Annotated in this window: 90 protein-coding genes and 3 tRNA genes (2 of these 93 cut by a window edge); 52 read left to right on the top strand and 41 right to left on the bottom strand. The window is 42.9% G+C overall.

The features are described from left to right. Together A4G17_RS08855 and A4G17_RS08850 are read left to right on the top strand one after the other, a co-directional pair. On the top strand, positions 1–938 hold the 3' portion of the coding sequence (locus A4G17_RS08855) for an ABC transporter substrate-binding protein (protein WP_123955951.1). It extends 22 nt beyond the left edge of the window; only the last 938 of its 960 coding nucleotides appear in the window; its start codon lies beyond the left edge, outside the window; it ends in the stop codon at positions 936–938. A 66-nt stretch (positions 939–1,004) separates the two neighbouring features. Beyond that, complete coding sequence (locus tag A4G17_RS08850) at positions 1,005–1,235, top strand: YceK/YidQ family lipoprotein (protein WP_123956687.1); 231 nt, start codon at positions 1,005–1,007, stop codon at positions 1,233–1,235. A 52-nt stretch (positions 1,236–1,287) separates the two neighbouring features. On the opposite strand, the gene ubiG is transcribed toward A4G17_RS08850, so the two are convergent. Next, positions 1,288–2,001: a bifunctional 2-polyprenyl-6-hydroxyphenol methylase/3-demethylubiquinol 3-O-methyltransferase UbiG gene (gene ubiG / locus A4G17_RS08845; RefSeq protein ID WP_123955952.1), complete on the bottom strand. Its 714-nt coding sequence runs from the start codon at positions 1,999–2,001 to the stop codon at positions 1,288–1,290. A 265-nt stretch (positions 2,002–2,266) separates the two neighbouring features. Here ubiG and gdhA point away from each other — a divergent pair, with 265 nt between their 5' ends. The 3 genes from gdhA (at position 2,267) to tsf (ending at position 5,584) form a co-directional block, all read left to right on the top strand. Next, positions 2,267–3,604 carry an NADP-specific glutamate dehydrogenase gene (gene gdhA / locus A4G17_RS08840; protein ID WP_123955953.1) on the top strand — a complete coding sequence of 446 codons (1,338 nt, stop codon included), beginning with the start codon at positions 2,267–2,269 and terminating at the stop codon, positions 3,602–3,604. A 304-nt stretch (positions 3,605–3,908) separates the two neighbouring features. Further along, positions 3,909–4,625: a 30S ribosomal protein S2 gene (gene rpsB, locus A4G17_RS08835; protein ID WP_123955954.1), complete on the top strand. Its 717-nt coding sequence runs from the start codon at positions 3,909–3,911 to the stop codon at positions 4,623–4,625. 107 nt (positions 4,626–4,732) lie between these two features. Continuing rightward, positions 4,733–5,584 (top strand): translation elongation factor Ts, encoded by an 852-nt coding sequence (tsf, locus tag A4G17_RS08830; protein WP_123955955.1) that lies wholly within the window; start codon positions 4,733–4,735, stop codon positions 5,582–5,584. 136 nt (positions 5,585–5,720) lie between these two features. Here the strand turns inward: tsf and A4G17_RS08825 are convergent, their stop codons facing one another. Continuing rightward, positions 5,721–7,253, bottom strand: a complete 1,533-nt coding sequence (locus tag A4G17_RS08825; protein ID WP_207948549.1) for a phosphoethanolamine transferase — start codon at positions 7,251–7,253, stop codon at positions 5,721–5,723. A 249-nt stretch (positions 7,254–7,502) separates the two neighbouring features. Between A4G17_RS08825 and A4G17_RS08820 the strand changes: the two genes are divergently transcribed. The 7 genes from A4G17_RS08820 to A4G17_RS08790 all read left to right on the top strand — a co-directional run bounded on the left by A4G17_RS08820 (position 7,503) and on the right by A4G17_RS08790 (position 14,934). After that, complete coding sequence (locus A4G17_RS08820) at positions 7,503–7,688, top strand: hypothetical protein (protein ID WP_165894273.1); 186 nt, start codon at positions 7,503–7,505, stop codon at positions 7,686–7,688. A 116-nt stretch (positions 7,689–7,804) separates the two neighbouring features. Next, positions 7,805–8,518, top strand: coding sequence for a UMP kinase (gene pyrH / locus A4G17_RS08815; RefSeq protein WP_123955957.1), 714 nt, complete (start codon positions 7,805–7,807; stop codon positions 8,516–8,518). Between the two features lie 814 nt (positions 8,519–9,332). Continuing rightward, on the top strand, positions 9,333–10,301 hold the full coding sequence (locus tag A4G17_RS10315) for a sigma 54-interacting transcriptional regulator (RefSeq protein WP_418886408.1): 969 nt from the start codon (positions 9,333–9,335) through the stop codon (positions 10,299–10,301). Next, the gene (locus tag A4G17_RS08805; protein WP_418886389.1) at positions 10,298–12,001 is read left to right on the top strand and encodes an ABC transporter substrate-binding protein; all 1,704 of its coding nucleotides are present in this window, start codon (positions 10,298–10,300) and stop codon (positions 11,999–12,001) included. The genes A4G17_RS10315 and A4G17_RS08805 overlap by 4 nt, the downstream gene beginning before the upstream one ends. After that, entirely contained in the window at positions 12,001–12,960 is a 960-nt protein-coding gene (locus A4G17_RS08800) for an ABC transporter permease (protein WP_123955959.1), read from the top strand. Before A4G17_RS08805 ends, A4G17_RS08800 begins: the two co-directional genes overlap by 1 nt. After that, positions 12,950–13,846, top strand: coding sequence for an ABC transporter permease subunit (locus A4G17_RS08795; protein WP_123955960.1), 897 nt, complete (start codon positions 12,950–12,952; stop codon positions 13,844–13,846). The genes A4G17_RS08800 and A4G17_RS08795 overlap by 11 nt, the downstream gene beginning before the upstream one ends. 41 nt (positions 13,847–13,887) lie before the next feature. Continuing rightward, positions 13,888–14,934, top strand: coding sequence for a peptide ABC transporter ATP-binding protein (locus A4G17_RS08790; protein WP_123955961.1), 1,047 nt, complete (start codon positions 13,888–13,890; stop codon positions 14,932–14,934). A 24-nt stretch (positions 14,935–14,958) separates the two neighbouring features. Here the strand turns inward: A4G17_RS08790 and A4G17_RS08785 are convergent, their stop codons facing one another. Together A4G17_RS08785 and A4G17_RS08780 are read right to left on the bottom strand one after the other, a co-directional pair. Further along, entirely contained in the window at positions 14,959–15,558 is a 600-nt protein-coding gene (locus A4G17_RS08785; RefSeq protein WP_123955962.1) for a response regulator, read from the bottom strand. Beyond that, positions 15,552–17,270, bottom strand: coding sequence for a sensor histidine kinase (locus tag A4G17_RS08780; protein WP_236941005.1), 1,719 nt, complete (start codon positions 17,268–17,270; stop codon positions 15,552–15,554). The genes A4G17_RS08785 and A4G17_RS08780 overlap by 7 nt, the downstream gene beginning before the upstream one ends. 148 nt (positions 17,271–17,418) lie before the next feature. Here A4G17_RS08780 and ttrB point away from each other — a divergent pair, with 148 nt between their 5' ends. The 3 genes from ttrB to A4G17_RS08765 are packed head-to-tail and all read left to right on the top strand — an operon-like array spanning position 17,419 to position 22,293. Beyond that, positions 17,419–18,153 (top strand): tetrathionate reductase subunit TtrB, encoded by a 735-nt coding sequence (gene ttrB, locus A4G17_RS08775; protein WP_123955963.1) that lies wholly within the window; start codon positions 17,419–17,421, stop codon positions 18,151–18,153. Beyond that, complete coding sequence (gene nrfD, locus A4G17_RS08770) at positions 18,150–19,202, top strand: NrfD/PsrC family molybdoenzyme membrane anchor subunit (protein WP_236941004.1); 1,053 nt, start codon at positions 18,150–18,152, stop codon at positions 19,200–19,202. Before ttrB ends, nrfD begins: the two co-directional genes overlap by 4 nt. Further along, entirely contained in the window at positions 19,195–22,293 is a 3,099-nt protein-coding gene (locus A4G17_RS08765; RefSeq protein WP_123955964.1) for a tetrathionate reductase subunit A, read from the top strand. The genes nrfD and A4G17_RS08765 overlap by 8 nt, the downstream gene beginning before the upstream one ends. A gap of 101 nt (positions 22,294–22,394) precedes the next feature. Here A4G17_RS08765 and A4G17_RS08760 read toward each other — a convergent pair whose 3' ends face one another. After that, on the bottom strand, positions 22,395–23,285 hold the full coding sequence (locus A4G17_RS08760; protein WP_123955965.1) for a LysR family transcriptional regulator: 891 nt from the start codon (positions 23,283–23,285) through the stop codon (positions 22,395–22,397). Positions 23,286–23,568: 283 nt separating this feature from the next. On the opposite strand from A4G17_RS08760, the gene topA reads away from it, so the two are divergent. Beyond that, entirely contained in the window at positions 23,569–26,178 is a 2,610-nt protein-coding gene (gene topA / locus A4G17_RS08755) for a type I DNA topoisomerase (RefSeq protein ID WP_123955966.1), read from the top strand. Between the two features lie 89 nt (positions 26,179–26,267). On the opposite strand, the gene nth is transcribed toward topA, so the two are convergent. Genes nth through proB form a run of 3 tightly spaced genes read right to left on the bottom strand, consistent with a single transcriptional unit; the run spans position 26,268 to position 28,837 of the window. Then, complete coding sequence (gene nth, locus A4G17_RS08750; protein WP_123955967.1) at positions 26,268–26,903, bottom strand: endonuclease III; 636 nt, start codon at positions 26,901–26,903, stop codon at positions 26,268–26,270. Between the two features lie 51 nt (positions 26,904–26,954). Continuing rightward, a complete protein-coding gene (locus A4G17_RS08745) occupies positions 26,955–27,722 on the bottom strand; it encodes a TSUP family transporter (protein WP_123955968.1) in 768 nt (255 codons plus the stop codon). Positions 27,723–27,733: 11 nt separating this feature from the next. Beyond that, on the bottom strand, positions 27,734–28,837 hold the full coding sequence (proB, locus tag A4G17_RS08740) for a glutamate 5-kinase (protein ID WP_123955969.1): 1,104 nt from the start codon (positions 28,835–28,837) through the stop codon (positions 27,734–27,736). 71 nt (positions 28,838–28,908) lie between these two features. Here proB and folA point away from each other — a divergent pair, with 71 nt between their 5' ends. From folA to A4G17_RS08715, 5 genes are all read left to right on the top strand, one after another. After that, entirely contained in the window at positions 28,909–29,394 is a 486-nt protein-coding gene (gene folA, locus A4G17_RS08735) for a type 3 dihydrofolate reductase (RefSeq protein WP_123955970.1), read from the top strand. A gap of 192 nt (positions 29,395–29,586) precedes the next feature. Then, positions 29,587–31,182 carry a lactate permease LctP family transporter gene (locus A4G17_RS08730; RefSeq protein WP_123955971.1) on the top strand — a complete coding sequence of 532 codons (1,596 nt, stop codon included), beginning with the start codon at positions 29,587–29,589 and terminating at the stop codon, positions 31,180–31,182. Between the two features lie 130 nt (positions 31,183–31,312). Then, on the top strand, positions 31,313–32,044 hold the full coding sequence (locus tag A4G17_RS08725) for a (Fe-S)-binding protein (protein ID WP_123955972.1): 732 nt from the start codon (positions 31,313–31,315) through the stop codon (positions 32,042–32,044). Position 32,045: 1 nt separating this feature from the next. After that, complete coding sequence (locus tag A4G17_RS08720) at positions 32,046–33,452, top strand: LutB/LldF family L-lactate oxidation iron-sulfur protein (RefSeq protein ID WP_123955973.1); 1,407 nt, start codon at positions 32,046–32,048, stop codon at positions 33,450–33,452. A gap of 5 nt (positions 33,453–33,457) precedes the next feature. Next, positions 33,458–34,156 (top strand): LutC/YkgG family protein, encoded by a 699-nt coding sequence (locus tag A4G17_RS08715; protein WP_123955974.1) that lies wholly within the window; start codon positions 33,458–33,460, stop codon positions 34,154–34,156. Between the two features lie 57 nt (positions 34,157–34,213). On the opposite strand, the gene pyrD is transcribed toward A4G17_RS08715, so the two are convergent. The 9 genes from pyrD to ftsB form a co-directional block, all read right to left on the bottom strand. Continuing rightward, entirely contained in the window at positions 34,214–35,185 is a 972-nt protein-coding gene (gene pyrD, locus A4G17_RS08710; protein WP_236941044.1) for a quinone-dependent dihydroorotate dehydrogenase, read from the bottom strand. A 154-nt stretch (positions 35,186–35,339) separates the two neighbouring features. Then, positions 35,340–36,290, bottom strand: coding sequence for a ribose-phosphate pyrophosphokinase (locus A4G17_RS08705; protein ID WP_123955976.1), 951 nt, complete (start codon positions 36,288–36,290; stop codon positions 35,340–35,342). A gap of 18 nt (positions 36,291–36,308) precedes the next feature. After that, positions 36,309–37,160, bottom strand: coding sequence for a 4-(cytidine 5'-diphospho)-2-C-methyl-D-erythritol kinase (ispE, locus tag A4G17_RS08700; RefSeq protein WP_123955977.1), 852 nt, complete (start codon positions 37,158–37,160; stop codon positions 36,309–36,311). Between the two features lie 80 nt (positions 37,161–37,240). Then, complete coding sequence (lolB, locus tag A4G17_RS08695) at positions 37,241–37,873, bottom strand: lipoprotein insertase outer membrane protein LolB (RefSeq protein WP_123955978.1); 633 nt, start codon at positions 37,871–37,873, stop codon at positions 37,241–37,243. Positions 37,874–37,968: 95 nt separating this feature from the next. Then, positions 37,969–40,536: a bifunctional uridylyltransferase/uridylyl-removing protein GlnD gene (gene glnD / locus A4G17_RS08690; RefSeq protein ID WP_418886388.1), complete on the bottom strand. Its 2,568-nt coding sequence runs from the start codon at positions 40,534–40,536 to the stop codon at positions 37,969–37,971. Positions 40,537–40,622: 86 nt separating this feature from the next. Next, positions 40,623–41,102, bottom strand: coding sequence for a hypothetical protein (locus tag A4G17_RS08685; protein WP_123955980.1), 480 nt, complete (start codon positions 41,100–41,102; stop codon positions 40,623–40,625). 379 nt (positions 41,103–41,481) lie between these two features. Next, positions 41,482–41,958, bottom strand: a complete 477-nt coding sequence (ispF, locus tag A4G17_RS08680) for a 2-C-methyl-D-erythritol 2,4-cyclodiphosphate synthase (RefSeq protein ID WP_123955981.1) — start codon at positions 41,956–41,958, stop codon at positions 41,482–41,484. A gap of 3 nt (positions 41,959–41,961) precedes the next feature. Beyond that, a complete protein-coding gene (ispD, locus tag A4G17_RS08675) occupies positions 41,962–42,642 on the bottom strand; it encodes a 2-C-methyl-D-erythritol 4-phosphate cytidylyltransferase (protein WP_123955982.1) in 681 nt (226 codons plus the stop codon). A 23-nt stretch (positions 42,643–42,665) separates the two neighbouring features. Then, positions 42,666–42,941: a cell division protein FtsB gene (gene ftsB, locus A4G17_RS08670; protein ID WP_123955983.1), complete on the bottom strand. Its 276-nt coding sequence runs from the start codon at positions 42,939–42,941 to the stop codon at positions 42,666–42,668. 227 nt (positions 42,942–43,168) lie between these two features. Between ftsB and pckA the strand changes: the two genes are divergently transcribed. The 3 genes from pckA (at position 43,169) to A4G17_RS08655 (ending at position 48,534) form a co-directional block, all read left to right on the top strand. Then, positions 43,169–44,779: a phosphoenolpyruvate carboxykinase (ATP) gene (gene pckA / locus A4G17_RS08665; RefSeq protein ID WP_123955984.1), complete on the top strand. Its 1,611-nt coding sequence runs from the start codon at positions 43,169–43,171 to the stop codon at positions 44,777–44,779. 181 nt (positions 44,780–44,960) lie between these two features. Next, complete coding sequence (polA, locus tag A4G17_RS08660) at positions 44,961–47,825, top strand: DNA polymerase I (protein ID WP_123955985.1); 2,865 nt, start codon at positions 44,961–44,963, stop codon at positions 47,823–47,825. A gap of 82 nt (positions 47,826–47,907) precedes the next feature. Further along, positions 47,908–48,534, top strand: a complete 627-nt coding sequence (locus A4G17_RS08655) for a LysE/ArgO family amino acid transporter (protein ID WP_123956696.1) — start codon at positions 47,908–47,910, stop codon at positions 48,532–48,534. A gap of 39 nt (positions 48,535–48,573) precedes the next feature. Here the strand turns inward: A4G17_RS08655 and fbpC are convergent, their stop codons facing one another. The 3 genes from fbpC to A4G17_RS08640 form a co-directional block, all read right to left on the bottom strand. Next, positions 48,574–49,629, bottom strand: coding sequence for a ferric ABC transporter ATP-binding protein (gene fbpC, locus A4G17_RS08650; protein WP_123955986.1), 1,056 nt, complete (start codon positions 49,627–49,629; stop codon positions 48,574–48,576). Between the two features lie 105 nt (positions 49,630–49,734). Beyond that, a complete protein-coding gene (locus tag A4G17_RS08645) occupies positions 49,735–51,771 on the bottom strand; it encodes an ABC transporter permease (protein WP_123955987.1) in 2,037 nt (678 codons plus the stop codon). 145 nt (positions 51,772–51,916) lie between these two features. Next, positions 51,917–52,951 carry an ABC transporter substrate-binding protein gene (locus A4G17_RS08640; RefSeq protein WP_123955988.1) on the bottom strand — a complete coding sequence of 345 codons (1,035 nt, stop codon included), beginning with the start codon at positions 52,949–52,951 and terminating at the stop codon, positions 51,917–51,919. Positions 52,952–53,171: 220 nt separating this feature from the next. On the opposite strand from A4G17_RS08640, the gene A4G17_RS08635 reads away from it, so the two are divergent. Beyond that, positions 53,172–53,528, top strand: coding sequence for a hypothetical protein (locus tag A4G17_RS08635; protein WP_123955989.1), 357 nt, complete (start codon positions 53,172–53,174; stop codon positions 53,526–53,528). Positions 53,529–53,659: 131 nt separating this feature from the next. On the opposite strand, the gene purH is transcribed toward A4G17_RS08635, so the two are convergent. After that, positions 53,660–55,261, bottom strand: coding sequence for a bifunctional phosphoribosylaminoimidazolecarboxamide formyltransferase/IMP cyclohydrolase (gene purH, locus A4G17_RS08630; protein WP_123955990.1), 1,602 nt, complete (start codon positions 55,259–55,261; stop codon positions 53,660–53,662). 252 nt (positions 55,262–55,513) lie between these two features. On the opposite strand from purH, the gene A4G17_RS08625 reads away from it, so the two are divergent. The 4 genes from A4G17_RS08625 to glmU all read left to right on the top strand — a co-directional run bounded on the left by A4G17_RS08625 (position 55,514) and on the right by glmU (position 61,917). Next, positions 55,514–56,098, top strand: coding sequence for a TetR/AcrR family transcriptional regulator (locus A4G17_RS08625; protein WP_236941003.1), 585 nt, complete (start codon positions 55,514–55,516; stop codon positions 56,096–56,098). Positions 56,099–56,119: 21 nt separating this feature from the next. Continuing rightward, complete coding sequence (locus A4G17_RS08620) at positions 56,120–57,307, top strand: efflux RND transporter periplasmic adaptor subunit (protein WP_123955991.1); 1,188 nt, start codon at positions 56,120–56,122, stop codon at positions 57,305–57,307. Between the two features lie 12 nt (positions 57,308–57,319). Next, on the top strand, positions 57,320–60,409 hold the full coding sequence (locus A4G17_RS08615; protein ID WP_123955992.1) for an efflux RND transporter permease subunit: 3,090 nt from the start codon (positions 57,320–57,322) through the stop codon (positions 60,407–60,409). A 143-nt stretch (positions 60,410–60,552) separates the two neighbouring features. After that, complete coding sequence (gene glmU, locus A4G17_RS08610) at positions 60,553–61,917, top strand: bifunctional UDP-N-acetylglucosamine diphosphorylase/glucosamine-1-phosphate N-acetyltransferase GlmU (RefSeq protein ID WP_123955993.1); 1,365 nt, start codon at positions 60,553–60,555, stop codon at positions 61,915–61,917. A 74-nt stretch (positions 61,918–61,991) separates the two neighbouring features. On the opposite strand, the gene A4G17_RS08605 is transcribed toward glmU, so the two are convergent. The 3 genes from A4G17_RS08605 to A4G17_RS08595 all read right to left on the bottom strand — a co-directional run bounded on the left by A4G17_RS08605 (position 61,992) and on the right by A4G17_RS08595 (position 66,276). Further along, positions 61,992–63,644: a putative transporter gene (locus tag A4G17_RS08605; protein WP_123955994.1), complete on the bottom strand. Its 1,653-nt coding sequence runs from the start codon at positions 63,642–63,644 to the stop codon at positions 61,992–61,994. 426 nt (positions 63,645–64,070) lie between these two features. Continuing rightward, complete coding sequence (ilvN, locus tag A4G17_RS08600) at positions 64,071–64,562, bottom strand: acetolactate synthase small subunit (RefSeq protein ID WP_123955995.1); 492 nt, start codon at positions 64,560–64,562, stop codon at positions 64,071–64,073. Continuing rightward, entirely contained in the window at positions 64,555–66,276 is a 1,722-nt protein-coding gene (locus tag A4G17_RS08595) for an acetolactate synthase 3 large subunit (RefSeq protein ID WP_123955996.1), read from the bottom strand. The genes ilvN and A4G17_RS08595 overlap by 8 nt, the downstream gene beginning before the upstream one ends. 389 nt (positions 66,277–66,665) lie before the next feature. Between A4G17_RS08595 and A4G17_RS08590 the strand changes: the two genes are divergently transcribed. After that, a complete protein-coding gene (locus A4G17_RS08590) occupies positions 66,666–68,933 on the top strand; it encodes an NADP-dependent malic enzyme (RefSeq protein ID WP_123955997.1) in 2,268 nt (755 codons plus the stop codon). A gap of 154 nt (positions 68,934–69,087) precedes the next feature. Here A4G17_RS08590 and guaA read toward each other — a convergent pair whose 3' ends face one another. The 12 genes from guaA to efeO form a co-directional block, all read right to left on the bottom strand. Next, positions 69,088–70,659, bottom strand: coding sequence for a glutamine-hydrolyzing GMP synthase (gene guaA / locus A4G17_RS08585; RefSeq protein WP_123955998.1), 1,572 nt, complete (start codon positions 70,657–70,659; stop codon positions 69,088–69,090). A 20-nt stretch (positions 70,660–70,679) separates the two neighbouring features. Beyond that, complete coding sequence (locus A4G17_RS08580; RefSeq protein WP_123955999.1) at positions 70,680–71,195, bottom strand: hypothetical protein; 516 nt, start codon at positions 71,193–71,195, stop codon at positions 70,680–70,682. A 94-nt stretch (positions 71,196–71,289) separates the two neighbouring features. Beyond that, the gene (locus A4G17_RS08575; RefSeq protein WP_123956000.1) at positions 71,290–72,105 is read right to left on the bottom strand and encodes a BRO-N domain-containing protein; all 816 of its coding nucleotides are present in this window, start codon (positions 72,103–72,105) and stop codon (positions 71,290–71,292) included. Positions 72,106–72,138: 33 nt separating this feature from the next. Next, positions 72,139–72,771, bottom strand: a complete 633-nt coding sequence (locus A4G17_RS08570) for a DUF1919 domain-containing protein (protein WP_123956001.1) — start codon at positions 72,769–72,771, stop codon at positions 72,139–72,141. Positions 72,772–72,847: 76 nt separating this feature from the next. Continuing rightward, the gene (gene guaB, locus A4G17_RS08565) at positions 72,848–74,311 is read right to left on the bottom strand and encodes an IMP dehydrogenase (protein ID WP_123956002.1); all 1,464 of its coding nucleotides are present in this window, start codon (positions 74,309–74,311) and stop codon (positions 72,848–72,850) included. 134 nt (positions 74,312–74,445) lie between these two features. Beyond that, positions 74,446–75,879: a glycogen synthase GlgA gene (glgA, locus tag A4G17_RS08560; protein ID WP_123956003.1), complete on the bottom strand. Its 1,434-nt coding sequence runs from the start codon at positions 75,877–75,879 to the stop codon at positions 74,446–74,448. A gap of 87 nt (positions 75,880–75,966) precedes the next feature. Continuing rightward, entirely contained in the window at positions 75,967–77,259 is a 1,293-nt protein-coding gene (gene glgC / locus A4G17_RS08555; protein WP_123956004.1) for a glucose-1-phosphate adenylyltransferase, read from the bottom strand. 23 nt (positions 77,260–77,282) lie between these two features. Then, on the bottom strand, positions 77,283–79,259 hold the full coding sequence (gene glgX, locus A4G17_RS08550; protein ID WP_123956005.1) for a glycogen debranching protein GlgX: 1,977 nt from the start codon (positions 79,257–79,259) through the stop codon (positions 77,283–77,285). A 174-nt stretch (positions 79,260–79,433) separates the two neighbouring features. Continuing rightward, positions 79,434–81,740 (bottom strand): 1,4-alpha-glucan branching protein GlgB, encoded by a 2,307-nt coding sequence (gene glgB, locus A4G17_RS08545; RefSeq protein WP_123956006.1) that lies wholly within the window; start codon positions 81,738–81,740, stop codon positions 79,434–79,436. A 283-nt stretch (positions 81,741–82,023) separates the two neighbouring features. Beyond that, positions 82,024–83,736, bottom strand: a complete 1,713-nt coding sequence (locus A4G17_RS08540; RefSeq protein WP_123956007.1) for an FTR1 family iron permease — start codon at positions 83,734–83,736, stop codon at positions 82,024–82,026. Further along, positions 83,693–84,889: an iron uptake transporter deferrochelatase/peroxidase subunit gene (gene efeB, locus A4G17_RS08535; protein WP_123956008.1), complete on the bottom strand. Its 1,197-nt coding sequence runs from the start codon at positions 84,887–84,889 to the stop codon at positions 83,693–83,695. The genes A4G17_RS08540 and efeB overlap by 44 nt, the downstream gene beginning before the upstream one ends. A 9-nt stretch (positions 84,890–84,898) precedes the next feature. After that, on the bottom strand, positions 84,899–85,711 hold the full coding sequence (efeO, locus tag A4G17_RS08530) for an iron uptake system protein EfeO (protein WP_123956009.1): 813 nt from the start codon (positions 85,709–85,711) through the stop codon (positions 84,899–84,901). Positions 85,712–85,911: 200 nt separating this feature from the next. Between efeO and A4G17_RS08525 the strand changes: the two genes are divergently transcribed. From A4G17_RS08525 to cydC, 8 genes are all read left to right on the top strand, one after another. Next, positions 85,912–85,987, top strand: a tRNA-Gly gene (locus tag A4G17_RS08525). A gap of 12 nt (positions 85,988–85,999) precedes the next feature. Then, positions 86,000–86,073: transfer RNA gene (locus A4G17_RS08520), tRNA-Cys, on the top strand. 263 nt (positions 86,074–86,336) lie between these two features. Then, positions 86,337–87,515, top strand: coding sequence for a murein hydrolase activator EnvC (envC, locus tag A4G17_RS08515; protein WP_123956010.1), 1,179 nt, complete (start codon positions 86,337–86,339; stop codon positions 87,513–87,515). A gap of 1 nt (position 87,516) precedes the next feature. Beyond that, positions 87,517–88,365: a divergent polysaccharide deacetylase family protein gene (locus A4G17_RS08510; protein ID WP_123956011.1), complete on the top strand. Its 849-nt coding sequence runs from the start codon at positions 87,517–87,519 to the stop codon at positions 88,363–88,365. A gap of 52 nt (positions 88,366–88,417) precedes the next feature. After that, on the top strand, positions 88,418–90,151 hold the full coding sequence (tamA, locus tag A4G17_RS08505) for an autotransporter assembly complex protein TamA (RefSeq protein ID WP_123956012.1): 1,734 nt from the start codon (positions 88,418–88,420) through the stop codon (positions 90,149–90,151). A gap of 37 nt (positions 90,152–90,188) precedes the next feature. Then, on the top strand, positions 90,189–94,133 hold the full coding sequence (gene tamB, locus A4G17_RS08500) for an autotransporter assembly complex protein TamB (RefSeq protein ID WP_123956013.1): 3,945 nt from the start codon (positions 90,189–90,191) through the stop codon (positions 94,131–94,133). A 160-nt stretch (positions 94,134–94,293) separates the two neighbouring features. Further along, positions 94,294–96,036 carry a heme ABC transporter permease/ATP-binding protein CydD gene (cydD, locus tag A4G17_RS08495; RefSeq protein ID WP_123956014.1) on the top strand — a complete coding sequence of 581 codons (1,743 nt, stop codon included), beginning with the start codon at positions 94,294–94,296 and terminating at the stop codon, positions 96,034–96,036. Further along, positions 96,036–97,703 (top strand): heme ABC transporter ATP-binding protein/permease CydC, encoded by a 1,668-nt coding sequence (gene cydC / locus A4G17_RS08490; protein ID WP_123956015.1) that lies wholly within the window; start codon positions 96,036–96,038, stop codon positions 97,701–97,703. Before cydD ends, cydC begins: the two co-directional genes overlap by 1 nt. 31 nt (positions 97,704–97,734) lie before the next feature. Here the strand turns inward: cydC and A4G17_RS08485 are convergent, their stop codons facing one another. Together A4G17_RS08485 and A4G17_RS08480 are read right to left on the bottom strand one after the other, a co-directional pair. Then, complete coding sequence (locus A4G17_RS08485; protein ID WP_123956016.1) at positions 97,735–98,163, bottom strand: PNPOx family protein; 429 nt, start codon at positions 98,161–98,163, stop codon at positions 97,735–97,737. Then, on the bottom strand, positions 98,156–98,728 hold the full coding sequence (locus tag A4G17_RS08480; protein WP_123956017.1) for a UbiX family flavin prenyltransferase: 573 nt from the start codon (positions 98,726–98,728) through the stop codon (positions 98,156–98,158). Before A4G17_RS08480 ends, A4G17_RS08485 begins: the two co-directional genes overlap by 8 nt. A 121-nt stretch (positions 98,729–98,849) precedes the next feature. Between A4G17_RS08480 and ttcA the strand changes: the two genes are divergently transcribed. Both ttcA and xthA read left to right on the top strand, forming a co-directional pair. After that, positions 98,850–99,800 (top strand): tRNA 2-thiocytidine(32) synthetase TtcA, encoded by a 951-nt coding sequence (gene ttcA, locus A4G17_RS08475; protein ID WP_123956018.1) that lies wholly within the window; start codon positions 98,850–98,852, stop codon positions 99,798–99,800. A 124-nt stretch (positions 99,801–99,924) separates the two neighbouring features. Continuing rightward, on the top strand, positions 99,925–100,728 hold the full coding sequence (gene xthA, locus A4G17_RS08470) for an exodeoxyribonuclease III (RefSeq protein ID WP_123956019.1): 804 nt from the start codon (positions 99,925–99,927) through the stop codon (positions 100,726–100,728). A 63-nt stretch (positions 100,729–100,791) separates the two neighbouring features. Here the strand turns inward: xthA and A4G17_RS08465 are convergent, their stop codons facing one another. Both A4G17_RS08465 and glnS read right to left on the bottom strand, forming a co-directional pair. After that, entirely contained in the window at positions 100,792–101,052 is a 261-nt protein-coding gene (locus A4G17_RS08465) for a GlsB/YeaQ/YmgE family stress response membrane protein (protein WP_123956020.1), read from the bottom strand. A 70-nt stretch (positions 101,053–101,122) separates the two neighbouring features. Continuing rightward, positions 101,123–102,799 carry a glutamine--tRNA ligase gene (gene glnS, locus A4G17_RS08460; RefSeq protein WP_123956021.1) on the bottom strand — a complete coding sequence of 559 codons (1,677 nt, stop codon included), beginning with the start codon at positions 102,797–102,799 and terminating at the stop codon, positions 101,123–101,125. A 247-nt stretch (positions 102,800–103,046) separates the two neighbouring features. Here glnS and glpX point away from each other — a divergent pair, with 247 nt between their 5' ends. The 9 genes from glpX to ppx all read left to right on the top strand — a co-directional run bounded on the left by glpX (position 103,047) and on the right by ppx (position 113,332). After that, on the top strand, positions 103,047–104,066 hold the full coding sequence (glpX, locus tag A4G17_RS08455; RefSeq protein WP_123956022.1) for a class II fructose-bisphosphatase: 1,020 nt from the start codon (positions 103,047–103,049) through the stop codon (positions 104,064–104,066). Positions 104,067–104,162: 96 nt separating this feature from the next. Beyond that, positions 104,163–104,239, top strand: a tRNA-Met gene (locus A4G17_RS08450). A gap of 384 nt (positions 104,240–104,623) precedes the next feature. Continuing rightward, the gene (rimP, locus tag A4G17_RS08445; protein ID WP_123956023.1) at positions 104,624–105,085 is read left to right on the top strand and encodes a ribosome maturation factor RimP; all 462 of its coding nucleotides are present in this window, start codon (positions 104,624–104,626) and stop codon (positions 105,083–105,085) included. Positions 105,086–105,094: 9 nt separating this feature from the next. After that, complete coding sequence (nusA, locus tag A4G17_RS08440) at positions 105,095–106,606, top strand: transcription termination factor NusA (RefSeq protein WP_123956024.1); 1,512 nt, start codon at positions 105,095–105,097, stop codon at positions 106,604–106,606. A 17-nt stretch (positions 106,607–106,623) separates the two neighbouring features. Continuing rightward, positions 106,624–109,164: a translation initiation factor IF-2 gene (gene infB / locus A4G17_RS08435; protein ID WP_123956025.1), complete on the top strand. Its 2,541-nt coding sequence runs from the start codon at positions 106,624–106,626 to the stop codon at positions 109,162–109,164. A gap of 200 nt (positions 109,165–109,364) precedes the next feature. After that, entirely contained in the window at positions 109,365–109,757 is a 393-nt protein-coding gene (rbfA, locus tag A4G17_RS08430) for a 30S ribosome-binding factor RbfA (protein ID WP_123956026.1), read from the top strand. After that, a complete protein-coding gene (gene truB, locus A4G17_RS08425; protein ID WP_123956027.1) occupies positions 109,757–110,686 on the top strand; it encodes a tRNA pseudouridine(55) synthase TruB in 930 nt (309 codons plus the stop codon). The genes rbfA and truB overlap by 1 nt, the downstream gene beginning before the upstream one ends. 11 nt (positions 110,687–110,697) lie before the next feature. Beyond that, the gene (locus tag A4G17_RS08420; protein ID WP_123956028.1) at positions 110,698–111,777 is read left to right on the top strand and encodes a lytic murein transglycosylase; all 1,080 of its coding nucleotides are present in this window, start codon (positions 110,698–110,700) and stop codon (positions 111,775–111,777) included. A gap of 49 nt (positions 111,778–111,826) precedes the next feature. Beyond that, positions 111,827–113,332 carry an exopolyphosphatase gene (gene ppx / locus A4G17_RS08415; protein ID WP_123956029.1) on the top strand — a complete coding sequence of 502 codons (1,506 nt, stop codon included), beginning with the start codon at positions 111,827–111,829 and terminating at the stop codon, positions 113,330–113,332. A gap of 25 nt (positions 113,333–113,357) precedes the next feature. Here ppx and yfbV read toward each other — a convergent pair whose 3' ends face one another. Continuing rightward, entirely contained in the window at positions 113,358–113,792 is a 435-nt protein-coding gene (yfbV, locus tag A4G17_RS08410) for a terminus macrodomain insulation protein YfbV (RefSeq protein ID WP_123956030.1), read from the bottom strand. Between the two features lie 122 nt (positions 113,793–113,914). On the opposite strand from yfbV, the gene A4G17_RS08405 reads away from it, so the two are divergent. The 3 genes in view from A4G17_RS08405 to yciA are tightly spaced (each overlapping or abutting the next) and all read left to right on the top strand, a layout consistent with a single transcriptional unit that may run on beyond the window. Then, a complete protein-coding gene (locus A4G17_RS08405; protein WP_123956031.1) occupies positions 113,915–114,667 on the top strand; it encodes a hypothetical protein in 753 nt (250 codons plus the stop codon). Next, positions 114,667–115,215 (top strand): septation protein A, encoded by a 549-nt coding sequence (locus tag A4G17_RS08400; protein WP_123956032.1) that lies wholly within the window; start codon positions 114,667–114,669, stop codon positions 115,213–115,215. The genes A4G17_RS08405 and A4G17_RS08400 overlap by 1 nt, the downstream gene beginning before the upstream one ends. Continuing rightward, positions 115,205–115,343, top strand: partial view of an acyl-CoA thioester hydrolase YciA gene (gene yciA, locus A4G17_RS08395; protein WP_123956033.1) — the 5' end (the start) only. 305 nt of this gene lie beyond the right edge of the window; 139 of the gene's 444 nt are visible here — the first part of the coding sequence; the start codon lies at positions 115,205–115,207; its stop codon lies beyond the right edge, outside the window. Before A4G17_RS08400 ends, yciA begins: the two co-directional genes overlap by 11 nt.

Genomic DNA, 115,343 nt, shown 5'->3' with positions numbered 1-115,343 from the left:
TGATTACGGTACTTTCCGCACTCTCTCTTTCTACATTTGCTCAAGATAAAATGCACAATGTCGCAATTACTGCTATTGTTGAGCATCCAGCGTTAGATACGATCCGCCAAGGTGTGGTGGAAGAATTGGCTCGGGAAGGGTTTGTGGAAGGTAAAAATATCAATATTAACTTCCAATCCGCACAAGGCAGTAACGCCACAGCAGCACAAATTGCTCGTAAATTTGTGGGCGATAAAGCAGATATTATTATTCCAATTACTACCCCGAGTGCTCAGCCCGTTGTCGCCGCAACACGGAGCGTGCCAATTGTTTTTTCTGGGGTCACAGATCCTGTTGCCGCAAAATTAGTGAAATCGTGGGAGCCAACAGGTACAAATGTGACGGGTATTTCTGATCATAAACCGATTGAGCCGCAATTGGCACTTATTCAAACACTTGTGCCAAACTTGAAAGCGGTTGGTTATGTTTATAGTGCTGGTGAAGTCAATTCAACCATTGTGCTAGACGAATTAAAAGCCGCAGCAAGTAAAGTGAATGTACAGGTTGTGCCTGTGGCAGTACAACGCAGTGCAGATATTGGGACAGCCGCACGTAGTTTGAATGGTAAAGTTCAAGCAATTTATATTTCTGAAGATAATGCCGTTGTGTCAGCGTATGAAGCGTTACATAAAGCCGCACTAGAAAGCAAAATTCCAGTGATTGCAGCAGATAAAGATACGGTTAAACGTGGGGCATTAGCGGCCTATGCAGTGAATCAATATGATATTGGTGTTGAAACGGGCAAAATTGCCGCTCGTATATTGCGTGGCGAGAAAGCTGGCACTATTGCTACTCATTCAGTGAGTAAAATGGAGCTTTCGGTTAATCAGAAAACGGCTCAAGAGTTGGGAATTTCATTACCTGAATCGGTAGTGAATCAAGCCAAGGACGTTTTCTAAGATTTTAGCGATAAATAAAGCGAGATAGCGTATAATCTCGCTTTATTTTTTATGGTAAATCATTTGATGAAACTGACCGCTTGTAAGTTATTTTTTCTCACTCTTTGCCTTTTTCATCTAACGGGGTGTGGAACCATCACGAGTTTGAGCAACGGTGATTATTCTATTTATGCAGGCGTGGGGCGAGACTTTGATGTCATTCGTGATGGGGGATTACTAAGCATATTGGCGGTGATTGATTTACCGTTGAGTTTCGTGTTGGATACACTCTTGCTTCCTATTACCCTAACGCAGTAAGTGGATTTGCCTTACAAGCGGTCAGATCCTGAGAGTTTTTTGCAAATGAGGTTTACTGGTGATGTTTAAACATCGCAATGTAATTGCAACTTACATCTTGGTTAAGCCAAAATTTTTCCGTGAGCGGATTAAAATGGTAGCCGACCATTTCTACACAGTGTAAAGCCGCTTGATCACCCCAGCCCAACAACTCCGCAGGCTTGATAAATTTCTCAAATTCGTGTGTGCCTTTTGGTAATAATTTCAGCACATATTCCGCACCAACAATGACTAACGCATAGGCTTTTAAGGTGCGGTTAATGGTCGAAAAAAACAGCACACCGTTTGGTTTGAGTAGCTGTTGGCAACTTTGCACAATCGACAGTGGATCAGGCACATGTTCCAACATTTCCATACAAGTAATCACATCGAATTTTTCGGCGTTGCAAGCGGTCTGATTTTGCAAAAAGTTTTCAATCGTAGTTTGTTGATAATCAATGGTTAAGCCGTTTTGTTCAGCATGTTGTTTGGCGATTTCAAGCGGTTCGGTCGTCATATCAATACCCGTTACCATCGCCCCTTGTTTTGCCATACTTTCACTTAAAATGCCGCCACCACAGCCCACATCCAGCACTTTTTTGCCAAATAATCCCCCTGATTTTTCTGCAATGTAGGCAAGTCGTAATGGATTTAAACGATGAATTGGCTTAAAACTGCCATTGGGATCCCACCACGTTTTTGCCATTTTTTCAAATTTAGAGAGTTCCTGTTGATCAACATTGTGCATAAATGCGTCCTTTGATAAGTTTTTTTAATGTGTTATACGCCGTATTTTACGCTAAATCGACTTACAAGCGGTCAGTTTCGCCCAATTTTTTACAAAACTAGTCGGTATTCTTTATGGAATTGTTCAAAAAAATAGCACTTGATATTAGTTTTTTTAATTTAATCTATAAATTTTTATAATTTTACTTTGCAGATAAAAATTTCACTGATAGACTTTAGCCATTCCAAAAATCACAACATTTTTACAAATTTACAGAGGTGAAACTATGAGCGACTTAAACGCCCTTTTCCAAAAAATCAAACAGCGTGATCCAAACCAAGCCCCATTCCACCAAGCAGTTGAAGAGGTTTTCGGCAGCCTTGCGCCGTTCTTAGCAAAAAATCCAAAATACACTCAACACGGCTTATTAGAGCGTATTGTTGAGCCTGAGCGTGTGATCAGCTTCCGTGTTACTTGGGTAGATGACAAAGGCCAAGTGCAAGTAAACCGTGGTTACCGTGTGCAAATGAACTCAGCGATCGGCCCATATAAAGGGGGTATCCGTTTCCACCCAACCGTTGATTTGGGCGTATTAAAATTCTTAGCCTTCGAACAAGTCTTCAAAAATGCCTTAACTACCTTGCCGATGGGTGGCGGTAAAGGCGGTTCAGACTTTGACCCGAAAGGTAAATCTGATGCGGAAGTAATGCGTTTCTGTCAAGCCTTTATGAGCGAATTATTCCGCCATATCGGTGCCGATACAGACGTGCCAGCAGGCGACATCGGCGTAGGTGGTCGTGAAATCGGCTATATGTTTGGTCAATACAAAAAACTCACCAATGAATTTACTTCCGTTTTAACAGGGAAAAGTTTGACGTGGGGTGGTAGTTTAATTCGTCCAGAAGCGACTGGTTACGGTACGGTTTACTTTGCGGAAAGTATGCTCAATACCCGAGGTCAACGTATTGAGGGCAAAGGCGTGGTGATTTCAGGTTCTGGTAATGTCGCACAATATGCAGCTGAAAAAGTGATCCAAAAAGGCGGTAAAGTGCTGACAGTTTCTGACTCAAACGGCTATGTATTATTCCCGAATGGTATGACTGATGCACAATTGGCTGCGTTGTTAGAACTTAAAAACGAACGTCGTGAGCGTTTATCTGTTTATGCTAAAGAACAAGGTATTCAATACTTTGAAGGTCAAAAACCTTGGGGCGTGGTGTGTGAAGTGGCACTCCCTTGTGCAACTCAAAACGAACTTGATACGGAAGATGCGAAAACGTTACTCAAAAACGGCTGTTTCTGCGTGGCAGAAGGAGCGAATATGCCTTCAACATTAGGGGCGGTAGAAGTATTCACTGAGGCGAAAATCCTGTATGCACCAGGTAAAGCGTCTAACGCTGGAGGTGTGGCAACTTCGGGTTTAGAAATGAGTCAAAACGCAATCCGCTTGTCTTGGAGCCGTGAAGAAGTAGATCAACGCTTATTCGGCATTATGGAAAATATCCACCAAAATTGTGTGGAAAACGGGACAGAAGCAGGTGGTTATGTGAACTATGTAAACGGTGCCAACATTGCAGGCTTCAAAAAAGTGGCAACTGCCATGTTAGAGCAAGGTGTGCTCTAATTTCTTTTTCGCGATGAAGGCTCTCAATATGGGTTGAGAGTCTTTTTATTTGCAATATTTTTCTCAGAACTTACCGCTTGTAGAAAAAAATTCTCGCTTTTTAAGTGGTTTTTCTGTAGAATCCGCCCGTTTTTTGTGCGTTCAAAAACGCCAGAGAACAACTGTTTATTTTTTATTAACCCAAAATCACACACATATCAGCAACTAATCATCGGGGTGCTATTGAAAAATGGTCGGTGAATTAGGATATGTGGAGGCTAAACCCTTCTCACAAAAGTGAGAACAACAAAAAGGAAAAATTCTTATGGCACAAGTATCTATGCGCGATATGCTTAACGCAGGCGTTCACTTCGGTCACCAAACTCGTTACTGGAACCCAAAAATGAAACCATTCATCTTTGGTGCACGTAACGGTGTTCACATCATCAACTTAGAAAAAACTTTACCATTATTCAACGACGCATTAGCAGAATTAACTCGCATTGCAAGCAACAACGGTAAAATTCTTTTCGTGGGTACCAAACGTGCAGCGTCTGATGCCGTTAAAGCAGCAGCAGTAGAAAGCCAACAATTCTATGTAAACCACCGTTGGTTAGGTGGTATGTTGACTAACTGGAAAACAGTTCGTCAATCAATCAAACGCTTAAAAGATTTAGAAGCTCAAACTCAAGACGGTACTTTCGACAAAATCACTAAGAAAGAAGCATTAATGCGTACTCGTGAGCTTGAGAAATTAGAATTAAGCTTAGGCGGTATTAAAGATATGGCTGGTCTTCCAGATGCAATTTTTGTTATCGGTGCAGACTATGAACATATCGCAATCAAAGAAGCAAATAACTTAGGTATCCCTGTATTTGCTATCGTTGATACTAACGCAAGCCCAGATGGCGTTAACTACGTTATCCCTGGTAACGACGACGCAGCTCGTGCGATCCAACTTTACTTAGATGCAGCAGTAGCGGCAGTTAAAGAAGGTCGTGGTCAAGAAGTTGAAGTGGTTGCTGAAGAAGCGGCTGAATAATCGTTTTAAGGCTCAAGCCCTTAACACACATTCATAAATTGTGAAGCAGGGGCGAACGATTTCCCCCTGCTTTCTTTTTTCATAATTACATTTAAGAGGAATAAAAAATGGCTGAAATTACAGCAGCACTTGTAAAAGAGCTTCGTGAGCGTACTGGCGCGGGCATGATGGAATGTAAAAAAGCGTTAGTTGAAGCAAATGGCGATATCGAATTAGCGATCGACAATATGCGTAAATCTGGTCAAGCAAAAGCGGCTAAAAAAGCAGGTCGTGTTGCGGCTGAAGGTGTTATCTTAGCTCGTATCGGCGCAGGTTTTGGCGTATTAGTTGAAATGAACTGTGAAACTGACTTCGTAGCAAAAGATGCTGGTTTCGTTGGTTTAGCAAACGAAGTTGCTGACTATGCAGTAGCAAACAAAGGTACAACCATTGAAGCGTTACAAGCACAATTCGAAGAAAAACGTGCGGCATTAGTAGCGAAAATCGGTGAGAACATGAACATTCGTCGTGTTCAATACTTAGATGGTCAAGTGATTGCACAATACTTACATGGTGCGAAAATCGGTGTATTAGTGGCTGGTGAAGGTTCTGAAGAAGAATTGAAGAAAGTTGCAATGCATGTTGCGGCATCTAAACCAGAATTCGTAAACCCAGAAGATGTTTCTGCTGAAGTAGTTGCGAAAGAGCGTGAAATCCAAATCGAAATCGCAATGAACTCAGGTAAACCAAAAGAAATCGCAGAGAAAATGGTTGAAGGCCGCATGGCGAAATTTACTGGCGAAGTATCATTAACTGGTCAGCCATTCGTCATGGACCCATCACAATCAGTAGGTAACTACTTGAAATCGGTTGGTGCTTCAGTGTCTGGCTTCATCCGCTTAGAAGTAGGTGAAGGTATCGAGAAAGTAGAAGAAGATTTTGCAGCAGAAGTAGCAAAAATCACTGGCGGTAACGCATAATTCTTCACGGAATTACATAGAAAAACCTCGCATAATGCGAGGTTTTTTGTCTTTAGGGGGATGAACAAGTGGTCAGATTCTTCATATTTTTGCAAATCATATTTGCAATATTTTTACAGGAACTGACCGCTTGTTGCTATTTTTTCTCAATGGTGATTGCAGGATCGGCTGGCGTCTCAATTTTTTCAATAAGCACTTTAAGACCATAATCACTTTTGTCCGCTTGGGGACTAAAAAGGTCGATTTCTGGATTAAGTTTCGGGTTTTGAATGCCTATCCAGTGTGCAATGCCGTCGGTAAAATTGAGTCCCGATTTCATCGTATGGTAGGTGTGACGTTCAGTATCATCGCTTGAAACTTTGAATAATGGGACATCAAAATGCAATTTGCTTTTACTGGTATTCAGTAAATCAATGCTTTTTTCAGTAATTTGGTGTGACAATCCATGATCAGAAAAATAGATCATCGAAAAATGGCGACCGGTCACTTGTTGATTTTGCCATAACGCCTGATACACATTTTGCAGCAACTCGTCAGTTTTTTTGATTGATGAAACATAGCAGTTCAAATTATGGTGTTTCGGATTTAACTCTTCATCGTTAAATATTTTCGGATAATCGGTTAAACGGTCACAGCTCAATGGGTGTGAACCATATAGATGTAGGACAATAAATCGCTTTCCTTTTGTGGCTTGTTGAATGACACTCTCAAATTTAGGTAATAGCGTGAAATCACTCACATTTTGATTAAAGGAATCCCCAGATTTTGTGAAGAATTTTTCATCACTTTTATTCGCAATTGAAGAAATGGGGGTATCAAAAGTACCGAGATAGCCTTGATTGGATATCCAATAGGTTCGGATCCCCGCAGATTTGATCAGATCAATTAGGCTCAAGCCGTAGTTTTCTTCCCATTTTTCCGTATTTCCTTTGGTGAGCATCAATTTGAGTGATGCAATAGTGTTGGTTCCCGCTGCGGTGAGACCGTTGATCAAAAGACCTTTGGAATGACTCATAAAAGGCGTATTTTCAATCGGATAACCATAGGCGTGGTGATAATCTTTGCGAGCACTTTCACCAATAATTAATACATAATCATCATAACGGGATGCTGAGGATAGTGTTGATTCTCCCCATTCGCTTTCAATCGCCATGCCATTGAGTCGTTCTAACTCATTTTTAACTTTTAAAATCGCCTGAGTTCCTTCAACTAAAAATGTCGCTGGTGGCGTTGCAAGAAAGATGACAATAAAGCTGGCAGCAAGAAAAAAACGGTTTCGATAAAACTGTAAACCGCAAGTTTGGGTAAGCCAGCGTATGGCAATTAGCGTACCCATAATACTCAAAGCAAAAATGAGATTAGCAAAAGGAAGTTGAGATAAGAATTCTTTGCCTTCTTGTAAATCTGTCGCGAAAATGGACGCAACATATTGGTATGATGGCGGACCAAATGTCATGCCTATCGGGGTATAAAAGGCATAAATTAAGCAGAAGGGGAATAATAAAAAGTAGAAGCTTTTGGTTGAGCTGCTTAACAGCAGAATAAACATACTAAAAATGAGAATAGCGTGCCAGTCAGGTTGAGAGAAAAAACCAGAACCACGCAACATCGCATAGCTTGAAAATAACGCCAAACAGATGGCTAAAAAAGCAGAAAAAAAGATTTTCATGAATAAAACGAAAAGCCGATTAAAGTTAAAATTTTACATAAAAAAAACATAAATGTATGCTTTTTATTCGGATGATCGCTGTGCTAAAATAATTGTGGTCTGACCATTGTCCCAACCAATAGTGATTGATAGTGGTAATCAGACCATTTTTTTGAGGTCATTTTCTACTTTAGATGAAGTAGATTTTTATAACTATTTTAATAATACAGGGATATTCAAGTGAAGTTTATCGCAGACTTATTTTCTGAGATGGCACTCTTTGTCATGATGTTAAGCCTTGCAGGAGCAAGTTTATACGGTTTAAATCATCTATTTTGTATCATGTTTGATGTTGAGCATGTTGGTTTATTATTTGAAATCGCACTTTATAGCATTTTTCCCGTGGGATCGATATTAGAGCATTTATACGGTAATCTATCTGATATGCTGAAGTAGTGACAAAAACAGCATCAGAAACATTGTAAAAATTCGCAATCGTCTATTTAGCCAGAGTGTCTGATGTTTTATAATATTGCGATTTTTCCCCTAATTTCCCAACAAAAGAGGTCAACATGAGCAATCCAATTTATAAACGTATTTTGTTAAAACTAAGCGGAGAAGCGTTACAAGGCGATGAAGGTTTTGGTATCGATCCATCTATTTTGGATAGAATGGCGATTGAAATCAAAGAGTTGCTTGAAATGGGCGTTGAAGTTGGCGTAGTGCTTGGGGGCGGAAACTTATTTCGTGGAGCGAAATTAGCAAAAGCAGGGATGAACCGTGTAGTCGGCGACCACATGGGAATGCTTGCTACTGTCATGAACGGCTTGGCAATGCGTGATGCGTTGCATCGTGCCGATGTCAATGCAAAATTGATGTCAGCTTTCCAATTAAATGGCATTTGCGACACTTACAACTGGTCGGAAGCGATCAAAATGTTGCGTGAAAAACGTGTGGTGATTTTCTCAGCAGGAACGGGTAGCCCATTCTTTACTACCGATTCTGCGGCATGTTTGCGTGGTATCGAAATCGAAGCGGACGTCGTATTAAAAGCGACTAAAGTGGATGGCGTTTACGACAAAGACCCAGCGAAAAATGCCGATGCCAAACTCTATAAAACACTCAGCTACGAAGAAGTTATCGACAAAGAGCTACAAGTGATGGACTTAGCCGCATTCACTTTAGCACGCGATCATGGAATGCCAATTCGTGTGTTCAACATGGGGAAAGCAGGTGCATTACGCCAAGTGGTAACGGGTACTGAAGAAGGTACAACGATTTCCTAAGTGCTAAAGAAGAATACTTTTAGGCTGACAAGCGGTCAGATCTGCAAAAAGTTTTGCAAATCTGACCGCTTGTTTTTTTGCAAAACGTAAACAAAAGTTTCCAAAAATGGTCATTAGGAGTATCATAACTGCCTTACAAGCGGTCAGTTTTCGCAAAGGTTTTGCAAAAGGATACGAAATGAGAGTAGCGGTAGATTGTGTGGAACGCATTGGGGTGGCGGAAGATATTTTGAGTCTTTTGGTTGCCCATGGGATCAATTTAGAAGGCATTGAATTGCAAAAATTGCCAGATGATAAAGGCATAGTCTATTTACGTACGGAAATGGTCGATGAAGCGGTACAAATGCAGCTGCAAAAAGCAATCCGCAAAATCGCTGGCGTCACCAAGGTGCAAACCATTCATCATTTGCCGCAAGAACGCAAAAATCTTGAACTGCAAGCGGTGCTAGAAGCCTTGCCGAACCCTGTGCTTTCGCTCGATTTGCAAGGGCGAATTGAATTTGCCAACCAGCAGGCGATCAACACCTTATTGCCGAGCTACAAAAATACCTTGCCGAAACGAAAGCAAGAAGGCTTGCAATCACTTGTCGGCATCCCACTCAACGATATTTTAGTCAATCTCAACAAAACCAAATGGTATGCCGCTTTTCTTGAACAAGGGGCTGTGGCACAACGTAGTACTTTACAGCCGATCTCTTATCCTATCCAATTTAATAGCCAAATGTGGCGGATCGATCTGCTTCCTATTGAATTGTGGGAGACATCTCAAAATCTACCACTTGGTTATGTCGTTGCCTTGCAATCTCAGCAAGCGATGCAGATTGATTTGCATCAATTTATGGCTCACCAGAACAGCGATTTTGACGGTATCATTGCAAAAAGTGCGAAGATGAGACAAGCGGTCGAACAAGCGAAGAAATTTGCTATGTTAAAAGCCCCGCTTTTAATCCAAGGAGAAACGGGTACGGGCAAAGACTTGTTCGCTCAAGCCTGCCATCAATTTAGTTTCCGCCGTGATGAAAAATTTGTGGCAATCAACTGTGCTGGTTTACCAGAGAGCGATGCTGAAAGCGAAATGTTCGGCAGCCACAGCCCTGAGCGAGAAACCGTTGGCTTTTTTGAATACGCTAATGGCGGTACGGTGTTGTTGGATAACGTATCTGAACTTTCTCTGGAAATGCAGGCGAAATTGTTGCGTTTTCTCAACGATGGCGTATTTCGCCGTGTCGGGGAAGATCGCGAAATTGAAGTTGATGTACGAGTGATTTGCACTAGCCAAAAACCGCTGTCGCAGTTGGTGGCGGAAGGTAAAGTACGGGAAGATCTCTACCATCGCCTGAATGTATTGATTTTAAATTTACCGCCGCTTCGTGAACGACAAGGCGATTTGCCACTGTTAGTGGAACACTTTGTCAGTCAAATCAGCTTGCAGTTGGGTATCAGTAAACCAAGCTATGACGAACAATTTATCCGCACCTTGCAAGGCTATCACTGGGCGGGCAATTTGCGTGAGCTTTACAATGCGATCTATCGTGGCTGTTCGTTAGCGGGGAGTCAGTTGCGTGTGGAAGATTTAGACTTGCCAGATGAAATGGTGGTCGATTTACCCACCGCAGCAAATGTAGAGCAGGCCACCTTAGATGAATTAGTGAACAATTTTGAGGCGTCACTTCTTCGCCGTTTCTACGCCGAATACCCTAGCACTCGTAAACTTGCCCAACGCCTAGGTGTATCCCACACCGCCATTGCAAACAAATTAAGACAGCATGGGATTAATAAATGATGGAAAACATTGACACCATACTTGTCCGCAAGTGGGCGAAGGTGAAACTATTAGGCGTTTTGGCAATGTTTCCTTTCTTTGCCCATGCCGCTCCTAAAATCCCTTTACCCTTATTAGAAACCAGCGTGATTTATTGTACTCAAGCGGAAGGCTTTTCATTTAATCCGCAGCGGGCGGATGCAGGCAGTAATATGAATGTAGTGACGGAGCAGATTTTCGATAAATTAGTCGAGTTCGATCCGAATACCAACCGTATTTTGCCAGCGTTGGCGGAGCGGTTTGAATTGAGTGAAGATGGATTGACAATGACTTTTCATTTGCGTCGAAATGTGAATTTTCATCGTACAGCGTGGTTTACCCCTACTCGGCAATTAAATGCAGAAGATGTTGTTTTTTCCTTGAATCGAATGATGGGGAAAAATATGGAATTGAGCGAGCGGAATACGGCGGAGCAAGAGAGTTTAGCTCGTTATCAAATCAACCAACAAATTGCAGAGGCAACACATTTTCCCTATTTTGATAGCACTCGTTTAAAAAATCGAATTGATCGAGTAGTAGCGACGAATCCTTATACGGTGAAAATTCAGCTTTCTGAACCTTATCCTGCTTTGGTCGACCATTTGGCGAGCCAATATGCAGTGATTTTATCTAAGGAGTACGCATTACAGTTAAATGCAGATGAGAATTTACTTCAGCTTGATCGCTTGCCCGTAGGAACAGGGAGCTACCAGGTAGAAAGCTATGTGCAAAACGATCATGTTCGCTTAAAGCCGAATCCAACTTACTGGGGAAAGAGAGCTAAAGTGAAAAATATGATTGTTGATTTTTCGACTTCAGGGACTGGGCGAATGGCAAAATTTTTGAATGGCGAGTGTGACGTTGCCGCATTTCCAGAGCCGAGTCAGCTTTCAATGGCAAAAAAACATAGTGTAGTGAGCCGTAATGTTGGGGCAAACTTAGCTTTTCTTGCGTTTAACGTGCAAAGCCCGAAAATGAAAAATATTGCATTACGAGAACATATTGCTCGGGGCATTAATCGAGGGCGTTTAGTCAGAACGTTATTTTATGGCGGGGCAGAGCGGGCTGATAATGTGCTGCCAAGTGCTTTATTGAGTAATTCTGCTCGTAATGGTTATCCTTATTTGCCACGTCCAATTGGTAAATTATTGGACGGAACTGACCGCTTGCAGCTTTGGGTGGTGGATGAAAAACGCGTGTATAACCCCCATCCGCTTAAAATGGCAGAATTGATCCGAGCCGATCTCGCTCGACTCGGCATTCAGCTCAATGTTCGTCAAGTGAGCCGTGCTTATTTAGTACAACAGTTGGAAAAAAATGAAGCGGATTATGACCTGATTTTAAGTGGTTGGTTGGCCAATAATTTTGATTTAGACAGTTTTCTTTATCCGATTTTAAGCTGTAAGGTACAGCAGTCAGTAACTAATTTATCTAATTGGTGCAATCCAGAATTTGATGCGTTGCTAAATCAGGCACAACTGAGCCAAGATTGGAATGAACAGCGTGAATTATATCGCCAAGCCGAATTACTGTTGCAAAAAGAGTTACCGATCTTACCGCTTGTCAATGCAAATCGTCTTTTATTGGTAAGTGATAAATTGCGTCCAGTACCAATTAGCCATTTTGGACAAGTCAAATTATCCGCAATTGAACGTAAAACAGTTCGTCAGGGAGGTAAATAATGTTGTTAGCCTTTCTACGAAAACTGTTTTTGACCGTTATTACGTTGATCATCTTGTCGGTAATTAGCTATCACATTTTACAGCGAGATCCATTAAATAATTTGACGGACAATGACTTCCAAGCCTATTTGATTTATGTTCAAGCCTTGCTACAAGGTGACTGGGGAATCAGCCACAGTACGGGGGAGCCATTAGCCAAGCAAATTCTGAATGTGTTTCCTGCCACGATTTCACTGTGTCTATCGGCATCGCTGATTTCGTTGATTTTAGGTATTCCATTTGGTTTCTTTTCGGCGACTCAACAACATAATTTGTTGGGAAAAACACTGTCAACGCTTGGCTCGCTCAGCCTGGCTGTGCCTGTGTTTTGGCTAGCTATTTTAGTCATTGCCTATGCAGCGTTAAATCATTGGCAAATTTCTGCTGTAGGGACAATTCACCCAATTTATGCGGTGCAATCTCAAACAGGAGTGACTTTTATTGATATTTGGCTTTCAGAGTCGCCTTATAAACTAAAAATGTTACAAAGTGCGTTACAGCATTTGGCATTACCTGCACTCATTTTAGCAATACCTGCGACGTTGGAAGTGATGCGAATTACCGAGCAACGCACCTTGTATGTGATGAGGCAAAATTATGTCAAAGTCGCCAAAATACGGGGATGGTCGCCGCTTAAAATTTGGTGGATACACATTGTGCGTAACACATTACCGCCTTTAGTTCCCATGATCGCCCGTAATATCACCTTGATTTTTGCTTTTGGAATGTTGATTGAAAATGTGGTTAGTTGGAGTGGTGTAGGGCGTTGGATGATTAACGCACTTGCTGTTCAAGATTATCACGCCATTTCAGTAGGCGTGGTGGCTATCGGGTTATTTGTGTTATTTGTCGATTTATTGGCAAGTTTAATTACAACATTACTCGACCCCTCACAGAAAAAGGACTGGTATGTTAAGTAGCATTAATCGAGATCCTGAACAATTTCGTGAGTCGGCCTATCTCAAACAATTTTGGCTCACTCTACGGCAAGATACCGTTGCCTTAATCAGTGTTTATTTATTTTTAGCTCTCTTGTTTTTGACTATGGCGGGGTATTTGATCGCCCCCTATTCTGCCGATCATCAATTTATTGGTGCAGAGTTGATGCCACCCTCATGGAGTGATAATGGACAAATTAGCCATTTTTTTGGCACAGACGATTTAGGTCGGGATATTTTTAGCCGAATTCTATATGGCTTTTACTATACCGTCGGCTCGGCATTGCTGATTACCTTAGCGATTGCGATTATTGGCGGTATTATTGGCGTTTTGGCGGCAACGAAGAAAAATAGCTCATTTTTTATTCTTAGCCATTTGTTTGATACCTTTTTGTTTACGCCTATTTTGTTGATTGCAATTATTATTGCTACGCTCATGGAAGCCAGTCTCACCAATGCGATGTTAGCCATTTTTCTTGCTATGTTACCCCATTTTATTCACAAAATTTATCAAACCACGCAGCGAGAGTTGAAAAGGGAATATGTTATTACGCTACGATTAGAAGGAGCAACACGAAGTAATTTGATTAAACAAGTTATTTTGCCGAATCTAACGGTGATTGCGGTGAAAGAGTTATCGCATATTTTTGTGATTGCCGTATTGGATATTAGTGCGTTGAGTTTTATTGCACTGGGAGCATCTAGCCCAACGCCAGAATGGGGGGCGATGATTCGAGATTCTATGGAGTTGATTTACATTGCACCCTGGACAGTCATTTTGCCTGGAATGGCGATCGTGTTTGTGATCCTCATCATCATTATGCTTGGTAATGGTGTGGTGAGAGTACTAGAGAAATATCGGTATTAGTAGGGTGGGCCAAGCCTCGCCTATAAAAATAGGAAAACACAATGGCACTTCTAGATATTCGCCATTTAAGTATTGAAATTGATACGCCTACAGGGCGAATTAAAATGGTCGATGACATCAATTTAACACTTGATGAAGGCGAAATTTGCGGTTTAGTGGGTGAGTCGGGATCGGGCAAGAGTCTGATTGCGAAAGTGATCTGCGGGCTGGAAAAGGAAGAGTGGATTGTTACAGCGGATCGTTTTCGTTTTAATGAGGTGGAGTTGCTCAAGCTTTCGCCTTATCAACGTCGTAAAAAAGTGGGAGATCAAATTTCGATGATTTTTCAAGATCCACTTTCTTGTCTCGATCCAAGTTTACCTATTGGCAAGCAGTTGATTCAAACCATTCGTTTTAAAGGCAAGTTTTGGCAATGGTTTGGTTGGAAGAAACGCCGAGCGATTGAGTTATTACACCGAGTGGGGATTAAAGATCATAAAGACATCATGCGAAGCTACCCAAGTGATATGACCGAAGGTGAAGCTCAAAAAGTCATGATCGCGATGGCAGTGGCGAATCAGCCCCGTTTACTTGTTGCTGATGAACCGACCAATACGATGGAAGCGACAACACAGTTGCAAGTGTATCGTCTATTATCGAGTATGAATAAAAACCTTGGTACGTCGATTATTTTAGTCAGCAACGATATGTTGAGTATTCAGAAATGGGTGGATTCTTATAATGTGTTGTACTGCGGGCAAACCGTTGAAATCGCCAGTAAAGAAACCATTATGGAAACACCATATCACCCTTACACTTCGGTGCTGTTGCATAGCGTACCAGACTTCTCTCAACCGTTGCCGTTTAAAAGTAAATTAAATACGCTAAAAGGTTCTGTGCCGATGTTGCAGCAGATGCCGATTGGTTGTCGGCTTGGTCCTCGTTGCCCTTTTGCACAGAAAAAATGTGTGGTCAAGCCACCGTTACGCAAGTTCCGTCAACACGAGTTTGCCTGCCATTTCCCAATTAACTTCCGTGAACAAAATTTGCTGAAAAAAGAAGAGTTTACCCCCGTGGTGGTGGCTGAAATGAACGAAACAAGCGGTTAGATTCGCCGAAAGTTTTGCAAATCTTTATGCTCTTGTCCGATTGGAGTGAAGCAGAGTGGTTTTGTAGATTAATTCAGTGATGGTCTGTGCCTGCATTTTCTGCATTAAATTCGCTCGGTGCACTTCCACCGTTCGTACTGATATATTTAGCTGCTCCGCAATTTGGCGATTAATATAGCCTTTGAGTAATAGCGTCAGAATATCCAACTCTTTGGCACTTAATTGGATATAACACTGCTCAATTTGGTAACGCTCATAGTTTGTTTGGGTGATCTCACTGGCGGCATTTAAGGCGGCTTGAAGCTGTGAAAATTTGACTGGTTTTTGCAGAAAATCAACGGCACCTTGTTTTAGTTCTTGCACCGCCATGGGCACATCCGCGTGGGCTGTCATAATAATCACTGCAAGGGTGCTATGTTGTTGGCGGAGATATTGATGCACTTGTTTTCCATCTAGTTGTGGCATTTTCATATCCAGTAGAACAATGCCTTGCTCATAGAGTGCCACTTGTTCCACAAATTGTTGGCTGCTTGACCATGTTTTGACTTTGTGTCCCGTCTGTTCCAAGAGAAAAGACGCAGAATCTAAGATTGTCATATCGTCATCGACAAGATGAATTAGCATATTTCCTCCTTGGTAATAGGTAACGTTAATGAAATTTCTGCCCCAGATTGATCGGAACGATTATTTAAACGAATATCTCCCCCTACACGTTGAATCAGCCGCTGGCAGAGAACTAATCCTAAACCGAGCCCATTTGGCTTACGGGTACGAAAAGGTACAAAAGGAAATTGCAATTCTTCGGGGCTAAATCCTGTGCCATTATCGATCAGCTGAATGTGTACTCGGCTACCTTGTGGCATGGCGATAATTTGAATTTCTGTCGCCCCTGCTTGGATGGCATTTAAGATGCAATTACACAGAATTTGCTCCAGTAATGTCGGTTTTATGGCAACAAAGATGTTATCAGTACAAGTGAGGTGAATCCGACATTGGTTTTTCGGTTTATGTGAAATAAATTGAATCACCCTGTGTAATAAGGATTTCAGTTCAACAGATTCGGTATTTTCTTCACTTTTGCCTTTCGTCCAATTAAGCAAATTTCGAATAATATCGGCACTGCGATCAACTTGTACTAAGGTTTTATCTACTATTTCAAGGGTTTTCGCTGACGTCGATTGATTTACTAATTGCTGTTGCATGCCTTCTAAATACATTCTAATCGCTGCCAGCGGTTGGTTGATTTCGTGAGCAATCCCTGCACTCATTTCACCTAAAATAGCGAGTCGATCCGCTTGGATCAACTGCTGTTCATACTGTTGCATCTCTTGATAAGCTCGCTTCAAGGCTTGGCTTTTGCGATGAATTTGCAAACTAATCCATAAATAGTTGAGAAATAATAAGAGAATAATACTCAGAATGGCAATTTTATGCTGTTCTAACCAGTATTTTACGTTGTCCCATACGCGTTGTTTTGGGTGCTTATAAAGTTGGCGTAAGAGTTCATCGGCTTGGCTAGTTGAGTGCGGAGGCGTCCATTGCGGTAAATGATCAGGAATTTCACTTAATAACTTTGTGACTATTTTTGATGCTAATTCAGTGGGGACTTGTGGCATTGCGGCTAATGACCAATTGGGGAGAAGTTCTGTGCTGGCGAGACAACCAAGATCGTTTTCCTTACCGCCTAGCAAACGGAAATTTTCGGCTTTAATTGCCCCTTCTTGAACCAGTTCTTCGAAGATACAGACGGGAACAATCGCTGCATCGACTTTCTTTTCTTGTAATAAGAGCAACGTGTTATCGACAGGAAAGCCAGTAAACACTAAGTTAAAATCTTGATGCTCAATTAAGCCTTGCTGATAGAGCTCGTTATAGCCGAGTAGAAATCCACCAAAAGCATGCTGACCCACAGCACTGATTCGCTGATGTTTGAGATCTCGGAGCGTATAAAACGGGCTGTCTTGCCGAACAAAAATGGCACTGCCAATTCGCTCAGTGCTGTCTCGAGTTATTTGACGGGGCGATTTTAAAGTAACAAGCCAACGTACTTCATTACTATTTAAATAAAAAAATTGAGCTTGGTTCGATAAGATGAAGTCGATCGGATTAGCTCGCTCTTCGGCTAAATCATTTAAGTTGAGCGTGATTAACGAAAATTGGTGATGTGGGGCGAACTGTTGATTTAGCCAGTCAATCCAAGGCTGCCAAGTTGCGTGAGTTTGTGCGATACCACGTTGAGCAAGCACACCGATTTGCCACTGCTGAGCGAATAGCAGTGTCGGAATCACACTGAATAACAATATCAATAGGTTAGCTAACTGGCGACACAGTTTCACATTTATTTCCTTTTTTTGATAGAAATCAATTTACCTTGTTGTGTATGTGGAAAACCACAATGGTTTTCTAATGTAGCTTGCTTAACAATACGTGAAAAAGTGTGATGACACAATAAATTGATGTTCGTGAATGAAAAGGAGCATTGTAATGCAAATCAGTAAGCGAGTTTTTTTGAAAAATTTATCTGCATTAACGGTGGGACAAGCCGTTATTCCGTTTAGCCAAGCTGAAACGCAGTTTCAACCAGCCAGACGAGATGGCGATGAAAAGCACCGTTATGCGATGTTAGTCGATTTACGGCGTTGTATCGGCTGCCAATCTTGCACTGTAAGTTGTTCGGTAGAAAACCATTCGCCGTTGGGTGAATTCCGCACTACAGTGCGTCAATATGAAGTCACAGATGGTAACCAAGTGGTCAATAATGTGTTATTGCCGCGTTTGTGTAACCATTGTGATAATCCACCTTGTGTGCCAGTCTGCCCCGTTCAAGCGACATATCAACGTAAAGATGGCATTGTTGTCGTCAATAATGAGCGTTGTATTGGCTGTGCTTATTGTGTCCAAGCCTGTCCTTACGACGCCCGTTTTATCAATGAAGAAACGAAAACCGCAGACAAATGCACATTCTGTACACATCGTTTAGAAGTAGGACTGCTTCCTGCTTGTGTTGAAAGCTGTGTGGGTGGGGCGAGAATTATTGGTGATCTTGCGGATCCAAACAGCACGATCAGCAAAATGGTTAAGGCGTTCAAATCTGAGTTAAAGGTATTAAAACCAGATGCAGGTACGATTCCACACGTGTTCTATTTAGGTCTTGATCAAGCGTTTGTTGATCAAGTGGATGGGCAACCAATGCTTTGGCAAGGTATGGAGGCAAGATGATGACTATTCGAGAAATTTTAGTTGAGCCACAAGCAATCGCTTGGCTTCCTTGGGCGGTTAGTTATTTTTTCTTTATTGGTTTAGCCTTTTCGTTTGTCTTTGTTGGGCTATTGATTTCACGTATTGAAAAGAATTTACGGCACGAGTTTATTGCCATTAGCTTGGGATTCATTTGTGCCATTGTAGCACCTGTCGCCTTGACGGCTGACTTGCATCAACCTAGCCGAATTGCAAATTTTTACCTGAATCCGACCGCTTGGTCTTGGATGGCATGGGGTGCACTGTTTTTACCGCTATTTACTATGGCGGTTGGTGGCTATTTTCTCTGTGTGTTACGTCAAACCATTGAGCCACAACGTTTACCGAAATGGCTGCAAATTTGCTATTGGGGCAAATTGAATATGGATAGATGGACAAATGTATTCAGACTATTGTCCTTACTCTTTTCTGGGCTGATCTTGCTTTATACCACCATGGAAGTTTTTGCAGTAGAAGCAAGACCGTTGTGGCATCACTATTGGTTAATGCCATTAATATTATTCAGTGTGTTACCGACTGCATTATATGTTTGTCGAGTATGTGTTCACTGGTTTGGAACAGGACAAGTTGGCGACTGGTATCAACGTTTAAGCCTTGTTAGTTTAGTGGTGTTTATCGGTTGTTTAATCGGATTATATCTGTCCAGCCCACAGGCCGCTAAACAGTTACACCAACTTTGGTATTTCAGTGATTTACCACTTTTACTCTGTTTCTGTTTAGCCAGTTTGATCTTGTTAATGATGCTGCCGATCAATCGCTCATCAGCAATGTTGACCGTCATTATTGCCCTTCTTTTTACTTGGCTATTCCGTTGGGTGTTATTAATTCAAGTGCAAAGTGTCGCCAAATATAATGCGTTGATGAATCCTTATCACCTTACTTGGCAGATTGATGGTGCTATTGGCATTTTATCGGTATTTAGTTTATGGATTTTTATTAGCGTTATCTTTTGGCATCTCTTTTCTCAAGGGCTGGTATCGCAACACCGTGTAGGGGGAAATCATGAATAACCAACGTCGAAATTTATTAAAAGGTAGTTTAGCTTTAGGCTCCGCTGCGGCATTTGTTGCGGGCTATTCACCAAAAGTAAAAGAAATTGCCACAGGGCTTATTAACGGCACGTCGGGCGAAAAAACCAAAGATAATATTAACGGAAATTCACTTACCCCAGAGTATCAAGTGAAAAATGGACAACTACTTAGCAACAGCCAACAAGTGGTATGCAATACCCAATGTATGGGGTGCTGGACATTATGTGGACTACGCGTGAGGGTCGATTTGGAACAGAATAAGGTTTTACGGATTAACGGCAATCCTTATCACCCCCTATCATCGGATCACTACCTTGATTTTAACCAACCGATTCATCAAGCAGAATTGAGCGTGGCAGGTGAGAGCGGCTTAGAAAATCGTTCCACGGCTTGTGCAAGGGGGGCTGCCTTTTTAGATGGCATTAACAGCCCTTATCGCATCACCCAACCATTAAAACGAGTTGGAAAACGGGGCGAAGGGAAATGGCAAACCATTAGTTTTGAACAGCTGATTGATGAGGTAGTAAACGGTGGTGATCTATTTGGTGAAGGGCATGTCGATGGCTTGAAAGCCATTCGAGACTTACAAACACCAGTCGATAGTGCTCACCCTGATTTTGGCTCGAAAGCGAATCAATTGATGGTGACTTTTGCAGGACCAGAAGGTCGTCAGCCATTACTAAAACGCTTTGCTAATAATAGCTTTGGCACAATCAACTTTGCTTCACACGGCTCATTCTGTGGGCTTTCATATCGTGCCGGTTCTGGTGCCTTTATGAACGATTTTGTGAATAACTCACACGCCAAACCAGACTGGGATCATGCCGAATTTATTCTGTTTATGGGCACATCGCCAGCACAAGCGGGCAACCCATTTAAACGCCAAGCCCGTCAATTAGCTAAACAGCGTAGTGAGGATAACTTTGATTATGTTGTCGTGGCACCACGTTTAGAACTGACTTCAAGTGCCTCGTTAAAAAATAACCGCTGGGTTCCCATTATTCCTGGAACAGACTTATCCTTAGCTTTAGCAATGTTACGCTGGATTATTGAAAACGAACGCTTCAATGCCGATTATTTACGGATACCAAGCGAACAAGCGATGCAGCAAAGTAACGGCGTGAGTTTTTGTAATGCCACTCACTTATTTATTGCGGAACCAACCCATAAACGCTATGGACAAGCGGTCAGATCCCACGATATTTTTGCAATGGATGTGCCTGAAAAACCCGCTGATGGCGAGATTGTGGTGAAAGATATGGCAACAGGTAAATTTGTTGCAGCTAAAGAGAGCCTTGCAGCAGAGCTATTTGTGCAAGAACCCATCACCTTGTTAAATGGTGAACAGGTTTTAGTCAAATCTGCTTTGCAACTGTTTAAAGAGTCTTGTTTTGAGCATAGCCTTGAAACTTACGCTGAACAATGTGGTGTGCCTGTGGAAACTATTATCCAACTGGCCAAAGAATTTACGTCCCACGGACATCGAGCTTCCGTAGTGACTCACGGCGGTACGATGCACAGTAATGGATTTTATACCGCTTGGGCGATTTTACTTCTCAACGCCATGGTTGGAAATATGAATAAAAAAGGCGGAATGAGTATGAGCGGTGGAAAATTCAAAGACTTTGGCGGCGGACCTCGCTATGATCTCGCGAATTTTCCGAATATGGTGAGCCCAAAAGGTACCAACCTTGCCCGTAGTAAAAAAGCGTATGAAAAATCGAGCGAGTTTAAGCAAAAAGTTGAACAGGGCGTTTCTCCTTATCCAGCTAAAGCCGCGTGGTATCCGTTTGTTGGTGGGCAAATGTCAGAGATGATCACATCGGCATTGCAAGGCTACCCTTATTCTTTGAAAGCGTGGATCAACCATATGGGAAATCCGTTATACGGTATGACAGGGATTCACCATATTACCGACAGCAAATTGCGAGATCCTAAGATTCTCCCGCTGTTTATTTCCATTGATGCGTTTATGAATGAAACAACCGCTTTAGCGGATTATATCGTTCCCGACACGCACAACTTTGAAAGTTGGGGGTTTAGTACCCCTTGGGCGGGCGTGCCGACCAAAACGTCGACAGCACGTTGGCCTATAGTGCAATCACCAAATGCGAAAACCGCACAAGGAGAAACGATCTGCATGGAAAATTTTATCATTTCACTTGCGAAAGCGATGTCGCTCCCCGGTTTTGGCGAAAATGCGATTGCAGATAAACAAAAAAATAGCTATGCGTTAGATCGTGCCGAGGACTTTTTCCTACGTGCTGCAGCAAATATTGCCTATGATGGCAAAGAGCCTGTACCAGATGCATTAAAAGAAGATCTGCTATTGACCGGTGTGCAGCGTTTAATGCCGAGTTTTGAACGTTGTTTAAAACCTGAAGAAGTGTTAAAAGTTGCCAATGTGTACTGCAAAGGTGGTCGTTTTGCCCCCTATAAAACCGCTTGGAAAGAAGACAACATGGCGGTGCACTGGAAAAATTGCCTGCAAATTTGGAATGAAGCGGTTGCCAAAGCAAAACATGCCCAAACAGGTAAAGCCTATCATGGTTGTCCACGTTATTTTGAACCACAATTTGCCGACAATAGCAGAGTGGAAAGCCGTTATCCGACAAGCGAATGGCCGTTTAAATTAGTCTCTTTTAAGTCCAATTTAATGAGCAGTATCACCGCACCTTTATTGCGATTACATAGTATTAAACCAAACGGGATGATTGCCATGAACCAACAAGATGCCAAAGAGCATCATATTCAGCATGGTGATTTGATCCTGCTTTCTACCCCAGGTGGACAGGCGGATAATGTGCAAGTGATGGTGATTGATGGAGTGGTGAAAGGCACCATTGCAATTGAACATGGCTACGGTCACAAGCAGCTCGGTGCCGAAAGCTACCACATTGATGGCGTTGAAATTCAAGGGCATTCCCAAATCCAACGTGGCGTGAATATCAATGATCTTGGTCTGCTAGATGATACTAAAGAAATCACGTCCCCTTGGGTGGATTGGGTCTGTGGTTCCGCGGTTCGGCAAGGCATTCCAGCGAAAATTGTAAAACTGAGCTCAATATAGTTAGACGCTGAAAAGACAAGCGGTCATTTCCAAGACATGTTTTGCACATCCAATGACAGCCATACACTTGCAAAATTTTGTGCGAAAGTGACCGCTTGTGGTTACAAAAAGGATTTCTGCTCTTGCAGCAGTTGCTCAAAAAATTCAATTGCCACTCGCACCTTCGGTGAGAGAAAACGGCGGTGCGGATAGAGCAGGCTGATGTCGAGCTGTGCTTGATCAACATGGTGCAAAATCGGGACTAGCTCACCACTTGCTAATTCATCTTTAAGTAAAAATTTGGGGATATTGATCACGCCCAATCCAGCTTTGGCCATTTGTACCAACGCATAACCGTTATTGCTCAGCACTTGGCTTTGTGGCTTAAATTTAATCTGATGACCGTTCTCGTTAAACTGCCAAACGGGTTGGCTTTCATAGACTAGACATTGATGCTGCTCAAGTTCTAAAGCCGTGATAGGTTCGCCATATTTGGCTAAATAATCAGGCGATGCCACAACCAGATACCTTGCTTGGGCGATACGTTTTGCCACGATGGAACTGTCTTCCAATTTGCCAATTCGCAGCACTAAATCATAACCTTCCGCCACCACATCTACACGACGATCGGTAAAATCTAAATTAAGCTGTAAATGTGGATATTGCTGGGTGAACTGGCTCAAAAACGGAGCGATAAAGCGGGAGCCAAAATCCATCGGCACTGACATCGTGAGCTTACCTTGCAAACTGGACGTGATGTTCGTTACGCAGGCCTCTGCTTCTTTGAGTTCATTTAAAATCGGCAAACAGCGTTGATAAAACAGCAAGCCTGCTTCTGTCGGAGTGATTTTTCGAGTGGTACGTTGCAGCAAACGAACATTGAGATGATCTTCTAACTGTGCCACTAATTTGCTCGCCATCGCCAATGAAATTTGGCTTTGCTGTGCTGCTTGGGTGAAACTTTGGGTTTCCACCACTTTGCAAAAGAGATTGATTGCGTGAAGTTTGTCCATGAGTTTTCCGTTTTATGAAATAAATTCTGCCGCCACTGGCGGGGGAAGGTGTTGAGCGTAGCGAAACCGACGGGGACAAAAGCCAAGCTCAAACGCAAGTTTTTGTCCTTACGAACAAGAGCCGAATTGGTAAGGAGGAGACAATTCAAATTTTGCTATTGTCTTTTCCGCCAAGCCTTGCTATTGTTGAACGCATTTTATTTTAATTCAAACCAAATATAAACCAATATGAAATAATTTTTGGTTTATTTCTTTTATTATTTCTACTTTTTTAGGTGTTTCAATGGGAAAATCGTTAGTTATCGTCGAGTCGCCAGCTAAAGCTAAAACAATCAATAAATATCTCGGCGGTGATTTTGTGGTGAAGTCGAGCGTGGGACATATTCGTGATTTGCCAACCAGCGGTGGTGAAAAAGAGAAAAGCGAAAAAGCGAAGCCCGTTTCCACCCGTGGGCTGAGTGCGGAAGAAAAAGCCAAAGTCAAAGCGGAAAAAGATCGACAGGCATTGGTAAAACGGATGGGGATCGATCCTTATCATCAGTGGAAAGCACACTACGAAATTTTACCTGGTAAAGAAAAGGTGGTGTCTGAACTGAAATCGCTGGCGAAAAAAGCGGACCACATCTATCTCGCGACCGACTTGGATAGAGAAGGGGAAGCGATTGCTTGGCATTTGCGGGAAGTGATCGGCGGCGACGATGAGCGTTTCAGCCGTGTGGTGTTTAATGAAATCACCAAAAATGCGATCAAACAAGCTTTTGAGAAACCTGAACAGCTCAATATGGACCGCGTAAATGCCCAACAAACTCGCCGCTTTTTAGATCGGGTAGTGGGCTTTATGGTGTCACCATTGCTATGGAAAAAAGTGGCTCGAGGCTTATCAGCCGGTCGAGTGCAATCGGTAGCTGTGAAGTTGTTGGTGGAGCGTGAGCGTGAAATCAAAGCTTTCCAACCTGAGGAATTTTGGCAAATCTTAGCGAAAACCACGGCAAAAAATGGCGGTTTAAATCTGGATTTAACCCACTACAAAGGCAAAAAATGGTCAGCCCAGAATCAAAAACAGGCGATGAAAGCCGTCGAGTTTTTGCAACATTCTGCATTTGTGGTCAGCGAAATCGACAAAAAACCGACTTCATCTAAAGCAAAAGCCCCATTTATTACCTCGACTTTACAGCAAACCGCCAGTACCCGTTTAGGCTTTAGTGTGAAGAAAACGATGATGTTGGCTCAACGCTTGTATGAAGCAGGCTACATCACTTATATGCGTACCGACTCCACCAATTTAAGCCAAGATGCGTTATCCATGGCTCGTGGTTATATTGAGAATGTCTTCGGTGAAAAATATCTGCCGAGTAAGCCGAATTTCTACGCCAGCAAAGAGAAAGCACAGGAAGCACACGAAGCGATTCGTCCGTCTGATGTGCGAGTGACAATGCAAGATCTCAAAGGCATGGAAAAGGATGCTGAGCGATTATATGACTTGATTTGGCGGCAGTTTCTTGCCTGCCAAATGACTGCGGCAGAATATGACTCCACCAGTTTGACTATCACCGCAGGCGATTATGAACTGAAAACCAAAGGGCGAGTATTACGTTTTGACGGTTGGACAAAAGTGTTACCAATTCAAAGCAAAACAGCGGAAGATCAAGAGTTACCTGAAGTCTCACTTCATGAAACCTTGACGCTCAACGAAATTGTGCCAAGCCAACATTTCACCAAACCACCAGCTCGTTATTCTGAAGCGGCATTGGTAAAAGAGTTAGAAAAACGAGGCATTGGTCGTCCTTCGACCTATGCGGCGATTATTTCGACTATTCAAGAACGTGGCTATGTGCGAGTAGAAAATCGCCGTTTCTATGCGGAAAAAATGGGCGAGATCGTTACCGATCGTTTAGATGAATCCTTCAAAGATTTAATGAACTACGATTTTACCGCCAATATGGAAGATGTACTTGATCAAATCGCATCAGGCAATGTGAATTGGAAAGACGAACTCAATCGCTTCTTTGCCGATTTCTCGGAGAAGCTGACCACCGCTGAGCTGGATGAATTAGAAGGAGGAATGCGTCCGAATAATTTGGTAGAAACGGATATTGATTGTCCAACTTGTGGTCGAAAAATGGCAATTCGTACCGCTAGCACAGGCGTATTTTTAGGTTGTACAGGCTATGCGTTGCCACCGAAAGAGCGTTGCAAAACCACGATAAACTTGATTCCAGAAGCGGAATTACTCAATGTATTAGATGAAGATTCAGAAACGAATGCGTTAATGATGCGTAAACGCTGTCCGAAATGCGATACGGCGATGGATAGTTATGTAATTGATCCACAACGTAAAATTCATATTTGTGGGAACAACCCAAATTGTGATGGTTATCTGATCGAACAAGGTTCATTCAAGATCAAAGGATATGATGGTCCGATTGTTGAATGCGATAAATGCGGAGCGGATATGCACCTGAAACTGGGTCGTTTCGGCAAATATATGGGTTGCACTAACTGTGACAATACCCGCAAAATTCTTAAAAACGGCGAGGTTGCCCCGCCACGGGAAGAGCCGATCCATTTTCCTGAGCTGAAATGTGAAAAGTCTGATGCTTATTTCGTGTTGCGTGATGGTGCGAGCGGCGTATTTATGTCTGCCCATAATTTCCCGAAATCGCGAGAAAGCCGTGCTCCAAAAGTGACAGAACTCACAAAATACCGTGAGCGTTTACCAGAGAAATTGCAATATCTAGCCGATGCACCACAGTTTGATCCTGAAGGTAATGAAGCGATTATCCGCTTCAGCCGTAAGGAAAAACGCCAGTATGTGACTTCGGAAAAAGATGGCAAAGCGACCAAATGGATTGTCGATTACTTAGACGGTAACTGGGTAGAACGCAAGAAGTAATAACAAACGGCACGAGAAACGTGCCGTTTATTTTTGCAAAAAATGAGACGGAACTGACCGCTTGCAAGCGGTCAGTTTCAAGCAACATTTTACAAATCGGTTTTCTCTTTATATTCGCACAAATCTTCAATAATGCAGGAGCCACAGCGTGGTTTGCGGGCAATGCAAGTGTAGCGGCCGTGTAAAATCAGCCAGTGGTGTACATCTACCTTAAATTCATCGGGCACCACTTTCAGCAATTTTTCTTCGACTTTCACCACATCTTTACCCGGAGCGAAGTTGGTACGGTTGGAAACACGGAAAATATGGGTATCCACCGCAATAGTCGGCTGTCCAAACGCGGTATTCAGCACCACATTGGCCGTTTTTCGTCCCACGCCAGCTAAGGCTTCTAGTTCTTCTCGAGTTTGTGGTACTTCACCGTTATGTTTTTCGATTAAATCCCGACAGGTTTTGATGATGTTTTCTGCCTTGCTGTTAAAGAGTCCGATGGTTTTGATATATTCTTTCAACCCATCAACTCCCAAGTCTAAAATTGCCTGCGGTGTATTGGCAACAGGGTAAAGTTTGGCGGTCGCTTTATTTACCCCCACATCGGTAGCTTGTGCGGATAAGATCACGGCAATTAACAGTTCAAAAGGAGAGTTATAGTTTAATTCAGTCGTTGGATGCGGGTTCTCATTGCGTAAGCGAGTGAGAATTTCAACTCGTTTCTGTTTATTCATAAATGTTTAAAATGGTAAAAAAGTAAGGAAAAGTGGCCGCTTGTATGGAGATTAAAATGAAAAATAGCCCTGATCCCACAACATTTTTGCGACCATAATTAAAGAGATAGTAACAATTAAAGGGCGAATAAGCTGTTTACCTTTAGTGACAACCAACCTTGCGCCAATATTGCCCCCGATAAATTGCCCAGCCATCATCACTAAGCCAACTTTCCACAAGATTGCACCACCTAACATAAAGAAAATGAGTGAAGCAATATTTGAGGTAAAGTTAAGGACTTTGGCGTGTGCCACACTCTTGGTCAGATTAAAGCCAAGTAATAATACAAAAGCGAGCGTAAAAAATGAGCCTGTCGCAGGACCGAACATGCCGTCATAAAAGCCAATGCCTACTGCTGCAGTAAAGGCAAACAGAGTATAGCTGATTCGCTGTTGGCGATCTTGATCGTTAAGGGTTTTACTAAATAGGAAATAGCCTGCGATGACTAAGATCAGAAAAGGTAATAAGGCGTTAAGTTGGCTAACATCAAGTAATTGAACGAAGATCGTCCCACCGGCTGCCCCTATAAAAGTCAGCAAAATTAATAGCCAAATTTGCTTGAGTGAAACCGCTTTTTTGCGGATAAAATAGAGAGACGCAGAGAATGAGCCACCGCAGGCTTGCAGTTTATTGGTTCCTAATGCCATTGTCGGCGGAACGCCGACAGCAAGTAGGGCTGGAATAGTAATTAAACCGCCGCCACCTGCAATGGCATCAAGGGTTCCTGCAAACATGGCGATGAAAAAGAGTAGCAAGAGAATTTCAATACTAAAGCTCATGAATTTATTTCCTATTGATGATGAATAATCATCTCATCACGATGAAGAGCTACCGAACCAAATTCATAGCCGAGTAAGCGTTCAATTTCACTGGATTTTTTACCTTTAATCAGATTTAAGGCTTCACTGTTATAACGTGTAATGCCTAATGCTAACAATTTTGCATTTTCGTTGAGAATTTTGACTACTTCGCCACGGGCAAACTGCCCTTTGACTTGTGTTATGCCTGCAGGTAGGAGTGATTTGTACTGACTAACTAACGCTGTTTCAGCTCCGCGATCAATCACAATGTCCCCTACTGGTGCAGCCCCGAACAACCACTGTTTGCGACCTTCAATTTTGTCGCTTTGAGCGAGAAAACGAGTGCCGATTTCTGCCCCTTGGGCGAGTGCTACGATCACATTGGGATGATCGCCCGAAGCAATCAGCGTCTCCACCCCTGAACGTGTAGCGATTTCAGCAGCTAATACTTTGGTCGCCATACCGCCCGTGCCTTGAGCTGTACCACTTCCACCTGCCATTTGATGAATTTCAGGTGTGATTTTTTCGACTATCGCCAAGCGTTTTGCATTCGGATTTTTACGCGGGTCGCTATCAAACATCGCCGTTTGGTCCGTGAGCAAATAAAGTTGTTCCGCTTCAGCTAGAATCGCCACTAATGCCGACAAGTTGTCATTATCGCCAATGCGAAATTCGGCTGTTGCTACCGCATCATTTTCATTGATGATTGGGATAATTTGTTGGTCGAGTAGTGCGGTGAGGGTATCGCGTGCGTTCAAAAAATGTTCTTTATTTTCAATATCAGCACGGGTTAATAGCATTTGCCCAATTTTGATGTTGTAAATTGAAAACAGGCTTTCCCACACTTGAATCAGCTGGCTTTGTCCGACTGCTGCGAGAAGTTGCTTGCTGGCGAGCGTTTTTGGCAGTTCGCGGTGATTGAGATAATCCCGCCCTGCCGCAACGGCCCCCGATGAAACAACCACGATTCGCCTACCTTGTTGGTGTAACGTCGCAATTTGTTTGACGATTTCTAACATATGTGGGCGGCTCAAACTTTTTGAACCGTGGGTGAGCGTGCTAGTGCCGAGTTTAATGACAATCGTTTTAGACATAAATGGGTAAAATTGAGAAGAAATTAGTGGCTATTATCTGCTAGAATCCCTTCATTTCAAAGGAGAATCTCATGATTAGTATCATTGTCGCACGAACTTTAAATCACGTAATTGGTAAAGATAATGCGATGCCGTGGCATTTGCCGGTGGATTTGGCGTGGTTTAGAGCAAATACGGTCGGAAAACCTGTGATTATGGGGCGGAAAACTTACGAATCTATTGGGAGATTGCTACCTAAGCGTCCAAATATTATTTTATCTCGCTCTGGCTTTGCCGTTGAAGGGGCTTATTCGGCAGAGAGCCTCGAACAAGCGGTCAGTTTGGCGAAAAGTTTTACAAATGTGGGCGAAATCATGATTATTGGCGGGGGAGAACTCTTTAAGCAAGCCATGCCAATCGCAGAAAAGTTATACCTTACGGAAATTCAAGCCAATATTGATGGTGATACTTTTTTCGAGTTTGATGAAAATAATTGGAAACTGATTCAAGAGCAATTTTCAGATGTCGATGAGCAAAATGTGTATCCTTGTCGTTTTATGGTGTTAGAAAAATCGTAAACAAGCGTCAAAAATATGGAGTAAAACGTTTCGAATTGACTTCTTTTTGAGCGAATAGCTCAAAAAACTGTGATGAAATTCACAAAAAGCTAACATTTTACTTTCTTATTTACATTTTCTTAATAGAATGGCACCCCCTACAAGTTATGTGGGATCGTTATCTTTAGTATTTAAAATTTATGGAGTGCCAAAATGGCTCTGTTTCTCAGTATTTTTCCCATCGTATTATTGATTTACCTTATGGTAAAACGTAATGCACTGCCTTCTTATGTTGCATTGCCGTGGATTGCTGCGGTGGTGTTAATTATTCAATTAGCCTTCTTCGGCACTGATATTCAAACCGTAAGTGCGAATATTATGGCGGCGTTGATCGATGTTCAAACACCAATCACCGTTATTTTTGGTGCAATTCTTTTCAACCGCTTTTCAGAAGTTTCAGGGGTAACCAACACATTGCGTAAATGGTTAGGTACCATCAATCCAAATCCAGTGGCTCAAATTATGATTATTGGTTGGGCGTTTGCATTTATGATTGAAGGGGCGAGTGGTTTTGGTACACCTGCTGCAATTGCGGCACCAATTTTAGTGGGATTAGGTTTCCACCCATTAAAAGTGGCCATGTTAGCGTTAGTGATGAACTCTGTGCCCGTATCATTCGGTGCGGTAGGTACACCTACGTGGTTTGGATTTGGTGCATTAAAATTAACGGAAAGCCAAATTTTAGAAATCGGTTCAATGACGGCGACCATTCATGCGTTCGCTGCATTAGTGATTCCAGTGATGGCGTTACGTTTAATTGTGTCTTGGGATGATATTCGTAAAAACTTACCTTTCATCTATATCAGTATTTTCGCTTGCGTTGTGCCATATTTCTTCTTAGCTCAAGTCAACTATGAGTTTCCATCATTAGTGGGTGGGGCGATCGGTTTATTGCTCTCTATTTTTGTTGCTAACAAAGGCATTGGTTTAGCGAAAGTTGAGAATACTTTAGAGGGTTCTCAAGTGAGCAAAGGTGAAGTGATCAAAGCATTATTTCCAACAGGACTATTGATTGCGATCTTGATCATTACCCGTATCAAACAGTTACCATTCAAAGCGATGATGAACGATGCGACATCTTGGGTAAGTGCACAAATCGGTTCATTGGGTACCTTTGATATCAGTAACGGTTTAATTTTCAGCCTGAAAAACATTTTCGGAACAACCATTAATGCAAGCTATAAATTACTTTATGTGCCTGCGTTAATTCCATTCGTGGTGACGGTTTTAATCGCAATTCCAGTTTTTGCGGTATCAGCAAGCAAAGCGAAAGATGTCTTTGCGGGCAGCTTTAAACAAACTCGTAATCCATTCTTTGCCCTTGTCGGTGCATTGATTATGGTGAAATTAATGTTAGTGGGTGGCGATGGCTCGATGGTGAAAATTATCGGCAAGAGCTTTGCAGAAGCCACTGGTCAATACTGGACACTATTTGCGTCTTACTTAGGTGCGGTAGGGGCATTCTTCTCTGGCTCAAATACGGTATCTAACTTAACCTTTGGTAGCGTGCAGTTATCAACTGCTGAATTAACCGGCTTATCAGCCAGTTTAGTATTGGCATTGCAATCTGTTGGTGGAGCAATGGGTAACATGGTGTGTATCAACAACATCGTTGCAGTAAGCTCAGTATTAAATATGCAAAACCAAGAAGGTACAATCATTAAGAAAACGGTTGTGCCAATGATTGTTTACGGCATTATCGCAGCGGTAGTTGCACTGACAATTATTCCAATTTTCTTTAATGTTTAACGTTTTCGAGCCATTATTTTAAAGCTCAACAAGCGGTCAGATCTTGCAAAAGTTTTGCAAAATCTGACCGCTTATTTCAGTATTTTTATTTACCTATTTTCATTTTTTGTTTTCATCGTTGGAGTTTTTTATGAACGTCAATCTTTACGTCACCTGTATTGCCGATGTGGTGAAGGCAGGGGTGGCAAAGCATACCGTGCTGTTGTTAGAAAAGCTCGGTTGCCAAATCACCTTTCTTGAAAAACAAGGCTGTTGTGGACAGCCTGCGATAAACAGTGGTTACACTAAACAAGCCCTGAGTGGTATGAAAAATTTAGTGGAAACTTTTGAAGTGAACGATTATCCCATCGTTGCTCCCGCAGGATCTTGCGTATATGCGATCAAAAATTACCCTGAATATTTTGAGCGTTTTGGTGAAAGCCAATGGGCCGCACGTGCGAAAAAAATCGCTGATCGTTTTTATGATTTAACCGATTTTATCGTCAACGTGCTTGGTGTGACCAATGTTGGTGCCACCTTAACGGGCAAAGCAGTCTACCACCCCTCTTGCAGCTTATTTCGCAAACTCGGCATTGTTGATGAGCCATTAAAGCTCTTACAAAACGTAAAAGGATTAGAAGTAATGCCAATTCATAACCAGCAAACTTGCTGCGGTTTTGGGGGGACTTTCTCGGTCAAAATGGCAGAGATTTCGGGTGAAATGGTGACTGAAAAAGTGAAAAACATCAGCGAAGTTGAGCCAGAATATCTGATCGGTGCGGATGTGAGTTGCTTATTAAATATCGGCGGTCGTTTAAGTCGTGAAGGCAAAAAGGTGAAAGTGATGCACATTGCCGAAGTGTTGATGCAGGGGGAGAAATAGCATGTCATTAAAAACCAGCAACCTTGCATTTAAAAAACGGGTCGATAACCAGATCCAAAACGAAATGATGCGTAAAGCATTAATTAAAGCCCAGGAAACTATCGGTGCAAACCGTCAAAAAATGGTTGATGAACTTGGAAACTGGGAAGAGTGGCGTGATCTCGCCAAGCAAATTCGTAATCACGTGCTTGCCAATCTTGATGCGTATTTGTATCAATTAAGCGAAAAAGTTCAACAAAATGGCGGTAAAGTCTTTTTTGCAGAAACGGCTGAAGAAGCGACAGCTTATATTCGCCAAGTAGCATTAGAAAAAAATGCCAAGAAAATCGTTAAGTCTAAATCGATGGTAACCGAAGAAATCGGTTTGAATGAAGTCCTTGAGAAAGAAGGAATGAAAGTTGTTGAAACAGATTTAGGTGAATATTTATTGCAAATTGTGGGCGATAAACCATCGCATATCGTTGTACCTGCGATCCATAAAGATCGTTACAAAATCCGCCAAGAGTTGCACGATGCCGTGGGCTACCAAGGCAGCGAACAGCCTGAAGAGATGAATGCATTCGTGCGTAAAGTATTACGTCAAGATTTCTTGGAAGCAGATATCGGCATCAGTGGCTGTAACTTTGCAGTGGCAGAAACTGGTTCGGTCTGCTTAGTCACCAACGAAGGTAACTTGCGTTTAGCCACCACCGTGCCAAAAACGCATATCGCTGTAATGGGTATGGAGCGTTTAGCTCCAACATTCCAAGAAGTTGATGTATTGATTACGATGCTTGCTCGCAGTGCTGTGGGGGCGAAATTAACGGCTTATAACACTTGGCTCACTGGCCCACGTCTTGAAGGCGAAACAGACGGCCCTGAAGATTTCCATCTAGTGATTGTGGATAACGGACGTTCTAAAATTTTAGAAAGTGAATTCCAAGAAGTTTTACGTTGTATCCGCTGTGGGGCTTGTTTGAATACTTGCCCAGCCTACCGCCAAATCGGTGGCCACGGTTATGGCTCTATCTACCCAGGTCCGATCGGTTCGGTGATTTCACCCTTATTGGGTGGCTATGAAGAGTTCAAAGAATTGCCATACGCTTGCTCATTATGTACCGCTTGTAATTCCGTTTGCCCAGTGAAAATTCCATTGGCTCAACTGATTTTAAAACACCGCGAACATATTGCAGAAAGTGGAATGACGCCCGCGCTTGAACGCTTGTCAATCTTCGGCTTTACCTTTGCGAACTCACACCCAACCTTGTGGAAAGTGGGGGTAAACATTGGGGCGAAAGTTGCAAGCAAATTGATCAAAAACGGCAAAGCACCGCTTGAAATTGGTGCCTTAGGCGAATGGACCAAAGCCCGTGATTTACCATCGGCTGAGGGAGAAAGTTTCCGCGAATGGTTTAAGAATAGAGGGTAGTGAAAATGGATATGCAAAATCGTGAAAATTTCTTAAATAAATTGGCGGAAAGAATGGGCAGACCACGTCAAACTGTGCCAGCACCGATGCCCGAACTAGTGAACAATCACCCAACCACTCGTTTGACTGACCGTACGCAAGAGCAACTTTGCAATGAGTTTATCGACTTTGCCCGTGTGATGATGGCGGATGTCGTAGTCGCTAAAGAAGCTGAATTGCCACAAGCGATCGTGGATATTTGCGAAAAATATGGTGGCGGTGAAGTGATCATCAACCACGATCAACGTTTGGTCGATTTAGGCATTACTTCCTCGTTACAAGCCAAATACAGCAGCTATGTATGGGATTTCAGCAAAGGTGATGAAAATATCGCTAAAGCCGAGAAAGCTAACATTGGCGTGGTATACGGCGAGTATGGTTTGGCAGAAAGTGGCGGTATCGTGCTGTTTTCAGATAAAGATTTTGGCCGTTCCGTGAGTTTATTGCCTGAAAAATCGGTGGTTGTGGTACGTAAAAGCACCGTGCTTCCACGTGTTGCGCAGCTTGCCAAAATCCTACACGATAAAGCACAACAAGGCGAACGTATGCCATCTTGTGTCAATATCATCTCTGGTCCAAGTGCTACGGCGGATATTGAGTTGATCAAAGTAGTCGGCGTTCACGGACCAGTATCAAAAATCTATTTGGTGATTGATGATCTATAGATTTGCAACATTTAGATAGAATCAGACCGCTTGTCGTGGTACAAGCGGTCTATTTTTTTATCTTGTTTTAATCTTTTTTGCGAGTTCTCTGATCAAATTTGGACCTCGGTAAACCATAGCAGAATAGAGTTGCAATAAACGTGCCCCTGCATTGATCTTTTCCTGTGCGGATGCTACGGAGTGAATGCCGCCGCTGCCGATAATCGGTAGTTTGCCATTCAATTCAGCACTTAACTGGCGAATGACTTTCGTGCTTAACGTATTGAGCGGCTTACCACTTAAGCCGCCTTGCTGATCAGCATTCGGCAAACCTGCGACCGTTTCACGCGAGAGCGTCGTATTACCTGCAATCACCCCATCTATTTGATGTCGCACGAGACTATCGGCAACGGACGCAATTTCTTCGGGCAAGAGATCGGGGGCGATTTTTAAGACTAGCGGTTTATATTTACCGAATTTTTGCGAAAGCACCGCTTGTTCAGCTTTCAGCGACTTCAGCAGCTCATCTAAAGCTTCACCATATTGCAAAGAACGCAAATTTTTGGTGTTCGGTGAGGAGATATTGACGGTAACATAACTGGCGTGAGAGTACACTTTACGCAAGCAGATTTGGTAATCTTCAAGGCTTCGATCAATTGGCGTGGTCGCATTTTTGCCAATGTTGATCCCAAGTACGCCATCATATTTGGCTTTTTTGACATTTTCGATCAGGACATCTACACCTAAATTATTGAAACCATTGCGATTAATAATTCCCTCGGCTTCAGGTAGTCGGAATTGGCGAGGTTTTAGATTGCCGTCTTGAGCCACTGGCGTTACGGTGCCGACTTCAATAAATCCAAAACCAAGCTGTGCAAAACCGTCAATCGCTTCGCCATTTTTATCCGCCCCTGCCGCTAAGCCGATTGGGTTTTTAAAGTGTAGTCCCATCACCTCAACAGGATTATTGGGAACGGGCTGCAGAGCAGGGAAATGCCTCAGCAGTTTCAGGGCTTGAATGGAAAAATGATGGGCTTGTTCGGCATCCATCGCGAACAACGCCTTGCGAATAAAAGGGTAGAGCATTTGCAAAATTTCCTTAGAAAGTGACCGCTTGTGATATCAATCACTCGCCACTTCCCCACAAGCGGGGCTGAATGGTTCAATCAATAAAAAAGCCCAATCATTGATTGGGCTTTGGTAACTAGTGGCTAAACATGGCAGAGATGGACTCTTCGTTGCTAATACGACGAATTGCTTCTGCAAGCATTCCAGAAAGGGTTAGCACACGCACTTTGTTTAATGCACGAATCTCTGCAGAAAGTGGGATAGTATCAGTCACGACGACTTCATCTAACGCATCATTAGCTAAATTTTTCGCTGCCGTGCCAGAGAATACTGCGTGTGTTGCATAAGCAAAGACTCGACGTGCACCACGTTCTTTCAACGCTTCTGCCGCTTTGCATAAGGTGCCGCCAGTATCGATCATATCGTCCACTAAAATGCAGTCACGACCTGCGACATCACCGATGATGTGCATGACTTGTGAGACGTTTGCTTTCGGACGACGTTTGTCGATGATCGCCATATCCGCATCATTTAACAACTTCGCCACCGCACGAGCACGCACCACACCGCCAATATCGGGAGAAACTACGATTGGATTAACTAAGTCGGTTTTTTTCAAAATATCATCAAGTAATACTGGTGAGCCAAAAACGTTATCTACAGGCACATCGAAGAAACCTTGGATCTGCTCGGCGTGTAAATCGCAGGTCAATACTCGGTCCACTCCTACGCTTGAAAGGAAGTCTGCCACCACTTTTGCAGTGATTGGTACACGAGCAGAACGCACACGGCGGTCTTGGCGAGCGTAGCCAAAGTAAGGAATAACCGCAGTAATACGCCCCGCAGACGCACGACGTAACGCATCAACCATGACGACTAATTCCATTAAGTTGTCGTTAGTTGGGGCACAGGTTGATTGCACGATGAAAATATCTCCGCCACGTACATTTTCGTTGATCTGTACTTGGATCTCGCCGTCACTGAAACGACCAACGGTTGCATCGCCAAGGGAAATATAAAGACGTTCAGCAATTCGTTTTGCTAATTCAGGGGTAGCGTTTCCTGCGAAGAGTTTAATATCAGGCATTGTCGGGTAACCTCTAGGTTATAAAGTGGGAAATAAATTCAGTTGTTGATGGAGCGGGGAGATGTTTCGCCCTTGTGCCACAAAGCCTTGTACCTGTTTGGGTTTTAAGGCAAACACACGTTGGGCTTCCGCTTCGGTTTCAAATTCGGCGAAAATACAAGCACCAGTGCCAGTAAGTCGACAGGGTGCATATTGTATCAACCAAGTCAGTAGATCATCAACCTCTGAATAATGATCTCGGACAATTTTTTCGCAATCGTTTGCCCATTCACGGTTAAGCAGTTGATCAAGATTTAGTTTCGGTGTATTGCGTGGCAAATCAGGATGTTGGAAAACTAACGCTGTTGAAATCGAGGCTTCAGGCTTTAATACCAGATACCATTTTTCAGGCGGATTGCAAGGTGTTAGCTTTTCACCCACGCCTTCCGCAAAGGCGGCGAAGCCCTGCACGAAAATCGGCACATCCGCTCCAAGTTGCAAGCCAAGCTCGGCAAGTTGCACAAGAGAAAGCCCCGTTTGCCAAAGGTGGTTAAGAGCGACTAGCACTGTCGCCGCATTCGACGATCCACCGCCCAGCCCCGCTCCCATAGGGATTTTTTTCTCAACTGCAATGTTCGCCCCGAGCTGACAAGCGGTCTGATTTTGCAGCAGTTTTGCCGCTCGATAAATCAAATTCTGTTCAACGGCAACGCCATCAATTTGATTTTCAAGGATGATTCTTGCATCATCACGCAGCGAAATTTGCAAGCGGTCGCCGAAGTCTAAAAATTGAAACAGGGTTTGAAGTTCGTGATAGCCATCTGTACGCCTGCCGTTGATATACAAAAACAGGTTTAGTTTTGCTGGACTGGGGAATGTGTGTTTTTTCATCGGTGTATTATGGTTGTTAGGGCAGATTTTAACCTTTCCGTAATAAAGTGTTATGGATTGCAGGACAGATAAACCACGCTTTAATATTGCCAGTGATTAATCCGAACTTTCAACGTTTGTGTGCCGTTTTCAAGGACGATCAGTTTCGGCAAATTTGGCTGGCGATCTTCGTGGTATTCCACAAAATGTACCTTCCATATCGTGCCATTCACCGTATAGTCAAACTGTGCCAGTTGGCGTTTTTCATTAACCACGTAATTGGCATTTTTTTCGGGCTGACCCTTTACCCAGTAGGCAAATTGGTCGATAGGAAACGCCACGCCAATAATTGCTTTCATCAACACATCAACATCTGCTTCAGTACGGGAGCGTCCCTCACTGTCAGAAACGGTAATGCCGTAAGCATTTCGCTGTAATTTCAAGGACTTGCTTGAAAGGTTAGAGGACATCGTCAATCCAAAATTAGTTGGTGTTTTGTATTGCCATTCAAAATGGGACGAAAAACGTTCTTCAGGAGAGATATAGCCAAATTGACCTTGGGTAGAATATGCGTTGATTTGAGCTAATTGTGCAAGATGTTGCTGCCATTTCACATCATTATGCGGGATCTCGACCGTAGGTTTTGCTGCTTGGGTCGGTTCATTATAAATCGACTGACAGCCCGCCAGAAACGCAAGGGCTGTGAGAGATAAGCGGGTCGTGAGTTTTTTCATGGTGATCTTCTCAGTAAAAATTCGGCGTAAGTATAAAGGAAAGCGGTGAGTTTGTTGGCAAAATTTGCAAAACTTTATCGGAAACTGACCGCTTGTTATCCGTTAGCTTCCAGTTCTGCCAAAATCCGAGCTTTCAATGCCGTTTTTTCTGCGTCATTTAATGCTTTTTGTTCTGCGGTGGAGACCACAAAAAAATCTTCGGCTTTTTCGCCGATGGTGGTAATTTTGGCATTTTGTAAAATCAAATGTTGTTGGCTGAAAATATAGCCGATTTGGGCGAGTAAGCCTTCTCGGTCAAGGGTAAATAGCTCAAAAGCAGTTTGATTCGGTTGAGAATTTTCCAAAAATCGCACTTTAGTTTTACGTTTAAACGAGAGATTTTTCAATGGTTTTTTATGTAGACGAAATGCAACTTTTTGGGCGTTACTTAAGGTTTTGATTAATGCGTGTTGTACTTGGATTTGGCGGTTTTCGTTGAGCGGCTGCCCGTCAAATTCGCTGACAATAAAGCTGTCTAGCACCAAGCCGTTTTCACTGGTCAGCACCTGGGCATCGTGAATACTGATTTTTTTCGCACTCAAGGTTTGGGCAAGGCGGGCGAACAGCTGAGGTTGATCATCGGCATAGACAAAAATTTCCGTCGCACCACGGGCGTGTTGATTGCTGACTAACACCATTGGCAAAGTTGGATTGTGCAAATAACGGCGTGCGTGCCACACCAGTTGGGTTGGGTTATGGCGGACAAAATAGCTTTCGGGGCAATGCTGCCAAAATTGTTCAAGCTGTTGTAGCTGTTCGTCCGTTAATTGCGTGGCGAGAGTACCAAAGGCAAGTTGGCGATTCTCAATGCCAAGCTGTTGATAGTCTATAGATTCTTCGCCGAGTGCAAGTTGTTCGGTGGTGAATTGGAAAAGTTTTCCGAAAAGTGACCGCTTCCAATCGTTCCACAACGTTTCGTTAGTGGCACAAATATCGGCAATAGTGAGACAGGTGAGTGCTGCTAATGCGGTCGGATTTTTCACTACTTTTGCAAAGGTTTTGACAACGTCAGGATCGTGAATATCTCGGCGTTGGGCAGTGATCGACATTGTTAAATGCTCAGCAACTAACCACGCCATAAAGTCGGTTTGTTCCGCTGAAAAATGGTGTAATGTTGCAAACTTTCGCATCTCAATCGCCCCATTTTCAGCATGATCGCCTTCACGTCCTTTAGCGATGTCGTGAAACAAGGCAGCAAAGTAGAGCAGAGATAAATTCGGCAAGGTTGGTAGCAGTTCGCAGCATAATGGATACTTTTCACGATTTTTCGCTTCTAAAAAGCCTTCAAGGTGTAGCATCACCCGAATAGTGTGTTCATCAACGGTATAAATATGAAATAAATCGAACTGCATCAAGCCTTCAATTCCTCGCCACTGGGGTAAATAGGCGGAAAGCACGCCGAGCTGGTGCATTGGCACAATCGCTCGTTTTACCACATTCGGCTGAGAAAATAGCTCAACAAAACGCTTTCTTGCTTGGGGCGAGTCGCTCAACGGGCGATCAAGTTTTTTTAGGGCAAGTCGAAGTTGGCGAAGTAATTGAGTAGAAACCTTTGTATCAGCTTGCTCGGTCAAATGCCAAAACAGATCGATAATTTTTTCGGGGTGGTGAGTAAAAATGCGAGGATTTTGGCAGAAAATCGTGTGATCTCGCAGGAAAAATAGTTCATCAAGCGGGTACTTTTCGCTATTTTTTTGCAAGTTGATCAAATGTTCTTGTTCGAAACTAGCAAGTAATAGTTGGCTGAGTTGCGAAATGGACTGCGTGGCTTGGAAGAAAATTTTCATCATGGCTTCCACGGGCTGATTGCCTTCGCCTGTGTAGCCAAGTTGCTCGCTCAGTTGCAGTTGACGGTCAAACCGCAGGCGATTGTCGTAGCGTTTGAGTTGTAGATGCAGGGCAAAACGCATCCGAAAAAGCACGGTTTGTGCTTGCTGCAATTCGGCAAATTCTTCGGGGAACAATACGCCCCGTTCCAACAACTGCTCAAGGGCATAGACGCCATATTGACGCAACATAATCCATGAAATCAAATGCAGATCCCGCAAGCCCCCCGGACTGTGTTTAAGATCAGGTTCCAGGTTATAGCTGGTGTTGTTGAAACGGGCATATTGATCTTTTCGCTCGCTCACTTTGGCGTGGAAAAAATTGGAAATTGACCAAAAGTCAGGTTGATATAACCGCTTGATTAATGCTTGCCAAAGCTGCGAATTGCCTTGTAATAAGCGGCTTTCGAACAAGTTAGTTGCTACTGAAATTTCAGTTTTACCGATCTCAATACACTCGTCCAAGGTACGAATTGCTGACCCAAGCTGTAATTTGCTGTCCCAAAGCAAATTAAATAGTTTGCTGAGTTTTTGTTGCGTAACATCGTCTAAAGGCTGTTCGGTTAGAATCAGAATGTCCAAATCCGACAGTGGAAACATTTCTCGCCGTCCGTAGCCACCTACAGCAAGTAATGCTAAATCGGATCGTTCACTCAATTCTAATTCAGTCCACAAATTTGCCAATAGCGTATCATAAAAGTCGCTGCGTTGATGAAGGAGTGTTGTAATATCAGAATGAGCAAAATCGGCCTTTTGCTGTTCGGTGAGCTGTAAAAGCATAGCTTTGAGATCGGTCATTAACATTGGCAATTTTTATGTATTAGCATCGTATTAAGGCATTATATAGAATTGTTTAAATGAGTGGAGAATATTCTTTGATCTACCTAAAAACTTTCGCTACACAAAAAGGCGACGAGTTTTTGGTATCGAGTAAGCTTTTTCTTATCTGGTAGTCCAAGTTGGATTAAGCTTCTTTTATAAGCAATATCCTCAAATGCCCCTACAATTTTAATATCATCGGGTTCTATTTTTAGCATCTCTCGATCAATATTTAACTTTTTATTTAATTGATATTGATTGATCGTGTGTCCATAACGTTTTTTTAATTGTGCGGCTAGAATGGCATTTTCACTATATTTATAAATAAATGAAAGGGCGGATAAGAAAACAATCAATAAACCACTGATAAGATGCCAAATAGGGCGAATATGGGGCGGTAAGAAACGTACAACATCTACCACAATAGATGAGCCTAAAATAAACTGCATTAATAAGATGAAGTTTGCAATTCGAAGATTAAAGGTTTCATAAATTTTAGTGAGATTATAACTATAATATAGATCGAATAGACGTTTATTATCCATGGTTACTCCAAATAATTAACGTAAAGGTGTCAAATTTATAATAAGTTATCTTAACAATAGTAATGAAACTATTGCCTTGAACGTGCTTAATTTGGGATATAAAAGGTTATCTTGATATTGTTTGAATTGTATAAAAGAAAACAGCACAGGAGGAATTGTGCTGTTTTGCAGAATTAAATTTTGGCAAAATCATTCGGTATTGTAAACAGCAAATGGAGCAATAATTCATTTCTGTGTAAAAAAATTGTCAAATAATGAAGAAAAATGAAGTGAAAATTTGTTTGAGATCAAATTTTATTGAAATGTCTCTTAACAGAAAAAAGGGGTAAATTGATTTTACCCCAATGACAAGCGGGTAGTTCCGCTTAATTTTTGCAAATTAGGCTTTGACTAACAAGGCAACCGCTTCGCAAGCAATTCCTTCGCCACGTCCCGTAAAGCCGAGTTTTTCAGTAGTGGTGGCTTTCACATTGACTTGATTAACGTCACATTGTAGATCTTCGGCGATCGCTTGACGCATTTGGTCGATGTATGGTCGCATTTTTGGGGCTTGAGCGATGATAGTGACATCCACATTACCGACTTTATAGCCAGTTGCTTGCACTTGGCGGTAGGCTTCAATCAGCAAGCCACGGCTGTTTGCCCCTTTGTACTGCATATCCGTATCAGGAAAGAGTTTGCCAATATCGCCTAAGGCTACGGCACCGAGCAACGCATCGGTTAAAGCGTGTAATGCCACATCACCATCGGAATGGGCGAGAAAACCTTTTTCATAGGGAATGCTCACGCCGCCAATAATCAACGGGCCTTGCTCACTAAAGGCGTGTACATCAAAACCGTGTCCAATTCTAATCATCTGTTATTCCTTCTCTTTTAATAAGTAAAATTCTGCTAGGGCTAAATCTTCTGGGCGGGTAATTTTTAAATTATCGCTACGACCAGCCACTAATAATGGTTGTACCCCAGTAAGTTCCATCGCCGATGCTTCATCGGTGATGTTTAACCCTTGTGCAAAAGCCGTTTTAATCGCTTCTTTTAAAGATGCAGCAGGGAAAAATTGCGGTGTCAGTGCGTGCCAAAGTGTATTACGATCTTCCGTATGTGAAATCTGTTTGCCGTCTGAAGTACGTTTCATGGTGTCAACACAAGGGGTGGCAAGAATCGCGCCTTGAACCGAGTGGATTTGCAAAATTTTGTCTAGATCTGACCGCTTGATCAACGGTCGGGCGGCATCATGCACCAACGCCCAATCATCTTTGCTTAAACTATTCAAGGCATTAAGCACGGAATGTGCTCGTGTTTCACCACCAAAAACGACGGAAATTTTAGGGTGCTGTAAAATGGCTAACGATGAATAGTAGGGATCAGTATCGGATACGGCAACCACAACTCTACTAATCTGTGGATGGGCAATAAAAGGGGATAAGGTATGTTCTAAAATCGTTTTGCCTAATAACGACAAATACTGTTTGGGTTTATCTGCTTCCATTCGGCTGCCTACGCCCGAAGCAGGAATGATGGCGACAACATTGCGACTCATCTTTTTTTCCTTATTTATGAGAATTAATGTCGTGGCACAATGCGATAAAACATTTCATCTTCTTTTACCATTTCACGTTCAAAGCGTGCTCTTTCTTCCAATGCGTTGACGCCAGTTTTCAGATCTTGAATTTCTGCAGCAAGCAGATTGTTTCGTGTCATCAATTCCGCATTTTCATTTTTTAACTGTTCAACAGTGGTTTGTGCTGTTTTATAATCGCTCCAACCATTTTTGCCAAACCAAAAACTAAATTGTAAATAGCCTAAGAGGAAGGTTAGAAATACAATAAGAAGTCGCATAATGTTCCTGTTTGTTATATATGTAAAAAATACATTTTAAAATGTAACAATAATGTTATTGAATAACCTGATTTTATATTTAAACGGGCATTATTCTATCAAATCAACGGATTTTTTTGTAAATTTTTAAACTATTTTCCAAAAATTTGATGTAGATAACATTTTTTATTTTTGAACTACTTTACAATACCCCCAGTTTTTAATTTTAACCATTATGAGGTGTTAGTATGTCAAATCGTGTTATTCAAGAACTAGAACTTTTAGGTATCACAAACGTAAAAGAAGTTGTTTATAACCCAAGCTATGAACAACTCTTTGAAGAAGAAATGAAACCTGAGCTAGAGGGCTTTGAAAAAGGTCGCTTAACCACAACAGGTGCTGTTGCGGTTGACACAGGGATTTTTACGGGTCGCTCGCCAAAAGATAAATTCATCGTGTTAGATGAAAATACCAAAGATACCGTTTGGTGGACAAGTGATGCTGTAAAAAATGACAACAAACCAATGAACCAAGCCACTTGGCAAAGTTTAAAAGAGTTAGTGACTAACCAACTTTCAAATAAACGTTTATTTGTGATTGATGCATTCTGTGGTGCTAACCCAGATAGCCGTGTTGCAGTGCGTATTGTAACAGAAGTGGCGTGGCAAGCCCACTTTGTTAAAAATATGTTCATTCGCCCAACAGAAGCTGAATTGGCAAACTTCACGCCAGATTTTGTGGTTATGAACGGTTCTAAAGTCACGAACCCGAACTGGAAAGAGCAAGGTTTGAATTCTGAAAACTTTGTGGCGTTCAATATTACGGAGAAAATTCAATTAATCGGCGGTACTTGGTATGGTGGTGAGATGAAGAAAGGTCTATTCTCACTGATGAACTACTGGTTACCACTTAAAGGCATTGCATCAATGCACTGTTCTGCAAACGTAGGTGAAAAAGGTGATGTAGCGGTATTCTTCGGTTTATCCGGTACAGGTAAAACAACCCTTTCAACAGATCCAAAACGTAAATTAATTGGTGATGATGAGCACGGTTGGGACGATGATGGTGTATTCAACTACGAAGGTGGTTGCTATGCGAAAACGATCAACCTTTCAGAAGAAAACGAGCCAGACATCTATCGTGCAATCAAACGTGATGCGTTATTAGAAAACGTCGTTGTGCGTGAAGACGGCACAATTGATTTTGCAGACGGTTCAAAAACGGAAAATACCCGTGTTTCTTACCCAATTTACCACATCGACAACATTGTTGAGCCAGTCTCAAAAGCAGGTCATGCGAAGAAAGTGATTTTCTTAACTGCTGATGCGTTTGGGGTATTGCCACCTGTATCTAAATTAACGCCAGAACAAACCAAATACTACTTTTTATCAGGCTTTACTGCGAAATTAGCGGGGACAGAGCGTGGTATCACAGAACCAACACCAACTTTCTCTGCGTGTTTTGGGGCAGCATTCTTATCACTTCACCCAACTAAATACGCAGAAGTGTTAGTGAAACGTATGGAGGCGGCAGGTGCAGAAGCCTACTTAGTGAACACTGGTTGGAACGGTACAGGTAAACGTATCTCAATCAAAGACACTCGCGGTATCATTGATGCGATCTTAGATGGTTCAATCGAAGATGCAGAAATGAAACAATTACCAATCTTTGATTTAGCGGTACCAACAGCCTTACCAGGTGTAAACCCTGCAATTTTAGACCCACGTGATACTTACGCTGACAAAGCACAATGGCAAGAGAAAGCGGAAGATTTAGCCGGTCGTTTCGTGAAAAACTTTGAGAAATACACCACCAACGATGAAGGTAAAGCATTAGTTGCGGCAGGTCCGAAACTCTAATCTCATCAATACATAACTTACAGGGAGCCAAATCAAATTGGCTCCTTTTTTGTTTTACAAACAGTCTGATTTCACTGATTTTTTGCCATTCCTCATTTGCAAAACTTTTGTGAAAACCGACCGCTTGTTTGTGTATTTTCGGTATAATGTAACGATTTTGACTTTCAATAAGAGATTTCTCATGGCAACTATCGCACCTAATCCGCTCGTTCTTGTGGACGGTTCTTCCTATCTTTATCGTGCATTCCACGCATTTCCCCCGCTTACCAATAAACAAGGCGAACCAACAGGGGCAATGTATGGCGTACTGAATATGCTTAAAAGCCTGATTGCACAGGTAGAGCCAAGTCATATTGCGGTAGTGTTTGATGCTAAAGGCAAAACCTTTCGTGATGAACTGTTTGAGCAGTACAAATCCCACCGTCCGCCAATGCCTGATGAACTTCGTTCACAAATTCAGCCGTTGCATCAAATGATCAACGCCCTTGGCATTCCGTTGCTGTCGATTGAAGGCGTGGAAGCAGACGATGTGATCGGCACGCTCGCCGTTCAAGCTGCCAAAGACGGTAAACATGTGCTGATCAGCACGGGCGATAAAGATATGGCGCAACTGGTTAATGAGCATATTATGTTGATTAACACAATGAACAATACGTTGCTCGACCGTGAAGGTGTGATTGAAAAATATGGCATTCCGCCTGAGTTGATCATCGACTATTTAGCCTTATTGGGGGATAGCTCAGATAATATCCCAGGAGTGAAAGGCGTGGGCGAGAAAACAGCAATTGCGTTGTTGCAAGGTATCGGTTCGATGAAAGAGATTTATGCTAATTTGGATCAGGTTGCCACCCTGTCATTTCGTGGGGCGAAAACCTTCGCTCCGAAATTAGCGGCCGAAAAAGAAACTGCAGAGTTGTCCTATCTGCTTGCTACCATCAAAACCGATGTATCGCTGGAATTACGCCACGATCAACTGCTGACCCAACCGCAGCAGCGTGATCAACTGGTGCAGCTATTTGGGCGTTATGAATTTAAACGCTGGTTGAATGAAGTGATGAACGATGCTAATCCCGTGACTCAAACCGCAGCAGAGAAAGTGCCGAACAACTATCAAGCCACACAAGCGGTCAGTTCCGAGCCAAATTTTGCAAATAGGGCAAATGTAGCAAAAGTTGAGATTGATCGCACCGCTTACCAATGTATCAACAATCAAGCCCTGTTAGACCAATGGCTTAGCAAATTACAGCAAGCAACATTGTTTGCGGTTGATACTGAAACGGATGCTCTCGATCCGATGGTGGCGAATTTGGTTGGGATTTCTTTCGGGTTAGAGAATGGCGAAGCGTGCTACATTCCGCTGGCTCACAAAGGTGAAATGAGCGAACCGCAGCAGAACGATCTGTTTACGGAAGCAAGTGAACCAGCCATTGATTTGTTGCCTGATCAGCTTAGCAAAGCGACGGTGCTCAAAGAATTAAAACCAATTTTAGAAAACGCCACAATCCAAAAAGTTGGGCAGAATATCAAATATGATTTAACTATTTTTGCTCGCAATGGTATTGCTCTTCAAGGTGTGGCGTTTGATACGATGTTGGAGTCCTACACCCTAAACAGCACGGGGCGGCACAATATGGACGATTTAGCCGATCGTTATTTAGGACATCAAACCATTCCATTTGAAGAAGTAGCAGGCAAAGGTAAAAACCAAAAAACGTTTGACCAAATTACTATTGAGCAGGCCACGGAATATGCTGCGGAAGATGCAGACATTACAATGAAACTACATAAAGTGTTGTCGGCAGAATTGGCGAAAGCACCGGAATTGGTAAAATTATTTGAGCAGATCGAAATGCCGTTGGTGAGTGTGCTTTCCCGTGTCGAACGCAACGGTGTGTTAATTGATCCGCAATTACTACGCCAGCACTCCATTGAAATTGAGCAACGCTTAGCAGAGCTTGAGCAACAGGTGCACACAGAAGCGGGAGAAGTGTTCAATTTAGCCTCGACTAAACAGCTACAAGAGATCTTATTTCACAAACTCGGCTTACCGATTTTGAAGAAAACCCCGAAGGGTGCTCCTTCAACTAACGAAGAAGTGTTAGAGGAATTGGCTCAAATGGGGCATCAAGTGCCAGTATTATTGATGGAGCATCGTGGCTTGAGTAAGTTGAAATCGACTTACACAGACAAATTGCCACAGATGATTAACAAACAGACGGGGAGAGTGCATACCTCTTATCACCAAGCAGTAACGGCAACAGGGCGACTGTCATCAAGTGATCCAAATTTACAAAATATTCCGATTCGTAACGAACAGGGCAGACGTATTCGCCAAGCCTTTATTGCTCGTGAAGGGTATAAAATTGTGGCGGTAGACTATTCGCAAATTGAGCTACGAATAATGGCACACCTTGCCAACGATCAGAATATGATCAAAGCCTTTGCTGAAGGTAAAGATATTCACCGTTCCACTGCGGCTGAGATTTTTGGCGTGCCGTTAGATGAAGTGACAAGCGAGCAACGCCGTAGTGCAAAAGCGATTAACTTCGGCTTAATTTACGGTATGAGTGATTTTGGCTTATCAAACCAATTAGGCATTAGCCGAGCCGATGCGAAAAAATATATGGAGCTTTATTTCCAACGTTATCCTGCGGTGCAACAATTTATGTTAGATATTCGTGAACAAGCGGCAGCAAAAGGCTATGTGGAAACCCTATTTGGTCGCCGTTTATATCTGCCAGATATTCAGTCAAGCAACGCGATTCGCCGTAAAGCCGCTGAGCGTGTAGCAATCAACGCACCAATGCAAGGTACTGCAGCGGATATCATCAAAGTGGCGATGATCGGTATCGATCGTGCTATTAAAGGCTGTGATGATATTCAGATGATTATGCAAGTGCACGATGAACTCGTGTTTGAAATTAAAGCTGAGCGTGTGGAGCATTACACTGCGATCATCAAAGCCGAAATGGAAAACGCAATCGCGATGCGAGTGCCGCTAATTGCGGAAGTGGACGTTGGCGAAAATTGGGATGAAGCACATTAACAAGCGGTGAGATATTGCGAATTTTTTGCAAATTGAAAAGCGGGCGAACGCATCGGTTCGATCCTACAATTCAGGAAATATGATGGAAACATTTTTACAGGGCTTTATCGTCTGTTTTGGGTTGATTGTCTCTATCGGTGCCCAAAATGCCTTTTTGCTTAAACAAGGTATTCTCAAACAGCACGTTTTTTGGGTGGCGTTGATCTGCTTTTTCTGTGATGTCGTATTAATGGGGATTGGTGTACTTGGGCTGGGTTCATTGATTTCCCAATCGCTTTGGGCAAGCATGGCTTTGGCACTGCTTGGGGCGACGTTTCTGTTTACTTATGGCAGTCGCTCTTTTGTCAGTGCTTATCGGGGAACAAGCCAATTAGTCGCACAACAAGCAGAAAGGGCGAGTTTGAAAAAAGTGATTTTAGTCACGTTGGCGATTACATTGCTCAACCCACACGTTTATATTGATACAGTGGCGATTGTTGGCGGCATTGGTGGTACTCTCAATGTTGATGAAAAAATCCGTTTTCTTATAGGTGCGCTATGCTGTTCATTTCTTTGGTTTTTCGGGCTTGCTTTCGGGGCAGGTCTACTCAGACCTTATTTTGAAAAACGCCGAACGTGGCAGATTTTGGATTCAATAACCGGGCTGATTATGTATGTAATTGCCTTCAGTTTATTGCTTTATGCCGTTAAATTGTTAGATACGATGTAAAAGAAAAAGGCTTCTTCCTTTTGGGAAGAAGCTCTTTTTTTATGCTTCGGGATGCAATAAGAAAATTCCTTGATGGGCTAAATTTAAATAATAGGCAGGTTGATGTTCATGGTATTGCTGCGGATTTAAATTAATCATCATTTCTTTTCCTTGCCATACAACGACAATCTCCCAGTACGATCCCATATAAACTGCCTGTTTAAGGTGACAACGCTGACTCTCTTCTCCTTCAGGAAGAAGTTGTATCGCTTCAGGGCGAATTCCCACTAAGCACTTACCATTTGGCACATTGAACCGTTCTGCATTAGGCAGCGTAAAGCAGAAATCACCAATTTGGATTTCATCACCGTGACGAACACCATCTAAAATGGTCGATTCCCCCATAAAATTCGCTAAAAAGAGTGAGTTGGGTTGCAAATAGAGCATTTTGGCACTGTCTTTTTGCTTAATAATCCCTTTATCCATCACAATCACTTCATCAGAAACCGCAAATGCTTCACTTTGGTCGTGAGTTACATATAGGGATGTGATATTAAGTTGCTGTTGTAATTCACGAATTTTTTCACGCATTGAACGACGCAAATTCGCATCAAGGTTACTCAGCGGCTCGTCAAAAAGTAATACTTTTGGTTTTAAAATCAGGGCTCGAGCTAAGGCAACACGCTGCTGTTGCCCACCTGAAATTTGATCAACGTAACGATCTTCAAAACCGGCTAAATCAACTAGCTCAAGTGCTTCTTTTACACGTTGATCTCGTTCTGCTTTTGGTACACCTTGCATTTTTAAGCCATAGCCAACATTATCGCCAATCGACATATGTGGAAAGAGAGCATAAGACTGGAAGACGATACAAATGTCCCGTTGTTGAATCGAGTTATGAGTAACATCTTCACCATCAATAAAAATTTGACCGCTGGTTGGATTTTCCAATCCAGCAACTAGGCGTAACACGGTGGTTTTACCACAACCAGAAGGCCCAAGTAGCGTGACCATCGTACCTTTTTTAATGGAAAGGCTTAAGTTATCAATTACAGTCGCTTTCCCGAAGGATTTAGTGACATTTTTCAGCACTAAAAAATCATTTTGTGAGTTCATTGAATATCCTTTTAACTGCTAGGGTGAAAGAGTTCACCATTTGTAAAATTGTTGTCTGAACTGACCGCTTGTCCTCACCCAAATGGGCAAACAACATTGAGGTTGCTAACTCGATTGTTTTGCTTTGGATTTCGCAATACGAGTTTCGCCAACTAACCAGTCAAACAAGAAAATAATTGACATCATTACCACAATCAGAATTGAACCGTATGCAATCGCAATGCCATATTCACCGTCTTCTACTCGATTTAAAATATAAGAGGTTGCCACGCGTGTATCGGCGGTGACTAAGAATACGATGGCACTTACCGTTGTCATTGCACGAACGAAACTGGTCACCAAGGCAGAGAGCAAGGCAGGTTTCAGCAAAGGTAACACAATGAAACACATTGTTTTAAATGAGCCGGCTTTCAATGAGAGTGAGGCTTCGTCGAGAGATTTATCTAATTGTCCAAGCCCAGCAATGGCTGCTCGCATACCCACAGGCATGTTTCGCATTACCATGGAAAGGATAATGATGATCCCTGTACCCGTCAGATAAATCGGTGCATTGTTAAAAGCAATAATGTACGACACACCAGCAACCGTTCCTGGGACCGCGAAGCAAAGTAGTGTGAGAAATTCGAGTGTTTTCTTGCCTTTGAATTGACGGCGAACGGTAATGTAAGCGATCAATAGTCCAAAAAGTGCAGTAATAGGTGCAGCACTTGCTGCAAAAATGACCGTTTGAATAAGCGAAGGCCACGCACCGTCGCTAAACCCTTGTCCAAATAAGGCAATGTAGTTTTTGAGCGTTAAGGTGTAATCCACCCCCCAGTTGACGGTGAAACTGCCATAGAAAATGCTGCCGTAGAGTACAAGGTTAAATAACACCCAGCTGCCCAAGCTACACATAATGAACCATTTGAGTCCGTTTGGCAGTTCTTGAACTTCGCCACGGTAAGATTTGCCAGAGACGGTCACATAGGAACGGTTACCTATCCAGAGATACTGCACGACAAAGATGGCTAGTGAGAAAATCAACAAGATGGTTCCTAACGTACTTGCGGAAGCATAGTCTAATTGCGAGCCTGCGATGTAGAAATAAATTTGAGTCGCGATAACATCGAAACTGCCCCCAAGTACAAGTGGGGTACTGAAATCTGCAAGGGATTGAATCACAACCACTAAGAAAGAGTTTGCTAATGCGGGCTTTAATAGAGGGAAGATAATATAAGCAAAGGCTTGGTAGCGGTTAGACCGCAAGGTATAAGCGGCTTCTTCTACAGAAGGGTGAATCGATTTTAATGCACCTTCTAAAATCATAAAAGACATCGGGGTCAGAGCAAGCGTGTGGGCAATCACAATTCCCGTAAATCCATAGAGCCAGTTACTGCTAAAGCCTAAATATTCAACTAAAAACGCAGTCACATAACCAGAGCGTCCAAGCATTAAGGTCACGCCTAATCCAACCACGAAAGGGGGAGTCACAATCGGTAAAATGGAGAAGATCTTGCCAATAAATGCGGTACGTTTTGCAATGCGGGTTGTATATAGGGCGAACATTAAGCCGAATAGGGTAGAAAGAATACCTACGGTTGCCGCAACACTTAATGAATTGCCAATGACTCGGATGACATAAGGTTGTTGAATAATTTTCAAGACTTGGCTTGGAACAAACTCACTGCCGTCAAAGAACATGGAAATAAAAATCGCCACTGTAGGATAGACGATGAAAAAGAAAATTAACAAGATAATGCTAATTAAAGAGGCGATGATAAAACGATCGCCTTGCATGATTTTAAGCGTTGCAAGTGCATTTGTTGCAATCCCAATCAGAGCCACAATCAGAAAGAGCGTTGAATAACCCAGAGCAATTTTGCCAATGATGGCGGAAATAAAGACAAATACAAAAAGTAATGTAACACCGACTAATTCTAATTTAGCACGAGCGGTGTTTTGATGATTTGGTAATAGGAAAGCAAGTAAGGGCAAAAACCATGCCCAAGTGATATTGAAACTAGCCCACCCCATGGCTGAAAAAAGTTCATCAGAGGTTGACTCAAACAGTCCATAATCTAATGCTTTTGTTGGGAGGAGTGCAAAGGCAATTAACGCAATAGCAACCCAAAATGGTGGACGTTGGAAAACAGATGCTGACATGACATAAAAATCCATATTTAGTGGGAAAGTAAAATGAACTGCATTTGTGGATGGTACACAGTACATATTTACCAGAATACAAGCGGTCAGATTATATAAAAATTTTGCAAATGAGGGCAGTTTAACACTGCCCTAATATTCACGATTAATTCGCTAATTTTACTTCACTGACCCATTTTTCAATTAAACGTTTACGTTCATCACTTGAGCCATATTTTTCAAAATCGTAGTTGATAAGGTTCAACTTGGTTGGATCTTGTGAATAAGGCGATGGCTGTGCAGTGGTATTGGTCAATACTTGGAAAGATTCTGCTTTTTGCCAAGAGAGTTCTTGTGCTTCTTTTGATAAGGCCCAATCAACGAATAATTTCGCGTTATCCAAATTTCTCGCCCCTTTTAAAATACTCACACCTCCCAGTTCATACCCTGTGCCTTCGCTTGGTACGATCATCTCAATATTTGCCCCATTTTTCTTTTCAACCGAATAATCGTGTAAGAAGCCGATACCGATTGCCGTTTCCCCACGAGCGGTATTACGGGAAGGCGTAATGCCCGATTTGGTATATTGGGACACATTTTTGTGTAGTTTTTTGAAGTATTCAAACGCTTTGTCTTCACCCCAAAGTTGTACAAAGGTGGCGATGGCCGTATAAGCGGTACCAGAACTTTGTGGGTCTGCAATTTGAATTTCGCCAGCAAGGCGTGGGTCAAGTAAGTCTTCCCAAGAGGAAGGCACTTTTTCAATACCAAGTTTTTTCAACCGATCAAGATTCACACCATAGCCTAAAATCCCCATATAAACGACAGAGCTGTAATTGCCTTTTATTTTGGCAGGATCACGGAATTTCTCGATAATTTGTGTCAAATTTGGTGATTGATAAGGCTGAAGCAAGCCCATTTCACCCGCTTGCGATTGCGGATCGAGTGTGCCGCCATACCATACATCCGCTTGCGGATTATTTTTTTCCGCTTCAACTTTCGCCAGCGTACTGCCAGAACCGTTACGAATAAAAGACACTTTAACGTCATATTTTTCGCTAAAGGCTTTTGTTTCTTGTTCACAGAAAAGGTTTGTGGCACTGCAATAAACCACTAAACGTCCAGCCGCATTTGCTGAAGTAGCTAACACGGAACCTAATAGAAGTGTAGAGAGTGTGAGAGAAAGTGCTTTTAATTTCATAATAATTCCTTGTTTTATATGGAAAAAACGAAGTTACTATAACGAATTTTTGCAAGCAAGACTGTGAAGTAGTTCACAAATCGAAAAATTTTAAAAAAATTTCAAATTCTTTGTAAGAAAGCAAAAGTTGCCTAGACAAATGCAAAGCCAATGAGGCAATTCAGATTACCAACAGTATAAGTTGGACTAAAAGAAAAAATAAAAACGAAGGAGCTTAAAAATGAAAAAATCAATGTTTGTTGCGTTACTTGGTGTATTTGCAATGAGTGCATCAGTACAAGCAGACGACCATAAAATGGCAATGGATGGTATGAAACCGTGTATGGAAATGAAAGACGGTAAGTGTGTCAAAGAGGAGATGAAAATGTCGGACATGAAATCAGACAAGATGATGACTGCCGACAAAAAAATGGGTGACGCTAAAATGCATTCAGATCACACAATGAAAAAAGGTGAGATGATGAAAAATGACAATATGATGAAATCAGACGATAAAATGATGCACTCGCATGAGATGATGAAATCAGATGACATGATGGCGAAACCTGAAATGAAAGGCGAAATGATGAAAAAATAGTCTTTCATGACCAGTTACAAGTATAGGGTCAGTTTTTCCTCCGATTTGCAAAACTTTTGCATGAACTGACCGCTTGTAAGTAAAAAATGGTAGGCCAAAAGCCTACCATTTTTTTTATATCTGAAAATTAATTAATGACGGAAGTGACGCATTCCCGTCAATACCATCGCCATGCCGTGTTCGTTAGCGGCATCGATCACTTCTTGGTCACGCATTGAGCCACCTGGGTGGATCACACAAGTAATGCCTACTTTCGCGGCGGCATCAATGCCATCACGGAATGGGAAGAACGCGTCAGATGCCATCACGCAACCCGCGACTTGCAAGCCTTCATCTTCGGCTTTGATACCTGCGATTTTGGCGGAATAAACACGGCTCATTTGCCCCGCCCCGATGCCAATCGTCTGTTTGTTTTTCGCATAGACAATCGCATTCGATTTCACGTATTTCGCCACTTTCCAGCAGAATAACAAATCTTCCATTTCTTCTTTAGTTGGCTTACGTTCGCTAACAAATTCTAAATCTTCCACCCCAATTGGTTCTTGGTCGGCATCTTGCACGAGTAAGCCGCCATTGACTCGTTTGTAATCTAAACGATGCGGTGGTAACCAGCTAAATTCGCCACATTCCAACACCCGCACGTTTTTCTTCTTAGCAAGGGCTTGTTTTGCGGCTTCGGAAATGGTCGGGGCGATGATGACTTCCACAAATTGACGCTCGGCAATGGTTTGAGCCGTTTCGCCGTCGAGCTCTCGGTTAAATGCAATAATGCCACCGAAAGCTGAAGTGGGGTCGGTTTGGTAAGCACGGTTGTAGGCCTCCAAAATATTTTCACCTAACGCCACACCGCAAGGGTTGGCGTGTTTTACTATCACACACGCAGGCTCTTGGAACTCTTTCACACATTCAAGGGCAGCATCAGTATCGGCAATATTATTGTAGGATAACGCTTTGCCTTGTAACTGTTTTGCTGTTGCGACACTTGCTTCGCTGAGTTCATTTTCTACATAGAACGCCGCATTTTGGTGGCTGTTTTCACCATAACGCATCGTCTGTTTGCGGGTGAAATTGAGATTTAAGGTGCGAGGGAATTGCCCGCAAGGTTGGGTTAAATCTTCTTCATCAGCCCCTTGATAAGCAGGCACAAGCTGTCCGAAGTAGTTGGCAATCATTGAATCGTATTGAGCGGTATGTTCAAAGGCTTTGATGGCGAGATCGAAACGCGTTGCCAACGTTAAGGAATTTTGATGCTGATCCATTTCGGCCAAAATTGCATTGAAATCGTTATTATTGACCACAATCGCCACATCTTTATGGTTTTTTGCTGCAGAACGCACCATTGTTGGCCCGCCGATGTCGATATTTTCCACGGCATCTTCAAGACTGCAATCTGGTTTGGCGACTGTTGCAGCAAACGGATAGAGATTGACCACCACCATATCAATGCGTTCAATGCCGTGTTTGCTCATCACTGCATCATCAGTGCCACGACGCCCTAAGATCCCGCCGTGTACTTTCGGGTGCAACGTTTTGACCCGTCCGTCCATCATTTCAGGGAAGCCGGTATAGTCCGATACTTCCGTAACGGGCAAGCCACGGTCGGCCAGTAATTTGGCGGTGCCGCCAGTGGACAATAATTTCACGCCACGCTGCACTAAACCTTGGGCAAACTCGACAATGCCAGTTTTGTCCGACACACTTAATAACGCTTGTTGAATTGGGCGATCAGCCATTGATTTTTCCTTCTTGTTAAGACTGTAAAAACGGGGCGAAATTATAACGCAAACGATTGCGTAAAATAAAGGGTAAAATGTTTCTATCAAATCTTATTTTGTCCCCATCAGCGGGCAGAATTTCTTTTTACAAGCGGTCACTTCCGAGAAAAATGTTGCAAATTTACAAAATTTGAACCTTTACTTTTTGCTTAAATGGAAAAAATCGGTAAAATGTCGCTCCAATGAACGAACGTTCAGTAAAGGAAATTGATGATGAATGCAATGACTACGCCACAAAATGAAGTGGCGTTGCGTATTTTAAAAGCCGCAGACGAGCTGATGGCAAAGGTAGGAATGCACAACATTTCAACCCACAAAATTGCTAAAGAAGCAGGCGTGTCGGTGGGAACGATTTATTTGTATTTTAAAGATAAAGATGACTTGTTGAATAAATTGGTGGTGTATCTGTTTGAAAGTTATCAGCAATATATTCAAGAACTCTATGATCCGAGACGAGATTTGTTCGAACAGTATCAGATATTTTGGCGGTTTTCCTTTGAGTTCATGCGAGAGAACCCGAATGTGCTGTCGAATTGGTATCAATATCAATCGTTACCAGGCTATCGAGAGCTGATGCAAAGTTGTATGGCTCGTGACGATCTGGTCTGGAGCCGCTTTATAAAAGCAGGTCAGACTCAAGGTATTATTGCAAATTTAGATGCACATTTAATGTTTGTGATGACGATAAAAGTCGCGTGGGAAGTAATTCAGCTGCAAGCGATGTTAGATAAAACCTATTCCGATGAGGAGATTGATCAAATCATTCAGCGGACTTGGAAAGCAATGACGATTTAATTTGTATTAAATGGAGAAAATATGACAACTGAAATGAAAAAGCCTTCTTCTGCTAAGAAATTTGGCTTTGGGCTCATTTTGATCTTGGTCGCCTTAGTGTTTGCTGGCGTAGTGGGCTTCAATATGTTTGTGTCGCACAAAAAAGCGGAATTTGCCAAAAATATGCCTGAAAAAGAAAACTTGGTTACGGTGGCAAAAGTGGAAGCAAAAGAGTGGACGCCAGCAATTGAAGCGGTAGGCTATATCCGTCCAAACCAAGGAGCAATGTTGAGCTCACAAATGAGTGGAACGGTCAGCCGCATTCTAGTGAAATCGGGCGATATGGTGAAAAAAGGCCAACTGCTAGTTGAATTAGATAGTAGTGTGGAAATGGCATCATTGCGAGCTATGGAAGCTCAGCTACCGAATGTACAAGCAAATTACGAGCGTTTCCGCCAGTTAGTGAAATCAAATAGTGCTTCTAAAGCGGAATTTGATAATGCTCAGTCTGCCTATAATCAGTTGGTAGCAAATATTGAATCAGCCAAAGCGGGCTTAAAACGCCGCCAAATTTATGCTCCTTTTGATGGTGAAGCGGGTATCGTGAAGATCAATGTCGGTCAGTACATCAACATTGGAACCGAAATGGTGCGTGTGGAAGATCGTAGCCAGATGAAAGTGAGCTTCACCTTGCCACAAACGGATTTAGAGCGTATTGCCGTTGGGCAAAAAGTGACGGTAACCGCAGATGCCGTATTAGGCGAAACCTTTGAGGCAAAAATCACTGCAATCGATCCTGCCGTGAATAAAACGACAGGCTTGGTGGATTTAGAAGCGACTGTTGAAGGCAGAGATAAACTCTATTCAGGCATGTTTGCCCGTCTACGCATTTTATTGCCAACGGAACGTAACCAAATTGTGGTGCCACAAATTGCAGTGACTTATACGATGTATGGCGAAAGTGCTTATATTTTGGTGCCGTTATCAGATGAAGAAAAAGCCAAATTTGAGGGTATAGGTAAAGATGTATCTAAACTTTTCCGTGTGAAACAGGTGGAAGTGAAAACCCTTGACCGCCGTGGAATTTATGCTCAACTCGGTTCAGGTATCAATGTCGGCGATACAATTGTCACTGGCGGTTTCCAACGTTTACGCAACAATGCCTTGGTATTAGTTTCAGATAAAGTGGGTGCAGGCACCACACAACCTGCAAAAGCTACCCGCTTGTAATTGGGGAAAGTTATGAAATTTACTGATATTTTTATTAAACGCCCCGTGCTTGCAATCAGCCTGAGTATCGTGATTGTGATTTTAGGCTTCCAAGCGATTTTCAAATTACAGGTGCGTGAATATCCTGAAATGGTCAATACTGTGGTGACGGTTTCAACGGTGTACCCAGGAGCCGATGCGGAAACCATTCAGGCATTCGTCACGTCAAAATTGGAAGAGTCCATTGCTCAAGCGGATAATATCGACTACATCACCTCTTCTAGTGCTCCGAATAGCAGTACGATCACGGTTAAAATGAGGCTAAATACGAACCCAGGCATTGCCGTTGCTGATGTCTCATCTAAAGTCAATGCGGTACGTTCACAGCTTCCTTCAGAGATCGAAGACCCAAGTATTTCTGCTTCGTCCGGCTCGTTAGATGCGATCTTGTTTGTCCGTTTTGCTTCGAAAGCGCTTTCTTCACCACAAATCACTGACTATGTGGAACGGGTGGTGAAACCACAGTTATTCACGGTGAGTGGCGTGTCGAAAATCAACGTATTCGGTGGTGCGAGCTTTGGTTTACGAATTTGGCTTGATCCCGACAAAATGGCAGGGCTTGGCTTATCGGCTCCCCAAGTGATCGGCTCACTTTCCGCCAATAACGTGCAAACTGCTGCGGGGAACACCAATGGCTACTACACGGTGTACGGCAACAAAGTGGAGTCGACCACAAGGAGTGTCGAACAGCTTGAAAATTTAGTGGTGTTAACCACACAAAGCGGTCAGCAAATCAAATTAAAAGACGTCGCCAAAGTGGAGCTGGATAAAAGTAGTGACAACTTCCGTGCGATCGTAAACGGCTCGGAGGCGGTAGTATTAGCCATTGAAGCGGCAAGTACTGCAAACTCATTGACAGTGGCCAAAAATCTTTACCCTGCGTTAGAGAAGATCAACTCGGATCTCCCAAGCACCATCGAGTCGGAAATTATGTACGACAAAACTATTGCGATTAACAGCTCGATCAATGAAGTGGTGAAAACCATTTTTGAGGCAACGGTGATCGTTTTGGTGGTCATCACGATGTTCCTTGGCTCATTCCGTGCGATGATCATTCCTGTGGTCACCATTCCGATTTCCTTGATCGGTGTGATTATGGTACTGCAAGGTTTCGGTTTTAGTTTGAACTTACTGACGCTACTTGGCTTGATTTTAGCCATTGGTTTGGTGGTGGATGATGCGATTGTGGTGCTTGAAAACGTTGATCGTCATATTAAAGAAGGTGAAACGCCATTCCGTGCAGCGATTATCGGCACCCGTGAAATTGCCGTGCCGGTTATTTCAATGACAATTACCTTAGTCGCGGTATATTCACCAATGGCATTAATGAGTGGGATTACGGGCACGCTATTTAAAGAGTTCGCCCTTACCCTTGCGGGTGCGGTCTTTATTTCAGGGATTGCCGCATTGACCTTATCGCCGATGATGTCGAGCCGTATTTTGAAAAAATCGGAAAAGCCAAGCCGCTTGGAGCATTATGTTGAAGGCTTCTTAGCCAAAATGACTTCTTGCTATGCCAATATGTTGGCGTTCGTGATCACAATGCGAAAATCAATGTTGCTATTCGCTCTGGCGATTTTCGTGTCCGTCCCGTTCTTATTTAAATCGTTACCAACAGAACTTGCTCCGTCTGAAGACCGCGGTATTGTTGTAGCAATGGGAACTGCTCCGTCGAATACCAATTTAGACTATGTGCAAGAAGTAATGACGCCTTTTGCATTAGAAACTCAAAAATTACCTGAGGTCAGTGCGACTCAAATTATGCCAGGGCTTCCGTCAAGCAGTGGTGCTTTTGCGTTAATTCCATTAGTTGATTGGAGCGAGAGAACGCGTTCACAGAAAGAAGTCATGGCAGAAGTGAGTAATATTGGTAACCAAGTTGCAGAGATGTCTGTACAGGCTTTTGCTTTCCCAGAAATTTCAACGGGTGAAAGTGGTTTACCTTTCTCTTTTGTGATCACAACTGCCGAAAATTACCGTGAGCTTGCCGAGGTTGCCCAACAGTTCTTACTTGAAGCACAGAAATCAGGTTTATTTTTCTTTACGCAACTCGATTTAAAATTCGATACGGCAGTAATGAGAATCCAGTTAGACCGTGACAAAATGGGGGTTTATGGTGTAACAGCACGGGAAATCAGTAGTACATTAGGGAGCTATTTATCAGCGGCGACATTAGCTCGAGTGGATATTGATAGCCGCCCATACAACATTATTTCACAGGTAGAGCGTAAAAATCGTTTAAATCCACAAGATCTTGGCAACTATTTTGTGACGACAAGTAATGGGCGGACGATTCCACTAAACACCTTCGTGAAAATGGAACTACAAACCCAACCAGCCAAACTCGCTCGAATGAATCAGCTTAATTCGGCAACATTAAGTGGCGTTATTTCTGGTTCAATGGGCGATACCGTTGCGTGGGCAGAAGCCAAAGCCAAAGAAGTACTGCCGTCAGGCTACCAATATGACTTTATGAGCGAAGCCCGTCAGTACAAACAAGAAGGGAATGCGTTGGCAATCACCTTCGTGTTGGCGGTGATTATGATCTACTTAGTCCTTGCGATTCAGTTCGAGTCGTGGCGTGATCCAATGGTGATTTTGGTTTCTGTACCGCTTGCGATTAGTGGTGCATTGTTGGTGCTGAATATTCTTGGCATTTTCAAAATTTCAGGATCAACACTGAACATTTACTCGCAGGTGGGGTTAATTACCTTGGTCGGTTTAATCACCAAACACGGTATTTTGATGTGTGAAGTCGCAAAAGAAGAGCAACTACACCACGGTAAAAACCGCACCGAAGCGATTTTCTATGCGGCGAAAATCCGTTTACGTCCGATTTTAATGACGACAGCGGCAATGATCGCAGGTTTAATTCCATTGCTTTACGCCACAGGGGCAGGGGCAGTGATGCGGTTTAGTATTGGTGTAGTGATTGTGGCAGGCTTGGCAATCGGCACCATCTTCACTCTGTTCGTGTTGCCAGTGATCTACACTTTCCTTGCTAGTGAACATCAACCACTGATGGAATTTGACGAAAACCAGCCACGCATTAAAGCGGAATAATGGATAAGCCATAACAAGCGGTCAGATCCTTAGTATTTTTTGCAAATTGCAAAACTTTTCTAGGATCTGACCGCTTGTTTGTTTTCGACAGAGCGATGTTTCGGTAGAATAGCCACAATTTTTTCGATTTAGAAGGACTTACAATGAACAAACTTAGCGTCGTGATTTTAGCTGCAGGCAAAGGCACTCGAATGTATTCGGATTTGCCGAAAGTGTTGCATAACATTGCAGGCAAGCCGATGGTAAAACACGTTATCGACACTGCAAAACAACTTAAGGCAGAAAATATCCATTTAATTTACGGGCACGGTGGTGAGTTACTGCAAAGCCGTTTGAAAGACGAGCCTGTCAATTGGGTACTGCAAGCAGATCAACTTGGTACAGGGCACGCAATGCAACAAGCCGCCCCATTTTTTGCGGACGATGAAAACATTGTGATGCTTTACGGCGATGCTCCTTTGATCACCAAAGAAACCTTGGAAAAATTGATTGAGGCAAAAACCGAAGGCGGTATTGGATTATTGACGGTGGTACTGGACAACCCAACGGGTTATGGTCGCATCATTCGTGAAAATGGTTCGGTCGTCGGCATTGTCGAACAAAAAGATGCCAACCCTGAGCAGCTCAAAATTCAAGAAATCAACACGGGCGTCATGGTGGCAAGCGGGGCAAGTTTCAAAAAATGGCTGGCACAGCTTGATAACAACAATGCCCAAGGTGAATACTACATTACCGATGTGATTGCGATGGCAAATCGTGATGGTTTTAATGTACAAGCCATCCAAGCTACAGATTTAATGGAAGTGGAAGGGGCGAACAACCGCTTGCAACTGGCGGCGTTAGAGCGTTATTTCCAACGTAAACAGGCAGAAAAATTGCTGTTGGCAGGCGTAACGCTCATCGATCCGAGCCGTTTTGACTTGCGTGGTACCGTTTCACACGGCAAAGATGTTGAAATTGATGTGAATGTGGTGCTAGAAGGCGACGTGAAGTTAGGTGATCGCGTGAAAATCGGGGCAGGTTCGGTGCTGAAAAATTGTGTGATCGCGGATGATGTTGAAATCAAACCATATTCCGTGATTGAAGATACCGTGATTGGTGAGGCGGCAAAAATCGGGCCGTTCTCTCGATTACGTCCAGGTACAGAATTGGCAGCGGAAACCCATGTCGGTAACTTTGTGGAAATCAAAAATGCCCAAATTGCTAAGGGGTCAAAAGTAAACCACCTTTCTTACGTGGGTGATGCGGAAGTTGGCGAAAAATGCAACATCGGGGCGGGGGTGATTACCTGTAATTACGACGGTGCAAACAAGTTCAAAACCGTGATCGGCAATGATGTATTTGTCGGCTCCGACAGCCAGCTGGTTGCTCCTGTTACCATAGCTGACGGCTCAACCATTGGGGCGGGCTCAACGGTGACCAAAGATGTTGCGGAAAATGAATTGGTTATCACCCGTGTGCCACAACGTCATATCAAAAACTGGCAGCGACCAGTGAAGAAAAAGTAGAATGCATTGAAACAACAAGCGGTCAGATCGGCAAAATATTTTGCAAATCTGACCGCTTGTGTTTTAGAGAAATACTAACTTACCGTCCACAGTAAGATGGCGAGAAGTTGCGGTAGGATAATTCGACAGAACATCACTAGTGGATATACCGTTGCATAAGAGAGGGCAGAAGCACCATTGCCTTCTTTGATTGCATTTGCAAATGCTAGAGCAGGTGGATCCGTCATTGAACCGGCGAGTAGACCGCAAAGTGTTAAATAATTCAGTTTACCGTAAATACGAGCTACAAGACCTGTGACGATAAGTGGAACAAAAGTAATTAATGCCCCGTAACAGATCCACGCTAAACCGTCATTGCTCAGTAGCGTATTTAAGAAATTGCCACCAGCTTTCCAACCCACCACAGCAAGGAAAAGTACAATACCGATTTCTCTTAGTGCAAGGTTCGCACTTGGAGGCATAAACCAATAGAGTTTACCAAAGCTACCGATTCTTGCCAAAATCAACGCCACAACAAGTGGACCGCCCGCTAAGCCCAATTTTAATGCCACAGGGAACCCTGGGATATAAATTGGAATTGAACCAAGTAATACCCCTAATCCAATCCCGATAAAGATAGGCAACATTTGAACTTGTTGTAGTTTTTGCTGGGCATTACCGATTATGTCCATAACTTGTTTGATGTCTTCTTGGCGACCAACAAGGTTCAATACGTCACCGAATTGGAGCGACATCTCTCCTGTTGGAACAAGCTCTACGCCCGCACGGTTTAGACGGGAAATCACTACATCATATTTGCCTTTTAGCATTAATTGACGAATTTTTTTGCCAAAGACTTTTTCATTGGTCACGACAGCACGTTCACTGCGATAAATGGTTCCTTTTGTACTAATTGAAACATTGACTTCTTCACCGATGATCATTTTCATTTTCGTGAGAGTGGCTTTATCTCCAACGAGATGTAGCACATCATTCAGTTGAATCTGGGTATCGACTTTAGGCACAAAAAGTTCTTCACCACGTTTTAAACGAGAGTAAACGACATCGTGTAACTCAAAATCAGGTAGCTCTTTGAGCAGTAATCCGTTCAGATTAGGATTAGTGACACGTATATTTAACGTGCTGAGTCCTTCTTTTTTACTATTTTGTGTTCGGTCAAATTGGTCAGCTTCGTGATCCACATTAATTTTGAAGATGATTCGAATTAACCACATTGTAAGCAGAATACCCACAATACCGAATGGGTAGGCAATGGCATATCCCATTCCCATTACAGCCGTATCGCTACCAAGTTCAGACAGAATTTGTTGCCCTGCACCAAGTGAAGGAGTGTTGGTTACTGCACCAGAGAAAATGCCTAGAATGACAGGAAGGGGGACGTTGAAAAGTTTATTTAATAAGAGAACTAAAATGCCACTTAAACCGACAATCATCAGGGCAAAAGCATTCAGTTTTAAGCCCGATTGACGAAGAGAGGCGAAGAAACCAGGACCGACCTGAATACCGATGGTATAAACGAATAAAATAAGCCCAAACTCTTGGATAAAATGGAGTGTGTGGGGGTCGAGTTTTACCCCGAATTCGGTCATAAAATGAGAAACAATGATTCCCCCAAATAAGACCCCACCAATACCGAGACTGACGCCTCGAACTTTAATATGCCCAATCCAAAGCCCTAATACTGCAACTAAGGATAATAGGCTAACTGTTAATGCAATTTCACTCATATAGCCTCGCTAAGAAATTAAACTGGCAATATTTTAACAAAACCAACGTGAAAAAAATGCGATCTAACTCAAATAAATAGATAACAAGCGGTCACTTTCTTGACAAATTTTGCAATAAGTTATCGACTCCCTAGAAATGCTAATTATTTTCTAGTTTAAATAAATTTCCATTTATTACTTTATTTTACAAACTTTGAATAGCATAACGACTACGCTGAAACAAATGGTCAGAAAATTGCCGAAAAATGCCATACGGATACGGAATCCGATGAGCAACTGGAATGAAAGATTCAATATAGCACTCCGTCTTTGAATAAATGAGCCTCACTTTTGAGAGCAGATGGCAAATTCAAACTTGAAAGCTTTTTAGATTTTTGCCGAATAAAAAATAAAGCTGAGTTAAACTCAGCTTTATTTTTAGGTGAATTACAAGCAGTTTTTTTCACCACGAGAAAGGCTGATCACACCTGATCGCACAATTTCGATTATCGTCGTTTCTGCTTGCACCGCTTCGATAAAGGCGTTGAGTTTTTCGCTCGTGCCAGAAAGCTGAATGGTGTACTGTTTTGGGGTGATGTCCACGATTTGCCCACGGAAAATATCCGCCATTCGTTTCAATTCATCACGTGCCGCCCCGACGGCTTTAGCTTTGATCAGTAACACTTCCCGCTCAACATGTTCACAATGGCTGAGATTGGTGACTTTGAACACATCAATCAATTTGTGTAACTGCTTTTCGATCTGTTCTAGCACTTTTTCATCACCTTGAGCAACAATCGTCATTCGGGAAAGGCTTGGATCTTCCGTTGGAGCAACGGTCAGGCTTTCGATGTTGAAGCCACGTTGCGAGAAAAGCCCAACCACACGGGATAAGGCTCCCGATTCATTTTCTAATAAGACGGATAAAGTTCTACGCATCTGTACGCTCCGTTTTGCTTAACATCATATCTTTCATTGATTCACCCCGAATTTGCATTGGGTAAACATGTTCAGTTTCATCAACTAGCACTTCCACAAATACTAAGCGGTCTTTGATGGCAAAGGCTTGTTGCAATTTTTCTTCCAATTCCGCAGGTTCGGTAATGCGAATGCCGACATGCCCGTAGGCTTCCGCCAGTTTGACGAAATCTGGCAAGGAGTCCATATAAGAGTGCGAGTGGCGACCTTGGTAGATGATGTCTTGCCACTGCTTTACCATGCCTAAGAAACGGTTGTTCAGATTTATGATCACCACTGGCGTGTCGTACTGTTTGGCAGTAGAAAGCTCTTGGATATTCATCTGAATACTGCCATCACCCGTCACACAAACAACCGTGGCATCAGGGTAAGCGAATTTTACTCCGATCGCCGCAGGCAAACCGAACCCCATTGTGCCGAGTCCACCAGAGTTGATCCAACGGCGTGGTTTGTCAAACGGGTAGTGCAATGCAGCAAACATTTGGTGCTGACCAACATCGGAGGCAACATAGGCTTCGCCGTTGGTGATGCGGTAAACGGCTTGGATCACTTCTTGCGGCTTGAGCATGTCGCCTTTCTCAAAACTCAAGCAGTTGCGGGCTTTCCATTGGGCAATTTGTGCCCACCAAGCGGTCAGATCCGACTGATTTTTTGCAAGGTTTTCTTCTTCCAGTAGCGATAAAAATTCGTCTAACACATTGCTCGCTGAACCGACGATTGGAATGTATGCAGGGACGGTTTTGGAAATCGACGTGGGATCAATATCAACGTGGATCACTTTGGCATTCGGGCAATATTTAGCTAAATTGTTAGTCGTTCGATCATCAAAACGCACACCGATGCCCAAGATTAAATCGCTTTCATGCATTGCCGTATTGGCTTCGTAAGTGCCGTGCATGCCCAGCATTCCCAAGAATTGCTTGTCGGTGCTTGGAAATGCTCCCAACCCCATTAACGAGCTAGTAACAGGCAAGTTCAATTTGTGTGCAAATTCGGTCACTTGTTCGCTTGCTTCGCCTAACACCACGCCGCCGCCGACATAAAGCACAGGCTGTTTTGCCACCAAAATCGCTTTTAAGGCTTTTTTGATCTGTCCTTTATGCCCTTGCACAGTTGGGTTGTAAGACCGCATAGCGATCTCTTTCGGATATTCATAGCTATATTTATTGGCTGGATTGACCACATCTTTCGGTAAATCAATGACTACAGGGCCTGGGCGACCAGTCGAGGCAATATAGAACGCTTTTTTGATGATTTCAGGAATATCTTCTGCCCGTTTCACCAAAAAGCTATGTTTGACCACAGGACGAGAGATGCCGACCATATCGCATTCTTGGAAGGCATCTGAACCAATCAATCCAGACGGCACTTGCCCCGAAAATACCACTAACGGAATAGAATCCGTATAAGCGGTGGCAATACCCGTAATCGCATTGGTTGCCCCAGGGCCTGAAGTGACCAGCACGCACCCCACTTTACCCGTGGCTCGAGCATAGCCATCCGCCATATGAACCGCCCCTTGCTCGTGACGAACTAAAACGTGCTTAATGCCACCTAAAGTGTGAATGGCATCGTAAATATCTAGTACCGATCCGCCTGGGTAGCCGAAAACGTACTCAACGCCTTCGTCCCTTAAGGATTGGACAACCATTTCTGCACCCGACAGTTTTTTCATAATATTCTCCAACTCAAATTAAAAGGGGGATTTGCTTTCGCAAAGATGGTTGGATTTTGCAGAAAAAAATAAAACCTGTCTAGTGGGACGAGTATTGTTTTTTTACAATGATTTTGGGGTTTTATACTAAATAATGGTTGTTTTCTGGTTTTTAATTTTTTAATTTTTTGTCTTTTATTGTTTTTTAAATATAAATGCTTTATTTTATAAACTTTTAAAATTTTAATAATTTTAACAATTTATTTAAAAATTAGAGCTAGTTCACAAAATTTGATGAGTGATTGGGGTAAAATGGACATACGAATGCTTGTTTTTATTGGGCAAAAGTGTGATTTTGTCTTACAAGCGGTCAGATTTATCTTACATTTTGCAAATAGAAGGAACCTACTATGGATGATACCTTACGCCAAGCGGCTCTCGATTTTCACGAATTTCCAATCCCTGGCAAAATCGAAGTGACTCCAACGAAATCCCTTGCCACTCAACGTGACCTTGCCCTTGCTTATTCCCCTGGTGTTGCCGAGCCTTGTTTAGAAATCGAAAAAGATCCCCTTGCTGCTTACAAATACACCGCAAAAGGTAATTTAGTTGCCGTGATTTCCAACGGAACAGCGGTGCTTGGCTTAGGCAATATTGGTGCCTTGGCAGGTAAGCCAGTAATGGAAGGGAAAGGCGTACTGTTTAAGAAATTTGCGGGTGTGGACGTATTTGATATTGAGATCAACGAAAAAGATCCTGAAAAATTAATCGATATTATTGCCTCCCTTGAACCTACCTTTGGTGGAATCAACCTTGAAGACATCAAGGCCCCTGAATGTTTCTACATTGAACAAAAATTGCGTGAGCGAATGAATATTCCTGTATTCCACGACGATCAGCACGGCACGGCAATCATCAGTGCCGCAGCGGTGATCAATGCATTACGTATTATCGGCAAAAAAATTGAAGAGGTACGTTTAGTTGCCTCTGGAGCTGGAGCGGCGTCTATTGCCTGCTTGAACTTGTTGATTTCTCTGGGGATGAAGCGAGAAAACATCGTGGTATGCGATTCCAAAGGCGTGATTTATAAAAATCGTGATGATCGAATGGACGACACCAAAAAAGCCTATGCCATTGACGATAACGGCTGGCGTACCTTGTCGGATGCGATTCCGAATGCGGATATTTTCCTAGGGTGCTCGGCGGCTGGGGCGTTAACGCAAGAAATGGTTCGCACAATGGCAGCACATCCGTTGATTTTAGCCTTGGCGAACCCAAATCCAGAAATCACTCCGCCTGAAGCGAAAGCGGCTCGCCCAGATGCGATTATTTGTACGGGACGTTCAGACTATCCAAACCAAGTGAACAACGTGCTTTGCTTCCCATTCATTTTCCGTGGTGCATTAGACGTTGGGGCGACTACCATTAACGAAGAAATGAAAATGGCGGCGGTGTATGCGATTGCGGATCTGGCTTTGGCAGAGCAGAGCGATGTGGTGACTTCAGCCTACGGTGGTGAAGGCACCGAGTTTGGACCAGATTACATTATTCCACGCCCGTTTGATCCACGTTTGATCGTGCGAATTGCCCCTGCGGTTGCCAAAGCCGCAATGGACTCAGGCGTGGCAACTCGTCCAATCACCGATTGGGAAGCTTACCACGAAAAATTGACCCAGTTCGTGTATAAAACTAACTTGTTTATGAAACCGATTTTCAGCCAAGCGAAAGCGGACAGAAAACGCATTGTGTTGGCGGAAGGGGAAGATCCAAAAGTGTTGCACGCTACTCAAGAGATCGTCTCCATGGGCTTGGCGTATCCGATTTTGATTGGTCGTCCTGCAGTCATTGAATCTCGCATTAAAAAATTAGGATTACGGTTAGAACAAGGAAAAGATTTTGAGATTGTTAATAATGAACATGATGAACGTCATGAACAGTTCTGGAAACGTTATTATCGCTTGATGAATCGTCGTGGAATAACTGAAGAAATTGCAAAACGTGTAACCACTTCTAATACGACTGTGATTGCTTCTCTCTTAGTGGAAATGGGTTATGCAGATGGCTTGGTCTGTGGTCTATTTGGGACTTATAGTCGCCATTTAGAAACAATTAAAGACATCATTGGTTTGAAAGATGGGGTGAAGGTACCCGCTGCACTGAATAGCTTGGTGTTGCCAACGGGTAACGTGTTTATGACAGATACCTATGTGAATGCAGAGCCAACAGCAGAAGAGCTAACGGAAATTACGTTAATGGCGGCAGAGGAGATCAAACGCTTTGGTATTGAACCTGCGGTTGCACTGCTTTCGCATTCAAACTTTGGCTCTTCAAATACACTTGGGGCACCTAAAATGCGAGAAGTGTTGTCATTAGTGAAAGCTCGCGATCCTGAACTCATGATTGACGGTGAAATGCACGGCGATTTAGCACTATCTGAGAAACTTCGCAATGCTTATATGCCAGAAAGTACTTTGAAGGGGTCAGCGAATTTATTAGTGATGCCAAACGTAGAAGCAGCACGTATCGGCTATAACTTATTGCGTGCTACTACCACGGCAATTACGGTGGGCCCAATTCTTATGGGGATGAAGAAATCCGCTCATATTCTTACCCCTGTTGCATCGGTTCGCCGTATTATCAATATGGTGGCCTTTGCTGCAGTGAAAGCCCAACAGTAAGGATTGAGCATTTACAAGCGGTCAGTTGTTTGCAAAATATTGCAAGGAACTGACCGCTTGTTTAACTCAAAGAATCTACTTGGATTTCTCCATTTCTTAACGAAATGAAAAAGCCTTTCTCCAAAGAGAAAGGCTTTACGCATGATGTTATTCGTTACTCCCACTCAATCGTTGCGGGTGGTTTTCCGCTCACATCATATACCACGCGGGAAATGCCGTTCACTTCATTGATGATGCGGTTAGAGATTTTACCGAGTAAGTCGTATGGTAAATGTGCCCAATGTGCGGTCATAAAGTCGATAGTTTCTACCGCTCTTAAACTCACAACCCAGTCATATTTACGGCCATCACCCATTACGCCAACGGATTTCACTGGTAGGAAAACGGTGAAGGCTTGGCTGACTTTGTAGTACCAACCTGAAGCGTGCAATTCTTCCATAAAGATCGCATCGGCTTTGCGGACTAAATCGCAGTACTCTTTTTTCACTTCGCCTAACACACGCACACCTAAGCCTGGGCCTGGGAATGGGTGGCGGTTGAGCATTTCGGCAGGTAAGCCAAGGGCTAAACCAATTTTACGCACTTCGTCTTTGAATAATTCACGCAATGGCTCAACTAAGCCCAGTTTCATATAATCAGGTAATCCGCCTACATTGTGGTGCGATTTAATCACGTGGGCTTTGCCTGTTTTGCTTGCTGCAGACTCAATTACATCAGGGTAAATCGTGCCTTGTGCTAACCATCTCACGCTAGTTAATTTTTTCGATTCATCATCGAACACATCAACGAACACTTTCCCAATAGTTTTACGTTTGGCTTCTGGCTCATCAATGCCTTTTAAGGCATCTAGGAAACGATCTTCTGCATCTACACGAATAATGTTTAAGCCGAATTTATCGCCGAACATTTCCATCACTTGATCCGCTTCGTTTAAGCGTAATAAGCCGTTATCGACGAATACGCAATGCAAGTTTTTGCCAATCGCACGATGTAATAATAAGGCAGTGACAGACGAATCCACGCCGCCTGATAAGCCTAAAATCACTTCATCATCGCCAATTTGTGCTTTTAAGCGAGCCACTGCATCTTCGATAATGTTTTCTGCAGTCCATTTAGTTTCGCAGCCACAAATGCTCACCACGAAATTTTTCAGTAGTTCCAGGCCGCTCTTTGTGTGAGTCACTTCTGGGTGGAACTGTACGCCGTAGAAATGGCGACTTTCGTCCGACATTGCCGCAATCGGGCAAGTTGGAGTTACACCTGTGATTTGGAAGTTATCAGGCAAACGAGTAACTTTGTCGCCATGGCTCATCCAAACGTCTAATTTAGGTTCGCAAGCGGTCAGATCATCGTTTAATTTTGCAAATAATGCGTCAGCTTGCTTTAACTCAACGGAAGCATAGCCAAATTCACGATGGTCAGAAGTTTCAGTTAAACCACCTAACTGCATCGCCATGGTCTGCATACCATAGCAAATACCCAACACTGGCACGCCTGCATTGAACACATATTCAGGTGCACGAGGGCTGTTTTCTTCTGTGGTACTTTCCGGCCCACCCGAAAGAATAATCCCCGTTGGATTAAACTCACGAATTTGCTCTTCCGTTACGTCCCACGCCCAAAGCTCACAGTAAACCCCAATTTCACGCACACGACGTGCGATAAGTTGAGTATATTGTGAACCGAAGTCTAAAATTAAAATTTTATGATTATGAATGTTTGTCATTTTTTGCCTTATTTTATGGATTATAATTCTCTAACAGTAATCTTAGCTTTTTTATTTTTCACTCCAGCTATAACAAATTGATATTTCTTCCCTTTATTTTCAAAAGTTGTACCATATCCAGCTTTAGCACCATTAATATATTTTCTAGATCCATCAGGAAAATTCAAAGAAAAATAAACAGAACCGCTATTGCTTAGTTCTGATATAGATACAAATAATCCAGATTTAGGATCAACGTAGCTTTCCGATTCCATTAGTTCTTTTATTTCACTTTCAGAATCTAATTGAGTGATATTTTTATTTTTTGAATGAAGTTTTCGATATTGCACATTTTCTTTTTGCAGTTCTACGAGTTGATTCTGCAATGTTTCAATTTCAGCATAACGCATATTGACATACTCAGCTTTACTATCTGCAATACGAGTAGCAATCGTCCATGTTGCTGCAATCAATGTAGTTAAAGTTAGAGTAGAATATGTAATTACTTGACGCCAAGTTAAATTTTGAACTGCTTCTAATTCTGCAAATTTTTTCATTTGTTGTTCCCTTCAAATTAAGAAATTTTAACCACATTTCTAGCCGTCAGCTTATGTGAGAATCTTGAGCCTCATTGTCTATTCTATCGCATTTCTACTTTTTATTGTTTGTCAATATTTTCTTAGCCGACAACTCACTTACCACTTTCTTCCCCGTTTTGCTTTCCAACTCTTGCAACGCAACTTTGGCAACATTACCGCCTTGTTGAGCGACTTGTTGATTTTCTTCGAAAGTTTGTGGTTCAACTGCTTGCGAAATATCCTTGGTGGACGCTTCAGCTAACATATTAAGAATAAGCTCTGTGTTGGTCATGTTATCTCGCAGATTTTCTTTTTTTAAACCTTTGAGCTGTTTATATTCTTTGGTAGTTTTACCGCTCCAAGCCTTGGTAATAATATCGGTTAAAATTGCAAACTGTTGCCCTTCTTGCACACCTGTACGTTTCCATTCGTCCGTTAATTCTTTACGAATTTCAATGCTTTTCAGGCGTTGATTAATCCAATTTTCCGAATAACCCAATCGCAAATAATCTTGCATCGCTCGGTTAATAGTTAATTCAGGATCTTGATATTCATCAATCCGCTCACTCCCCACTTGGGCTAACCATTGTTTAAACGGCTCTGCTTTTGGTGATGGAATTGATTGAATAAGACGTAATAGCTGTTGCACGTCAGCAACATCGGTCATTCGCATTTTTCCGTCACGAGAACGCATTTTCAAACCGTGACAATTTGTCACGGTTTCATTTCCTTCTGCTTTTAAACGTTGTTTTAACTTCCGCCAGTACGCTGGAGGATCAATACTTTCAGTTAAAACTTCAACTACATCAATAATGGAAAAATACCACTTTTCCTGATCTTCGTCCCAAACAGACCGCACTTCTTTTTGTTCAAAGAGTTTAATGCTCATTGTTGTTCCTTAAAATGCTATTTGAAAGATTTTCTAAAAATCTGACCGCTTGTTAAGCCAAGAAACATAATCAAATTGGTCGTAATAACGCTTGCCATTTAAGCCAGTATATTCAAATAAATTACCAACCTTTCCAGCATTCTCAAAGCCTTGAATATAAGCTGCACTTTTTATTTCTGGGTAATGTTTATGGGTGAAAACCACTTTATTTTTAAACGGTAAAGCATCAAATTCAATTAAATCTTGATGTTCACAGCCATCACGCTCTGTCATCATTACAAATAGATTGTCTAAATCCATTCGTTTACTACGTTCATTCCATTTTTGTTCGGCTTCTTGTTTGGAATGATAGTGCATAAAATACAGGGTAATATCCCCTAATTTTGCCACCGGATAGGCTTTTTCTGTTTGAACAAAGGTTAAATTTTGTTGCTGATAAAATTCAATCTTTTTTAAATAACGAATAAAATCTTTGGGCATTAAATATAAATTCACAAAAGGCGAATTAAAACGTAAGTTTAAATCGTGAGCAATAAATCCGCCATTACAATTACTGGCAATAATTGTTGGAACAGTATTGGTCAATCTTTTTCTATTTGGGCGATTGATAAAATATTCACGCAAATAGAGATTAATTTTATCGGTAATACGTTTTAATTGAGACATTTTGTAAAATTTTATGAAAAACTAACCGCTTGTAAAATCACGTCCCCGATATTTCGGGGACGGTGAGAATGAGAAATTAGCTCATTCGATAGTTTGGTGCTTCTTTAGTAATGGTCACATCGTGAACGTGGCTTTCTTTGATACCTGCCCCACTAATTCGCACAAATTGGGCTTTGGTACGTAAATCTTCGATGGTTGGGCAACCCGTTAAGCCCATACAAGAACGTAATCCGCCCATTTGTTGATGGATAATTTCTTTTAAGAAACCTTTGTATGGAATGCGTCCTTCGATACCTTCTGGCACAAGTTTGTCGGCAGCGTTGTCTGATTGGAAATAGCGGTCACTTGAACCTTTTGACATTGCACCTAGTGAGCCCATACCCCGATAAGATTTGAACGCACGACCTTGATAAAGCTCAATTTCACCTGGGGCTTCTTCTGTTCCAGCAAACATTGAACCCACCATCACACAGCTTGCCCCCGCAGCAATGGCTTTGGCGATATCGCCTGAATAGCGGATACCGCCGTCAGCAATCACTGGAATACCACGATCTTTTAAAGCCTCTGCTGCATCCGCAATCGCCGTAATTTGTGGCACGCCCACACCTGTGACGATACGAGTAGTACAGATTGAACCTGGACCAATACCCACTTTTACGGCACTTGCCCCTGCGTCTGCTAAAGCAATGGCACCTTCTGCTGTTGCCACGTTACCTGCTACGATTGGCAAGTTTGGATATTTAGCCCGCGTTTCACGCACACGTTGTAAAACCCCTTCGGAATGACCATGAGATGAGTCTATTAACAACACATCCACGCCGGCTTTGACTAAAGCTTCAATGCGTTCTTCATTACCTGGACCGGCACCTACTGCCGCACCAACACGCAAGCGGCCAAACTCATCTTTACAGGCATTTGGTTTGCTTTCGGCTTTTTGGTAGTCTTTCAAGGTAATCATTCCTTTGAGTTTGAAGTTGTCATCGACTACTAACACTTTTTCGACACGATGTTCGTGCATTAAGTTAAAAATTTCTTCACGTTTGGCGTTTTCTTTGACGGTAACAAGACGAGCTTTCGGGGTCATAAAATCTGCCACCGTTTTGTTTAAATCGGTTACAAAGCGAGTGTCTCGACCAGTAATAATACCGACTAAATTATCTTCCGCATCAACAACGGGAAAACCAGCAAAACCATTTTTCTTCACTACTTCAGCAAGCTCGGCAAGGGTGAGTGATGGCGAAACGGTCACAGGCTCAGAAACGACACCACTTTCAAATTTTTTCACTTTACGCACACGATCCGCTTGACGTTCAATGGTCATATTTTTGTGGATAAAACCGATGCCACCTTCTTGTGCAAGGGAAATAGCTAGCTTGGTTTCGGTTACGGTATCCATTGCGGCAGAAAGCATTGGAATATTTAGGCGGATGTCTTTGGTAAGCTGAGTGGAAAGGTTGGCGGTATTTGGAAGCACAGTAGAATGTGCAGGGACAAGTAGGACATCATCAAAAGTGAGAGCCTCTTTAATAACTCGTAGCATCGCAATAGTTCCTTTTTGTTTCAAAATTAAGTTGGAAAAATTGCGGGCGGATTATACAGATGTTTACGTAAGTTGTAAATTTACAAGCGGTCAGATCCGCAAAAAATTTTGCAAATCTGACCGCTTGTATTACCTTAAACCATCTCTTGATAGAGTGCTTGGTATTGTGCAGCGACTTTTGCCCAACCAAAGTCTTGGGCGAGAGCATTTTGGCGAACACTTGACCAGAGTTTTTGTTTTTTCCAGAGATTGATCGCACGAGTAACGGCATCGTAGAAGCCGTCAGCATCGGGGTATTTGAACACAAAACCTGTTGCAGTACGGTTTTCGATGCTCTCTTTACAACTGTCGTTTACCGTATCGGCTAAACCACCCGTTTCACGCACGAGTGGCAAGGTGCCATATTTTAAGCCGTAAAGTTGAGTTAAACCACAAGGCTCGAAGCGACTTGGGACTAAAATCACATCGCCGCCCGCAATAATTTGGTGAGAAAGGGCTTCATCATAGCCGATTTTCACGCCAATTTTGTGTGGATAGCGAGCTTGGGCTTCTTTTAAATACCACTCTAATTCAGGCGAACCGCTGCCGAGTACCACTAATTGCACGTGGTGTTGCATCATCTCATCAATTTTCATTAATAAGAAGTCCGCCCCTTTTTGTTCGGTTAAGCGAGTCACCATCACAAATAACAACGCATCTTTTTCTTCAGGTAAATTGAAATAACGTTGTAATTCAGCTTTATTTTTCGCTTTGCCGTGCATATAGTTTGGGCGGTAGTTGGCGATGATATTTGGATCGCTTTCTGGGTTCCACACGGTTTCGTCCACACCATTTAAAATGCCACGCAATCTGCCTTGGGCTTGGCGAGTTTGTAATAAACCGTGCATTCCGCCGCCTGCGATCTGTTCGCAAATTTCTTTCGCATAAGTTGGGCTAACAGTGGTAACGCGATCAGCGTAGAAAATCCCTGCTTTAAGATAAGAAATCTCGCCGTAAAACTCTAATCCATCTGGCGAGAAGAAGTGCCAAGGCAAACCGAGTTCGCTTAAATGGTAGGCTTGGAAACGACCTGGGTAAGCGATGTTGTGAATCGTGAAAACGCTTTTCACTGGGCTGTTCCAGCTTTTCAGGTAGGCACACGCCAAACCTGCTTGCCAGTCGTGAGCGTGCAACACGTCAGCACGCCCCCACCAGTGATCTAACCCTTCAGATAACTGTGCACCTAGATAACTGAGCAAGGCAAAGCGTTTGTAGTTATCCATATAGTCGTTGTAGTTGTCGTCATAATACGGCAAACGGCGGGCGTAAAGATGCGGGGCATCGATCACATAAACGCCTAAGCCGTTAAGATATGCAAAACGCAGGGTAACGACACCTGCAAAAGTGCCGATAGTGGCAACTTCGACGATTTCGCCTAATTTCTCTGCCACTTGCGGATAGTATGGAAGAATAACTCGAACATCGTTCCCTGCTGCTTGTTGGGCATAAGGCAACGCACCTAATACGTCTGCCAAGCCGCCCGTTTTAACAAGCGGGTACATTTCCGAGCAAATATGTAAAATTTTCATGTTGAATTACCGGTATTTGCAAAAAACGAAGCGGATCTCACCGCTTGTCGTAAATGATTCTGCCCCGATTGTTGGGGCAGAGTGGTTTTATTCCGCTTTAGGATGATCTTGTACCCATTTATTGAGCATTTTTTGGCAAACGAGTACGACGCCACCTTTGCTGATACGGAAGTATTTCGCATCTTGCTCAGGATCAACCCCGATCTTCAAGCCATCTGGAATATTACAGTGGCGGTCGATAACAGCTTTCTTGATTACGCAGTTTTTGCCGATATGTACCTGTGGCAAGATCACCGCTTGTTCGATCACGCTGTCTTCATTAACGGTAACACGATTGAATAAGACTGAGTTACTGATTTCCGCATCGGTGATGATACAGCCACCCGCAATCAAAGAGTTATCTAAGGTATGTGCTCGGGCTTTTTTATAGAAGAAACGAGCGGGTGCGGTTTGTTGTGGACGACCGTGAATTGGCCAAGACTCATCGTAAAGGTCAAGTTGTGGGGTTTCGCTGACCAAATCCATATGAGCTGACCAATAGCTGTCGATAGTACCTACATCACGCCAGTAGATGGTACCAGTGGTATTGCGACCTTCACAAGAACGCTCAAATGGGTGAGCGTAAATCACGCCTTGCTCAACGGCTTTCGGAATGATGTCTTTACCGAAATCGTGTGAGGTATCTGGGTTTGAGACTTCATTTTCGAGCATTTCATAGAGATAATCCGCATCGAACACGTAAATACCCATTGAGGCTAATGATGACTCAGGTTTGTCTGGCATCGCGGGTGGATCAGAGGGTTTTTCCACGAAGGCTTTCACTTTGAGTTTTTCATTTACTGCCATCACGCCAAATTCGGTCGCTTGTTCACGCGGCACTTCGATACAACCTACGGTACATTTTGCTCCTGAATCGACGTGATCTTCCAACATTTTGTTGTAGTTCATTTTATAGATGTGGTCGCCGGCTAAAATAATCACATATTTCGGACGATAGTGTGATTTCATGATTTCCATATTTTGGAATACGGCATCAGCAGTGCCACGATACCACGTGTTTTCGTCAAGTTGTTGGCGAGCTGGCAACATATCAATATATTGATTGCGTTCGTAAGGTAAGAACGACCAACCACGTTGCAAGTGGCGAAGTAGTGAATGTGCAGCATATTGCGTTACTACGCCTACTTTTAACAAGTTTGAGTTGATACAGTTGGATAAGGCAAAATCGATAATACGACGGCTACCACCAAAGTACACCGCAGGTTTGGCACGTTTGTCGGTAAGTTCATATAAGCGAGAACCACGACCACCGGCGAGAATCAAGACTAAAGTCTGTGCAGTAAGATTGCGTCTGTCTGTGTTGGCTTCCTGTTTTAACATGGTGTTATCTCCAAGTGAATAAATTATGAATTCCGTTGAAGGACGCATACTCCATAATTAAGAGTAACAGCAGGCGTCGTCAGCGTTGTGTTTTCTAAGCCCAGACGAGCGTGCCATTGCCCTTCAGGGAGTAAAAATTGTTGTTCAGAATGAGCACTATTAATTAAGATCAACCAGTGATCATTCAGTTGAATTTGCAGGCTTCTAATTTGTTCATTATGCCATTCTTGATTTGAAATAAGGTTACCATCGACTTTTCGCCATCTGACATCTTTTTCTGTCCACCAGCGATCTCGACCAAGCTGTGGAATTTGTTTCCGTAATGCAATGAGTTTGGCAGTATAGTCAATCAGTTTTTGATCTGCATTACGCCAGTCAATCCACGTTATTTCATTGTCTTGGCAATAGCCGTTGTTATTTCCTTGTTGGCTGTGACCTAACTCATCGCCCGCTAATAACATAGGCGTGCCCGCAGATAAAAATAATATCGCAAGTAAGGCTCGTCGAGCAGCATCACGTTTCTTAAGTATGCTCAGATCGTTCGTTGCACCTTCGACACCATGGTTATTACTAATATTATGAGCATGGCCATCGTAGTTATTTTCACCATTTGCGTGGTTATGTTTATCGTTATAGCTGACCAGATCCTGTAACGTGAACCCATCATGAGCGGTAATGAAATTGATGCTATTATGGGGTAAACGGTTGTAGGCAAACGTGGTATCGCTGCCCGCAAATTTGCAAACAAAGTCACTTAACTCACCGCTTGCCGTCAGGAAAAATTCTCTCATTTGGTCACGATAACGGTCATTCCATTCAGCAAATGGCTTTGGAAAACCGCCCATTTGATAACCACCGTATAAACCAATATCCCAAGGTTCAGCAATCATTTTTACATTGGCTAAGCTTGAATGGGCGGCAATAGCGGTGAAAAATGCGGCTTTTTGCTCAAAGCTCGGTGTTCGACCTAAAGTTGCGCCAAGATCGAAGCGGAAGCCATCAACTTGGCATTCTTCTACCCAGTAACTCAAGCAATCAATTACCCAACGCAGTACGTAGTTTTCACTATTCACATCCAGAGAATTACCGCAACCGCTCCAGTTGTGATAATCGCCTTGTTCATTGAGCCAGTAATATGCACTGTTATCAATACCTCGTTGCGAGAGCATCGGGCCATCTTTACCTGCTTCAGCGGTATGGTTAAACACCACATCTAAAATGACTTCAATGCCGTTTTGGTGCAAGGTTTTCACCATTTGCTTAAATTCATTGAGTGGGTTTTGCTTGTCCGCCGCTAGCACAGGATCAACGGCAAAATGCCCGAGTACATTGTAGCCCCAGTAGTTCACTAAACCGATTTTTTGCAGATGTGGTTCATCAATGTGATAACTCACTGGCAGCAACTCAACCGCCGTAATCCCCAATTTTTTCAAATGGTTAATGGACTCAGGATGTGCTAATCCTGCAAACGTACCTGCCATTTCAGGCGGCAACTTAGGGTTTAATTTGCTAAAGCCTTTAACTTGCATCTCATAAATGACGGTCTCATCCCAAGGCGTATGCGGTCGTTCAACGCCTTGCCAATCAAATGTGGTATCTACCACCACAGATTTTGGGGAGAGATGAGCATTATCCCGCTCATCATCCCAAAAGAACCACGCCCGTTTTTCATCGCTGCTTAAATCTGGTGTACCGATAATTTTCTTGGCATAAGGATCGATCAACAATTTTTGTGGATTGAACAGATCGCCTAATGCTTCATTCACTTCGCCATACACTCGATAGCCATATTCGGTGCCAGCGGTCAATCCGATAACAAATAAGTGCCAAACATCATCATTTTTGATCATCGGCAGGCGGGTTTCGCCTTGTTCGGTAAAAATGCAAAGCTCAACTTGGGTGGCTTTGCGAGAGAAAAGGGCAAAATTAACGCCTTGCTCTCCATTAAAATTTATCAATTGGCTGCCAAGTGGATAGGCTCTGCCAGTTAAATACTGCATAAAAAATAAAAATCCTGTGGTACTGCTAGGTTTCTTGGGATACCAAATTTAGTCCCCAAAACATTTGCAAAATTTTCTTAAAAAGTGACCGCTTGTAGGGCATTTTAGGGGGCTATGTACCCGCCCACAAAAATGGTGTAATTTGGGGGTGGACACATAGAACCGCCCTAACTCTTACTTTTTCTTTGTTTTAGGTTTTGTGGCTTTCTTTGCGACTGTTTTCGGTTTTGCCGCTACTTTTTCGACTTTCTCTGCTTTTTCCGCTTTTTTCACCACATTTTCTTTCACGATAAAGAGTGTAGAAAGTGGTGGTAAGGTTAGGCTGATCGAGTACGGTTTATTGTGTGATTCGATTTCTTCACAATGGATTACGCCGAAGTTGCCCTCATTGCTACCCATATAGTAAACGGAGTCGGAGTTGAGCACTTCTTTGTAGTCCGCTTGGTCGTGTACGCCGATGCGATAATTGTAGCGAACAACGGGGGTGAAATTGCTTACCACAATAATACTGCTGCCGTTTTTCGCTTTACGTTCAAAGGCGAAAACTGAATTTTCGTAGTCATCAACCACCAACCATTCAAAACCTTCAGGTGAATAGTCAAGTTCATAGAGTGCAGCAGTTTTTGTGTAGAGATGGTTGAGATCACGTACCCAGTTGAGCATACCTTTATGCCAACCGCCACCTTCTTCTTCGTTGAGCAAGAACCAATCAAGACTTTGTTCAAAATTCCATTCACGTCCTTGAGCAAATTCGTTACCCATAAACAATAATTTCTTACCAGGGTAGCCCCACATATAGCCGTAATACGCTCGTAAGTTCGCAAATTTTTGCCAGCAATCTCCTGGCATTTTGCCGAGCATTGAGCCTTTGCCGTGTACTACTTCATCGTGGGAAATCGGCAACATAAATTTTTCGCTATATTGATACATCATTCCGAAGGTCATCAAGCTATGATGATATTTTCGATGGATAGGATCGGTGCTCATATAACGCAAGGTATCGTTCATCCAGCCCATATTCCATTTATAATCAAAGCCTAAGCCGTTGTTATCGACAGCGTGAGTCACGCCCGCAAAGGACGTAGATTCTTCCGCAATCGTCGCTCCACGATGACCTTGCTCACCCAACATTTTGTTGGTGTTACGTAAAAAATCAATCGCTTCTAAATTTTCACGACCGCCGTATTTGTTCGGAATCCATTCGCCATCTTTACGCGAGTAGTCACGATAAATCATCGATGCCACCGCATCTACCCGCAACGCATCAATGCCGAAACGTTCAATCCAATATAACGCATTGCCGCATAAATAGTTTTGCACTTCGTTGCGACCGTAATTGAAAATCAGGGTATTCCAGTCTTGGTGGTAGCCTTCTTTGGGATCGGCGTGTTCGTAAAGATGTGTGCCGTCAAAATAGCCTAATCCGTGTTCATCTGTTGGGAAATGTCCTACCACCCAGTCTAAAATCACATTAATGCCCGCATCATGAGCTTTGCGAATTAATGAACGCAATCCATCTGGCGAGCCGAAACGGCTTGTTGGGGCGTAGATCCCCGTTGGTTGATAACCCCAAGAACCATCGAAAGGAAATTCAGAAACAGGTAATAATTCAATGTGGGTAAAGCCCATTTCTTTCACATAAGGAATAAGTTCATCGGCAATTTCATCGTAATTGAGCCAGTAATTATTCTCTAAATTACGTCGCCATGAACCAAGATGCACTTCATAAATCGAAATTGGCTGATCGGGATCGTTCGCTCGGCGGCGAGTTTCACTTGGCTCAACTATTGCAGGAAGGCCAGATGCCACTGAGGCGGTATCTGGACGGAATTGTGCAGAGAACGCATAAGGGTCCGATTTCAAACGAAGTTGCCCGTTTTTGTCTAAAATCTCAAATTTATAGAGCGTGTCTTTTTTCGCATTTGGAATGAAAATATCCCAAATGCCCGTTGCGTGATAACGCATTGGGTGGCGGCGACCATCCCAGAAGTTAAAATCACCAACGACAGAAACCCGTTGTGCATTTGGTGCCCATAAGCTGAAATGAATGCCACCAACCTCATTTTGCGTCACCAAATGTGCTCCTAACTTTTCATAAGGACGTAAGTGTGAACCTTCAGAGAGGTACCAATTATCAACATCCGTAAAGTGGCTTTGGAAACGGTAAGGATCCTCCACATCAATCGTGGTGTGGGCATATTCAACTAACAAGCGGTAGGATAAGTCGATTTTTTTACCAATCAGTTCGGCGACAAAGAGAGAACGTTCATCAATTTTGTCCATTAGGGCAATAGGCTTCGCATTTTGGTCGATAACGGTAACTCTAAGTGCTTCAGGCAAGTAAGCTCGAATTATTACACCTTTTGGCATTTTGTGAATGCCCAAATAAGCGAAAGGATCACGACATGTGCCGCTAGAAAGTTGTTCAATGAATTGTGTATCTTGTTCAGATAACGGAAGGGATTTTGGGGAATCTGTCATTTTTGCTCTCCTTGCGAGACCTTAATCCAAAAAAGAATGGATAAGAATGATAATAGGAAATGTAACAAAAATGAATTTACAAAACAAGAGCGAAATTTGAACTAGATCACAAATTGGGAAAAATTAAAAAACAATAAAAATCAGATAGTTATGTTTTTGTGATGATGTTTGTCAATATTTTGAAAAAGAAAGACTGCGAAAAGGTGAAATAAATGCGTAAGAAATGTAAATACGTAATGAAATCAAGGGATAAAATCTATCCCTTGATTGGATTACAAGCGGTCTATTTCATAAAATATTTTGCAACAATCGGAATTAACGCAAGATAGATAACTTGTGCGGTAATACCTTCCATTGAGGCGTAAAAACCGAACCATTCTACATTTGGCAAATCAAGCAAATGACGAGGTAACACTTGAGTGAGCTGCAAGGCGTGAATGCTGACTCCCAGAATTTTAAAACCGAGAGCGTAAATCAAGAGTGTCATCGCTTTGAATAACTGATGCATTGGCAGCCGCTTGCTTGAGAAAGTCATTACAGCGGCGATTATCGCCAACAACAGTAATGCCAGCCCTAAGCCGATCAGCAGATCTTCCGATGAAATCAATGGCAACATGCCAGCGTAAAACAAGATAGTTTCCGCTCCTTCACGAAACACTGACAGAAAACTCAAACTTAATATTGGAATGAGACTGCCTGTGAGCAAGGCTTGGCTGACCTGTTTATCAACAAAATTTTTCCAGCCAGAAATGGATGATTTACTGTGTAGCCATGCCCCGACAAACAGCATCATTGCTACTGCGACGATACCCACCGTTCCCTCTAAAATTTCGCGGTTTGTGCCGGCGGATATGGCAGGAAAAAGACGCTGCAAGGCGACTGCACCCATCACACTTGCCAACAAGCCAAGCCCTGCCCCTGTATAAACCCAACGTTTTGCTTTCGGTTGATTAGCAGCATTGAGCGTAGTGAGTAAGGCCATAATGATGAGCAACGCTTCTATGCCTTCTCGCAATAGCACCAACATCGCATCAACAATGCCGTAGCTGCCAGCGATGTCTAAGCGATTTAAGTCATTGATTAAAAACTGGAATTTTTGCAAGTTAGCCGGTTCATTGCCCTTGACCATGATCACCGGTAAATCGCTTTCCACACGGGTGTAAAGTGAGCCATCACGAGTACGCACTTCACCTTCAAAAATCGCCCATTGCTGAATGAATAGGGTAATGTCAGCTCTGGCTTGCTCTAGTTGATTATTTTCAAATGCGGCATAACTTTTCTCGAGCAATTTAATCCCGTCAGGCAAGGTGGTTGGTGCATTGGCGGCAGATTGTGGTTGTAGCACATTTCCGGCATTAAAATCCGCTAAAGATTGCCCTAAATCGGCCGCTTGTTTTTCCATTTCGGCAAAATTGGCAGGCTCAGAGAGCATCGCAATTCGCAGTAACGTCATTGCCGTTTCAATCTGTCCGTAATGGCCAAGACTGGTTTCCCGAACCACTTTTTCATTCGCTGTCCAAGTTCTATTAAACTGTTTGAAAGCCGTTTGGACATCGTCTAAATTATGGGTTTGCACCGCTTTGAGTAACTGTTGATAAACTGGCGATACTCGCTTGGCGAATTTTTGGCGTTGCTGGGCGTAATCGACGGGGTTTTGTTCTTTCTCAAAGGCGTACAATGCTTTAGAAAGTTGTTCGAAGTTTTCCAAGGTCGGCGAACTTTTTGCAAAATTCAAGGCGGAACTGACCGCTTGTCCTGCTTTGGAATGGTGGCTTGGAATAGCTTCAAACTCCTGCTGTAAAGCCGTCAAAAACGGTTCAGATTTTGCTATTTCATTTTGTTTTACTGCTGCCATTGCATCGGATAAGTGCACAAAAAGCGAGCTGATTTCGACTTTCGCATAAGCACAAACGCTCAGCGTGATGCTGAGCGTAAATAGTGCGATGATGCGATTAAATTTGGTCAAATAAGGCTTTGCCCAAGTAATCATGTTCATCTTTTACCCCTGCAAAACAAGCAAATAAGCCACTTCCGATATGGGTGATGTATTCGTTCATTTTGTCGATATTGCCCAAGCTGTTTTGGATTTTGATAAATTGTTCAGGATCTTTCTGGAAGGAGATAAACAGTAGCCCAGCATCAAATTGCCCTGTTCTTGCATCAACCCCGCTGGCGTAAGAAAATGAGCGACGAAGAATGGACAAGCCCGTTTTTTTCGCTAAGTGCAAATGCGAAATTTCAGGGATTACTGCATTGCCTTTTTCATCCGTTTTGCTTAAATCAACCTCATCAAATTCATGCTTCATTCCGATTGGGGCACCGCTATCCCGATGGCGACCAAAGGTTTCTTCTTGTCCGTTGAGATTGGTGCGATCCCATGTTTCTAGGTGCATTTGAATGCGGCGGGCGACTAAAAATGTACCGTCTTTCAGCCAGTCATTGCCATCGTACCAAACGGTTTTGTCCAGATCTTTACCTTGCGGATTGCCAGTGCCATCTTTGAAACCAAATAGATTGCGGGGCGTATCAGAACCTTCAAATGAGTTAAAACCAGACTGGCTCCAACGCATTGTGATGTTTGAGCGGGCAATGCGTACTAAATTTCGCACGGCGTGGAAAGCGACTTGCGGATCGTCTGCACAGGCTTGAATACAAATATCGCCGTGGCGGTATTCTTCTCGCAGTTGATCCCGTGGGAAGTGTGGGAGATTTTTCAATAATTCAGGTTTGAGTTTAGCAATGCCAAGCTTCTCGAAAAAAGAAGGACTCACGCCGAAGGTCAAGGTTAAATTATGTGGATTTAGCCCGTCCGCTTCGCCTGTATCGTCAGGTGGCACATAAGGATTTGGGCCGTAAGGTTTGACATTTTTGCCCGCGGTGAGATTAGCACTGTATGCCGTCCAGGTTTGGAACATCTCTTTGATTTTAGCCAAATCGGTTGTGTGCAAATCAAGCACCATAAAATAGATCTGTTTCTGGGCAGGTGTGGCAATACCTTGTTGATGTTTGCCGTAGAAAGAATGGGTTTGTAAAGATTGCGTGGCTGCTCGGGGTTCTAACGCATAACTGGTGCCAGCCATTAAGCCAGCACCGAGTAAGGTTGCGTTTTTTAGGAAATCTCGGCGAGCAGATTGATATTGATCGCTCATAAGTTCTCCTTATTTTTCGAGTAATATACCCATTTGTGCGAGTGGTTCACCGAGTTTGTTTACCGCTTCGGCAAGGGATTTGATCTCCGCAGCAGAAAGTTTGTCGTAACCTACGTAGTCAAAACTGCCTTTTGCTTGGTTGTGTTTGTCGAGTAACATATTTACTTCTGCAAAACGAGCGGCGATTTCTTTTGAAAGTTTGGCATCTTTTTGAGAGAGTTTAGGTTCGAATAATTCAAAGATTTTTTCCGCACCTTGAATATTCGCTTTGAAATCGTATAGGTCAGTTTTGGAGAAAATTTCTTCTTCGCCAGTCACTTTCGTGGTAGACACTTCGTTTAACAAATCTACCGCACCCGTAATCATTAATTCAGGTGTAACCTCTGCAGTTGGGATTTTCGCACGCAGTTCTTTCACATCTTTAAGCAGTTGATCTGCGGTTTCTTCTGTCCCTTTAGTGCTGTTAGTTTCCCACAAGACTTTTTCAATTTTATGGAAGCCAGACCAATCTTTTTCCGTTTTACCTTCTTCGGCTAAATCGGCAAGACGAGCATCAATACGCGGGTCTAAATCGCCAAAACTTTCTGCAATCGGCTCAGAGCGTTCAAAATACATACGAGCAAGCGGGTAGAGTTGCTTCGCTTTTTGCACATCGCCTGCTTTTAAATAGCCGACAAATTTTTCGGTATCCGTTACTAATTGATCTATTTGCTCAACAACAAAAGCCTTATATGCTGCAGTTTCTTTGGAAAGATCAGTAGCATGGGCAGAGGTTGCTAAAAATAGGCTTGAAATGATCATTGCAAGAGATTTTAGACGCATAGAGAACTCCTTAATGTTGATCTAAATAAGACTAATTCTTATTAAATTATCCGCTTTTCTACAATTTTTTCAATGAGATTTTGTAAAAAATCAGCATAACGCATTTTTTTTCGGCATTTAAAAAAATATTACCAAGAAACGTTTGACAGCCTAGCGAAAATTCGTAAAATGCAAAGCGTTTTAAACAACACTTCTCAAATGCGGGAATAGCTCAGTTGGTAGAGCACGACCTTGCCAAGGTCGGGGTCGCGAGTTCGAGCCTCGTTTCCCGCTCCATTTTTTCTTATCGGCGTGTTAGCAAAGCGGTTATGCACTGGATTGCAAATCCATGTAGCTCGGTTCGACTCCGGGACACGCCTCCATATTTCTCTTCCGTTTCAATTTTTCGTAACCTAGTTTTTTTAAAATCAATTTTCTTGTTTGTTTTTTACGCTTTTCCAGCTCAAACTAAACTCATCAAAAAGCTAAACGTAGCAAATATCAGATCTTTATCCAATATCTAAGCGGATTAACAAATTTTTCACATTCTTCGTGTTGAACTTATATAAAATTATAGCTATTTACCGTGCAACTTATTAGAATGATACATTTTATCGTCATAATTTGAGTAGGGTATATGGTGGCAATGAGGAAAATTTCTGTTTTTCTTTTCGTGGTTCTACTGGTTGGAGTACGAAATGTTCAGGCAAATAATTTGTCACAAATCCAACAAAGTATTACCCAACAACAAGCCAAAATTGAAGAGCAGAAGAAAAAACGAGCGGGTCTTCAATCGACTCTTAAAGACCAAGAAATCCAAATTGGGCAAGTGAATAATTCGTTAAAGAAGATAGAACTTTCCCTGTCAGAAATTCGTCAATCTATTAAAAAAACGGAACAAGAGATCAAGCGGTTAGAAAAGCAAGAAAATTTGCAAAAAGAGAAGCTCAAAGAGCAGCTTGATTCGGCTTATCGTTCTGGTATTCATCCTTCTGTATTAGAACGTTTGCTCTCTGAAGAAGCTAAAAATGCTGACAGAATGGGGGCTTATTATGAGCACATCAATCAAGTGCGTATTGATGTGATTCATGATTTACGTCGCACTCAAGAAGAGTTGAAAGCTCGTCGTGATGAATTGAAGAGTCAGCAATCGGGGCAGCAAACGCAGCTTTCTGAGCAGAAAAAGCAAGAAAGAGAGTTGAATAAAGTTAAAAATGAGCGTGAAAAAACGTTGAAATCGATTGATAAAACATTAGAGGCCGATCAAAGTCGTTTAGACGAACTGAAAAAAAACGAAGCCGCATTGCGTAAGCAAATTGAACAAGCGGTTAAAAAATCGGAACAGCAAGAGCAGAAAGAAATTGCACAGTTGGAAAAACGGAAAAATACTGAAGAAAAACGTCATGCAACAGAGCAAGAAAAGCAACAAGTTAGAGCAGGCACAGGACTTTCAGGAAAATATCCGATGCCTGTAAATGGGCGTATTTTAAACCGTTTTGGCTCTACTCAAATGGGCGAACTAAAATGGGATGCGGTGGTCATTGAAGCTGGGGCGGGCACGCCAGTGAAGGCGATTGCCTCAGGAAAAGTGGTGATTGCCAATTGGTTAGATGGTTATGGGCAAATGGTGTTAATCGATCATGGTAAAGGATTTGTATCGTTATATGGCTATAACCAATCAGTCTCTGTTCGAGTCGGTAATCGAGTACAGGCAGGGCAAACCATTGCGTATGTTGGCAACTCAGGTGGTCAGAAACGTTCAGCACTTTACTTTGGTATTCGTCAAAATGGTAAAGCGGTCAATCCGTTGAAATGGGTGAACTAGCATGATAAAGGGATTTTACAAGCGGTCAGTTCTGTTGATTTTTTTGCAAATTTTTACTTTGATCTCACCGCTTGCAATGGCAGCAAAGCTCGCCATTGTGATTGATGACATTGGTTATCGCAATAAGGAAGACAGTGCTATTTATGCCTTACCGCAAGAAGTTGCGGTTGCGATTATTCCTTCCGCACCTTTTGCCACGACAAGGGCAAATCAGGCGTTTGCACAAAAGAGAGACATTTTAATTCATCTGCCTATGCAGCCACAAAATCACCTGCAGCCGATTGAGGCGGGGGCATTAACGATTGATATGGATGGCGAAAAAGTCAGCCGACTCATTCAAGTAGCTCGCAATAAAGTACCTTATGCTATTGGTTTGAATAATCATATGGGCAGTCGGGCAACGACAGATAAACTCTTGATGCAGCATTTAATGCAATCACTATCACAGCAACAATTGTTCTTTTTAGACAGCAAAACTGCGGGAAATAGTGTCGCGGCAAAAACAGCGAGAGAATTTGGCATCAACACATTAGAACGGCATATTTTTTTAGATGACAGTGATGAATTTGCGGATGTGCAGAAGCAATTCAATGCAGCAATTGCTTATGCACGTAAACACGGCACTTCTGTAATGATTGGCCATCCACGCGCTAATAGTATTGCTGTATTAGAAAAAGGGTTGAACAATTTACCAGCTGATATTCAGCTTGTGAGTGTAAGTTCCCTTTGGCGTGGAGAAGAGGTGCAACCAGCCAAACCGTTTATTATACTTTTTGATACAGAACCAGCTTTGACTTCTCAGCCACCTTTTGACAGTGTGCCGTTATTGAGAGGAGTACCTAAAGAATAACAAAAAAATATAGGTATAAAAGGTAGCAAATATTTTTAAGAGAACTATTCAAATGAAAACCAAACTAGCCTATTTGGCTTTATTTGTTGTCGCGTCGGCATCTGCTGAACAGACAGTCTTGTTAAAAGTGAAAGGGATCGATGACAAAGATCTCTATACCAATGTGCGAATTTATCTTTCCCAAGTCAGTAATGATGAAGCGGATGGTTCAGAACGTTATCAATATCGTGTTCAGGAAACGATTGATAAAGCACTGAGAGCCAAGGGTTATTATAATTCTAAATACCAATTTAGTTTAACACCTCGCCCCCGTCCGCAAAAAGATCTGCTGAACTTACAAGTAACATTAGATAAACCAACAAAATTGGATGAACGAGATATTCAAATTTCAGGTCAGGCAGCACAAGATCCCGATTTTGCGAAGTTAATTGAAAAAGAAGTACCGAAATCCGGTACGATTTTGAATCATGAAACGTATGAGAATTTTAAAAGCAGTGTGGATAAATTGGCTCAGGCTAAAGGATATTTAGATGGCGTTTGGATAGCTCATCGTTTAGAAGTGTACCCTAAGGAACACACCGCAGACTGGCGGTTGGCTTATAACAGTGGAGAACGTTATCGTTATGATCAAATTGCGTTTGAGAATAGTCAGATTCGAGAGGATTATTTACGCAATATTTTACGCATCAAATCGGGTGATTATTACCACCTGAACGACTTATCCAAACTGTCGAGTGATTTTACTTCAAGTAATTGGTTTGCATCGGTGCTTGTCGAGCCAGAAGTTAAAGAAGCGGATAAAACCGTGGATTTAAAAGTGTTATTACAGCCGAAAAAGAAAAATGATGTAGAAATCGGGATTGGTTTTGCTACCGATGTTGGTCCACGTTTGCAGTTGAACTGGAAAAAACCATGGTTGAATGATCGTGGGCATAGCATTGAAAGTAATACTTATATTTCTCAGCCCGAACAGAATGTTGAATTTGGTTACAACATTCCCTTGAAATCTCACCCGATTCATTATTTTTATCAAATTTCTGCAGGTGTAGAGCGAGAAGATAATAACGACACCAAAATTACGGCTGCTCAATTAGCACTGCAACGATTTTGGAATCATGAAACAGGTTGGGCGTTTTCTTTAGGCGTGAAAACCCGTTATGACTCATTTCAACAAGGCAGCGATCCCCGCTTAAAAACGTTGTTAATTTATCCAACAGCCTCGCTTAATCGTAAACGAAGTGATGGTAATCGTTTTCCATTATGGGGCGATTCCCAAAAGCTCACCTTGAATTGGGGAAGTAAGGTTTGGGCATCAGATGTGGACTTCTACAGTGTAAAAGCATCAAGTGCGTGGGTGAGAACGTTTGCAGATAACCACCGCTTCTATTTGCGTGCTGAGGTTGGTTATTTAAAAACCAATCAGTTTGGACGAATTACCCCTGCACTCCGCTATTTTGCGGGGGGGGATATGAGTGTACGTGGATTTGGTTATAAAGATATTTCACCCAGAGACAAAAATGGCAAATTAACGGGGGGATCTCATTTATTAACGGGAACGGCAGAGTATCAATATCAAGTTTATCCAAACTGGTGGGCTGCCACTTTTTATGACACGGGATATGCAGCGAAACGCTTTAGTAATCAAGAATTACATTCAGGTGCGGGCATTGGCGTACGTTGGGCTTCGCCGATTGGGGCGATCAAAGTCGATCTCGCCACACCACTGCGCTCGCCAGAAGCGAAAAAAGGCATACAGTTTTATATCGGCTTAGGTGCAGAATTATAAGTCGAACAAGCGGTCAGATTTTGGGAATATTTTGCAAATGGAACATCAAAAAACAGCGAGACAAATAACCGAAACACAAAGTACAGAGACTCAAAGTACAGAAACTTCTCGCCCGCCGAAGAGGCGTCGTTGGCTGCGTTGGGGCTTGGCATTATTGCTGTTGGTGATAGTTATGCCAATCGCCTTTCTCAGCACGGGCAAAGGTCAGCAGTTAGCATTGCAATGGGTTGCCAAAGCGGTTGATGGCTTGAGTTTCGGTAACGTGGAAGGTAGTCTGCAAGACGGCTTAACGCTGTCAGATACAGCATTTAAAATGAATGGCGTGGATGTTCAAGTCGGTCAAGCCGATTTACATCTCGATTTCGGTTGCTTGCTGCAACGCAAAGCCTGTGTCGAAAATGTAGCGGTGAAAAATGCTCATATTCAGATTGATACGAGTAAATTACCGCCTTCTGCACCGAAACAAGAAAAAAAGACGGGCGAGTTTAGCTTGCCGTTGCCGGTTGAATTGAAACAGCTTGCTCTCGACAATGTACAGGTGGATGTCGATGAAATGGCGATCCAACTCGATCATTTCCATTCAGGCTTGGCAGGCGAAGGTAAAAATCTTCATCTTTCACAGACGGAATTGCGTGGCTTGACCTTACGTTTACCCCCGAAAAATGCCGAACAAGCGGTCAGTTCCGAACAAAAAGTTGCAAATCCACCCATCGATTGGATGGCATTAAAACAGCAGCTTTCTCAGCCTCGATTAACCAAATTAAACCCGATCAAATTGCCGTTAAATTTAACGGTGCACGATTTTCACGCTCAAAATATCCATCTCGAACAGCAAACTCGCAATGAGAAAGGTGAAAAAGGCGATCCAAAATCGTTGGTGAACGTCTCCTCTCTGGTCTTAGAGGGAAAATCGGATGAGCAATCCATTGAACTCAGAACGCTGAATATTCAAACGGATAAAGGTAATGTTGCAGGGAAAGGCGTACTGACATTAGATGGTAACTACCCGCTTGCATGGCAACTCAACGCCGATACGCCAGATCTGCCGGACGTTAAACTGCCCGCTAGCCAAATCGCTCTCAATTTATCAGGCGAGCTATTTGGTACAACAGCATTGGCAGTCAAAACACAAGGGGCGGTAAACGCGGATATTCAAGGAACCGTACAGCTTGCGGAACCGAAAACCCCACTGAATTTGACCGTGAAAAGTGATGAAGTGCGTTATCCGTTCATCGCAGAAAAAGGCGTTGAACCGCTGAAACTGAAAAAACTTGATTTTGCTTTAGCGGGCGATCTGCTTAATTATCAACTCAACGGCAGCGTAGCGATGAGTGGTATGGGCTTGCCTGCCGGGGATATAGCCGTAAAAGGTAAGGGTGAATTAACCCAGTTTGAATTAGAGCGGCTTGCTATTAACGCTTTACAAGGCAAGGCGAATTTAATGGGCAACGTGGATTGGTCACATGGTGTGGGGTGGAATGCCAAAGCGAACCTTGACGGCATCAATACCAAATCACTCACGCCAGATTGGGCGGCACTGCTTTCAGGGGATTTACAATCCACAGGTTTTGCGGGTAGAGGCGAGCAGGCAGAACAGTGGGCGGTTGCCGTTTCCGAAATGAACTTGTTCGGGACTATCGCCAACAAAAAATTACAGCTCCAAGGCGAGCTAACGGCGGATAACCAAACGTTGCTAAAAGTGCCACAAGCAACTTTAATTTATGGCGAAAACAATATTATCTTAAAAGGTGTGTTGGGAGAGCAGTCAGATTTTGCCGCAGACATCAATGCTCCGAATTTACAAGGTTTAGTGCCGAATTTAAAAGCCAGTTTGAAAGGAAAGGTACGCTTGCAAGGCAAAGTTACTGAGCCTTCGCTAGACTTAGATCTAACTGGCAATAACATTAGCTATGCTGAAACGCAATTACAGCAAGTTATCGCCAAAGGCACAATCACTGCCGAAAAAATGGTTCAAGGCGATTTAAATATTGCGATTAAACAGTTCCGTCAAGGTGAGATCAACATCGAACAAGCGAATTTAACGGCATCAGGTAGCGAAGCTAATCACAGTTTGAAACTGACTTCCAAGGGGGATCCCGTTGGAGGCAATTTGCAAGTTTCTGGAAAATTTGACCGCTTGCAACAGCGTTGGCAAGGGGAATTAAGCAATGTTGCAATAAGCTCGCCTATCGGTGAATGGAAAAATGATAAAGTGGTGCAAATTACCTATGATAATAAGCCGATCAATGCCAATATTTCGGCACACTGCTGGCGTAATCCAAAGCTCAATGTATGCTTTCCACAAGCTTTTTCCGCTGGAAAAGAAGGCAAAGTCCCATTTGAAATCAAGTCATTTGATTTAGCGGCTATCCAAGAATTTTTACCGAAAGAGAGCCAATTATCTGGCAATTTATCTGCTAAAGGTGATGCGGCGTGGTTTACAAACAAAAGCCCAGTGGTGAATGTGGAAGTCAATTCCAATGGCATCAAATTGGTGCAAAAAATCAATTATCGCACACTGCCAATTAGCTTGAAACCATTCAGTATCAAAGCGAATTTGGCTGAGAACAATTTAAAACTTAACACGGATATTCGCCTTGAAAATAACGGACGATTAGTGAGTGACTTATTGATGAAAGACGTGGCTAAAGCACGTGCCTTATCGGGTACTCTTAATCTTGAGCGAGTCAATCTAAGTGTGATTAAACCGTTGCTCAGTAGCGGTGAAAGTGTTGATGGCGAACTCAATGCCCGTTTAACTTTCGGGGGGAACGCATTATCGCCACAGCTTTTTGGTAATTTGAATCTAACAGGGTTAAAAGCTAAAGCCTATATGATGCCATTTGATGTAACAGGCGGCAATCTTGCACTGAATTTTAATGGCACGAGTTCAACACTAAAAGGCAATGTTCAAACCAAAGAGAGTAATTTGATGCTGGAAGGTGATGCCAACTGGCAAAAATTGGAAGCATGGCACACTCGAATCAGTGCTCAAGCAAACCGTTTTCGTATTGATATTCCCGGAATAGCCAAAGTCGATGTCAGTCCAAATATTGAAGTAAAGGCAACGCCAAAAGAGTTACTGTTGTCTGGAAATGTAGATATTCCATGGGCAAGAATTTCAGTAGAAGAATTACCTGAAAGTGCGGTAAGCATCAGCGGTGATGAAGTGATCATGGACGGTTCAGCCAAACACAAGCAGAAAATCCCATTGCCAACGACGTTACCAAGTCAAAACAGCAAAGGAATGGCGATTAAAGCGGATATTTTAGTCAATATCGGAAACGATCGTATGGAGCGAGTGAGTTTGGACGCTTATGGGCTGAAAACGGATATTTACGGCACACTGAAAGTGCGACAGGGAGATAAAGGGCTTGGTTTATATGGGCAAGTTAATTTGAAAAACGGAACCTTTGCTTCTTTTGGACAAGACTTAGTGATTCGAAAAGGGCTCATATCGTTTTCTGGGCTACCATCACAACCGACTTTAGATATTGAAGCGATTCGTAATCCAGAAGCGATGGAAGACCCAAGCATTGTCGCAGGGGTAAAAGTGACGGGCATTGCAGATTCGCCAGATGTAAAAGTGTTTTCAACGCCTGCAATGGCACAAGACCAAGCCCTTTCTTACGTCTTAACGGGAAGAAGTTTAGAATCGAGTGGTGATGGCAGCTCAAGTAACTCCATTGCGGCAGCTTTAATTGGTTTGAGTTTATCAAAAAGCAGTAAATTAGTTGGTGGTGTAGGAAGTGCTTTTGGTATTACCGATCTGAATGTAACAACCGCAGGGATCGGCGATAATACCAAAGTAGAAGTCAGTGGCAGTCTCACCCCTAAATTTAAAGTGAAATATGCGGTGGGAATTTTCGCCCCTTTAACCGAACTTACCTTACGCTATCGTCTCGCCCCAAGTTTGTATTTACAATGGATGTCGAGCGTCAATCAAGCGGTTGATTTATTCTACCGATTTGAATTTGATTAACGAAATATCTCTTCTTCACTTTTTGGGAAGGAGAGAGATGATTTGCAAAAAATAGCTCGGAACTGACCGCTTGTTCCGCCTACCTACGCCCTGTTCCACAAGGAGAAAAGGGGATCGTGTAGCGAATTTATTAATTTTTTAAGGAATATAAAACTACCTTATGGACAAACAACGTCAAAAACACCTGCAAAAATGGCTTCGGCAACAGCAGAAAACCGTTAAAAAATGGCTTTATCTCAATGTGTTACTTGGTTCTGCCGGGGCATTGTTGATTGTGGCACAAATGGGATTGCTGGCATCGATGCTGCATAAGATGATTGCAGAAAAGCAATCTCCCACCACGTTTTTACCACAACTGGCGTTGTTGCTTGGCTGTTTTTTGGGGCGGGCTGTGATTTTATGGTTGCGTGAACGGGCAGGTTTTCAAGCGGGCAAAACCTTGCGGCTGCATCTACGCCAGCAAATTATGGACAAACTCGCCACCGTTGGTCCAATGACAATTCAACAACGTCCTGCAGGTAGTTGGGCGACGTTGATGTTGGAACAAGTTGAAAATATTCATAATTTCTACGCCCGTTATTTGCCGCAGCAATTTTTATCGTTGATTGTTCCACTGGTTATTCTCTGTTTTGTGTTTCCATTGAACTGGGCGGCAGGGCTGATTTTGTTTTTAACTTTGCCACTGTTGCCAATTTTTATGGCGTTAGCGGGTTTTAAAGCAGCGGATGCGAACCAACGCAATATTGGCGTGCTGTCTCGCTTGAGCGGACAATTTTTGGATAGCTTAAAAGGTTTGGAAACTATCCGTTTATTTGGCCAGGCGGAAACCCAAACAGAGCAGATTTATCAACGCACCGAAGAATTTCGTATCAGCACAATGGACGTGCTGAAAATGGCCTTTTTATCTTCAGCCGTATTGGAGTTTTTCACTGCAATTTCAATTGCGGTAATGGCGGTCTATTTCGGTTTTAGTTATTTGGGTGAACTGAATTTCGGTAGCTACGACACGGCAGTGACGATGTTTGTCGGCTTTTTCTGCTTGATGCTTGCTCCTGAATTTTATCAGCCCCTGCGGGAGCTGGGCGTTTATTATCACGACAAAGCCGCAGCGATTGGGGCAGCAGATAATATCGAAACCTTTTTGAATGAAGATATTCTCACTCAAACCGAAGGGCAAAAAAATGTGCCAAATCAACCGCTTGTTATTCAAGCAAAGGAATGTGTGATCCTTTCCCCACAAGGCAAACCGCTGACCCAGCCGCTGAGTTTTGACATTTCCGCTCACCAACATATTGCATTGGTCGGGCAGAGCGGGGCGGGAAAAACCTCGTTGATGAATATGTTGCTCGGTTTTCTGGCGTATCAAGGTTCGGTCAAAATCAATGGCGTAGAATTGCGAGAAATGAATATGGCGGACTGGCGTGGCAAGTTGGCGTGGGTGGGGCAAAATCCACAGTTAATGAAAGGCACATTGCGAGAAAATATATTACTTGGCAACGCTAAGGCAACGGAGCCAGAAATCGAAATGGCGTTGCAACGCTCAAAAGCGGATGAATTTGTACATCGTTTGGGGTTAGATAGCGAAGTACACGACAGTAATCTCGGTATTTCAGGCGGGCAAGCTCAACGCATTGCTATTACACGAGCGTTGTTGAGACCTTACCAATTGCTACTGCTTGATGAACCGACCGCCAGTTTAGATTTGCAGTCGGAGCAGCAAGTGTTGCAAGCTTTGCATAATCTCAACAGAGAGCAAGCTACCTTGATGATCACCCACCGTATTGAGGACTTAAAACAGTGTGATGAAATTTGGGTGATGAAACAAGGGCAAATTATCCAACAGGGCAACTTTGAAACTCTTGAAAATCAAGGATTTTTTGCAGAATTATTAGGAAATTCGTAATGCGTTCACTTTTCCCTTTTCTTTCTTTATATCGCCATCATTTATGGCAACTGGTGCTTGGCATTATTTTGGCGATCACTAGCCTTGCGGCAAGTATCGGGCTGTTGAGTTTATCGGGCTGGTTTTTGGCCGCTTCGGCGTTGGTTGGTTCAAGTTTACTGTTTAACTTTTTCTACCCATCTTCTGGGGTTCGTGGGTTGGCGATTGGGCGGACAGTCTCTCGCTATTTTGAACGTCTTGTTACTCACGATGGCACCTTTAAGGTGTTGGCAATTCTTCGAGTTGCTGTCTTCCGTAAACTCATTCCACTCAGCCCAGCGGGGTTAAGTCGCTATCGTAATAGTGAGCTGCTAAACCGCTTGGTAGCGGATGTCGACACTCTTGATACGCTCTATCTCAATCTGATTTCCCCTTTTGTCAGTGCGGTGATGGTGATTGTATTTATGGCGATTGGCTTGTCATTTGTCTCACCTTTATTGGCGTTAGTGATCTGCGGCAGTTTAACGGCGTTATTGCTGATTTTTCCGTTTGTTTTCTACAAATTAGGGCAAAAACTTGGCAAAACGGCGATTGTTTCACGAGCCACTTATCGCAGCCAGTTTATTGAGTGGGTTCAACTGAATGCCGAATTTTTACTGTTTGGTGTGCAGCAACAAACTAAGGAAAAATTGCAACATACCGAAAAACAATGGTTGCATGCCCAAAGCAGAGAAAGTCAGTTGGCGGGCTGGTCAAATGCGTTGCTGATCGCCTTTAATGGCATTTTAGTTACGGCGGTTATTTACCTTTCTGCAACGGCAATTAACGTGCCAACTGCCGATGAACCCGCTGCGTTGATTGCGTTGGTGGTGTTCTGCGTATTGGCATCGCTGGAAATTCTCAGCCCCATCGGCATTGCCTTTTTGCATTTAGGGCAGGTGATTGCGGCGGCGGAGCGTTTGAACGAAATCACCGAACAGCAGCCATTGGTTGCTTTTAATGGCACTGCACAATGGCAAAAAATCGAAAAAAATCAACCGATTGTTCATTTTAAACAAGTGAGTTTTCGCTATCCAAATCGCCTAGAAAAGACATTGAATGAGCTCTCCTTTGAGATTTTGGCCGGGCAGAAAGTGGCTATCTTAGGCAAAACGGGTAGCGGTAAATCGACCATTTTCCAACTGCTTGTGCGAAATTACGATGCGACAAGCGGTCAGATTTCGCTAAACTTTTGCAATATTGCCGATTACCCCGAATCAACGCTACGTGAGCGGATTGTGACGCTTAGCCAACGAGTGCATATTTTTAGCTCAACTTTAAAAGACAACTTAAAAATGGGGAACCCACAGGCGAGTGATGATGAGCTGTTTTCAGTACTCAACCAAGTTGGCTTGAGCCATTTAACTGAACAAGAAGGCTTAAATTTATGGCTAGGCGAAGGTGGAAGGCCACTATCGGGTGGTGAACAGCGTCGTTTAGGCTTGGCTCGTTTGTTACTAAGTCCAGCGGAAATTGTATTGCTTGATGAGCCAACAGAAGGGCTTGACCGTGAGACAGAACAACAAATTCTACAATTGATTTTCCAGCACTGTGAAAATCGCACCCTATTGATGATCACTCACCGTATGAGCGGTTTAGAGAAGTTTGATCAAGTATATCGGATAGATGGCGGTCGAATCATGAAGTAAGACCAAGTAAGACGCCAAATTTGGCGTCTTTTTACGTGGCTTGCCACTCGGTTTTCTGTGCGAACGCCAAGCGGTTTTCGGTATGTTTGATGCGGGTGAAGCGGATTTCCCACACATCACTTGGAATCAGCTTCGCAATCGGGTGGCGAGCAGTGTAGAGCAGACGGGCTTGTTCCGCTTTGCTGTCCGTTAAACGTTGAGCGATGGCAGTAAATTGAATGCCTTCGATGTTCTGAATATTATCAGGCTGAGCGGCTATCGTGCCTGCAATATGTGGATTTGCCAGCATCATTTTGCCGTGCTGGGTGCTTTGTTTGGTGAGAACGATCAAGCGGTCGTGTTTGGAGTCAAAAACATAAAAACAGCTCGCAGCCCAAATTTCCTCTTGGTGTGAGCAAGCGAGACTGACAACATGATTTTGTTGAATAAACTCGATCAGTTTACTTGGGATGTTATTCATCGCCCTTCCCTTGCCAACGCGGCATTTCAATCGCTAAATCAAATTGATCTAAGGCTCGGCTGACGCTGTGGGTCACGATTTCATCGACTGTTTTCGGCTGATGATATAATGCAGGCACGGGCGGGAAAATAATACCGCCCATTTCGGTGACTTTTCGCATATTATCCAAATGGGTCAAATGTAACGGCGTTTCTCGCACCATCAACACCAGTTTTCTACGTTCTTTCAATACCACATCTGCCGCACGAGTGAGCAAATTATCGCTGAAGCCGTGAGCGACAGATGCCAAGGTTCGCATCGAACAAGGGGCAATCAGCATACCCATCGTTTTAAACGAACCGCTGGCGATACTTGCGGCCACATTGTGAATGGGGTGAATCACATTGGCGAGATCGAGCAAGGCTTCGGCTGGAATATCCGTTTCATATTGACGGGTCAGATCTGCTCCTTTTGACAACACGAGATGCGTTTCCACATCCAGTTGTTTCAATAATTCCAATGCCTTAAAGCCATATTGAAAGCCACTTGCTCCACTAATGCCGATGATAATTCGTTTGGTTGTCATAATGTTCCTGATTTGCAAAAAATGATGAGGATCTGACCGCTTGTTAGGGTGTTTTTACTTGAAAAAAACACCAAAACCGTTACTATGTTCAGCTTTTTGAACCTCAGAAAATTTCGACATTATGACTCAAGACGCTTTGCAAGACACGCAAAAAGAGAAAAAACTTGTCTATAATTTGAATAAACTGCAAAAACGCTTACGCCGCAACGTTGGCAATGCGATTGCGGATTTCAATATGATTGAAGATGGCGATAAAGTGATGGTCTGTTTATCGGGCGGTAAAGACAGCTACACTTTGCTTGATATTTTGCTCAATCTAAAACTCAGTGCCCCAATCCATTTCGACATTGTGGCGGTCAATCTTGACCAAAAACAGCCAGGTTTTCCTGAACATGTTTTGCCCGCTTATTTAGACAGCATCGGCGTGGAATATAAAATTGTCGAAGAAAATACCTACGGTATTGTTAAAGAAAAAATCCCTGAAGGCAAAACCACGTGTTCGCTCTGTTCCCGCCTGCGTCGTGGGATTTTATACCGCACCGCAACGGAACTTGGTGCCACCAAAATTGCTCTCGGACACCACCGTGATGATATGCTCGAAACGCTATTCTTGAATATGTTCTACGGTGGCAAAATGAAAAGTATGCCACCCAAATTGATTAGTGACGACGGTAAACAGATCGTGATTCGTCCGTTGGCGTACTGCAAAGAGAAGGACATTGAAAAATATTCAATTGCGAAAAATTTCCCAATTATCCCGTGCAATCTGTGCGGCTCGCAGCCAAATTTACAACGCCAAGTGGTGAAAGAGATGTTGCAAACTTGGGATCGCCAATACCCTGGACGCATTGAAACGATGTTCAGTGCTCTGCAAAATATCGTACCATCACATTTATGTGATCCAAGTCTGTTTGATTTTAAAGGTATTCAACGTGGCATGATGATTGACGGTGTTGAAGGCGACATTGCCTTCGACAAAGCCGAAATCCCAAGCGTACCTGTGGTGCAAGATGACGATGAGCAAAGCGATTATACGGAAAGCGGTGTGATTCAGATTAAAGCGGTTGAGTAGAGTCTAAGGCTTACACCGCGAGTAAAATAAGGTGGGGCTTGAGCCACTGATAGTTATGAAGAAACCGTTTTTTCATAAATTCTAAAAAATGGTGTGGGTCAAGCCCCACCTATAAGGACAAAAAATGAAATTCATCTCTTTTAATATCAACGGGTTGCGTGCAAGACCGCACCAGTTAGAAGCGTTGATTGATAAGCATCAGCCCGATGTGATTGGGTTACAGGAAATCAAAGTAGCCGATGAAGATTTCCCTTACGATTTAGTTAATCACTTGGGTTATCACGTTTTTCATCATGGGCAAAAAGGGCATTATGGCGTGGCGTTACTGACCAAAAAGGAACCGATTGCCGTTCGCAAAGGTTTTCCAACGGATGATGCAAACGCCCAGAAGCGAATGATCATGGCAGATTTAGAAACACCATTTGGTAAATTAACAGTGCTCAACGGCTATTTCCCGCAAGGCGAAAACCGCAGCCACGAAACCAAATTCCCTGCCAAACAGAAGTTTTATGCTGATCTGCAACGTTATCTCGAAACGGAACTCAGCCCTGAAAATCCCATTGTGATTATGGGGGATATGAATATCAGTCCGACCGATCTTGACATTGGCATTGGTGAAGCAAACCGCAAACGCTGGTTGCGGGACGGTAAATGCTCGTTCTTACCTGAAGAGCGTGAGTGGCTTGGCAAATTGCACCGTTTCGGTTTAGTTGATACCTTCCGAGCAATGAACCCTGCCGCAGATGATAAGTTCTCGTGGTTCGACTACCGTTCAAAGGGCTTCGACGATAACCGAGGGCTTCGAATCGACTTGGTGCTTGCTTCGAATCCATTAGCGGAACGCTGCGTGGAAACAGGCATCGACCTTGAAATTCGAGCGATGGAAAAACCCTCTGATCATGCCCCCGTTTGGACCGTATTCAAATAGCGAGTTACTAATAAAAAAACCACCTAATCTAATGAAAAGGTGGCTTTTTGTTATTGATGAACATTAACTTCTTAGTTTAAAGAAACGGAGTAAGAAAATCAGTAAACTTGCACCAAGTACACCAAATAGCAGTCCTTCGATCGTGAAACTACCAGCAGAATGTGCTGAACCGATATTTAAAATATCACCAAATACCCAGCGACCTAATGAAGAGCCAATGATACCAATGATGATATTCATCAATAAACCCATTTCGCTTTTCATTACTTTTTCGGCAATCCAACCAATGATTGCACCTACGATAATAGCGGATAACCATCCCATAGTTTGTTTGCTCCTTATGCTAAAGTTTGGTTAAAACTTTGTTAAATAAGTTAGAGTAAGCTAAATTAGCTTAAAAAGCAACACTTTCTTTTAAACTTACCGTTAAGTTAAACACTAAGTTATCTGCGGAGCCGTCTTTGCTGTCTAGGCAGTAGTAGCCTTCACGTTCAAATTGGTAGCCTTGTTCTGCTTTAGCGTTAGCGAGACTCGGCTCAACGAAGCCGTGTTTCACCACTAATGAATTCGGGTTGAGCACGCTGTTGATGTCGTCTTCCGTTCCTGGATTTGCCACGGTAAACAGGCGGTCGTAAATACGGAATTCTGCAGGTTTGTTATTGGTTGCAGATACCCAGTGGATCACGCCTTTTACTTTACGGCCATCGGCAGGATTTTTGCCTAATGTTTCAGGATCGTAAGTGCAAAAAATCGTGGTGATCTTACCGCTTGCATCTTTCTCGACACGTTCCGCTTTAATCACATAGGCGTTACGCAAACGCACTTCTTTGCCTAACACTAAGCGTTTGTATTGCTTATTCGCTTCTTCACGGAAGTCGGCTTCATCAATGTAGAGCTCACGGGTAAATGGCAATTCACGCACGCCGAGTTCTTCACGATTTGGGTGGTTTGGTGCAGTCAAAATTTCTTCGCCTTCGAAGTTTTCAATCACCACTTTCACGGGGTTGATCACAGCCATCGCTCGTGGGGCGTTGGTGTTGAGATCATCTCGAATACAGGCTTCTAACGCACTGTATTCGACTACGTTATCCTGTTTGGTTACACCGATACGACGAGCGAATTCACGTAGAGAAGCAGGAGTATACCCACGACGGCGTAAGCCTGAAATGGTTGGCATACGAGGGTCGTTCCAGCCATCCACGATGTTATCTTCCACTAATTTCAATAATTTACGTTTAGAGGTTAATGTGCCTTCCAGATTTAAACGAGAAAATTCATATTGATGTGGCAATGGACGCTCAATCGAAATGTTATCTAACACCCAGTCGTATAAACGGCGGTTGTCTTGGAATTCTAAAGTACAGAGAGAGTGAGTGATCCGCTCGATCGCATCGGAAATACAGTGGGTGAAATCATACATTGGGTAAATGCACCATTTGTCACCTGTTTGATGGTGGCTCGCGAATTTAATCCGATAAAGCACGGGGTCACGCATCACCATAAATGGCGATGCCATATCGATTTTGGCACGCAAACTCGCTTTACCTTCGGCAAACTCCCCGTTTTTCATTTTCTCAAATAACGCTAGGTTTTCTTCGATAGAGCGGTCACGATAAGGGCTATTCTTACCTGGCTCAGTTAAAGTACCACGATATTCACGCATTTCATCAGGTGATAATTCACAGACATAAGCTAACCCCTTTTTGATTAGCTCAATCGCATAGCCGTGAAGTTGATCGAAATAGTCAGAGGCATAACGCACCTCGCCATTCCATTTAAAGCCTAACCATTCCACGTCTTGTTTGATCGACTCGACATACTCCACATCCTCTTTTACTGGGTTGGTGTCGTCAAAACGCAGGTTACATAAGCCTTTATAGTCTTCAGCAATTCCAAAATTTAAACAAATGGATTTGGCGTGACCGATATGTAAATAACCATTTGGCTCGGGAGGAAAACGGGTATGGACGCTACTATGTTTGCCTGAGGCTAAATCTTCATCAATGATGTGGGTAATAAAATTAGCACGTACATCAGCGTGTTCGTTGTTAATCAATTCTTCGTTGCTCATTACATCTCTCACTTTTTGCTAGGGAATAGCGTTGCATTATACACGCTATTGAATATGCCTTAAAGAGCCATCTTGGCAAGGCAAAAGAACAACAACAAGCGGTCAGTTCCGCAGAACATTTTGCAAAATTTTGCCGTGATCTGACCGCTTGCTGTGATTTTGTCATCTCTGACAGATGGAAATATGGTATCCTAATGTCCGCAAAATTAATCCATTCTTTTAAAGCATTTCTCTTAAGGAGCTAAAGATGAAACGATCACTTTCTATTGAATTTTCTCGTGTTACGGAAGCTGCCGCATTGGCAGCGTTTGCGTGGTTGGGGCGTGGTAATAAAAATGCCGCAGACGAAGCCGCAGTAAAAGCGATGCGCATTATTTTGAATCAAATGGAAATTCAAGGAGAAGTCGTCATTGGTGAAGGTGAGATAGATCAAGCACCAATGCTTTATATTGGGGAAAAAGTGGGCTTGTGGCAGGCAGATAATGAAATTGTTAGTGTTGCCGTTGATCCTATTGATGGTACTCGCATGACAGCAATGGGGCAAGCGAATGCCCTTTCCGTGTTAGCCGCAGGTGGCAGAGAGACTTTCTTACAAGTCCCTGACATGTATATGGAAAAATTAGTCGTTGGTCAGGACGTAAGAGGAATGATTGATCTCAATTTACCTCTCGAACAAAACTTGCGTCGGGTTGCGTCTAAAAAAGGAAAACTGCTTTCTCAACTGACCGTGGCCGTTCTTGATAAACCACGCCATAGCAGCGTCATTGCAGAAATGCAGCAACTTGGTGTAAGGGTGATGGCCATTCCTGATGGCGATGTGGCTGCCGCAGTACAGTGCTGTTTGCCAGAAAGTCAGCTAGATTTACTCTATGGCATTGGCGGAGCTCCAGAAGGCGTGATTACTGCAGCCGCTGTTCGAGCGTTAGGTGGTGATATGCAAGCACGGCTCTTGCCACGCAATCAAGTGAAAGGCAACACGTTAGAGAATTTTGCTTTTGCAGAAAAAGAAATTAGCCGTTGTGAAGCCTTGAATGTACCGATTAATGATGTGTTGAAATTAGACGATCTGGTTAGAGACGATAACTTGGTTTTCTCTGCAACGGGAATTACATCTGGCGATTTATTAAACGGCATTCAACGTAAAGGTAATTTAGCAACAACCGAAACCTTATTGATTCGAGGCCGTTCTCGAACGATTCGGAAAATCCAATCATCACATTATTTAGATCGTAAAGACACTGATTTGCATCGTTTGATTGAAGCGTAGCAATTATTTTTCTGTTTAAAAAAAGATCGTTTGGAGTATTTGAGTAAAAAAACACTTGCAATCTTTTTTTTACACACTATAATGCACCATATCAGACGCGGGGTGGAGCAGCTTGGTAGCTCGTCGGGCTCATAACCCGAAGGTCGTTGGTTCAAATCCGGCCCCCGCAACCAGTTTTTAAGGCTCATTGTTAAGGATTAACAATGAGTTTTGTTTTATTTGAGATTTTGAGATGTGATTTGCAAAATTTTCAATAAAACAAACCGCTTGAAAGCCCCACACTGAGTGTTTTGGGGCTTTTTTGTGGCTAGACAGTCAGCTTTGTAGTTTGAAGGGGCTTTTAAAAGCTCCTTTTTTATATCTGTAAAATTTTTCCTACGAAAATTTGTTAGGCTGAATGCGGATATGTAGGGGTGAACCAGTGTGTTCACCCACAGAAAATTTGTAAAATTCTCGCTAAATGTGACCGCTTGTTTTGAGCCGACATATCGCTTTGCCCCTATGGGAAAATGCAAAATGGTCAGTGTGGTGGGATTGGATTGATTGAGGAGTGACTTTTGGCAACCTTAGAACAAAAATTACAAGATCTTGTGCTGGATTCCATTGAAGCAATGGGGTTTGAGTTAGTCGGGATTGAATGTCAGCGTGCGGGTCGTTTTTTAACGGTGCGTTTATATATTGACAAAGAAGGCGGTGTAACTATTGATGATTGCAGTGATGTGAGCCGTCAGGTGAGTGCGATTTTTGATGTGGAAGATCCGATTACGGATAAATATAACTTGGAAGTGTCATCACCAGGTTTAGATCGCCCACTGTTTACACTCGAACATTTCCAACGTTTTGTTGAGCATGATGTGGTGATTCACTTACGCATTCCGATGCTCGATCGCCGTAAATGGCAAGGCAAATTAGTGGCAGTAGAAGGCGATTTAATCACCTTAAATGTGGAAGGCAGCCCACAAACTTTTGCCTTCGGTAATATTCAAAAAGCGAATTTAGTTCCCGTATTTAATTTCTAGGACATACCAATGAGTAAAGAGATTTTATTAGCCGCTGAAGCGGTTTCAAATGAAAAATTATTACCAAAAGATGCGATTTTTGAAGCGTTAGAAACCGCATTAGCGATTTCAACCAAGAAAAAAGCCGCCGCTGATCGTGACGATGCTCGCTCAACGGGAATCGACATTGACGTGCGTGTATCAATCAATCGCAAAACAGGTGAATTTACCACTTTCCGTCGTTGGTTAGTGGTGGAAGAGGTACGTAGTCAAACCAAAGAAATCAGCTTGGAAGCAGCACAATTTGAAGATCCAAACATTCAATTAGGCGACTTTATTGAAGATGAAATTGAATCGATCGCCTTTGATCGCATCACGATGCAAACCGCTCGCCAAGTGATTAGTACCAAAATTCGTGAAGCGGAACGTAATAAAGTGATCGACCAATTCCGTTCACAACTCGGTTCAATCATTACCGCAACGGTGAAAAAAGTCAGCCGTGATCAAATCATTTTAGATTTAGGCAACCAAGCCGAAGCGGTGATTGTGCGTGAAGATATGTTACCTCGCGAAAATTTCCGTCCAGGCGACCGCTTGCGTGGCGTGCTTTACCAAATTAAACCAGAATCGAAAGGTCCACAACTGTTTGTAACTCGTGCCAAACCGATTATGTTGCAAGAGTTATTCAAATTAGAAGTGCCTGAAATTGGTGAAGAAATTATCGAAATCAAAGGGGCAAGCCGTGACCCTGGTTCACGTGCGAAAATTGCCGTGAAAACGCATGATAAACGTATCGATCCAGTTGGTGCTTGCGTAGGGATGCGTGGAGCACGTGTTCAAGCGATCAGCAATGAATTAGGCGGTGAGCGTGTGGATATCGTGCTTTGGGACGACAATCCAGCTCAGTTTGTGATTAACGCCATGGCACCAGCGGATGTTAGTTCAATCGTAGTTGATGAAGACAATCACTCAATGGATATTGCAGTGGAATCAACGGCATTAGCTCAAGCGATTGGTCGTAATGGTCAAAACGTACGTTTAGCAACTCAATTAACTGGCTGGACATTAAACGTAATGACCACCGAAGACTTGGACAAAAAACACCAAGCAGAAGATAACAAAGTAATTGACTTGTTCGTTTCCAGTCTCGAAATTGACGAAGAATTTGCACATATCTTAATTGAAGAAGGCTTTACCAGCCTTGAAGAATTGGCGTATGTACCAGTAAGCGAATTGACAGCAATTGACGGCTTAGAAGACGAAGATCTCGTTGAAGAATTACAAACCCGTGCAAAAAATGTATTAACGGCTCAAGCCCTTGCGGAAGAGGAAGCGTTAAAACAAGCACATATTGAAGATAAATTACTCAACCTAGAAGGTATGGATCGTCATATCGCGTTCAAGTTGGCAGAAAAACAGATCACCACATTAGAAGCCCTTGCAGAGCAAGGTGTGGATGATTTAGCGGATATTGAAGAGCTTTCGGCAGAAAAAGCAGGCGAGTTGATTATGGCGGCACGTCAAATTTGTTGGTTTAGTTAAGACGTGGGAGAAAAAAGATGAGTGATAATGAAATTAAAACAGATGCCCCTAAGAAATTGAGCTTACAACGTCGTACCAAAACGACAGTGAGTAGCACAACTGTTGGCGGCAAAGCGAAAGAAGTCCAAGTAGAAGTTCGTAAAACTCGCAAGGTGGATACCGAAGCTGCGAAGAAAGCAAAAGAAGCGGCACTATTAAAAGCCCAAGCAGAAAAAGAAGCGGCTGAGAAAGCGGCAAAAGAAAAAGCAGAAGCGGAAGCCAAAGCTAAAGCGGCAGAAGAAGCGAAAGCAGAGGAAGCGAAAAAGGCGGTTCATCAACCACCGGTCATGCCAAATAAACAACCAAAAACGCAACCAAAAGCAGAAACGAAGCCAGCGGCTAAAGTCGAAAAAGTTGTGGATGCCGAAAAAGAAGCAAAACGTAAAGAAGAAGAAGCATTACGCCGCAAGCAAGAAGAACTCGCTCGTGAAAAAGCGGAAATGGAGGCAAAACGTGCGGCAGAGAATGCCCGCCGTTTAGCGGAAATTGCGAAAGAAGAAGCGAGTGAATCAAATGATGATTTTGATGATGATCGTTTTACTTCAAGCTATGCTCGCGAAGCGGATCGTGATAATGATCGCCGCAGTGAAAGTCGTGGTCGTGGTAAGGCAACAGGTGTAGCAAAAGCGAAAAAAGGTGATCGTGATGACAAAAATGAACGTCAATCCGATCGTCGTAACCAGAAAGATGTAAAAGGCAAAGGTAAACATGGTAAAAAAGGCAGTGCGTTACAACAAGCCTTTACTAAACCAGCTCAAGTAGCCAAAGCGGACGTCGTTATTGGCGAAACCATTACTGTTGCAGAATTAGCTAACAAAATGGCAGTGAAAGCAACCGAAATCATCAAAACGATGATGAAAATGGGCGAAATGGTTACCATCAACCAAGTAATTGACCAAGATACCGCACAACTTGTCGCAGAAGAAATGGGACATAAGGTGATTCTTCGTAAAGAAAATGAGTTAGAAGAATCGGTAATGGAAGATCGTGATGTCAATGCGGAAAAAGTACAACGTGCACCAGTTGTGACTATTATGGGTCACGTTGACCACGGTAAAACATCCTTACTTGACTACATTCGTAAAGCGAAAGTGGCAGCCGGCGAAGCGGGCGGTATTACTCAGCACATCGGTGCATACCACGTGGAAACGGATGACGGTAAGATGATTACTTTCTTAGATACCCCGGGACACGCCGCCTTTACCTCAATGCGTGCCCGTGGTGCGAAAGCAACTGACATCGTAGTACTTGTTGTTGCGGCTGATGACGGTGTGATGCCACAAACTATCGAAGCAATCCAGCACGCCCGTGCAGCAGGTGCTCCAATTGTGGTTGCCGTGAACAAAATTGATAAACCAGAAGCGAACCCAGATCGTGTAGAACAAGAGTTGTTACAACACGAAGTGATTTCCGAAAAATTCGGTGGTGATGTGCAATTTGTGCCAGTGTCAGCGAAAAAAGGCATGGGTATCGACGATTTATTAGAAGCTATCTTGCTCCAATCGGAAGTACTTGAACTTTCGGCAGTGAAAGAAGGCATGGCAAGCGGTGTGGTAATCGAGTCTTACTTGGATAAAGGTCGTGGCCCAGTGGCAACTATCCTTGTTCAGTCGGGCACACTCAACAAAGGTGACATCGTATTATGCGGTTTTGAATACGGCCGTGTGCGTGCAATGCGTGATGAAAACGGTAAAGAAGTGAATTCGGCAGGCCCGTCAATTCCAGTGGAAGTGCTTGGTCTTTCAGGCGTGCCAGCAGCAGGTGATGAAGCAACCGTTGTGCGTGATGAGAAAAAAGCGCGTGAAGTGGCATTGTATCGTCAAGGCAAATTCCGCGAAGTGAAATTGGCTCGTCAGCAAAAAGCGAAATTGGAAAACATGTTTACCAATATGGCAGAAGGCGATGTAGCAGAATTAAATGTGATCGTGAAAGCAGACGTACAAGGTTCTGTGGAGGCTATTTGCCAATCATTAGCTGAGCTTTCAACCGCAGAAGTGAAAGTGAAAGTCGTCGGCTCTGGCGTGGGCGGTATCACGGAAACCGATGCGACTTTAGCGGCAGCCTCAAATGCGATTGTACTTGGCTTTAACGTACGTGCCGATGCAACTGCTCGCCGTGTAATCGAAAGTGAAAACATCGATTTACGTTACTATTCAATCATTTATGAATTGCTTAACGAAATCAAAGCGGCCATGAGCGGTATGTTACAACCTGAATTCAAGCAAGAAATCATCGGCTTGGCAGAAGTGCGTGATGTCTTCCGTCACCCGAAATTTGGTGCAATCGCAGGTTGTATGGTAACGGAAGGTATTGTTAAACGTAACAATCCAATTCGTGTATTGCGTGATAACGTGGTTATTTTTGAAGGCGAACTCGAATCTCTCCGCCGTTTCAAAGATGACGTTAGCGAAGTGCGTAACGGTATGGAATGTGGTATCGGTGTGAAAAACTACAACGATGTAAAAGTCGGTGACCAAATCGAAGTCTTTGAAGTGGTTGAAGTCAAACGAACTATCTAACATTCAACAAAATAGCGGAAGTTTCCGCCATTTGTTTACAAGCGGTCAGTTTCTAAGGATTTTTTGCAAATGCAATTTGCAAAACTTTTGACGGATCTGACCGCTTGTTATTTCCTACTTTCTTGGTGATAAGGCAGAATTTCTCATAAATCTTTGTTATAATTGACCACTTTATTTGGCGTATAGAATGAGAACCTAAAATGGCAAGAGAATTTAGCCGTGCCGACCGTGTGGCACAAGAGTTACAAAAAGAAATTGCGGTGATTTTACAGCGTGAAGTCAAAGATCCTCGTATTGGCATGGTGACGGTATCTGATGTGGAAATCAGCCGTGATTTAGCTTATGCAAAAGTGTTTGTCACTTTTTTGTTTGATAGCGATCCTGACGCAGTGAAAGCAGGGTTGCAAGGCTTAGAAAAAGCCACACCATACATTCGCTCACTGCTTGGTAAGGCGATGCGATTACGCATTGTGCCAGAGTTGAAATTTATGTATGACCAGTCGTTAGTGGAAGGGATGCGGATGTCGAATTTAGTGACCCAAACCATTCGCAATGATGAGGCCCGCCACGTTGCCGATAGCGAGAACGAATAATGGGCAGACCACGCAAAAAAGGGCGAGATATTGATGGCATTTTTTTGTTAGATAAGCCGCAAGGCATGAGTTCTAACGATATTATGCAAAAAGTCAAACGCCTGTTTAATGCGAACAAAGCGGGGCATACGGGAGCGTTAGATCCGCTGGCGACGGGGATGTTGCCAATTTGCCTTGGTGAGGCGACGAAGTTTTCGCAGTTTTTGCTAGATGCCGACAAACGTTATTTAGTTACGGCAAAATTGGGTGAGCGAACAGATACCTCTGATGCTGACGGGCAAGTGGTGCAAGAGCGTGAAGTGAATGTAGGTACTACCGAGATTCTGACGGCGTTGGACAATTTTCGTGGTGATATTTTGCAAGTCCCTACCATGTTTTCCGCATTGAAACACAACGGTAAACCCTTATATGAATACGCTCGCCAAGGCATTACCGTTGAGCGTGAAGCCCGCCCAATTACCATTTTCGAACTGAAATTCATCGCTTATCAAGCCCCCTTTTTAACCCTTGAAGTGCATTGCTCAAAAGGCACTTACATTCGCACCTTGGTGGATGATTTAGGCGAGCTGCTCGGCTGTGGGGCTCATGTTACCATGCTTAGACGCTTAGCGGTGGCACAATATCCTGTTGAGAGAATGATGACGTTTGCCGATTTGCAAAATTTTGCCGTAAACCGACCGCTTGCAGAACTTGATGAGTTGCTGCTACCAATGGATACGGCCGTGGCAAATTTGCCTGCTTTACCGCTTGATGAACAACAAACTAAAGCGGTTGGTTTTGGGCAGCGGGTAAAATTTGATAATCCTGAAAAATATCACGGGCTAGTCAGACTTTTTTCTAATCAAAAACGCTTTTTAGGGGTAGCAGAAATTGACCCCAATAATGTGATTAGACCGAATCGAATGGTCAATTATTCGAATAATAAATAAGAGTAGAACGCATGAAAAAAATGGCAAAAATATTACCGCTTGTGGTACTGATGTTGGCTAGTTGTGCAGAGAATACTCACTATACGGCTGTACCAATGGATGCGACTTATCAGAAAGAGCGTTCATATCACCATTTTAATGATTATGTCGTTTTCCTGAAAAAGAAAGCGGCTGGGGCAGGTGTTTCCGATAATACGTTGAACGCACATATGGGAATTCAATATGTTGCACGAGCGATTGAACTGGACCAGAAACAAGCTGCTCGCAAACGTGATCCCAATTTACCGCCACCCCCACCGAATCCACATGGTGTTACAAACTATTTAAATAAAGTGCTTACGCAAGCCAAGGTGAATGCTGCGGTGGAACGCTGGTGGGAATATCAACCGCAATTAACTAAAGCCAGCCAGCAATATGGTGTACAGAAAGAGTACATAATGGCGTTATGGGGGATGGAAAGTAGTTTTGGACGTTACCAAGGTAATTTTGATGTCCTGTCAGTTCTTGCGACTCTCGCTTTCGACGGTCGTCGGGAAAAATTGTTCACACAAGAGTTTGTCAATGCAATGAAAATGCTGCAAAACGGTACTTTAACTCGCGGTGAGATGAAAGGATCCTGGGCAGGGGCAATGGGGCAAACGCAATTTATGCCAACGTCCTATCTAAAATATGCAGCAGATGGTGATAACGACGGTAAGAAAGATATTTGGACAAATCAATATGACGCTTTTGCCTCGATTGCGTCTTATCTTTCTACGGTGGGATGGGATGATAAACTGCCTTGGGGCGTGGAAGTCAAACTTTCGCAACCCATCGATTTAGTTTTCTCAGGCATTGACGCCAATAAAGCGAAAAATTTAGCACAATGGCAAGCCTTAGGTGTTTATATTGCTTATCCGAATGGTCGAGAAACAGAGAAATGGCATGCACTACACAATGCAAAACTCTGGCTGGTTCGCCCTGATAAAGAAGCAGGTAGAGCCTTTTTAGTGTCGAATAATTTCCGTACGATTTTAGATTGGAATAAATCCAATAATTTTGCCGTGAGTATTGGTAAATTTGCTGATCGCATTTTGCAAGGCGTGCAATAATTTGCAATATTTTCTCACAAACTGACCGCTTGTAACCGAAGGAGCCACCATGTCATCTGAATTTAACACCCCCCGTGAATTTGCGGCGATCGATTTAGGATCGAACAGCTTTCATATGATTGTGGCTCGTATTGTGAATGGCTCCATTCAAGTACTTTCTCGCTTGAAAAGACGAGTTCGCCTAGCAGAAGGTTTAGATGAAAATAACCTGTTAAGCCAAGAAGCAATTGATCGTGGTATTGCATGTTTAGGTTTATTTGCCAAGCGATTAAAAGGGTTCTCACCTGAAAATGTCAAAGTTGTTGGCACTTACACCTTACGTAGAGCGGTCAATAATGGTGAATTTCTCGCACAAGCAGAAAAAGTGTTCCCATTTCCGATTCAAATTATTACTGGGCAAGAAGAAGCTCGTTTAATTTACGCCGGAGTGAGTCATACTCAGGCTCAAAAAGGGCAAAAATTTGTAGTGGATATTGGCGGCGGCTCCACTGAAATGTCGATTGGCGAAGGATTTACCCCGATTCGTGCAGAAAGCCGCCATATGGGCTGTGTTAGCTTTGCGAAACGCTTTTTCCCGAATGGTGAACTCACCCGTGAACGATTTGATTCCGCTTATCGTACCGCCATGGAAAAGATTGAAGATCTCGGTTGGGAATATCGCAAACTGGGGTGGAAATACGTATTTGGTTCATCAGGCACGATTAAAACCGTCAGCAAGGTGCTAACGGCTAACGGTTATGACGGTGTGATTACCGAAGCACGCTTACAATCTCTCTTAGAAAACTGTTTACAATTTAGCAATTTAAAGCATATTCAGTTAAAAGGTTTACTAGAAGAACGAGCAGATGTGTTGGTGCCGGGAATCGCCATTCTATTAGCGTTATTTCATACTTTTCATATTCAATCTATGCGATATTCTGACGGAGCATTGCGTGAAGGTGTGATGTACGGTTGGGAACAGCGTTTCCAAGTGGGGGATATTCGCCAACGTACGGCAGAAGCTCTTGCCGAACAATATGATATTGATCAACAGCAAGCACAACGAGTGAAGCAAACCGCATTACGTCTGTTTGAACAAGTGCATACGTGGAAAAATAAACGTCAAATCAAAGAGTTGCGTTCATTGTTAATGTGGGCGGCATTATTACATGAAGTGGGCATCAGTATTAACCATAAAGGGGTTCATCGCCATTCTGCGTATATCATTGCCAACAGCGATCTGCCGGGTTTTGACCCTGAACAGCAGCATTTACTCGCCTTGCTGATGAGATTCCATTTAAATGGATTTAAGAAGAGCGAACTACGAGGCACAACCCGTTTCCAACATCGTGATATTCTCACATTGCTACGACTATTTCGTTTGTCGGTGCTGTTAAACCGATCTCGTCAAGCAACGGCACTACCAACATCTCTTTCGCTCACAACCGAATCGACAAATTGGACATTGGCTTTTAACGATACGTTCTTAAGTGAAAATCCACTGATCTTAGACGATCTGAAAGAAGAACAAAAACTGCTGTCACCACTTGGCTTGTCTTTAGTGATTGCTGCGTAAATTTTTCTGAAAATCTGACCACTTGTTAAAGCTCATCAAAATATTGATCGCCCCACGTTTTTTCGGCAAGTTGCAATAAATTTGCAAAATCTTGATAGGAAGGCACCGCTTGATCGGCGATATTATGCTGTTCGCTAATCAATTTTTGGCGGAGAGTTTCATACCATTCTAATAATGAAAGCGGAAGCGGTGATTTTGCCCGTCTACCTAGCCAATAAAGTCCTTGAAATGGAATGCTAAGTGCAAATAATGCGGTGAGTGTCGAATTCGCCGTGATCGCTTGTTCTGGATCGGAAAAGAAGTATTGCCAAATAACAGCAAAACAAGCAAAAGCAGGCATTACTTTTGCGGAAAACTTGACTAAACGTATTAAGCGATAATCAGGCAAAAACAGATTAAGTTTTTTCTGATTAGGGAAGGTATTGAGATAGTGTTGTCCCGCTTGCAGCGTGTTGTACATCGTTTTTCCTACCATACAAAATTTTTCTGCATTGTAACGAACTGACAAAAATCTACAATAGCGAAATTAAGTAACAGTTGCTATACTTTTACGGATTTTTTGTTCTATGAAAGGATAATTCAATGCCGATTAATTTTGTTCAGTTATTGCAAGATAGCTGGAATTTTATGCGAAACCAGTATCAATTTAGTCTATTTGCCATTCTATTATTGTTAATTTTACAACTCGCCACGCTTTATTTATTGCCTCAGACACAACTTTCTTCAGCAGAATTGCAATCGCCCGATATGGTTGAAAAAGTATTACAAGCCCAGCTGATGCCCGCCGTGATACAGGGGCTGATCAGTGTGTTTATCAATATTTTGATTATTTTAAATATCAAATCGATCAACAACGGCAATTATCACCATTTCTTCCAACATCTTAGCGGGGTGGGGAAATACTTTTTTGCGGTATTGGTCCTGACTTTATTAATGGTCATGCCGCTCTCGTTTAGTGTGGCGTTAGGCGGTGTGGCAGTTCAAGGGAGCAGTTTATCCATTATGATGATTCCGTTGATGATCGTTGGAATTTTCATTTTTGTTAAACTTTGTTTGGTGATTTATGTGTATTTAGTCGAAGAGCCACAGAAAAAAATGGGTGAAAGCATTAAATTTGTGTGGGAACTCAGCCGAGATAAAATGCGAATTTTGTTCCTGTTTTGTGTGTTAAGCTACCTAGTGCCAAGCCTATTGAGCAGTGTTATTGCTAATCTGGTCGGTGGCGAAATCGGTTTGTTCATTTCGCAAGTTTTTGGTGCAGCATTAACTTTATTTTTAGTCATTTTTGGCTTCCGTTTTTATCAGGTTTTCCGTTCATTGCCTCGGAGTTTGTAATGAAGCAATTACTTGAATTTATGCCACTTATTCTTTTTTTTATTGTTTACAAAACCTATGGGGTGCAAGAGGCTGCGCTAGTGTTAGTCGTGGCAACTATCGTCCAGTTCGTCGCGTTACAAGTGCTTTATAAACGCATTGAAAAATCGCAATGGATTGTGGGGGTATCCGTCGTTTTCTTCGGATTATTAACCGCTTATTTCAACGATCTTGCCTTTCTCAAATGGAAAGTCACCATCATCAATGCGTTTTTCGCTGTGGTGTTGCTCGTCAGCCAATTTGTATTCCACAAACCACTTATTCAAATGTTGCTCGGCAAAGAGCTGAAATTACCTGAAAACGTTTGGACAAAGCTCAATCTCGGCTGGGCGATTTTCTTTTTGATTTGTATGGCGATCAACATCGTCATCAGCCAATTCTTCTCTGATGATGCGTGGACAAACTTCAAAGTCTTCGGTTTAACCGGATTAAGCTTAGCTGCCGTCATCGCCACGGGATTTTATCTCTACCCACACTTGAAACAACAAGAGGAAACGAATGGAAAATAAAGTAGAGCCACGCAGTCCGTCAGGCTCATTGATTTTACGCACTTTAGCAATGCCATCCGACACGAATGCCAATGGTGATATTTTCGGCGGTTGGATTATGTCGCAAATGGATATGGGCGGCGCAATTT

This window comes from Frederiksenia canicola, assembly GCF_011455495.1.
GTDB classification, from domain to species: Bacteria; Pseudomonadota; Gammaproteobacteria; order Enterobacterales; family Pasteurellaceae; genus Frederiksenia; species Frederiksenia canicola.
The sequence above is the reverse complement of the archived record's forward strand: the minus strand, read 5'-3'. Positions and strand labels throughout refer to the sequence as shown.

Bases quoted from the DNA above. Each gene is read 5' to 3' on its own strand.
- nth (WP_123955967.1), bottom strand. From the start codon at position 26,903: ATGAATAAACAGAAACGAGTTGAAATTCTCACTCGCTTACGCAATGAG.
- A4G17_RS08715 (WP_123955974.1), top strand. From the start codon at position 33,458: ATGGATATGCAAAATCGTGAAAATTTCTTAAATAAATTGGCGGAAAGA.
- A4G17_RS08725 (WP_123955972.1), top strand. From the start codon at position 31,313: ATGAACGTCAATCTTTACGTCACCTGTATTGCCGATGTGGTGAAGGCA.
- A4G17_RS08420 (WP_123956028.1), top strand. From the start codon at position 110,698: ATGAAAAAAATGGCAAAAATATTACCGCTTGTGGTACTGATGTTGGCT.
- pyrD (WP_236941044.1), bottom strand. From the start codon at position 35,185: ATGGATGCCGAACAAGCCCATCATTTTTCCATTCAAGCCCTGAAACTG.
- ilvN (WP_123955995.1), bottom strand. From the start codon at position 64,562: ATGCGTAGAACTTTATCCGTCTTATTAGAAAATGAATCGGGAGCCTTA.
- ftsB (WP_123955983.1), bottom strand. From the start codon at position 42,941: ATGCGACTTCTTATTGTATTTCTAACCTTCCTCTTAGGCTATTTACAA.
- A4G17_RS08705 (WP_123955976.1), bottom strand. From the start codon at position 36,290: ATGCCTGATATTAAACTCTTCGCAGGAAACGCTACCCCTGAATTAGCA.
- purH (WP_123955990.1), bottom strand. From the start codon at position 55,261: ATGGCTGATCGCCCAATTCAACAAGCGTTATTAAGTGTGTCGGACAAA.
- cydC (WP_123956015.1), top strand. From the start codon at position 96,036: ATGCGTTCACTTTTCCCTTTTCTTTCTTTATATCGCCATCATTTATGG.
- glnS (WP_123956021.1), bottom strand. From the start codon at position 102,799: ATGAGCAACGAAGAATTGATTAACAACGAACACGCTGATGTACGTGCT.
- A4G17_RS08800 (WP_123955959.1), top strand. From the start codon at position 12,001: ATGTTGTTAGCCTTTCTACGAAAACTGTTTTTGACCGTTATTACGTTG.
- tsf (WP_123955955.1), top strand. From the start codon at position 4,733: ATGGCTGAAATTACAGCAGCACTTGTAAAAGAGCTTCGTGAGCGTACT.
- nrfD (WP_236941004.1), top strand. From the start codon at position 18,150: ATGATGACTATTCGAGAAATTTTAGTTGAGCCACAAGCAATCGCTTGG.
- guaA (WP_123955998.1), bottom strand. From the start codon at position 70,659: ATGACAAACATTCATAATCATAAAATTTTAATTTTAGACTTCGGTTCA.
- A4G17_RS08465 (WP_123956020.1), bottom strand. From the start codon at position 101,052: ATGGGATGGTTATCCGCTATTATCGTAGGTGCAATCATTGGTTGGATT.
- A4G17_RS08730 (WP_123955971.1), top strand. From the start codon at position 29,587: ATGGCTCTGTTTCTCAGTATTTTTCCCATCGTATTATTGATTTACCTT.
- A4G17_RS08825 (WP_207948549.1), bottom strand. From the start codon at position 7,253: ATGAAAATCTTTTTTTCTGCTTTTTTAGCCATCTGTTTGGCGTTATTT.
- A4G17_RS08720 (WP_123955973.1), top strand. From the start codon at position 32,046: ATGTCATTAAAAACCAGCAACCTTGCATTTAAAAAACGGGTCGATAAC.
- infB (WP_123956025.1), top strand. From the start codon at position 106,624: ATGAGTGATAATGAAATTAAAACAGATGCCCCTAAGAAATTGAGCTTA.
- ispF (WP_123955981.1), bottom strand. From the start codon at position 41,958: ATGATTAGAATTGGACACGGTTTTGATGTACACGCCTTTAGTGAGCAA.
- ubiG (WP_123955952.1), bottom strand. From the start codon at position 2,001: ATGCACAATGTTGATCAACAGGAACTCTCTAAATTTGAAAAAATGGCA.
- A4G17_RS08580 (WP_123955999.1), bottom strand. From the start codon at position 71,195: ATGAAAAAATTTGCAGAATTAGAAGCAGTTCAAAATTTAACTTGGCGT.
- topA (WP_123955966.1), top strand. From the start codon at position 23,569: ATGGGAAAATCGTTAGTTATCGTCGAGTCGCCAGCTAAAGCTAAAACA.
- glgB (WP_123956006.1), bottom strand. From the start codon at position 81,740: ATGACAGATTCCCCAAAATCCCTTCCGTTATCTGAACAAGATACACAA.
- A4G17_RS08790 (WP_123955961.1), top strand. From the start codon at position 13,888: ATGGCACTTCTAGATATTCGCCATTTAAGTATTGAAATTGATACGCCT.
- glnD (WP_418886388.1), bottom strand. From the start codon at position 40,536: ATGACCGATCTCAAAGCTATGCTTTTACAGCTCACCGAACAGCAAAAG.
- glgC (WP_123956004.1), bottom strand. From the start codon at position 77,259: ATGTTAAAACAGGAAGCCAACACAGACAGACGCAATCTTACTGCACAG.
- A4G17_RS08575 (WP_123956000.1), bottom strand. From the start codon at position 72,105: ATGAGCATTAAACTCTTTGAACAAAAAGAAGTGCGGTCTGTTTGGGAC.
- A4G17_RS08795 (WP_123955960.1), top strand. From the start codon at position 12,950: ATGTTAAGTAGCATTAATCGAGATCCTGAACAATTTCGTGAGTCGGCC.
- truB (WP_123956027.1), top strand. From the start codon at position 109,757: ATGGGCAGACCACGCAAAAAAGGGCGAGATATTGATGGCATTTTTTTG.
- A4G17_RS08745 (WP_123955968.1), bottom strand. From the start codon at position 27,722: ATGAGCTTTAGTATTGAAATTCTCTTGCTACTCTTTTTCATCGCCATG.
- efeO (WP_123956009.1), bottom strand. From the start codon at position 85,711: ATGCGTCTAAAATCTCTTGCAATGATCATTTCAAGCCTATTTTTAGCA.
- pyrH (WP_123955957.1), top strand. From the start codon at position 7,805: ATGAGCAATCCAATTTATAAACGTATTTTGTTAAAACTAAGCGGAGAA.
- rbfA (WP_123956026.1), top strand. From the start codon at position 109,365: ATGGCAAGAGAATTTAGCCGTGCCGACCGTGTGGCACAAGAGTTACAA.
- cydD (WP_123956014.1), top strand. From the start codon at position 94,294: ATGGACAAACAACGTCAAAAACACCTGCAAAAATGGCTTCGGCAACAG.
- guaB (WP_123956002.1), bottom strand. From the start codon at position 74,311: ATGCTACGAGTTATTAAAGAGGCTCTCACTTTTGATGATGTCCTACTT.
- fbpC (WP_123955986.1), bottom strand. From the start codon at position 49,629: ATGAACTCACAAAATGATTTTTTAGTGCTGAAAAATGTCACTAAATCC.
- A4G17_RS08400 (WP_123956032.1), top strand. From the start codon at position 114,667: ATGAAGCAATTACTTGAATTTATGCCACTTATTCTTTTTTTTATTGTT.
- glgX (WP_123956005.1), bottom strand. From the start codon at position 79,259: ATGCAGTATTTAACTGGCAGAGCCTATCCACTTGGCAGCCAATTGATA.
- A4G17_RS08625 (WP_236941003.1), top strand. From the start codon at position 55,514: ATGATGAATGCAATGACTACGCCACAAAATGAAGTGGCGTTGCGTATT.
- A4G17_RS08405 (WP_123956031.1), top strand. From the start codon at position 113,915: ATGCCGATTAATTTTGTTCAGTTATTGCAAGATAGCTGGAATTTTATG.
- ispD (WP_123955982.1), bottom strand. From the start codon at position 42,642: ATGAGTCGCAATGTTGTCGCCATCATTCCTGCTTCGGGCGTAGGCAGC.
- nusA (WP_123956024.1), top strand. From the start codon at position 105,095: ATGAGTAAAGAGATTTTATTAGCCGCTGAAGCGGTTTCAAATGAAAAA.
- A4G17_RS08605 (WP_123955994.1), bottom strand. From the start codon at position 63,644: ATGAGTGAAATTGCATTAACAGTTAGCCTATTATCCTTAGTTGCAGTA.
- A4G17_RS08640 (WP_123955988.1), bottom strand. From the start codon at position 52,951: ATGAAATTAAAAGCACTTTCTCTCACACTCTCTACACTTCTATTAGGT.
- glmU (WP_123955993.1), top strand. From the start codon at position 60,553: ATGAACAAACTTAGCGTCGTGATTTTAGCTGCAGGCAAAGGCACTCGA.
- A4G17_RS08685 (WP_123955980.1), bottom strand. From the start codon at position 41,102: ATGGATAATAAACGTCTATTCGATCTATATTATAGTTATAATCTCACT.
- A4G17_RS08820 (WP_165894273.1), top strand. From the start codon at position 7,503: ATGGCACTCTTTGTCATGATGTTAAGCCTTGCAGGAGCAAGTTTATAC.
- efeB (WP_123956008.1), bottom strand. From the start codon at position 84,889: ATGAGCGATCAATATCAATCTGCTCGCCGAGATTTCCTAAAAAACGCA.
- A4G17_RS08760 (WP_123955965.1), bottom strand. From the start codon at position 23,285: ATGGACAAACTTCACGCAATCAATCTCTTTTGCAAAGTGGTGGAAACC.
- A4G17_RS08765 (WP_123955964.1), top strand. From the start codon at position 19,195: ATGAATAACCAACGTCGAAATTTATTAAAAGGTAGTTTAGCTTTAGGC.
- ppx (WP_123956029.1), top strand. From the start codon at position 111,827: ATGTCATCTGAATTTAACACCCCCCGTGAATTTGCGGCGATCGATTTA.
- A4G17_RS08615 (WP_123955992.1), top strand. From the start codon at position 57,320: ATGAAATTTACTGATATTTTTATTAAACGCCCCGTGCTTGCAATCAGC.
- lolB (WP_123955978.1), bottom strand. From the start codon at position 37,873: ATGAAAAAACTCACGACCCGCTTATCTCTCACAGCCCTTGCGTTTCTG.
- proB (WP_123955969.1), bottom strand. From the start codon at position 28,837: ATGTCTAAAACGATTGTCATTAAACTCGGCACTAGCACGCTCACCCAC.
- xthA (WP_123956019.1), top strand. From the start codon at position 99,925: ATGAAATTCATCTCTTTTAATATCAACGGGTTGCGTGCAAGACCGCAC.
- gdhA (WP_123955953.1), top strand. From the start codon at position 2,267: ATGAGCGACTTAAACGCCCTTTTCCAAAAAATCAAACAGCGTGATCCA.
- A4G17_RS10315 (WP_418886408.1), top strand. From the start codon at position 9,333: ATGCAGATTGATTTGCATCAATTTATGGCTCACCAGAACAGCGATTTT.
- A4G17_RS08510 (WP_123956011.1), top strand. From the start codon at position 87,517: ATGATAAAGGGATTTTACAAGCGGTCAGTTCTGTTGATTTTTTTGCAA.
- ispE (WP_123955977.1), bottom strand. From the start codon at position 37,160: ATGAAAAAACACACATTCCCCAGTCCAGCAAAACTAAACCTGTTTTTG.
- A4G17_RS08570 (WP_123956001.1), bottom strand. From the start codon at position 72,771: ATGTCTCAATTAAAACGTATTACCGATAAAATTAATCTCTATTTGCGT.
- glgA (WP_123956003.1), bottom strand. From the start codon at position 75,879: ATGAAAATTTTACATATTTGCTCGGAAATGTACCCGCTTGTTAAAACG.
- A4G17_RS08485 (WP_123956016.1), bottom strand. From the start codon at position 98,163: ATGAATAACATCCCAAGTAAACTGATCGAGTTTATTCAACAAAATCAT.
- A4G17_RS08480 (WP_123956017.1), bottom strand. From the start codon at position 98,728: ATGACAACCAAACGAATTATCATCGGCATTAGTGGAGCAAGTGGCTTT.
- A4G17_RS08540 (WP_123956007.1), bottom strand. From the start codon at position 83,736: ATGAACATGATTACTTGGGCAAAGCCTTATTTGACCAAATTTAATCGC.
- A4G17_RS08850 (WP_123956687.1), top strand. From the start codon at position 1,005: ATGAAACTGACCGCTTGTAAGTTATTTTTTCTCACTCTTTGCCTTTTT.
- A4G17_RS08805 (WP_418886389.1), top strand. From the start codon at position 10,298: ATGATGGAAAACATTGACACCATACTTGTCCGCAAGTGGGCGAAGGTG.
- tamA (WP_123956012.1), top strand. From the start codon at position 88,418: ATGAAAACCAAACTAGCCTATTTGGCTTTATTTGTTGTCGCGTCGGCA.
- A4G17_RS08785 (WP_123955962.1), bottom strand. From the start codon at position 15,558: ATGCTAATTCATCTTGTCGATGACGATATGACAATCTTAGATTCTGCG.
- polA (WP_123955985.1), top strand. From the start codon at position 44,961: ATGGCAACTATCGCACCTAATCCGCTCGTTCTTGTGGACGGTTCTTCC.
- glpX (WP_123956022.1), top strand. From the start codon at position 103,047: ATGAAACGATCACTTTCTATTGAATTTTCTCGTGTTACGGAAGCTGCC.
- folA (WP_123955970.1), top strand. From the start codon at position 28,909: ATGATTAGTATCATTGTCGCACGAACTTTAAATCACGTAATTGGTAAA.
- A4G17_RS08655 (WP_123956696.1), top strand. From the start codon at position 47,908: ATGGAAACATTTTTACAGGGCTTTATCGTCTGTTTTGGGTTGATTGTC.
- A4G17_RS08595 (WP_123955996.1), bottom strand. From the start codon at position 66,276: ATGAAAAAACTGTCGGGTGCAGAAATGGTTGTCCAATCCTTAAGGGAC.
- ttrB (WP_123955963.1), top strand. From the start codon at position 17,419: ATGCAAATCAGTAAGCGAGTTTTTTTGAAAAATTTATCTGCATTAACG.
- tamB (WP_123956013.1), top strand. From the start codon at position 90,189: ATGGAACATCAAAAAACAGCGAGACAAATAACCGAAACACAAAGTACA.
- ttcA (WP_123956018.1), top strand. From the start codon at position 98,850: ATGACTCAAGACGCTTTGCAAGACACGCAAAAAGAGAAAAAACTTGTC.
- yfbV (WP_123956030.1), bottom strand. From the start codon at position 113,792: ATGTACAACACGCTGCAAGCGGGACAACACTATCTCAATACCTTCCCT.
- A4G17_RS08590 (WP_123955997.1), top strand. From the start codon at position 66,666: ATGGATGATACCTTACGCCAAGCGGCTCTCGATTTTCACGAATTTCCA.
- A4G17_RS08645 (WP_123955987.1), bottom strand. From the start codon at position 51,771: ATGTCAGCATCTGTTTTCCAACGTCCACCATTTTGGGTTGCTATTGCG.
- A4G17_RS08620 (WP_123955991.1), top strand. From the start codon at position 56,120: ATGACAACTGAAATGAAAAAGCCTTCTTCTGCTAAGAAATTTGGCTTT.
- A4G17_RS08635 (WP_123955989.1), top strand. From the start codon at position 53,172: ATGAAAAAATCAATGTTTGTTGCGTTACTTGGTGTATTTGCAATGAGT.
- envC (WP_123956010.1), top strand. From the start codon at position 86,337: ATGAGGAAAATTTCTGTTTTTCTTTTCGTGGTTCTACTGGTTGGAGTA.
- pckA (WP_123955984.1), top strand. From the start codon at position 43,169: ATGTCAAATCGTGTTATTCAAGAACTAGAACTTTTAGGTATCACAAAC.
- rpsB (WP_123955954.1), top strand. From the start codon at position 3,909: ATGGCACAAGTATCTATGCGCGATATGCTTAACGCAGGCGTTCACTTC.